The 104,773-nt window shown below is 73.5% G+C and carries 67 protein-coding genes and 3 pseudogenes (1 of these 70 cut by a window edge); 37 read left to right on the top strand and 33 right to left on the bottom strand.

Annotation, left to right across the window (positions count from 1 at the left end; all coding sequences use genetic code 11):
• Both GPA10_RS33485 and GPA10_RS33480 read left to right on the top strand, forming a co-directional pair.
• A pseudogene (locus GPA10_RS33485) lies at positions 1-107 on the top strand (IS5/IS1182 family transposase); the annotation flags it as partial.
• 16 nt (positions 108-123) lie between these two features.
• Positions 124-876: pseudogene (locus tag GPA10_RS33480) on the top strand (class I SAM-dependent methyltransferase); the annotation flags it as partial.
• A 380-nt stretch (positions 877-1,256) separates the two neighbouring features.
• Here GPA10_RS33480 and GPA10_RS33475 read toward each other — a convergent pair.
• The gene (locus GPA10_RS33475; protein ID WP_246260250.1) at positions 1,257-2,312 is read right to left on the bottom strand and encodes an EamA family transporter; all 1,056 of its coding nucleotides are present in this window, start codon (positions 2,310-2,312) and stop codon (positions 1,257-1,259) included.
• A 68-nt stretch (positions 2,313-2,380) separates the two neighbouring features.
• On the opposite strand from GPA10_RS33475, the gene GPA10_RS33470 reads away from it, so the two are divergent.
• On the top strand, positions 2,381-3,241 hold the full coding sequence (locus GPA10_RS33470; RefSeq protein WP_157168739.1) for a LysR family transcriptional regulator: 861 nt from the start codon (positions 2,381-2,383) through the stop codon (positions 3,239-3,241).
• A 261-nt stretch (positions 3,242-3,502) separates the two neighbouring features.
• Here the strand turns inward: GPA10_RS33470 and GPA10_RS41930 are convergent, their stop codons facing one another.
• Together GPA10_RS41930 and GPA10_RS33465 are read right to left on the bottom strand one after the other, a co-directional pair.
• Positions 3,503-3,643 (bottom strand): hypothetical protein, encoded by a 141-nt coding sequence (locus GPA10_RS41930; RefSeq protein ID WP_198351781.1) that lies wholly within the window; start codon positions 3,641-3,643, stop codon positions 3,503-3,505.
• Positions 3,640-4,506, bottom strand: a complete 867-nt coding sequence (locus GPA10_RS33465) for a LacI family DNA-binding transcriptional regulator (protein WP_198351780.1) — start codon at positions 4,504-4,506, stop codon at positions 3,640-3,642. The genes GPA10_RS41930 and GPA10_RS33465 overlap by 4 nt, the downstream gene beginning before the upstream one ends.
• 251 nt (positions 4,507-4,757) lie before the next feature.
• On the opposite strand from GPA10_RS33465, the gene GPA10_RS33460 reads away from it, so the two are divergent.
• Both GPA10_RS33460 and add read left to right on the top strand, forming a co-directional pair.
• The gene (locus GPA10_RS33460) at positions 4,758-5,129 is read left to right on the top strand and encodes a nucleoside hydrolase (protein WP_198351779.1); all 372 of its coding nucleotides are present in this window, start codon (positions 4,758-4,760) and stop codon (positions 5,127-5,129) included.
• Positions 5,126-6,100 (top strand): adenosine deaminase, encoded by a 975-nt coding sequence (gene add / locus GPA10_RS33455; RefSeq protein WP_157168738.1) that lies wholly within the window; start codon positions 5,126-5,128, stop codon positions 6,098-6,100. The genes GPA10_RS33460 and add overlap by 4 nt, the downstream gene beginning before the upstream one ends.
• Before the next feature lie 227 nt (positions 6,101-6,327).
• On the opposite strand, the gene GPA10_RS33445 is transcribed toward add, so the two are convergent.
• From GPA10_RS33445 to GPA10_RS33425, 5 genes are all read right to left on the bottom strand, one after another.
• A complete protein-coding gene (locus tag GPA10_RS33445; RefSeq protein ID WP_157168736.1) occupies positions 6,328-8,469 on the bottom strand; it encodes an ATP-binding protein in 2,142 nt (713 codons plus the stop codon).
• A gap of 395 nt (positions 8,470-8,864) precedes the next feature.
• A complete protein-coding gene (locus GPA10_RS33440; protein WP_157168735.1) occupies positions 8,865-10,484 on the bottom strand; it encodes a SulP family inorganic anion transporter in 1,620 nt (539 codons plus the stop codon).
• 62 nt (positions 10,485-10,546) lie between these two features.
• Positions 10,547-11,149, bottom strand: coding sequence for a carbonic anhydrase (locus tag GPA10_RS33435; protein ID WP_058847103.1), 603 nt, complete (start codon positions 11,147-11,149; stop codon positions 10,547-10,549).
• A 69-nt stretch (positions 11,150-11,218) separates the two neighbouring features.
• Entirely contained in the window at positions 11,219-11,707 is a 489-nt protein-coding gene (locus GPA10_RS33430; protein ID WP_157168734.1) for a hypothetical protein, read from the bottom strand.
• Positions 11,708-12,292: 585 nt separating this feature from the next.
• A complete protein-coding gene (locus GPA10_RS33425; RefSeq protein ID WP_157168733.1) occupies positions 12,293-13,132 on the bottom strand; it encodes an SDR family oxidoreductase in 840 nt (279 codons plus the stop codon).
• Between the two features lie 269 nt (positions 13,133-13,401).
• On the opposite strand from GPA10_RS33425, the gene GPA10_RS33420 reads away from it, so the two are divergent.
• Positions 13,402-14,112 (top strand): TetR/AcrR family transcriptional regulator, encoded by a 711-nt coding sequence (locus tag GPA10_RS33420; protein ID WP_157168732.1) that lies wholly within the window; start codon positions 13,402-13,404, stop codon positions 14,110-14,112.
• Between the two features lie 80 nt (positions 14,113-14,192).
• Here GPA10_RS33420 and GPA10_RS33415 read toward each other — a convergent pair whose 3' ends face one another.
• Complete coding sequence (locus GPA10_RS33415) at positions 14,193-14,492, bottom strand: ANTAR domain-containing protein (protein WP_157168731.1); 300 nt, start codon at positions 14,490-14,492, stop codon at positions 14,193-14,195.
• A gap of 315 nt (positions 14,493-14,807) precedes the next feature.
• On the opposite strand from GPA10_RS33415, the gene GPA10_RS33410 reads away from it, so the two are divergent.
• Positions 14,808-15,767: an AraC family transcriptional regulator gene (locus GPA10_RS33410; protein ID WP_058847108.1), complete on the top strand. Its 960-nt coding sequence runs from the start codon at positions 14,808-14,810 to the stop codon at positions 15,765-15,767.
• A gap of 25 nt (positions 15,768-15,792) precedes the next feature.
• Here the strand turns inward: GPA10_RS33410 and GPA10_RS44185 are convergent, their stop codons facing one another.
• Both GPA10_RS44185 and GPA10_RS33400 read right to left on the bottom strand, forming a co-directional pair.
• Positions 15,793-15,915: a hypothetical protein gene (locus GPA10_RS44185; RefSeq protein ID WP_425505858.1), complete on the bottom strand. Its 123-nt coding sequence runs from the start codon at positions 15,913-15,915 to the stop codon at positions 15,793-15,795.
• A gap of 290 nt (positions 15,916-16,205) precedes the next feature.
• Positions 16,206-16,952, bottom strand: a complete 747-nt coding sequence (locus tag GPA10_RS33400) for a uracil-DNA glycosylase (protein ID WP_157168730.1) — start codon at positions 16,950-16,952, stop codon at positions 16,206-16,208.
• 131 nt (positions 16,953-17,083) lie between these two features.
• Between GPA10_RS33400 and GPA10_RS43020 the strand changes: the two genes are divergently transcribed.
• From GPA10_RS43020 to GPA10_RS33335, 12 genes are all read left to right on the top strand, one after another.
• A complete protein-coding gene (locus GPA10_RS43020) occupies positions 17,084-18,508 on the top strand; it encodes a cytochrome P450 (RefSeq protein WP_246260244.1) in 1,425 nt (474 codons plus the stop codon).
• Between the two features lie 5 nt (positions 18,509-18,513).
• Complete coding sequence (locus tag GPA10_RS33385) at positions 18,514-18,786, top strand: hypothetical protein (protein WP_157168729.1); 273 nt, start codon at positions 18,514-18,516, stop codon at positions 18,784-18,786.
• 94 nt (positions 18,787-18,880) lie between these two features.
• Positions 18,881-19,555, top strand: coding sequence for an HAD family hydrolase (locus GPA10_RS33380; RefSeq protein WP_157168728.1), 675 nt, complete (start codon positions 18,881-18,883; stop codon positions 19,553-19,555).
• Positions 19,556-19,798: 243 nt separating this feature from the next.
• Positions 19,799-20,398, top strand: coding sequence for a flavodoxin family protein (locus GPA10_RS33375; protein ID WP_157168727.1), 600 nt, complete (start codon positions 19,799-19,801; stop codon positions 20,396-20,398).
• 103 nt (positions 20,399-20,501) lie between these two features.
• Entirely contained in the window at positions 20,502-21,686 is a 1,185-nt protein-coding gene (locus GPA10_RS33370) for an alcohol dehydrogenase catalytic domain-containing protein (RefSeq protein WP_157168726.1), read from the top strand.
• A gap of 36 nt (positions 21,687-21,722) precedes the next feature.
• Complete coding sequence (locus tag GPA10_RS33365; RefSeq protein ID WP_157168725.1) at positions 21,723-22,706, top strand: SDR family NAD(P)-dependent oxidoreductase; 984 nt, start codon at positions 21,723-21,725, stop codon at positions 22,704-22,706.
• Between the two features lie 119 nt (positions 22,707-22,825).
• Positions 22,826-23,032, top strand: coding sequence for a hypothetical protein (locus GPA10_RS33360; protein WP_157168724.1), 207 nt, complete (start codon positions 22,826-22,828; stop codon positions 23,030-23,032).
• 100 nt (positions 23,033-23,132) lie between these two features.
• Positions 23,133-24,227, top strand: coding sequence for a helix-turn-helix transcriptional regulator (locus tag GPA10_RS43890; RefSeq protein WP_343041608.1), 1,095 nt, complete (start codon positions 23,133-23,135; stop codon positions 24,225-24,227).
• Between the two features lie 79 nt (positions 24,228-24,306).
• On the top strand, positions 24,307-24,489 hold the full coding sequence (locus GPA10_RS33350; RefSeq protein ID WP_157168723.1) for a hypothetical protein: 183 nt from the start codon (positions 24,307-24,309) through the stop codon (positions 24,487-24,489).
• A gap of 380 nt (positions 24,490-24,869) precedes the next feature.
• Positions 24,870-25,394 carry a hypothetical protein gene (locus GPA10_RS33345; protein ID WP_157168722.1) on the top strand — a complete coding sequence of 175 codons (525 nt, stop codon included), beginning with the start codon at positions 24,870-24,872 and terminating at the stop codon, positions 25,392-25,394.
• 48 nt (positions 25,395-25,442) lie between these two features.
• Complete coding sequence (locus tag GPA10_RS33340; protein WP_058847119.1) at positions 25,443-25,856, top strand: hypothetical protein; 414 nt, start codon at positions 25,443-25,445, stop codon at positions 25,854-25,856.
• Between the two features lie 50 nt (positions 25,857-25,906).
• Positions 25,907-27,070, top strand: coding sequence for an alpha/beta hydrolase-fold protein (locus GPA10_RS33335; protein WP_157168721.1), 1,164 nt, complete (start codon positions 25,907-25,909; stop codon positions 27,068-27,070).
• 31 nt (positions 27,071-27,101) lie between these two features.
• On the opposite strand, the gene GPA10_RS33330 is transcribed toward GPA10_RS33335, so the two are convergent.
• The 7 genes from GPA10_RS33330 to GPA10_RS33300 form a co-directional block, all read right to left on the bottom strand.
• A complete protein-coding gene (locus GPA10_RS33330; RefSeq protein WP_157168720.1) occupies positions 27,102-28,805 on the bottom strand; it encodes an ABC transporter ATP-binding protein in 1,704 nt (567 codons plus the stop codon).
• Positions 28,792-39,822 carry a non-ribosomal peptide synthetase gene (locus GPA10_RS33325; RefSeq protein ID WP_157168719.1) on the bottom strand — a complete coding sequence of 3,677 codons (11,031 nt, stop codon included), beginning with the start codon at positions 39,820-39,822 and terminating at the stop codon, positions 28,792-28,794. Before GPA10_RS33325 ends, GPA10_RS33330 begins: the two co-directional genes overlap by 14 nt.
• A gap of 72 nt (positions 39,823-39,894) precedes the next feature.
• On the bottom strand, positions 39,895-41,682 hold the full coding sequence (locus GPA10_RS33320; protein ID WP_343041607.1) for an ABC transporter ATP-binding protein: 1,788 nt from the start codon (positions 41,680-41,682) through the stop codon (positions 39,895-39,897).
• A gap of 2 nt (positions 41,683-41,684) precedes the next feature.
• Positions 41,685-42,743 carry an iron-siderophore ABC transporter substrate-binding protein gene (locus GPA10_RS33315; RefSeq protein ID WP_157168718.1) on the bottom strand — a complete coding sequence of 353 codons (1,059 nt, stop codon included), beginning with the start codon at positions 42,741-42,743 and terminating at the stop codon, positions 41,685-41,687.
• Between the two features lie 112 nt (positions 42,744-42,855).
• Complete coding sequence (locus GPA10_RS33310) at positions 42,856-43,716, bottom strand: ABC transporter ATP-binding protein (protein WP_343041606.1); 861 nt, start codon at positions 43,714-43,716, stop codon at positions 42,856-42,858.
• Positions 43,717-43,759: 43 nt separating this feature from the next.
• Positions 43,760-44,839: a FecCD family ABC transporter permease gene (locus tag GPA10_RS33305; RefSeq protein ID WP_343041612.1), complete on the bottom strand. Its 1,080-nt coding sequence runs from the start codon at positions 44,837-44,839 to the stop codon at positions 43,760-43,762.
• Between the two features lie 68 nt (positions 44,840-44,907).
• A complete protein-coding gene (locus tag GPA10_RS33300; RefSeq protein ID WP_157168717.1) occupies positions 44,908-45,963 on the bottom strand; it encodes a FecCD family ABC transporter permease in 1,056 nt (351 codons plus the stop codon).
• 211 nt (positions 45,964-46,174) lie between these two features.
• On the opposite strand from GPA10_RS33300, the gene GPA10_RS33295 reads away from it, so the two are divergent.
• Complete coding sequence (locus tag GPA10_RS33295) at positions 46,175-47,122, top strand: methionyl-tRNA formyltransferase (protein WP_157168716.1); 948 nt, start codon at positions 46,175-46,177, stop codon at positions 47,120-47,122.
• Between the two features lie 132 nt (positions 47,123-47,254).
• Here GPA10_RS33295 and GPA10_RS33290 read toward each other — a convergent pair whose 3' ends face one another.
• Complete coding sequence (locus GPA10_RS33290) at positions 47,255-47,812, bottom strand: TetR/AcrR family transcriptional regulator (protein WP_058847129.1); 558 nt, start codon at positions 47,810-47,812, stop codon at positions 47,255-47,257.
• Between the two features lie 230 nt (positions 47,813-48,042).
• Between GPA10_RS33290 and GPA10_RS33285 the strand changes: the two genes are divergently transcribed.
• Positions 48,043-48,501, top strand: a complete 459-nt coding sequence (locus tag GPA10_RS33285) for a nuclear transport factor 2 family protein (RefSeq protein WP_157168715.1) — start codon at positions 48,043-48,045, stop codon at positions 48,499-48,501.
• A gap of 25 nt (positions 48,502-48,526) precedes the next feature.
• On the opposite strand, the gene GPA10_RS33280 is transcribed toward GPA10_RS33285, so the two are convergent.
• The 6 genes from GPA10_RS33280 to GPA10_RS33260 all read right to left on the bottom strand — a co-directional run bounded on the left by GPA10_RS33280 (position 48,527) and on the right by GPA10_RS33260 (position 55,940).
• Positions 48,527-49,600, bottom strand: a complete 1,074-nt coding sequence (locus GPA10_RS33280) for a methyltransferase (protein WP_343041605.1) — start codon at positions 49,598-49,600, stop codon at positions 48,527-48,529.
• On the bottom strand, positions 49,597-50,478 hold the full coding sequence (locus GPA10_RS43010; RefSeq protein WP_246260242.1) for a helix-turn-helix domain-containing protein: 882 nt from the start codon (positions 50,476-50,478) through the stop codon (positions 49,597-49,599). The genes GPA10_RS33280 and GPA10_RS43010 overlap by 4 nt, the downstream gene beginning before the upstream one ends.
• Before the next feature lie 67 nt (positions 50,479-50,545).
• Positions 50,546-51,862: a cytochrome P450 gene (locus GPA10_RS33275; RefSeq protein WP_157168754.1), complete on the bottom strand. Its 1,317-nt coding sequence runs from the start codon at positions 51,860-51,862 to the stop codon at positions 50,546-50,548.
• A 203-nt stretch (positions 51,863-52,065) separates the two neighbouring features.
• Positions 52,066-52,416, bottom strand: coding sequence for a hypothetical protein (locus GPA10_RS33270; protein ID WP_157168714.1), 351 nt, complete (start codon positions 52,414-52,416; stop codon positions 52,066-52,068).
• A gap of 696 nt (positions 52,417-53,112) precedes the next feature.
• Complete coding sequence (locus GPA10_RS33265; RefSeq protein ID WP_157168713.1) at positions 53,113-54,708, bottom strand: FAD-dependent oxidoreductase; 1,596 nt, start codon at positions 54,706-54,708, stop codon at positions 53,113-53,115.
• On the bottom strand, positions 54,708-55,940 hold the full coding sequence (locus GPA10_RS33260) for a lycopene cyclase family protein (RefSeq protein ID WP_343041604.1): 1,233 nt from the start codon (positions 55,938-55,940) through the stop codon (positions 54,708-54,710). The genes GPA10_RS33265 and GPA10_RS33260 overlap by 1 nt, the downstream gene beginning before the upstream one ends.
• Positions 55,941-56,171: 231 nt before the next feature.
• Here GPA10_RS33260 and GPA10_RS33255 point away from each other — a divergent pair, with 231 nt between their 5' ends.
• From GPA10_RS33255 to GPA10_RS33235, 5 genes are all read left to right on the top strand, one after another.
• Complete coding sequence (locus tag GPA10_RS33255) at positions 56,172-57,542, top strand: polyprenyl synthetase family protein (protein ID WP_157168712.1); 1,371 nt, start codon at positions 56,172-56,174, stop codon at positions 57,540-57,542.
• The gene (gene crtI, locus GPA10_RS33250) at positions 57,539-59,095 is read left to right on the top strand and encodes a phytoene desaturase family protein (RefSeq protein WP_343041603.1); all 1,557 of its coding nucleotides are present in this window, start codon (positions 57,539-57,541) and stop codon (positions 59,093-59,095) included. The genes GPA10_RS33255 and crtI overlap by 4 nt, the downstream gene beginning before the upstream one ends.
• Positions 59,092-60,234, top strand: coding sequence for a phytoene/squalene synthase family protein (locus tag GPA10_RS33245; RefSeq protein ID WP_343041602.1), 1,143 nt, complete (start codon positions 59,092-59,094; stop codon positions 60,232-60,234). The genes crtI and GPA10_RS33245 overlap by 4 nt, the downstream gene beginning before the upstream one ends.
• A gap of 97 nt (positions 60,235-60,331) precedes the next feature.
• Positions 60,332-61,381: a Rieske (2Fe-2S) protein gene (locus GPA10_RS33240; protein ID WP_157168711.1), complete on the top strand. Its 1,050-nt coding sequence runs from the start codon at positions 60,332-60,334 to the stop codon at positions 61,379-61,381.
• A 153-nt stretch (positions 61,382-61,534) separates the two neighbouring features.
• A complete protein-coding gene (locus GPA10_RS33235) occupies positions 61,535-62,908 on the top strand; it encodes a cryptochrome/photolyase family protein (RefSeq protein WP_157168710.1) in 1,374 nt (457 codons plus the stop codon).
• 26 nt (positions 62,909-62,934) lie between these two features.
• Here the strand turns inward: GPA10_RS33235 and GPA10_RS33230 are convergent, their stop codons facing one another.
• A complete protein-coding gene (locus GPA10_RS33230; protein WP_157168750.1) occupies positions 62,935-63,948 on the bottom strand; it encodes a MerR family transcriptional regulator in 1,014 nt (337 codons plus the stop codon).
• Positions 63,949-64,354: 406 nt separating this feature from the next.
• On the opposite strand from GPA10_RS33230, the gene GPA10_RS43005 reads away from it, so the two are divergent.
• On the top strand, positions 64,355-65,008 hold the full coding sequence (locus GPA10_RS43005) for a sigma-70 family RNA polymerase sigma factor (RefSeq protein ID WP_246260269.1): 654 nt from the start codon (positions 64,355-64,357) through the stop codon (positions 65,006-65,008).
• On the opposite strand, the gene GPA10_RS33220 is transcribed toward GPA10_RS43005, so the two are convergent.
• Positions 64,993-65,229, bottom strand: coding sequence for a hypothetical protein (locus GPA10_RS33220; protein ID WP_425505857.1), 237 nt, complete (start codon positions 65,227-65,229; stop codon positions 64,993-64,995). The two genes, GPA10_RS43005 and GPA10_RS33220, sit on opposite strands and share 16 nt — an antisense overlap.
• A gap of 214 nt (positions 65,230-65,443) precedes the next feature.
• Here GPA10_RS33220 and GPA10_RS33215 point away from each other — a divergent pair, with 214 nt between their 5' ends.
• The gene (locus GPA10_RS33215) at positions 65,444-66,691 is read left to right on the top strand and encodes an SLC13 family permease (RefSeq protein ID WP_157168708.1); all 1,248 of its coding nucleotides are present in this window, start codon (positions 65,444-65,446) and stop codon (positions 66,689-66,691) included.
• An 83-nt stretch (positions 66,692-66,774) separates the two neighbouring features.
• Here GPA10_RS33215 and GPA10_RS43885 read toward each other — a convergent pair.
• Both GPA10_RS43885 and GPA10_RS33205 read right to left on the bottom strand, forming a co-directional pair.
• Positions 66,775-68,985 (bottom strand): annotated as a pseudogene (locus tag GPA10_RS43885) (MGH1-like glycoside hydrolase domain-containing protein); the annotation flags it as partial.
• A 57-nt stretch (positions 68,986-69,042) separates the two neighbouring features.
• On the bottom strand, positions 69,043-69,780 hold the full coding sequence (locus GPA10_RS33205) for a S1 family peptidase (RefSeq protein ID WP_058847239.1): 738 nt from the start codon (positions 69,778-69,780) through the stop codon (positions 69,043-69,045).
• Between the two features lie 597 nt (positions 69,781-70,377).
• On the opposite strand from GPA10_RS33205, the gene GPA10_RS33200 reads away from it, so the two are divergent.
• Entirely contained in the window at positions 70,378-70,548 is a 171-nt protein-coding gene (locus GPA10_RS33200) for a hypothetical protein (RefSeq protein ID WP_058847143.1), read from the top strand.
• A gap of 5 nt (positions 70,549-70,553) precedes the next feature.
• Positions 70,554-70,820, top strand: a complete 267-nt coding sequence (locus tag GPA10_RS33195; protein ID WP_058847240.1) for a DUF4235 domain-containing protein — start codon at positions 70,554-70,556, stop codon at positions 70,818-70,820.
• Between the two features lie 121 nt (positions 70,821-70,941).
• On the opposite strand, the gene GPA10_RS33190 is transcribed toward GPA10_RS33195, so the two are convergent.
• On the bottom strand, positions 70,942-71,718 hold the full coding sequence (locus GPA10_RS33190) for an alpha/beta fold hydrolase (RefSeq protein WP_157168706.1): 777 nt from the start codon (positions 71,716-71,718) through the stop codon (positions 70,942-70,944).
• Positions 71,719-71,853: 135 nt separating this feature from the next.
• Between GPA10_RS33190 and GPA10_RS33185 the strand changes: the two genes are divergently transcribed.
• Together GPA10_RS33185 and GPA10_RS33180 are read left to right on the top strand one after the other, a co-directional pair.
• On the top strand, positions 71,854-72,825 hold the full coding sequence (locus GPA10_RS33185; RefSeq protein ID WP_157168705.1) for an LLM class F420-dependent oxidoreductase: 972 nt from the start codon (positions 71,854-71,856) through the stop codon (positions 72,823-72,825).
• Positions 72,826-73,010: 185 nt separating this feature from the next.
• A complete protein-coding gene (locus tag GPA10_RS33180; RefSeq protein ID WP_058847145.1) occupies positions 73,011-73,475 on the top strand; it encodes an SRPBCC family protein in 465 nt (154 codons plus the stop codon).
• 150 nt (positions 73,476-73,625) lie between these two features.
• On the opposite strand, the gene GPA10_RS33175 is transcribed toward GPA10_RS33180, so the two are convergent.
• Both GPA10_RS33175 and GPA10_RS33170 read right to left on the bottom strand, forming a co-directional pair.
• Positions 73,626-73,988 carry a hypothetical protein gene (locus GPA10_RS33175; RefSeq protein ID WP_157168704.1) on the bottom strand — a complete coding sequence of 121 codons (363 nt, stop codon included), beginning with the start codon at positions 73,986-73,988 and terminating at the stop codon, positions 73,626-73,628.
• Positions 73,989-74,005: 17 nt separating this feature from the next.
• The gene (locus GPA10_RS33170; RefSeq protein ID WP_343041611.1) at positions 74,006-75,217 is read right to left on the bottom strand and encodes an FAD-dependent monooxygenase; all 1,212 of its coding nucleotides are present in this window, start codon (positions 75,215-75,217) and stop codon (positions 74,006-74,008) included.
• 435 nt (positions 75,218-75,652) lie between these two features.
• On the opposite strand from GPA10_RS33170, the gene GPA10_RS33165 reads away from it, so the two are divergent.
• Together GPA10_RS33165 and GPA10_RS33160 are read left to right on the top strand one after the other, a co-directional pair.
• On the top strand, positions 75,653-85,237 hold the full coding sequence (locus GPA10_RS33165) for an amino acid adenylation domain-containing protein (RefSeq protein WP_343041610.1): 9,585 nt from the start codon (positions 75,653-75,655) through the stop codon (positions 85,235-85,237).
• A gap of 185 nt (positions 85,238-85,422) precedes the next feature.
• Positions 85,423-86,673 carry a serine hydrolase domain-containing protein gene (locus GPA10_RS33160; RefSeq protein ID WP_157168701.1) on the top strand — a complete coding sequence of 417 codons (1,251 nt, stop codon included), beginning with the start codon at positions 85,423-85,425 and terminating at the stop codon, positions 86,671-86,673.
• 22 nt (positions 86,674-86,695) lie between these two features.
• Here GPA10_RS33160 and GPA10_RS33155 read toward each other — a convergent pair whose 3' ends face one another.
• Complete coding sequence (locus tag GPA10_RS33155) at positions 86,696-101,452, bottom strand: non-ribosomal peptide synthetase (protein WP_157168700.1); 14,757 nt, start codon at positions 101,450-101,452, stop codon at positions 86,696-86,698.
• A 342-nt stretch (positions 101,453-101,794) separates the two neighbouring features.
• Here GPA10_RS33155 and GPA10_RS33150 point away from each other — a divergent pair, with 342 nt between their 5' ends.
• The 3 genes from GPA10_RS33150 to GPA10_RS33140 form a co-directional block, all read left to right on the top strand.
• Complete coding sequence (locus tag GPA10_RS33150) at positions 101,795-103,252, top strand: MFS transporter (protein WP_157168699.1); 1,458 nt, start codon at positions 101,795-101,797, stop codon at positions 103,250-103,252.
• Between the two features lie 458 nt (positions 103,253-103,710).
• Positions 103,711-104,025, top strand: coding sequence for a MarR family winged helix-turn-helix transcriptional regulator (locus tag GPA10_RS33145; RefSeq protein WP_241844910.1), 315 nt, complete (start codon positions 103,711-103,713; stop codon positions 104,023-104,025).
• 157 nt (positions 104,026-104,182) lie between these two features.
• On the top strand, positions 104,183-104,773 hold the 5' portion of the coding sequence (locus GPA10_RS33140; RefSeq protein WP_246260260.1) for an ArsR/SmtB family transcription factor. Its footprint extends 411 nt past the window's final position; the window shows 591 of its 1,002 coding nt (coding positions 1-591); it begins with the start codon at positions 104,183-104,185; its stop codon lies beyond the right edge, outside the window.

The raw sequence follows: 104,773 nt of genomic DNA, 5'->3' as shown, positions 1-104,773 counted from the left end.
GTTTCAACCGCCTCAAGCAGTGGCGCGGCATCGCGACCCGCTACGACAAGACCGCCGAGTCCTACCAGGCAGCCGTCACTCTCGCCTCGCTCCTGATGTGGGCGTGACATTTGAAGACAACTCCTAGGTGGGGCTCTGGGGCTCGACGGGTGTGGGCGTCTCGTCGATGTGGGGTGCGGGCCGGGGACGCTCGCGCTGCTGCTCGTGGAGTCGTTCGGGGAGGTCGTCGGTGTCGATCCCGACGACGGGATGATCGCCGAGGCGGAGCGGGCGGCGGCCGCGCGGGGCGTGTCCGGGAAGGCGCGCTGGGTGCGGGCGCGGGCCGAGGAACTGCCCGCAGGGCTGGGGACGTTCACGGTCGCCGCGTTCGCCCAGTCCTTCCACTGGATGGACCGTGACCTGGTGGCGAGGATCGTGCGGGGCATGTTGCGGCCGGGTGGGGCGCTGGTGCACGTCTCGGACCTGAAGACGCAGCCGCCCGCCGTCGGGGGGCTTCCGCATCCCGTCGTTCCCGACGCGGCGGTCGGGGACCTCGTCCGGCGGTATCTGGGGCCGGTGCGGCGGGCGGGCGCCGGGACGCTGCGGCACGGCACCCCCGGCGACGAGGCCGCGGTGCTGCTGCGCGCGGGGTTCTCCGGGCCCGAGCGCCACGTCGTGCCCGGCGGGCGGATCCTCGACCGGTCGGAGGACGACGTCGTCGCGGGGGTGTACTCGATGTCGTTCTCCGCGCCGCATCTGTTCGGCGCCCGGCGCGGGGCATTCGAGGCGGAGCTGCGGCTGCTGCTGCTGCGGGCGGCGTCCCCGTCCGGGCTCTTCTCCGCACGGCAGCCGAGTACGGAGGTGTTCGTGTGGCGGGTGGGGGGCCGGACGGGCTGACCCCCCACCACGCCCGCCACTGCCGCCCTGGCCCGGCACGGTCCGCCACTTCACCGCCCCGGCCCGACCCGGCGCCCATCCGCCGCCCCGGCCCGACCCGGCGCTCATTCGCCGCCCCGGCCCGGTCCGGTCTGCCACTTCACCGCCCCGGCACTTGTCCGCCGGTCCGCCACGCCTCCGTCTCCGCCCGACCCGGCGCTCATCCGCCCCGCCCCGCCCCGTCACGGCCCGACCCGTCACGGCCCGACCCGTCACGGCCCGGTCCGTCCCGCCGCCATCCCGGCCCGGTCCGCCACGCCGCCGTCCCGACTCGGCGCTCCTCCGCTTCGGTCCGACCAGGCGCGGCCCCGTCCCGGCCCGGCCAGGGCGCTCCCCGCTCGTCAGTCCCGGTCCGCCCCGCCGGTCCGTATCGCGCCCGCGCTGGCGCCGACCACCAGCGCGATCGCCACGCACTGCACGGCCGACAGCGTCTGGCCGAGTACCAGGAAGCCGGCCAGGGCCGCGATCGCCGGGGCCAGGCTCATCAGCACCGCGAAGGTGCCCGCGGGCAGGCGGCGCAGGGCGAGGAGTTCCAGCGTGTACGGGACCCCGGACGACAGCAGCGCCACGCCGAGGCCCAGCGCGAGCACCTCCGGTTCGAGGAGCGTGGCGCCCGCCGAGGCGATGCCCAGGGGCAGGCTCACCAACGCGGCCACGGCCATCGCCACGGCAAGTCCGTCGACGCGCGGGAAGCGGGCCCCGGCCCGGGAGCCGCAGACGATGTACGCGGCCCACATGGCACCCGCGCCCACCGCGAACCCCGCCCCCGCCCAGTTGAGCGCCCCGAGGCTGCCCTGGCCCAGCAGGAACACCCCGGCGAAGGCCAGCCCGGCCCACATCAGGCTCGCCGCACGGCGCGCGACGGCCACGGACAGGAGCAGCGGTCCGAGGACTTCGAGCGTCACCGCAGGGCCCAGCGGGATACGGTCGATCGCCTGGTAGAAGAGGATGTTCATGCCGCCGAGCGCGAGCCCGTAGCAACCGGCCACGGCCCAGTCCCCACGGCTGTGGCCGCGCAGCCGCGGGCGGCAGACGACGAGCAGCAGCACCGCCGCGATCGTCACGCGCAGCGCCACCACACCCAGGGCACCGGCACGCGGAAAGAGCAGCGCCGCGACGGCGGAGCCGAACTGCACCGACAGGGCGCCGGCCAGCACCAGGCCGATGCCGCCGAGGCTGCCGATCCCGGCGGACCTCCGGGGCCGCCCCACGCCCGGCAACCCCGCTCCGCCCGGAACGCCCGGCAACCCCGCTCCGTCCGGCCCGCCCGGCAACCCCGCTCCGTCCGGCCCGCCCGGAACGCCCGGCGCCCCCGCCGCATCCAGCACCCCCAGTGCGTCCGCCGCCGACCCCGACCCCGCGGGAGCCGCTCCCGCCTCGTACCCGCTGTGTGTCATGCCCCCACGCTAGAAAGCGGCCCGCTCCGCGTGAAATGCCTTTCGGACGGTGGTTATGCTTGCTGGGCATGACCATGGAACTGCGCCATCTGCGGGCCTTCCTCGCCATCACCGAGGAGGGCACGATCACGCGTGCCGCGGCCCGGCTGCACACGGGTCAGCCCGCGCTCTCCCGTACGCTGCGCCAACTGGAGACCCATCTCGGGGTCCGCCTGGTCGACCGCTCGACGCACCACCTCGAACTCACGGCGGCGGGCCGTACGTTCCGCGAGCGGGCCGCCGCGGCGCTCGCGGCCGTGGACAGGGCCCTCGATCCGCGCTCCCTCGCCTCGCTGCCGCTGCGCCTCGGGCATCCGTGGGCCGCGCTCGGCGACCTGACCGTGCCGCTGCTGCGCCGCTGGGACGAGGAACATCCCGACGTGCCGCTGGAGCTGCGCCGGGTGGACGACCGTACGGCCGGGCTCACCCAGGGCACGGTCGATGTCGCGCTGCTGCGGGGCGAGGTGACGGCGCCGGGCCTGGTCACGGAGCTGCTCATGGAGGAGGACCGGGTGGCGGTGGTACCCGCGGGCAGCGCTCTCGCCGCTCGTGACACCCTGACCCTCGCGGACCTGGCGTCGTCGCCGATCGCCCTCAACACGGTCGCGGGCACGACCACGTTGGCTCTCTGGCCTGCCTCCGGCCGCCCCACCGAGACGATCAAGGTCACCAACACGGACGAGTGGCTGACGGCGATCGCGGTGGGCCGCGCGGTGGGCATCTCGACGTCGGCGACGCCCCGTCTGCACACGCATCCTTCGATCGTCTACCGCCCGCTGACGGACGCCCCGCCGGTGCCCCTGGTCCTGGCCTGGCGCTCCGGCACCCCCACCCATCCGGCGATCGAGACCCTGGTCCGGCTGGCCCGGGAGCTGGTCGCCGGTCTCTGATCCGGAAGTCCGCACCCGGGCGGGCCGACATGGCCACCGGCACGCGCAACGACGAAGCCCCGCGCACCTGTTCGGTGTGCGGGGCTTCGCTCCTGGAGCGCCCGGCAGGCCTTGCACCTGCATTTCCCATCGGATGATGGACGTCTTTCCTTGGACCACAGACGCGTGACTCCCGTGTCCTGCACCGGAGTTGCACTCTGAGCCTACACCAGCTCCGGACCCGCGCCGACCACTCCGGGCTCCCCGGGCGTCATCACCCGTTCACCGGGCGGCCGTCCCGCCCCCGCACCCGCAGCTCCGCCGCAGGATCAGCGCGGCCTCGGGCAGGGGCCGGGGGGCGCCGCCGTCGAGCAGCAGGTCGACGGCCTGCCGGGCCATGGCGCGCAGGGGTTGCTCGGTCACCGTGAGAGCGGGGGCGGTGTGGGCGCTGTCGGGGTGCCGTCGAGGCTGATGACGGCGAGCCGGCCCGGTACGGGGTGGCCGGTGGCGCAGGCGCCCGCGAGCACGCCGACCGCCTGTTCGTCGGTGGCGGTGACGAGGGCGGGCGGCATGGCGTCACGGGCGACGAGGTCCCTGGTCAGCTCGTCCGCGGCGGCCTGGGAGTAGGCACAGCGCAGCAGCGGCCCCGCCGCTGCGCCCGCGGTGGCCTGCCAGGCCGCGTGGCGGCGCCCGACGGGACCCGCGTCGTCGGGGCCCGTGAGGAAGGCGACGTGGCGGTGGCCGTGGGTGCGCAGATGGGCGACGGCGGCCCGGACGGCCGCGTCGTCGTCGGCGCCGACGAGGGGGGCGCGGCCGGGCTCGGGCCGGTGGTGCACGTAGACGGCGGGCACCCCGGCCGTCTCGGCCTCGGCGGCCACGTCGGCGCCGCCGTCCGCGGAGACGATCACGAGGCCGTCGACCTGGGCGGCGAGGAAGCGCTCGACGAGATGGCGCTGACGGTCCGCCGAGTAGCCGGCGTTCCCGGTCAGGGTGAGTTTGTCGCGCTCCTCCAGGGCCTGCTCGACGTGCCGGGCCAGAGCGCCGAAGTAGGGGTTGGCGGCGTCGGCGAGAACGAGGCCGACCACGCCGGTGGTACGGGAGCGCAGGGCGCGCGCGACCCGGTTGGGCCGGTAGTTCAGCTCGGCAGCCGCGGCGAGCACGCGTTCGCGGGTGGCGGCGGCGACCGGGCGGGGGCCGTTGTTGATCACATAGCTCACCACCGCCGTGGAGGCCCCGGCCCGGCGGGCCACATCGGTCAGCGTCACCGCTCTGGTCGTTCGCTTCACCGTCACCGCTCCGGCCGTCCGCTTCGCCTTGTCGTCACCACCCCGGGGGACTCCCCCGTACGGAAGGAGCACGGTCCGTGCCCGCGCCCCGTCCAGTCCGCAGCACGTGCACGGCGCCGACGACATGGGGGACATCGGTCTGCCGGATCCGGTACGGGGTCCCGCGCCGGGGCACGCGGTCGACGTGCTGCTCTCCCTGCCCCGGGACCACCCCGGCGATCGGCTGGGACGTGTCCCGCAAGGACGCGGTCATGACCCCGGACGACCAGCGCGCACTGGAGCGGATCGGCACGCCCATGGCCGTCTTCGCCCATCGCGTCAACCGCACCGTGGCGGACTGGGCCCGCGACGTCACCGGGCTCGCCGGATACGACCTGCCCGACCCCGTCGCGATGGCCGTCGCCCCCCGGCCCGACCTGGTCATGGAGCAGGAGCAGGCGTACGTGGACACAGCCGTCGGCGACGAGGCCCGGGGCCAGATGATCGTCGACCGCCGGGTGTCGGCGCCCGCCCCGAACCTGACGCTGGTGCGCCGCGTCGACGAGGCAGGGTTCAAGCGGCTCCTGTTCGACACCGTGACCCGCCGGGTCCCGGCCCCCGCCACCATGGAAGGCAGCCGATGACCTCGCCCGCCCCCGCTCCCCCGCCGCGCCACGAACTCCACTGCCACCTGGACGGATCCGTGCGTCCCGACACGATCGCCGACCTCGCTCGCGAGCAGGGCGTCGCGCTGGCCGGACCCGTCGGGGAACTGGTGGTCGCTCCGCAGGACTGCGGCAGCCTCACCCGCTTCCTCACCTACATCGACGTCCCGCTACGGGTCCTCCAGACGCCCGCGGCACTGACCCGCGCCGCGCGGGAACTCGTCGAGGACTGGAGCGCAGACGGCGTCGTCCACGGCGAGGTCCGCTTCGCCCCGCAGCTCCACGGGCGGCACGGCATGTCGCTCGACGACGCCGTGCGCGCCGTCGCCGAGGGTCTGGCGGCCGGTCGCCGCGCCACCGGGGTCCGTACCGCGCTGCTGTTGTGCTGCCTGCGCCACCAGTCGCCCGACGAGAGCCTCGCCGTCGCCGAGGCCGCCGTACGGAACCGGGACGCCGTCGCCGGACTCGACCTGGCCGGGGACGAGCGGCTCCACGGTGCCGGGCCGCACCGTGCGGCGTTCGAGGTGGCGCACACGGCCGGGCTGCCCTGCACGGTCCACGCGGGCGAGGCCGCCGGGCCCGCGAGCATGTGGGAGGCGCTCGACGTCCTGGGGGCCCGCCGTATCGGCCACGGTGTCCGGTGCACCGGGGACGACGCGCTCCTCGGCCGGCTGCGGGCCGACCGCGTCGCCCTGGAGATGTGCCCCACGAGCAACGTGCAGACCGGCGCCGTGTCCGGCCTCGCCGCGCACCCCGCCACCCGGCTCCTGGCCGCCGGCCTCGCGGTCACCATCAGCACCGACACCCGCACCACTTCGGCGACCTCGCTCGGCCGCGAGTTCGACGCGCTGCGGCGAGCTGCCGGGTGGACCGCCGACGACGAGGCCCTCGCGCAGGAGCACGCGGCCCGCGCGGTGTTCGCCCCGCCTTCCGACGCGGGCCGTGGCTGACGCGGCCGACGCGGGACCCACAGGTCCGACGGGACCCGCAGACTCCACAGGCCTTACAGACCCCACAGGCCCCACAGGCCCCACAGGCCCCACAGGCCTTACAGGCCTTACAGGCCTTACAGGGCCTTCAGGCCTTCAGACCGACATAGGCCTTACAGGCTCTACGGGGTCCAGCACGCCCAGCAGGTGATCAGAGCCTCAGCACCGGCCCGGACACCCCGTCCGTCTCACGCCCGCCCCAGCGCGTACGCCACTCCCTCGTCCAACGCCTGTGCCCGCCCCGCCTCGTACGCCGTCCGGAAGCCCCGGTCACCAAGGACGTCCCGTGCCCGGCGCTCGCACTCCTGGCAGGCGGTGATCAGTTCCGTCACGCCTGCCTGTGGTTCGCCGACGGTGTCCCAGACCTGGTCGGCGAGGCCGAGGAGGCGGGCCACCCGCTCCGCCTGGCCCTCGGCCGACGCCACCCGGGCGAGGACGGCCACCGTGAGGCCGATACCGAGGGAGTCGTGCATGCGGTGCTTCACCTCCAGGGCGTCGCGGGCGTGGCGGCGGGCGGCGGCGGGGCGGTGACGCTTCAGCTCCGCCTGCGCGAGGAAGAAGTCGCCGTAGGCGCGCATCCAGCGCTCCCCCCTGCGGTCGCAGGCGGCGCGCATCCGGCCCACCACGTCGACGGCCCGGTCGAGTTCGCCGCGGACGAGATACACATGGCCCAGGGAGCACCAGGCCAGGAGTGTGGCCAGGGGCAGCTCACCGGGGCACAGGACCGCCGCCCCGGGGTGCGACGACAGCACCTCCCCGGCCGCGGCCTCCGCCGCCTCCAGATCGCCCGCGCTGCTCTTGGCGGCCGCGTAGGCGCTGAGGGCAACGCGGGCCTCGTACGCGTCGCCGTCCCGCTCCGCGGCGGTGAGGGACTCGACGGCGCGGGCCGCACCGCCCTCCCTGTCCCCCAGGCACACGAGCACGACGGCGAGCGCCCACAAGGCCCTGCTCCGCGCCCGGCCGGGCCGTGCGTCGGCGGCCAGGGCCCGCTCCAGGAACTCCTGTCCCTCACGGGCGAGGCCGCACGCGCACCAGAAGAACCACAGGGAGCCCGCGAGGTCGAGGGCCGCCGTCCCCTCCTTGTCGGTGAGGCTGAACTCCAGGGCCGCGCGCAGGTTGTCGTGCTCGGCGTGCGTCCGGTCGTACCAGTGGTACTGGTCGGGGCCGAGCCAGTCGGCGCCGCCCTGCCGGGCCAGGTCCAGGCAGCCGTCCCGGTGGCGGCGCCGCAGCTCGGGCTCCTCGCCGAGGTGGTGCAGCCAGTGGACGCCGTACTCGCGGATGGTGTCCAGCATCCGGTACCGCTCGCCGCCGCCCGTGGGCAGCCACGTCAGGATCGACTTGTCGACGAGTGCGGCCAGGAGTGCCGGTACGTCCTCGCGCGGGAGCCGTTCGTCGGCGCAGACCCGCCGCACCGCCGCGGCGTCGAAGGAGCCCGCGAAGACGGAGAGGCGGGCCCACAGGAGGCGCTCGGGAGGGGTGCACAGTTCGTGGCTCCAGCCGACCGCGGTGCGCAGCGCGCGGTGCCAGGGCGGCTCGGTCGGCTCGGTCGGCTCGGTCCGGCCGGCCGGTGCGGTCCCGTGCCGCGCGCCGTCGGGGTCGCCGAGGACGGCGAAGCGGTCGTCCATCCGTTCCGTCAGTTCGGCGAGCGGCAGTTCGCGCAGCCGGGCCGCGGCCAGTTCGATGGCGAGGGGCAGGCCCTCCAGCCTGGCACAGAGCCGCATGAGGTCGCCGCGGTTGGTGTCGGTGACGGCGAACCCGGGGACCGCTTCGGCGGCCCGGACGGTCAGCAGGGTCAGCGCGTCGGACTCCGGGGCGGCACGGGCCGTACGGACCGGCAGCGGCAGGGGTTCGACGGTGACGACCTGTTCGATGTGCAGGTCGAGCGGGCGCCTGCTGGTCGCGAGGACCTTCAGGCCCGGGGAGAGCGCGAGCAGGGCCTCGGTGACGGTGCGGCAGTCATCGATGAGGTGCTCGCAGGTGTCGAGGACGAGGAGCAGTTCACGTCCCGACAGATATTCGGCCACCGACTCGATCACCGGCCGCGTCGGGTGTCCCGGGACGCGGAACGACTCGGCGATGGCGTGGGCGAGGAGCCCGCCCTCGTGCAGCGGCGAGAGCTCCACCAGCCAGACACCGTGCCGGAAGCGCGACGTGAGCAGCCGGGCGGCCTTCAGGGCCAGCCGGGTCTTGCCCACTCCCCCTGCGCCGGTGAGCGTCACCAGTTGCGACCGGGCGCACATCCGCCGCACCCGTTCGACCTCGCTGTGCCGGCCGACCCAGCTCGACGTCTCCGCGGGCAGATTGCCCGGCTGCGCGTCCTTCACCACCATGGCGGCCCCCTCTCCCCCCGGTGCCGCGTCCCCTGACCGCGCGGCGACCGGTGCACGTCCGCGACGCTGCACATTGCCCGATGTCACCGTGCCGCGTCTCGGGAAGGACGCAAGTGACTCCGCGCGAGGAGGGGGAATCCGGTCGTCCGCAGGCGGGAACGGCTCAGACCCGGTCGGCGACGGTCGTCGGCCTGCGCCTGTTCGAGGCGGTACAGCCCGGCGGTGGCGCGTGCCCGCAGCTCCGCGTCGGGCGGGGACCGTTGGGCCGTGGACTCGGCGTCGGTTCGCGCCCGCTGTGTCCCGCCATGCGCAACGGGCGGCACGCTCGTGCAGAGCGTGCCGCCCGTGCGGCGACGTGCCGGGGAGTCAGGTGCGGCCCCGGCGGTTCCGCGCCGTCAGGTGCGCGATCCCGCGGTCTCCTTGCGCTCGGACCGCTCGGACCGCTCGGACCGCTCGGCCTGCTCGGCATGTGCGGCCTGCTCGGCCCCCGCCGGCTTCTGCGTACGGTCCGACGCGTCGTCGGCCGTGCAGCCCGAGGCGTCGTCGGGGACCGTGGGGCCGACCGCCGCGTCGTGCCGCTCGGCCCAGCCCGTGAGTTCCATGGCACAGGCGTGGTCCATGTGGCGCAGCCCCGACAGGTCCAGTTCCGTCCTGCGGTCGCGGGGCAGGGCCTCCAACTGGTCGAGGATCTTGGGCAGTCGCAGGAACGTGGCGTTGCCGACCACGCGGACCCGTATCGTGCCGGTGCCCTCGATGCCGTCGACCTCCAGGTGGACGTGCGACGTCTCCCAGGCGGTCTTGGCTATGGCGAGCCCCATGCCGATGAGGACGCCTTCGAACATGTTGGTCACGACGATCGCCAGGGCCGTCACGGCGAGGACGACCGCCTCGCCGCGGTGCGTCCGCCACAGCGGCGCGAAGTCCTTGACGGGCATCAGCTTCCAGCCCGCGTGCACGAGGACACCGGCCAGCGCTGCCACCGGGATGATGCCGAGCGCCGCGGGGAACGCGGCGGCGAACGCGAGCAGCCACACGCCGTGCAGCACGCGGGACGCCTTGGTCTTCGCGCCCGCCGACACGTTGGCGGAGCTGCGGACGATCACCGCGGTCATCGGGAGCGCGCCGAGCACACCGCACACGGCGTTGCCCGCGCCCTGGGCCATCAGCTCCTTGTCGTAGTCGGTGCGGGGGCCGTCGTGCATGCGGTCCACCGCGGCCGCGCTGAACAGCGACTCCGCGGACGCGATCAGGGTGAAGGCGATGACAGTGCCGATGGCGCCCACGAGGGCGCCGCCCTCCACCAGGGCGGAGAACGTGTCGCCGCCGGGCAGGTTCACGGCGTCGACGAGGCCGTGCACCTCGACCTTCGCCACCGGCAGGTCCAGGAGGAACACGGCGAGGGTCGCCAGGGCGACCGCGGCGAGGGGCGCGGGCAGCACCCGGGCGGCCCGTCGCCACCGCGGCCACAGCACCAGGACGGCGATGGTGCAGGCACCGAGGGCGAACGCGCTCAGGGCGTCGCCCGAACCGGCCGTGTCGGCGGCGAGGCGCGGGAGTTCGCCGATCTTGTCAAGGCCGGAGGCGGGGGCCTTGGCGTCGACGAGGGTGTAGAGCTGCCCGGCTATGAGGACCAGGCCGATGCCGGCGAGCATGCCCTGGACCACGGCCACCGAGATCGCCCGGAACCAGCGGCCGAGGCGGAGGGCGCCCATGGTGAGCTGGAGAAGTCCGGCGATCAGGACGAGGCCGCCGAGGCCGGCCAGGCCGTACTCCTGCACGGCTTCGTAGACCAGCACGGTCAGACCGGCGGCGGGGCCGCTGACCTGGAGGCTGCTGCCGGGCAGCAGTCCGGTCAGGAGGCCGCCGACGATGCCGGTGACCAGGCCGAGTTCGGCGGGCACGCCGGAGGCGACGGCCACGCCGACGCACAGGGGGACGGCCACGAGGAAGACCACGATCGACGCGGTGAAGTCCGCTCGCAGTGTGGAGAAATCACGCACTGGGGGCCTTTTCATAGGGGTTTCGTCTGCCTTCGCAGGGGTCGTGGGGCTCACGGAATTCGTGCGGCTCACGGGATTCACAGGGGCAGGAAGAGGTCGGTCCCGGCGTCGTGCGCCGCGACCAGGCCGGTGTGGACCTCGTAGTACCAGCCGTGCAGGCGGACGTCGCCGCTGTCGACGCGCTCGCGGACGCACGGGTGGCCGCGCAGCCGGTCCAGTTGTTCGCGTACGTGGCGCTGGACGGCACCGGCGACCGCGGGGCCGTCGTCGCAGGGCAGCCCGCCGGAGACCTGCCGGTCCAGCCAGTCCCGTACGACGGGAAGACCGGTGAGGTCGTCGCCGCGGGCCCGCGCGCCGACGGCACCGCAGTGCGAGTGGCCGCAGACCACGATGTCGGCGACGCCGAGGACGCGCATCGCGTACTCGATGGTGGCCGCCTCGGCGCAGGCGGGGCGGTCCGGCTCGTAGGCCGGGACCGCGTTGCCCGCGGTGCGCAGCTCGAAGAGTTCGCCGGGGCGGGCTCCGGTGATCAGCGACGGGACGACCCGGGAGTCGGAGCACGTGATGAAGAGGGCGAGCGGGGACTGCCCGGCGGCGAGCCGCCCGAACATCTCCTGCTCCTCGCGCTGTTCGGCGATGCGGGCGGTGAACCCTCGGGCATGGGCGATGAAGGTCTCCATGGCGGAGACACCTCCTGGGGGTGTCGGTGTGGGGTGGGGGTGCGCAGGCGGGGGGCCTGGGGGCACCCCTCAGGAACGCGACACGCAGAGGAGGATCAGCAGACAGGCGCCCGCTCTGCGGGGATCGGCGGTGCCGGGGCGCAGACAGCCGGGTTCCGGGTCGATGCGCGGGTCGGGGCGGCAGAGCGTCAGGGACAGCGCCCAGACGGGGGCGGTGCCGCCGCGCGCGGCGGGTACGCGGGGGCGGTTGCGCGTGAAGTGGCGCGGCGCGTGGAGGACTTCGCCGTCCCTGAGGGCGCGTTCCTTCGTCTCCTCGGCGGCCGGGGTGGTGTCCGGCGCGACGAGCGGCAGGGCGGTCGCGGGGGCGGGGGTCGTGGCGGCGGCAGGGGTCGCGCCGACGAGGAGGAGCGTGAGGAGGGCGATCAGCGCTGCGGTCGCCCACTGGCGCACCCGTGCCGCCCGTACCACCCGTGCCGACTGTGTCGGCGCGGTGGTCGGGTACGCGTGCGCGTGGGGGTCCGGGTGTCCGTCCGGGCGGCCGGTGGCGAGGTGCGTCATCGGTTCAAGGGGTTCGGTGTACTGGGGCGGTGTCAGTGCCGGTGGCGTGCGCGGGTCCGGTCGGCCGCGGCCGGCTCCGTTGCCGGTGCGGGACCCGCGCCCTCGTCGAACTTCGTCACGTCGTACCTCCTGGGAAGGGGGCTGCGCGGCGGGCTCGATGTGCATTCACCGCTGCAATTCAAGGTAAAAGCGATGCCAAGTCAAAGTCAAAGGTGAGCAATCTCGCACTGGCTCAAAAACCCTCTGTCGGCGCCACTTTGGCCTGATCCTTTTTGAATCAACGCGCACCGTTCACTACTTCTTCACCTACCTGGCATCGAGGTGTCCCGCGTGCGGGTCACCGCGGGGCGCCCCGCACACAACTCCGTGACCAGCCAATACCGGACAGGGGTGGCGCGTTCCCGCCGGTAGGGAACTTACCCGCCCGTCGCCGCGAATGGCGGAAACACGGCCGACGGATCCACCGAAGGCAAAAGCCCCCTCGGCCGACTGGATGAGAGGGCTTTCATGATTCGTGGCGCTCGCCCTTCAACTCGAACACAGAGCGGGCATGTCGTAGGAATTTGCTACAGGCAGACGCGACGGTCAGGAAGGGGTGAAGTCGGCCGCGTGGTCGGCGGCCCAGACCGAGAAGGGCCGGGCCGGGCCGCCGGTGAGGGATTCGACGGTACGGGTGGTGGTGACGGGCTTGCCGTCGTGCGACTCCCACCAGTCGAGCAGCGCGTCGGCGTAGGCGCCGGGGATGTAGTCGGCCATCTCCCGCTTCCACTCGGCACGGGTGACGTGCTTGACCGTGATCGCCGTGGCGACGACCTCGGCGAGCTGGTCGATCTGCTCGGTGAAGGTCAGGGACTCCGGTCCGGTGAGGGTGAAGCAGCCGCCGCGGTGGCGCGGATCGGTGAGCACCGCGAAGGCCGCTTCGGCGATGTCCCGTTCATGGACGGGGTCGCTGTGCGCCCCGGGGAACGGCAGGCTCACGGGGCGTCCGGCCTTGACGGGCCAGGCCCAGGCCGCGGCGTTGGAGGCGAAGGACCCCGGCCGCAGGATCGTGGTGGCGAGCGGCGAGGCCAGCAGGGCGCTCTCCACGTCGAGATGGGACTTGGCCAGCGGATCGGCCGCCGCGCCCGCGCCGAGGACGGCGGAGGACGAGAGCAGCACGACGTGGGTGACGCCCGCCTTGTGGGCCTGCTCGACGAAGTCGCCGATGCGGTCGGGGGTGGCGTAGAGGAACACGGAGGTGACGCCGTCGAGGGCGGCGGGGAACGTCGCCGGATCACCGAGGTCGAGGGCGACGGCGGGCACGTCCGCGGGCAGGTTCAGGTCGGCGGGGGCGCGGGAGCCGACGCGGACGGGCAGCCCGGCCTCGTGCAGCAGGCCGAGCAACTGGGTGGCGACCGCGCCGCGGCCGCCGGTGAGCAGGATCATGACAGGTTCTCTTTCCGGTGGGGACCACCGCTCGACTGGGGACGCGACTCGTGACGCAACCGGGGACTCGGCTGGGGGGCGCCGTTGGTTGACGCATCCGGCAATCCGATCATTCGGCCATTCGGCCATCTGGTCACGCATCCGGTCGCGCTGCCGGCGAACGACGTTCAAGACGAACGACGTTCGAGACGAACGCCGTTCGTCAACCACGCTAGGAAACGAACAGCGTTCGTGTCAAACGGCGTTCGTCAGCCAGCTAGGCTCTCCCTATGAGTACGCCACCGATCAGCCGCCGCGCGCGGCCCTCCAAGGCCCCGCTCAGCCGCGACGTGATCGTGCGGGCGGGCCTCGACATCCTCGACCGCGACGGCCTGGAGGCGCTGACCATGCGGAGCGTGGCCAAGGCCCTCGACACGGGTCCGGCCTCGCTCTACGTCTATGTCGCCAACCGCGACGACCTGCTCGCCGCCATGCTCGACGAGTCCCTCGCCCGGGTCCCCCTCAGCTCGGAGGGCACCTGGCGGGAGCGGCTGCACGCCCTGGCCGCGGCCACCGTCGACGCGATGGGCCGACACGAGGGGCTCGCCGTGGTGGCGCTCGGCGCCATCCCCACGGGCACCAACGCGCTGCTCGTCGTCGACCGCATGCTCGCCCTGCTCAAGGAGGGCGGCCTCGACGACATCACCGCCGCCTGGGCCGTGGATCTGCTCTATCTCCACATCGCCGCCGCGGGTGTCGAACAGAGCACGTACAACACACAGGACGCCACCGAGGGATCGACCGTCGCCATGGCCGAGGCCCGCTACGCGAACCTGCCCGAGGACCGCTACCCGATGGTCACGTCGATGCGCCGGGCGCTGTTCGCCCCCGGCGACCGTGACACCTGGGGCCTGCGCGTCCTGATCAACGGCATCCTCGGCACGCCCGCCGAGGGGGCACCGGACCCTTCCGCCGGGGACGGCCCGGGGGCCTCCGCGTAGGACGCGCTACCGAGCGCCCGGCTGCCGCGTGCTCGGCCCAGGCATCTGCCGCCCGCTCACTACGCCCGGCTGCCGCCCGCTCACTCCGTCCCCGTCCGGGCGGCGAGCGCCGTCTCCAGGGACCGGCGGATGTCGTCGGGCAGCCGACCGCGCTGCGGCCATTCCACCAGGTGCCGCGCCACCTCGCGCAGCTTCGTGTTGGTGTGCTGGGACACGCTCTTCAGCACTTGCCAGCCCTCATCGGGCCGCATGCCGCCGAGGGCGACGACCATGCCGATCGCCTGGTCGACGACAGCGTGCGAGGCGACGGCCTCCCGCAGCTGGTGGACCTCCTGCCGGAGCACAGTGACCCGGTCGGTGAAGTCGTCCTGTTCAACCATGGGGCACCGCGCCTCCGTTCCCAACGCCCATAAGGCCAGGTGCACCGATGAACCGGCGCGCCTGGCCTTTTCCACCCACTATGGCCAGCGGCGGACCACCCCCACGACACAGCAAGCGAACAGACACCACGGATCCGGTACAAAAAACGAACCTGCCCGGCTCGACGAGGTGCGCGGAAGGTGAAACCGGGTGTTCCGCAGTAGCGTTTCGGCACCCGCCCCGACTGCTATCGTCCAAACGAGGCATACCGGCCGAGCAGCCCCGAGGCCTACAGTGATTCCCCAGAGCGCTGCTACGCACCGGCGAGGGCAGTCATGGACACGTTGCGCTTCGACAGCGACGATCTGGGACTCACGGAGCAGTTCCTCAGCCAGGCCTACGCCAAGATGCACATCGGCAGCAACACCCCCGAGTCCAGCAGGGCACAGATCGTGCGTACGAGCCTGCCCTCGGTCAGCATCGACGAGCTGGACCTGGACTTCGCCATGAGCTACTCCGTCACGCCGCTGGGCAGGATCTGCCTGTGCGTCGTGTACGAGGGGACGATTCGGGACCACACCTTCCGCGGGGTGGAGGACGCCTTCGGGCCCGGTGACGTGGTGTCCTTCGCGCCGCCCGAGCTGCCCTACTCGGGGCGGATCTGCGAAGCCCGCTACAACATCACCATGCTGGACCCGGGCCTGCTCACGCAGGTCGCCGCGACCGCCCCGGAACGCCGACCCGGGCCGGTCCGCCTGACCGGCCACCGCCCCCGCTCGGCAGCAGCGGCCCAGCAGCTCCGGCAGGCGATCATCTATGTACGGGACCACGTCCTCGCGGACGCCTCCGTCGCGGACGAGCCCCTCATCGCGTCCACCGCGACCCAGCACCTGGCGGCGAGCGTCCTCGCGGCCTTCCCGAACACCGCGCTCACCAGCCCTACCTCGGCCGACCGCAACGACGCCCACCCGGTCACGCTGCGCCGGGCGCTCGCGTACATCGACGACCACGCGGACCAGCCGATCACGGTCGCCGACATCGCCGCGGCGGCCCACGTCACCATCCGCGGACTGCAGTACGCGTTCCGCCGCCACCTGGACACCACCCCGCTCGCCCATCTGCGCCGGGTGCGCCTCGACCACGCGCATCACGATCTGGTGGCGGGCGTTCCCACGGACGGGGTGACGGTCACGCAGATCGCCGCCCGCTGGGGCTTCTTCCACGTCGGCCGCTTCGCCGCCCTCTACCGCGAGGCCTACGGGCGGGCGCCCCAGCAGACCCTGCTCGGCCCCTGAGGCGGGCGGGAGGACTCTCGCGCCGTCAGGCCAGGAACGCCGCGGTGGTCGCCACGAACCGCCCGGCGTCGTCGATCCACGGGTAGTGGCCCGCGCCGGCCTGCACTACGAGTTCCGCCCGCGGGAACAGCGCCGCGAACCTCGCCACCGCACGGGTCGGGCTAAGGCGCCCTCGGCGCCGAAGCGGGCGACGGCTGCCTGGTTGTCGGGCCGCCCCGCCGCGTGGTGCCGCCGCGCCTCGGCGTCCCAGCGGCCCCAGAGGAATCGGCGTCCCAGCGGACCTGCCGGGCACCTACCAAGCCGCGTACGACGAGATCGGCCGCGGCCTCGACGTCCCGCCGAAGGCCGCGCCCGGCACGGTCGGCGGCGACTCGCCGACCGTGGTCGTCACCGCTTTCATGCGGCGGGACCGTCGCGTGAGGGCGTACGGCGGGACCGTCACGCGCGGGCGTACGGCGGGATGTCGGCCTCGCCCGCCGCGCGCCGCAGGACGTCCTTGAGCATGCCCGGGGTCAGGCGGCCGGTGAAGGTGTTGCGCTGGCTCACGTGGAAGCAGCCGTACAGGGTGACCGGTCCCGGGGCGTCCGGACCGGAGCCCGCTTCCGGGGGCGCCGCGCGCTCCAGCGTCACCCGCGCGCCGTGCGCGAACTTCGGCAGCGGCCTCGGCAGCCGCCAGCCCGCCGCTGCGAACGCCGGCAGCGCCGCCTGCCAGCCGAACGCCCCCAGGAGAACCACCGAACGCAGCCGGGGCGTGAGCACCTCCAGCTCCCGTACGAGCCACGGCCTGCACGTGTCCCGCTCGCCCGGCGTCGGCTTGTTCTCCGGCGGGGCGCAGTGCACCGGTGACGTCACCCGGACCCCGCGCAGCGTCAGGCCGTCGTCCAAGGACTCCGCCACCGGCCGGGAGGCGAGCCCCACCTCGTACAACGCCCCGTACAGCACGTCGCCCGACCGGTCGCCCGTGAACATCCGGCCCGTCCGGTTGCCGCCGTGCGCCGCGGGGGCGAGGCCGACGATCAGCAGCGAGGCGTCCGGCTGGCCGAATCCGGGCACGGGCCGCGCCCAGTACGTCCAGTCGGCGAAGGCGGCCCGCTTGACCCGCCCCACCTCCTCGCGCCACGCGACCAGGCGCGGACAGGCGGCACACTCCGTGACGCGTGCGTCCAACTCGGCGAGCGGGTCCATTCCCCCACGCTAGATCGTGCGGCAGGCAGCCACGCCCCCGGACCCGGACCCGGCCCGCGATTGATCACCCCGGGCCTGGGCACCCGTGTCGGCATTGCTTCTGTTGCCCATGTTTGTGGAGGGACCACCGGATGGTGGACAGCACCTTGGCCCTGCTCACCCAGGGGTACGCCTGGCTTCCCGACCTGAGCCGCCGCAAGGGCCCGGGGCCCGTGCGCACCAGGCTGCTCGGCAAACCGGCCGTGGCGCTGCGAGGTCCCGCCGCCGTCAAGTTCTTCTACGACGAGCAGCACGTACGCCGCCGGACGGCGCTGCCGGAGCCGATCCTGAGCACGCTCTTCGGCCACGGCGCCGTGCACACCCTGGACGGGCGGGAGCACCGGGCCCGCAAGGCGCTGTTCGTGTCGCTCCTCCAGGACGCGGCGGGCGTCGCGGCGCTCGCCGAGCGGGTGGGCGAGGAGTGGGACCGGGCGGCCGAGGAGTGGTCGGACCGTTCCGAGGTGACGCTGTTCGACGAGGTCGGCGTCCTGATCACCCGGGCCGTGTGCGCGTGGGCGGGGGTGCCGCTCGGTGCGGGGCCCGAGGGGGCCAGCAGGTTCCGGGGGCCCGAGGGCGCCGAGAGGTCCGATGCCGAGGTGCGCCGGACCGCCCGCGACCTGGTGGCGATGGTCGACGGTTTCGCGACCGCGGGGCCCCGGCACTGGCGGGCCCGGCGCTCCCGGCGGCGGCAGGAGAAGCGGCTCGCCCGGCTCGTGGAGGAGATCCGCCGGGAGGGCCGCTCGGCCGACGGTGCGCGCTCCGGGACCGGCCATCCCTTCACGGACTCCGGGACCGGCCATCCCCTCACGGACTCCGGAACCGGCCGCCCCGCCACGGACTCCGGAACCGGCCGCCCCCTCACCGACTCCGGGGCCGGTGGTCCCGTCACCGCGGTCGAGGCCGTCGCGGCGCACCGCGAGGCGGACGGCGAGCTGCTCGACCCGCACACGGCCGCCGTGGAGATTCTCAACATCATCCGTCCGACCGTCGCCGTCACCTGGTACACCGTGTTCGGCGCCCACGCGCTGCACCGGCACCCCGCGCTCAGGGAGCCACTGGCCCTGGACCGGCCGGGCTACGCCCGCGCGTTCGCGCACGAGCTGCGGCGCTTCTACCCGTTCGCGCCGTTCGTCGCCGGTCATGCCCCCGCGGACGTGGAGTGGCACGGCGAACCCATCGAAGCGGGCACCCTCGTACTGCTCGACCTCTACGGGCAGAACCACGACCCGGGCCTGTGGCACGAGCCGTACCGATTCGACCCGGAGCGGTTCACCGGCCGCGAACCCGGCCGCGACGAACTCGTCCCGCAGGGCGGCGGGGAGGCGGCGGAAGGCCACCGCTGCCCGGGGGAGGACATCACGCTGGCCGTTCTGAGCACCCTGCTCCCCCGGCTCGCGCGGCTCGGCCACCGCGTACCCGAGCAGGATCTGCGCATCCCGCTGGACCGGATGCCGACCGGGCCGCGCAGCGGCTTCCGGATCACCGACGTCTCGACACCCCGACGAAGTGAGGACTGACCGACATGCACCACGAGCGCGACCACGAGAACCACGAGAACGCCGCGAACGCCGAAACCCACGAGACGAACGAGTACGACGCGAGCAAGGCCGGGCGCACGTCGCCGGAGCACTCCGAGACGGCGGCCGAGGAGGTCTTCGACGAGATAGAGGACGCCGAGACGCGGCTGCCCGGCACCGAGCGGGACGAGAAGAAGCGCGAGAAGAAGGACGGCGAGGCGGGCGACACCCTCACGCCGAGCCCCAGCGCGCAGGAGGACGCCCGGCACGACCACTGAGAACACGGCGCACCACCACGGAAAGTACGGCGCGACCGCCGAAGGTGCGGTGCCTGCCGGGGCGCGGGACGATCGAAGGGAAAGGTGTGAGGCCATGGCGCGCGCGGCGCTGTTCGACGTCGACGGGACACTCGCCGACACGAACCATCTGCACGTCATCACCTGGTGGGAGGCGTTCCGCCAAGCGGGACACCACGTGGCGACGCACGACATCCACCACGCCATCGGGCTCGGCTCGACCGACCTCGTCGCCCGTCTCCTGGGCGACGACCGCGACACGGCCGAAGACGAGGACATCAGCACGGCGCACAAGGTCCTTTACGCCACCTACTTCGATCGCCTGCCCGCCCTCGACGGTGCCAGGGAACTGCTGTACGCGTGCGACGCCCGTGGCTGGCGAGTCGTCCTCGCGACCTCCGCGGGCGGCGCCGAGCTCAGCGCCCTGCGCCGCGCCATCGACGCGGACGACGTCATCGCGGGTGTCGCCAGCGCCGACGACGTCTCCGCGGGCAAACCGGCCCCCGACCCCGTCCACCAGGCCCTGGACATCGCCGGATGCGAACCGCACGAGGCGCTGTTCGTCGGCGACACCGTGTGGGACATGCGGGCGGCACGCCGCGCGGGCGTCCGCGGTGTCGCCGTACTCTCGGGCGGCATCCCGCGCCGTGACCTGGAGGCGGAGGGCGCCGCGGCCGTCTACGCCACTCCCGCGGACCTCCTCGCCGACCTGGACGATCTGGAAGCGGCACTCGCGGCCGACGCCAGGTGAGACACCCGGATCCGTTCCTGGATCCGTTCCTGGATCCGACCTCAGATCCGATGCCGCATCCCGAGCCCGCATTTCGAGCCCCAATCCGCATCCCTTGCCCCGGCTCCCGTGCCCCGCGTCTCCCTCACCCCGCACCCGGCTCACCCCGTACCCAGCTCACCCCGTACCCGGCTCACCCCGTACCCAGCTCACCCCGTACCCGGCTCACCCCGTATCCGGAAAACAGGAAGGACCCTCCCTGTCATGCGTGTCTTGTCCCTGGTCTGCACCCTCAACGCGTCACCCGCCCGCTCCAGCAGCCATCTGCTCTCGGACCAGGTCATGCGGGAGTTCGAGAAGCTGGGCGCCACGGGCGAGACGGTCCGTGTCGCCGACCACCACGTGCCACCGGGCGTCGGCATCGACATGGGCGGGGGCGACGAGTGGCCCGCGCTGCGCGAGAAGGTGATGGCGGCCGACGTCCTGCTGCTCGCCACGCCGATCTGGCTCGGCCACGCCTCCAGCATCTGTCAGCGCGTCCTCGAACGTCTCGACGCCGAACTGTCCGAGACGGACGACGAGGGACGCCTGCTCACGTACGGCAAGGTCGCCGCCCTCGCCGTCGTCGGGAACGAGGACGGCGCCCACAAGGTCAGCGCCGACGTGTTCCAGGGGCTCAACGACCTCGGCTTCTCGCTCGCCCCCGGCGCGGTCACGTACTGGGTGGGCGAGGCGAAGCACGGCACCGACTACCAGGACCTCGACGCCACCCCCGACGAGGTGGCGTCCACCACCCGCACCCTGGCCGTCAACACCCACCATCTGGCGGTGCTGCTGTCCGAGCGGCCCTACCCGCCCTCGTGAGCCGTCCGCCCCTCACGGCGTTCCCGGCCGCCGGAGCACGCATGATGTCGGCCCGGTGGGAGAACCGGGGCCGTGAAAGCTCCCCGTACCGCTGGAGGAAACCATGCGAGCACTGACGTGGCACGGACGGCGAGACGTTCGCGTCGACACTGTGCCCGACCCCGTCATCAAAGAGCCGACGGACATCATCGTCAGGACGACGTCCAGCGGAATCTGTGGTTCCGACCTACATCTGTACGAGGTGCTGGGGCCCTATCTGGACGCCGGCGACATCCTCGGACACGAGCCGATGGGCATCGTGGAGGAGGTCGGTGCCGACGTCACGGAGGTCTCGGTGGGCGACCGGGTCGTGGTGCCCTTCAACGTCTCCTGCGGGCACTGCTACATGTGCGACCTCGGTCTGCACTCGCAGTGCGAGACCACCCAGGTCAAGGAGCGCGGCACGGGCGCCGCCCTGTTCGGATTCTCCAAGCTGTACGGTCAGGTCCCCGGTGGCCAGGCCGAGTTCCTGCGGGTGCCGTTCGGCAACGACCTGCCGATCAAGGTGCCGCACGGCCCGCCGGACGACCGCTACGTCTTCCTCTCCGACGTCCTGCCGACGGCCTGGCAGGGGGTGGAGTACGCGAACATCCCGCCCGGCGGCACCCTGACCGTCCTCGGCCTCGGCCCGATCGGGGCCATGGCCGCCCGGATCGCCCTGCACCGCGGGGCGAGCCTCGTCATCGGCGTCGACCTGGTGCCCGCCCGGCTCAGCCGCGCGCACGAGGACGGCGTCAAGGCCCTCGACCTGCGCCGTTACGGCAAGGACATCGGTGATGCCATCCGCGACCTCACCCAGGGACGCGGCACCGACGCGGTCATCGACGCCGTCGGCATGGAGGCGCACGGCGCGCCGCTGGCAAAAGCCGCGCAGCGAGGTGTGGGGCTGCTGCCCGACGCCGTGGCGGAGAAGGTCATGGGCCGCCTCGGCGTCGACCCGCTGAACGCGCTCTACGCGGCCATCGACATCGTGCGCCGCGGCGGCACCGTCTCGCTCTCCGGCGTGTACGGCGGGGCGGCCGATCCGCTGCCGCTCCTCACCATGTTCGACAAGCAGATCCAGTTGCGCATGGGCCAGGCCAACGTCAAGCACTGGGTGGACGACATCCTGCCCCTCCTGACGGACGACGACCCCCTCGGCGTCGACGGCTTCGCCACGCACCATGTACCGCTGGAGGAGGGCCCCGCCGCCTACCGGACCTTCCAGGCCAAGGAAGACGGAATGATCAAGACGCTCCTGCGGCCGTAGCGCCCCCGGACGACCCTCCTGAGGAGACTCCCAGACATGCGTACGACTCGTTCCCCGCAGGCCCTGGCGGAGCACTCCGCTCTCGTCACGGGCGGATCGCGCGGCCTCGGCCTGCTGATCGCCGACCGCCTGGCAGCGCGGGGCTGCGCCGTCACCCTGGCCGCCCGCGACACCTCCGAACTGGAGGACGCGCGGGACAAGTTGCGGCGGCGGCACCCCGGGGCCTCCCTGCACACGGCGACGTGCGACGTCCGCGACCAGGAGCAGGTCCGGGCCGTGCTGCGCACCGCCCACGAGAGAAGCGGCGGCCCGGACATCGTCGTCGCCAACGCCGGGATCATCCAGGTCGCGCCGCTCGACTCGATCGGCGCGGACGAGTTCCGTTCAGCCATGGACACGATGTTCCTGGGCGCCCTGCACACCGCCCTGGAATCCCTGCCGTACCTCCGGGAGAGCACGCACGGCGGACGTCTCGCGCTCATCTCGTCCGTGGGCGGCCTCATGGGAGTGCCGCATCTGCTGCCGTACGCGTGCGCCAAGGCGGCGACGGGCGTGCTCGCGGAGGGGCTGCACGCCGAGACGGCCGCCGACGGCGTCACCGTCACAGCTGTCTATCCGGGCCTTATGCGCACCGGCTCGCATCTGCACGCGCAGTTCGGCGGCGACCGCGGCAAGGAGTACGGCTGGTTCTCCGCGCTCGCCGGGGCACCACTGGTGTCCATGAACGCCCAGCGCGCGGCCGAGCGCATCGCGGACGCCGTGGTCCGGCGTCGCACCCGGCTCGTCCTGACACCCGCGGCGCGCGCCGCCGACCTCGCGCACGGCGTGGCGCCCGCCCTGACTACGCGCCTCAACGGCCTCATGGCCCGGCTGCTCCCCGAGGGGACCGGCACCCGGGAGTCCCTGCGCGAGGGTAAGGACATCGCGCCGCCGCAGGGCGCCGTCACCGGCAGGGCGCAGGTGCTGGGCAGCGCCATGAACGAGAGGGCGGCGGACGCCTACAACCAGCGCTCCACCTGAACAGAAACCAGAACGCGCACCCGAACAGACCCCGAGCAGACCCCGAGCAGACCCCGAACAGACCCCTGACAGACCCCTGGCAGACACCTAACAGGCCCGAACAGACAAGGAGATGACCAATGGGTTGGCTGAAGTCCGCGCTCAAAGAGGTGCGGGGCCGCAAGAAGGAAACAGACGGCATAGCCATACACGACGAAAGGCTGCGTACGGAAGGACAGCGGGAGAAGCAGCTCGGCCGCGAGGAGCGGGAGGCGCGGCGCCGTCAGCGGCACGAGCGGCACCAGCACCAGCACCAGCACCAGCACCGACACGAGGAAGGGCCGTAGTCGGCAGGAACACCCAAATACCCGGACTTGGTGGGGCGTTGTGTGCCAGCATCGTTCCATGACCACCGGGGCGTGTTCCTTGGACTCAGTGTGTCGGGCCGTGCCGGACGTGGCGGCTCGGGCGGGCGGCGTCGCCGAACTCGGCGACGAGCTGTCGCTCCAGGTGGGCCGTGTCGTACCGCACGACGGATATCTGCTCACCGGGTTCGATCCCGTCACGGGCGCCCGCTGCTTCCTCGCCTGCCGCAACAGCTACGACGCCGCGGCCCGGCGCCGCATGGACAGCGAGGACGCGCTCGGCCGCAGCCGCAGCCCCGTCGCCGACCTCGTCCGCGGCGCCTTTCCCGCCGTGGTGCTCGGCGCCGGAGCGTGGGACGAACGGCCCGGAACGCGCAGGCTGCACCGCATCATGGCGGCCGACAGCTACGGCAGCGAGTTGTGCGTCGCCCTCGTGCACCGGGGTGTCCCCCGGGGCGCCCTCGTCCTGCTGCGCGAGCGCGGCTCCCGGCCCTTCTCACCGGCCGAGGCCACGCGCGCCGCCGACCTGGCGGAGCCGCTCGCCCTGGCGGTGCGGGCGTTCGTGACGGCGAGGCCACTGCGTCCCCGGCACTTCCGGTTCCCACCCATGGTCGTCGTCATCGGCGCGGACGACCGGATCATCGGCACGACGTCGACGGGAGCCGATCCGCTGCACCGGCTCCTGCCCGGCGTCTACCCCACCCGGCGGGGCCGCACCGCCGACCCCGCGGAACGGTTCGGCTTTCTCTGGCACATCGTCTACACCGCACGCCGCACCGCCGCCCCCGCCCTGACCCGGGCCCCCACGTCCCACGGCTGGTTCTCCCTCCAGGCCCAGCCGCTGCTCGGCGGGACGGCGGGCGGCGCCGGTGATGCCGGTGATGCCGGTGATGCCGGTGATGCCAATGACATCGGTGGCGGTGGTGTCGGTGGCGGTGTCGTCGTGACCCTGCAACCTGCCCCCGCCGCCGACCTGTTGCCCGCCCTCGCGTCCTGGTACGGGATCTCCGCGCGGGAACGGACGGTCGTCGAGCAGGCCCTGCGGGGCGAAGCCGTCAAGCAGATCGCCCGCCGCCTGCATCTGTCGCCGCACACCGTGAACGACCACCTCAAGGCGATCTACCGCAAAACGGGCGTGTCCAGCCGGGAGGAGCTCATCGCCTGCCTGTCGTGCTGAGCCGGGCCTGACGGTGCGGTGCTCGCACCGGTGGCCGGACCCGCCGAAGAACAGGAGCACGCCGGACCCCTGCTTCGTCATGTGCGCCCTCGGCCAGGCCGAAGGCCGCCCGCAGGGCCGCGGCCCCCGGGGCGGGCAGCGCGTCGAGGCGGTCCAGGTGCGGGAACAGGAGCTGGTGCAGCGCGCCGAAGGCGAGTTCCGCCTCGGATTCGACACCGACACCGCGCAGCAACGGCCTCCCGCTCCGCTTCCCACCCCATGAACATGCACCGGCCTTCGACGAAGCCCCCGAACCGCCACCGCTGCCACGTAGCTGCCGTCGTGCTGCCGGTGCCGCCCTCGCAGGCGCCCCGTACAGATGTGTCCCCGCGTCCCGGGACGTCCGCGTCCCAGCAGGTCGCAGGCCTGGGAATCCCGACTTCGGTGAAGCAGCCGGGTTGTCGTTGTGGGAGGTCCGAAGCCACCACAGACTCGGAACACACCCCGCCGGCCGCACTGCCCGCGGGGTGACCAGGAGGGGAGGTGAGGGCCCCTTCGCCGGCACGGGGGGCCGGCGAAGGGCCGTTCGCGGGGCACCGCGGGCGCCCCTCCCCGCTCCCTCCCCCCGGATCGTCCCCTCCCCGTCAGGAAGGCATGACGCCCATGCATCGACACCCCGCGGCCCTGATCGCACTGGCCGCGTTGGCGGCAGGCCCAGCCGCACCGGCAACGGCGGCCCCCGCGCCCGCCGCACCGGCAACGGCGGCCTCCGCGCCCGCCGCACCGGCAACGGCGGCTTCCACACCCGCAGCTCCGCCCGCTCCCGGCTCCGCACCCGCCGCCCCGCCGACAGCGGGCGCCGCACCCGCGGGCCCGGACCGGGTATCCCACGCGCACACCAAGAGCGTCCTCTTCGACACATGGTTCAACGGTCAGGGCTACTCCCCGACCCTGAGCATCCAGTTCGGAGCGCACCGCTACACGCTCAAGGCGGACTGCGACAGCGACGCCCTGGTGGGGCAGCTCTACCACTCGGCGACGGGCGTCGACCCCCGGGTCGGCAGCGCGTTCAAGGTGTCCTGCAACAGGGCTCCGAAGACCCTGAACTACCAGCTGCGCGGCGGCTTCTACTACTTCCACTTCATCTCCGGCGTCGACAACACCAACGTCGTCGCCGACGGCGCCTGATCGCTCCGTCCACCGCCCCGCACCGCCGCACAGAACGGAAGTCTCCCCATGCGCATCCCGCGTATCTGCTTCGCCACCGCGACGGCACTGCTCACCCTCGGCCTGACAGCGGCTCCGGCCCATGCGGCCGAGGCCCGGCAGCAGCCCGCCGCGCCGCCGCAGCGAGCCGCCGTCGCCGCTCCCCCTCCCTTCAACGTCTGGTTCAACGGGTACGGGTCCTCACCGAAGGCGGACCTCGTACAGGGCGGCCACCAGGTGGCCCTGCACGCCAACTGCGACAGTGACATCGTGGCCGCGCAGCTCTACCACGTGACGTGGGGACGCGACCGGCCCGTGGGCAACGTCGTCAGGATCCCCTGCAACGGCGGGACATCGGCCTACTACAACCTGAGCGGCGGGGAGTACTACTTCTACTTCCTGTCCGGGGTCGACAACACGCAGGTCGTCGGCACCTGGGCCTGAGCCCCGCGACGCCTGGAGCGGTCCGTGCAGGTGAGGTTAGGCTCACCTGCATGAACCATCTCCCCGACTCCCCCGACGTCTTCGCCCGGTTCGGGCTCTCCGCGGCTCCCGGCACCGAGGAGTTCTGGGCCGAGGCGGGCGCGCCCGCCTCCGTGCCCACCGCCGACGGCGGGTGGTCGACCCTGTTCCTGTGGCGTGGCTCCGCCGCCCGCGTCGGCTTCGATAGCTGGTCGGAACCGGTGCTCCTGACGCGCTTCGGCGACACGGACTGCTGGTTCGCGCAGGTGCCGATGCCCGCCCGGCTGCGCGTGACGTACCAGTTCCTCGTGCACGACGCGGACGACGCGGGCGACGCGGGCGACAGCACGAGCGGCACCGACGGTACGGGCGGCAGGCACTTCACCGCGTACGCCGACCCGTTGAACCCCCACGGCGCGGGCGGCGACCGGTCCATCGCCGCTACCCCGGACGCCCCGGCCCAGCCGTACTGGCCCGTTGTCGGCGCCGACGACGTACTGCCCCTGCCGGGCACCAGGCTGCGCTGGGCGAGCGAGCGCCTGGGCGGGCGGCGGACGGTGCGGGTCCACCCGGCGGGTGGCGGCGGGCCCGTGGTCCTGCTGCTCGACGGGGACGACTGGCTGCATCTGCACCCGGCGATGGCGGCCTTCGACGCGGCGGTCGCCGACGGCGCGATGCCTCCGGTGACGCTGGTCTTCCTCCCCGCCAAGGACCGGGAGGCCGAGTTCACCTGCCGCCCCGAGCTGTGGGAGGCGGTCCGCGACGAACTCCTTCCGCTGGTGGCGGAGTCCGGGGTGGTCGCCGACGTGGACCGGCTCGTCGTCGCCGGGCAGAGCCTCGGCGGGCTCAGCGCCCTGTACGCCGCCATGGAGTTCCCCGGCCTGGTGTCGCGCGTCGCCTGTCAGTCACCGTCGTTCTGGTGGGCGCCGGGCGCCATGGACCTGGCGGACCCGCTGGGCGGGCCCGCCGGCGGTGTCGTCGCCGAGCGGCTGCGCGCGGGCGCCGGTCTCTCCGGCCTCAAGGTCGCGTTCGACGTCGGGGAGCACGAGACGCGGATGCTGCCCCACTGCGAGCTGGTCGAGGGCCTCGCGGAACGCGCCGGTGCCACCGTGCGGGTGTCCCGCTCGGCGTCGGGGCACGACCGTGCGGGCTGGCGGCACGCCCTGCTCAGGGATGTCGCCTGGGCGCTCGCCTGACCGGCCCGCCACCGGGCGGGGCCGGTCGGCGTCAGCGCGCGACCGCCCGGCAGTAACCCTCGTCGGTGGCGAGCAGGTGGCGGTGGGTGTCCTCGGCCGTGATGGCGCCCTCGTCCAGGATCAGGACCCGGTCGGCGACGTCCAGGAGGGCCGGGCTGCTGGTGAGGACGATGGTGGTGCGGCCGCGGCGCAGGTGCGCGATTTTGCGGGCGATGAGCTGTTCGGTGACGGCGTCGACGGCGGTCGTCGGGTCGTGCAGGACCAGGACCTCGGTGTCGGCGGCGAGGGCGCGGGCCAGCGAGAGGCGTTGGCGCTGCCCTCCGGAGAGGTTGGCGCCGCGGTCGCGCACGGCGTAGTCGAGTCCTTCCCGGTGCAGGGCCACGACGTCGGTCAGCATGGACGCCTCGACGGCCTCGGCGACCGAGCCGCTGGTGCCCGAGGGGTCGATGTTCGTGCGGAGCGTGCCCGCGAAGATCTCCCCGTCGTAGGGGTTCACCAGCATGTGCTCGCGGACCGCCGCAACCGAGAGGTCCGCGAGTTCCTGTCCGCTGACCCGCACGGTCCCGTCGTACGCGTCCGGAGGCACCTTCGCGGCGAGGATCGCGGCGAGGTCGGCGGCGGCGTGCGGCTGGTAGGCGGCGATCGCCACGAACTCACCGGCGGGCACCTTGAACTTCAGCTTGCGCAGGGATCCGTGGCGGACGCAGTCGACCTCCAGGTCGCCGCCCGCCGCCGGGCGCTCGGGGCCGGGCGTCGTCACCGGCGGGGCGTTCAGGACCAGGGCCATCCGCGCGGCGGACGCCCGCGCGATCATCACGTACTTGGGCATCTCCGAGAACATCTTGAGCGGTTCCATGATGAACTGCGCGAGTCCCACGGCCATGACGAGGTCGCCGATGCCGATCCCGCCGGTGAACGCGAGCCAGCCCGCCGTGAGGGTCACGGCGGCGGCGAGGACCGCGTTGAGGGCGAGGGCGGTGCCCGCGTACGCCCCGTTCACCTTGGCCACGGTGATCGCCTGCTGCTTCGCCTCGGTGCTGACCTCGCGGTAGGACCGGAACGCGGCGTGGTTGCCGCCGAAGCCGTGCAGCGGGCGCAGGCCGGTGATGAGGTCGGCGACCTTCGCGCCCGCCCGCGCCACGCGTGCCTGCTGTTCCTGGGTGCTCGCCCCGATCCGCTTCGACATGACACTCAGGATCGACAGGATCGCGACGGTCCCCACGATGACGAGGAGGCCGAGGCGGAGGTCGGCGAGGCCGAGGGCGACCGCCGCGACGAGGACCGCGACCAGCGAGCTGATCAGCATCGGCACGACTTCGACGATGTCGGCGGTCTGGTCGGCGTCCTCGGTGGCGATGGTCAGGACCTCGCCGGACTTCAGGTCGACGTCCCTGGCCACGGGCTGCAGCCCGCACTCGGCGACGCGCACCCGCCAGCGGTGTGCCTCGGTCGTGTTGGCCTTCTGCAGGATGCGCATCCCGAACCGCCACGACAGCGACACCGTCGTGATGATCACGGCGAGGGCGCCGATGGACAGGGCGAGCGAACCGAGGTTCCGGTCGTCGCGCAGGGTGTGCTCGACGATCATGCCGAGCGCGATGGGGAACGCCGTCTCACCCGCCTGGTACAGGCCCATGAGGAGCGTGCCCCAGACCATGGCGCCCACGTTGCGGCGCAGTGCGGTCCGGAGGATGTCGGACCCCGGTCGGGGCCGCTGCGTGTCAGGAGTTGTCATCGAGATGGCGGGCAATCGCTTCCGGGGTTCGCAGGGTGAACAGATCTCGGATCGTGAGGACGGGACCGAACTCGCGGCGGAGCAGCCCCACGAGGCGCACCGCCAGCATGGAGTGTCCCCCGAGGGACACGAAGTCGCTCACCGCGCTCACCTCGTCATCATCCAGGTCGAGTGCCTCGGCGAAGTACTCGCACACCACTGTCTCGGTCTCGGTCTCAGGGCCGCGCTCCCCCGCGGTGGTCAGCGCGCCGAGCGGCTTGGCCTCCGGGAGCGCCTTGGTGTCAGCCTTCCCGTTGACCGTCAGCGGGATCCGCTCGACCTGTGCGTAGTGCGTCGGGCGCAGGAAGTCCGGCAGCGCCGCGCCCACCTCGGCGGCGACCACCGCCAGGTCGGCGCCGTCGAGGACGAGATAGGCGGCGAGCCGGTACGCGCCGTCGACCCCCGGGTCGGGCTGTGCGACGGCGGCGGCGAACCGCACGGCCCGGTGCGCGGCGAACGCGGCCTCGACCTCGCCCAGTTCGACCCGGTGGCCGCGGATCTTGACCTGCTGGTCGGTGCGGCCGAGGTACATCAGGTTGCCGTCGGGCCGCCGGACCACCAGGTCGCCGGTGCGGTACATGCGCTCCCCCGGCGCGCCGAACGGGCACGCCACGAACCGGTGGGCGCTCTGCGCGGACTGGCCGAGGTAGCCGCGGGCGATGCCGATGCCCGCCACGTACAGCTCCCCGGGCACGCCGTCCGGCAGGGGCCGCAGCCACGGGTCGAGCACGTACACCTCGGTGTTGTCGATGGCCACGCCCACCACCGGGTCCTGGCACTCGAAGGTGCCGACGCCGAGGGTGTTGATGGTGTACTCGGTGGGCCCGTACAAGTTGTAGCCGACGGTGCCCTCGGTGTCGGCGAGTCGCCGCCACAGCGTCGGGGTGACGGCCTCGCCGCCGAGCAGCACGAGCGCCGGGCGGCGTTCCGGGTCGTCGAGCAGGCCCTCGGCGGCGAGCTGCTGCGCGTAGGTCGGGGTGACGTTGACGACGTCGATCCCGTGCTCCAGGCAGTACGCGACGAGGCCGGGGGCGTCGCGGCGCAGTTCCTCGTCGCAGATGTGCACCTCGTGGCCGTCGGCGAGCCACAGGAGCTCCTCCCACGACATGTCGAAGGCGAACGACACGGTGTGCGCGATCCGGAAGGTGCGGTGGCCGTGGTCGGCGAGGACCGGTTCGAAGATCCGCCGCTGATGGTTGATCAGCATGTTGGTGAGTCCCGCGTACTCGGTCACCACGCCCTTGGGCTTTCCGGTCGAGCCGGAGGTGTAGATGGTGTAGGCGGGGTGTCGCAGGCGGTCCGGGTCGTCCGGTGCGAACGTGACGAAGGGGTCGGCCGCCGGCAGCGGCCGGTCCAGCTCGACCAGGTCGCCGGGGCCGACGAGGTCCCCGGTCAGCCGGGGCGAGACGGCGCTCACAGTGAGGATCGTGTCCGGGCGGGCGTCGGCGACGATCGCCGCGATCCGCTCGTCGGGGTGGTCCAGTTCCAGGGGTACGTAGGCGGCGCCGACGCGCAGCACGGCGAACAGCGCCACGATGGAGTCGAGGGACCGCGGGAGCGCGAGCCCCACGGTCGTCTCGGGGCCGAGGCCCCGCAGGGCGAGCACTCCGGCCACCGCGCGGCTGCGGTCGCGCAGTTCGGCGAAGGTCATGGTCGCGCCGTGGGCGACGAGCGCCACGCGCTGCGGATCGCGGTCCGCGGCCCGGTCGAAGCGGTCCACGACGGTGTCCGTGCCGATGTCGGTGCGCACGGCCGGAGCGGGCGGCTGCCCCAGGCCGGGCAGTGCGCCGACGGGTCCTGTCGACCGGGCGAGGTCGTCCAGGACACGGAGGTAGTCGTCGAGGAGGCCGCGGGCGTTGGCAGTGTCGCCGTCGCGGTGCTCCAGCTTGACGGTGAGCCGGTCGCCTGGGGTGACGACCCAGGTGAAGGGGTAGTGGGTGGAGTCGTCGGCCTGCACGGACGTGATGCCGTGCCGGGCGTTCATCGCGGCGAACGCGTCCATGTCCAGGAAGTTCTGGAGCACGAACAGGTTGTCGAACAGGGTGTCGTGGCCGCTGCCCCGCTGGATCTCGCCGAGCCCCAGGTGCTCGTGCTCCATCGCCTCGACCCGGGCCGCCTGCACGGCCGTCAGATACTCCTGGACGGTGTCGGCGGGCCGGGCCCGCGTCCACTGGGGCACGGTGTTGAGGAGCACGCCGACGATGCCGGCGAGGCCCTCGCCGTCGCGGCCCGAGACGGTCACGCCGAACACGGCGTCGCTGCGGCCCGTGCGGGCGCCGAGCAGCAGCCCGAAAGCGCCGGTGAGGACGGAGTTCAGGGTGACGCCGTGTGCCTTGGCGGCCTCCCGCAGCAGGTCGGACCGGGCGGCGGAGAGCGTGTGGACCAGGGTGCCCGGCAGTTCGTCCGACAGGGCGGGGGCCGGTCCCGCGAGGAGCGTCGGGCCGGGCAGGCCCTCCAGGTGCGCGGCCCAGAAGCGCTCCGCGACGGCGGGGTCCCTGTCGGCGAGCGCCCGCGCGTGGTCCTCGAAGGACGGCGTGGCCGGGGCGGTGTCGAAGGGTTCGCCCGCGACGACCGCCCGATAGGCGTCGAACAGGTCGCGGAGCACGATCTCGCGGGACCAGCCGTCCCACAGCAGCAGGTGGTAGCTGAGGAGCAGCCCGTCGCGGCCGTCGGGCAGCCGCACCACCGTGAGGCGGATCAGCGGCGGCTCCCCGGTGTCGAAGCCGGTGTCGCGGTCCCGGACGCGCAGGGCCGCCACGTCCGCCTCGCTCGCCGCCGCCACCGTACGGACGTCGACGCGCCGTCCCGCCTTGAGCACCTGGACGGGGTTGCCGTCGTCGTCGGTGCCGAAGCCCGCGCCGACGACGGGGTGCCGCGCGATGACGTACGCCATCGCCTCGGCCAGGGCGTCGGTGTCAAGCCGCCGGTCGAAGGTGAACCAGCTCTGCGCGACGTAGTGCCCGGCCGGGCCCGCGAGCTGCGCCTGGAAGTACAGGCCGCGCTGGAGGGGGGTGACCGGGGCGGTGCGCTCGGCCGTCGTGGCGGCGGCCGCGATGCGGGCGAGGGCGCCGTGCCAGTGCTCGGTGATCTCGTCGGGGACGCCGTCGGCGAGGGTGAACGCCGCGTGCAGACTGCCGGTGTCGGCGTCGGTCCACGCGTTGACCTCGACGGCGTACGGGCTGCCCTGGTCGCCGCCGGTGAGGTGGAGGGCCTGCGACTCGCTGCCCCGGCCGAGGTAGTTGAACAGGACCTGCGGGCGGGCGGAGAGCAGCGGCGCCGTCTGCGGGTTGAGGTACTTGAGCAGGCCGTAGGCGAGGTGCGCGCGCTCGTCCGGCTGGCGCTCGGCGACCTCGCGCGCCGCCTCGACGGGGTCGGTGTGCGCGCTGAGCCGCACGGGCGCGATGGCGGTGAACCAGCCGACGGTGCGCGTGTAGTCGTGGTGGGCGAGGGCGGGGACGCGGCCGTGCCGCTCCAGTTCGACCGCCAGGTCGGTGGGCGTGTCCTGGACGCGGGTCAGCGCGGTGCGCAGCGCCCCGCACAGCAGCTCCGTGAGTCCGACGCCGAGCGCGGCGGGCGCGGTGCGGGTCACGAGGTCGCTGATGTCGGGCGGCAGGACGACCGCGGTCTCGCGCAGGCCCCTCCCGGTCACGTCGGCGGCGGGCAGCAGCGCGGGGGCGTCGAGCGTGGCCACCCAGTGCCCGAGGTCGTCGGTGGTCCGGGCCGCCTGGAGCGTCAAGGCTTCGGCGTACTCGGCGTACGAGGTGGTGGGCGGGGGCAGGGCCGTGCCGCGCAGGGCGGCGGCCAGGTCGTCGAGGAGGACGAGCCAGGACACCGCGTCGACCGCCAGGTGGTGCACGGTGACGACCAGGGTGCGGTCCGCCTGGAGCCAGGTGAACGCGGCGACGTCCCCGGCTTCGGGATCGAGGCGTCCCGCGGCCTCGTCGGCCGCCGCCGTGGCGTCGGTCGTGTCCGTGCGCGCGACGGTGATCTCGCGGGCGGGTTCGGTGCGCAGCGCCCAGACGCCGTGCTCGGCGCGCAGCCGCAGGCGCAGCGCCGGGTGGGCGGCGACGACGGCGTTCGCGGCGCGCTGGGCGTCGGCGAATCCGGTGCCCTCGGGTGCCCGGAGGACGCGTGCCTGGGCGAACCGGTCGAGGGTGCCGCCGAGTTCGCGCTGGCGCAGGATGATCGGCGTCGGCGGCAGCGGACCGTCCTCGTACCGGGTGGGCGCCGGAGCGGGCTGCGGGGCACTGGTTGCCAGATGCTCGGCGAGTCCGCGGGGGGTCCTGCACAGGAACATGTCGCGGGGCGCGATCGTCAGGCCGAGCGCGCGGGCGCGGTTGATCACGGTGATGGCGACGATGCTGTCGCCCCCGGCCTTGAAGAAGTCGGTGTCGGCGTCGACGTCGGAGCCGGTGAGCACGTCCGCGAAGATGCCGACAAGGGTGTCGAGCCCCGTCAGGGGCGCGGGGAACTGCGCGCCCGGCCCGGACACACCCGCACTCGAAAGCACACCGGCAGTGTCCTGCTCGGCCCGCTCGGCCAGAAGCGCACGATCGAGCTTGCCGTTGACGGTCAGCGGCAGGGCGCCCACCGCGAGGACACGGCCCGGCACCATGTGCACGGGCAGCTTCGCCGAGAGCAGCGCGGCGAAGTCGGCGGGCACCCGGCCCACGACGTGGGCGACGAGGTGGTCGCCGCTCCCGGCGACGGTGACGGCCACGTCGACGACGCCGTCGAGGTCCCGTACCGCGGACTCCACTTCGCCGAGTTCGATGCGGAAGCCCTTGAGCTGCACCTGGTCGTCGGCGCGACCGGTGAACCGCAGTCCGCCGTCGAGCGTACGGCGGGCGAGGTCGCCCGTGTGGTACATGCGGGAGCCGTCGGCCGCGAACGGGTCGGCGACGAACCGGCCCGCGGTGAGCGCGGCCCGGCCCAGGTAGCCCAGCGAGACCTGGTCACCGGCGACGTAGATGGCGCCGACGCGCCCCGGCGGGACCGGGCGGAGCCGGTCGTCGAGCAGATGGGTGACCAGGCCGGGAATGGGACCGCCGATGGGGCTGGCGTCGTCGCCGCCGTCGAAGTCGGCGTCCGTCAGGACCCGGTGGGTGACGTGCACGGTGGTCTCGGTGATGCCGTACATGTTCACGAGCTCGGGCGTGGCGGTGCCGTGCGCCTCCACCCAGCCGCGCAGGCGTCCGAGGTCGAGGGCCTCGCCTCCGAAGATGACGCGGCGCAGCGCCGTGGTGGGCGCGCCCGCGTGCCGGTCGGCCTCGACGAACTGGTGGAACGCCGACGGCGTCTGGTTCAGGATGGTGACCCCGCGCTCGCGGACGAGGCGGTGGAAGTCGACCGGGGACCGGGTCAGCGCGTACTCCGGGACGAGCAGTTCGGCGCCGTGCGTCAGCGCGCCCCACAGCTCCCAGACCGCGAAGTCGAAGGAGTAGGAGTGGAACTGGACCCACACGTCGTCGGGGCCGAACTCCATGGCGGGCCGGGTGTTCGCGAGCAGCGCGACCACGCTTGCGTGCGGGACGACGACGCCCTTGGGCCTGCCGGTGGAGCCGGAGGTGTAGATGACGTACGCGGGGTCGTGCCAGTCCGCCTCGGGTGCGGGTCCGGCCGGAGCCGGGGCCTGAGCAGGTCCGGCGGGGGCCTGCGCGGGTCCGCTCGTGGACTGCGGCAAGGAGTCGTCGCCCTGGACGAGTACCCGGGCCTTCACCCCGGTCCGCGCGAGGAGCCGCGTGAACCGGTCCCGGTGTGCGCCGTCCACGAGGACGACCTCGGGGGCGGCGTCGGTGAGGACGTACTCCAGGCGTTCGTCGGGATAGGCGAGGTCCAGCGGGACGTAGGCGCCGCCCGCGGAGACGACCGCGACGAGGGCGGTGACCTGCTCGACGGAGCGGGGCACGGCGACGGCGACGCGCTTGCCGGGGCCGACTCCGGCGGCGCGCAGGGCCGCGGCCAGTTCGTTCTTGGCGGCGGCCAGTTCCCCGTACGTCAGCGACCTGGTGTCGCCGTCCAGAGCGCACTGGGTGACGGCGGTGGCGGCGGGGTCGCGCAGGGCGGCGGCGTCGAAGAGGGCGCCCAGGGTCGTCGGCGTGACCGGGTCCCGGCGGCGGTCGCTCGGGGACGTCAGGTCGTCGATCCGGGCGTCGGGCCGGGTGAGCAGGCCGGTGAGGGTGTCCGCGAAGGTGCGCAGGATCGTTTTCGCGGTCGCTTCGCCGAGGAGCGCGCCGTCATGGATGAGGTTGAAGCGCGGGCGGCCGTCGAGGGTGCGCTCCACGACCAGCGTCAACGGGTAGTGCGGCGCGCCCTCGTTGACGATGTCGGCGACGACGAGCGTGTCGTCGGGCCGCCGCAGGGCCGCCACGTCGGTCGCGACGTCGAAGACGACCAGGGTGTCGAACAGCGGGCCCGCTCCCGTGTGCCGGCCGGTCCTCGCCAGCGAGACGTGCTGGTGCGGCAGGACCGCGCTCTGGTGGGCGCGTACCGAGGCGAGCAGGTCGCGGGCCGTGTCGGTGCCGGACCAGCGGGCGCGTACGGGAATGGTGTTGATGAACAGGCCCACCATGTCCTCGACGCCGGGCACGTCCGCGTCACGCCCCGACACCGTGGAGCCGAACACGACGTCCCTGCCGTGCAGGATGCCGCCGAGCGTGAGAGCCCAGGCGCTGTGCACGGCCACGCTGAGCGGCACTCCGGCGGCGCGGACGGCCGCGTCGATGTCCTCCCGCGGTTCGAGGACGGTGTCGGCGAACCGCTCGGAGGGAGTGTGGCCCTCGGCGACCAGGGAGGCGGCCGGCAGCTCGGCGAGTTCCTCGCGCCAGACCCGGTCGCTCTCTTCGTCGTCGCGTCCGGCGAGCCAGCGTACGTAGTCGGCGAAGCCGCCGAGGGGGTACACGGTGCCCGGCGCGTGGTACTCGGCGAGGAGCGCGCGCAGCATCGGCGGGACCGACCAGCCGTCGGCGATGATGTGGTGCACGGTCTGCACGAGGACGGTGCGGCCGGAGCCCGCGCGGACGAGGGTGTAGCGCATCAGCGGACCGGCGGCCAGGTCGAAGCCCGCCCTGCGGTCCTCCTCGGCGTACGCGCGGATCTCGGCGTCGGTGATGCCGGGGCGGTCGAGGGTGGTGAAGGGCGCCCGCAGGACGCCGTCGCCGCCGACGCCGCCGTCGAGGACGGAGACCACCCGGCCGTCGGCGAGGGCGACGAACCGCGCGGCGAGGTTCGGGTACAGCGTGAGCAGCCGGGTGGCCGCCGCCGCGAGCCGGTCGGCGTCCACCTCGCCGGTCAGCGTGAGGAGTTGCTGCTCGACGTAGGCGCCCGACGCCTCGTCGTCGAAGACGGAGTGGAAGTACAGGCCTTCCTGGAGCGGGGTCAGCGGCAGGATGTCCCGCAGCCGCGGGCCGTCCAGGGCGTCGACGTCGGCCTGTGTGAGGGCCACCAGGGGGAAGTCGCTCGGCGAGTGGCCGCCCTGGTCGAGCGCGGCGAGGCCCGCGAGCGCCTCCTGGAAGTAGCCGCCGAGCGTGCTGATGTCCTGGTCGGTGAAGACTCCGTCGGGCCAGGAGACGGTGGTGACCAGCTCGTACTCGCCGCTCGCCGAGGGTTCGGCGATCGCGTTGAACTCCAGGGCGCGCGGCAGCCGCATGGCGGGGTCGCGCTTCTCGCCGAGCTGCCCGGTGGTGTGCGCGAGCTGCCAGTCCCCGGCGGCGCCCGCGTCGAAGCGGCCCAGGTAGTTGAAGAGGACCTGCGGCGCGGGCGCGTCGAACGCGATGTCGGAGAGATGCCGCAGGACGCCGTAGGAGATCCCGTTGCGCGGCACGCGCGCGAGGTCTTCCTTGACGGCCTTGAGCGCGGCGGCGAGGTGGGCGGGCGCGGTCGGTGCGGTGCCTTCCGCGGGGGCGCCGGGGTCCACGGTCACCGGGAACAGGGTGGTGAACCAGCCCACGGTGCGCGACAGGTCGGGCTCGAAGCCGGCCGCGTCCGCCACGAACCGGCCCTCGCGGCCGTGGCCCTCCAGCTCGATGTGGGCGAACGTCTGGTCCTGTCCGAGGTCGCGGCGCCACCGGGCGAGGGCGACCGCGAGCGCGGTGAGGAGGACGTCGTTGACGCCCGCGTGGAACTTCGCGGGTATCTCGCCGAGGAGTGCGGTGGTGGTGTCGGCGTCGACGGAGACGGTGCGGGTCAGCTCCCGCGCGACGGTGTCCGCGTCGGTGAGCGCGCGCCTGCCGATCGGCTGGTCCGCTCCCGGCAGGGGCCGCTGGAAGTGGGCGCGGTCCGCGTCGAACCCGGCCCGGCCGAGGAGTTGCGTCCAGCGCCGGAAGGAGGTGCCCACCGGGGGCAGTTCCACGGGCTTGCCGTCGGCGTGCTGCCGCCACGCCGTGGCGAGGTCCTCCATCAGGATCCGCCAGGACACGCCGTCGACCACCACGTGGTGGGCGACGAGCACCAGTTGGCGCGCCGCGCGGCGCCAGACGGCGCGCAGCATCACGCCGTCCGCCGGGTCCAGGTGCGCGGTGGCGAGCGCCACGCACGCGTCGAGCGACCGGTCGCTCTCCTGCCATCCCACGGCAGCCCCCTCCGCTCCGGGGATGTCGAAGCTCCAGCGCGCGCCACGCACCAGCCTGGCGCGGAGCATGTCGTGCCGGGCCGCGACGGCGGCGAGGACCGTGTCGAGGGCGTCGGCGGTCAGGTCGGCCGGGGTGTTGAGGACCACGGACTGCACGAAGCCGTCGACGGCTTCGGTGGTCTCGCCGAGCCACTGCACGATGGGCGAGCCCACGACGGGGCCGGTCGCGGTGTCGTCGCGGTCGGCGGTGGCGGCGTCCTCGCGGCTCGCCACGGCGGCCAGGGCGCCGAGGACGCTGTGGGTGAAGATCTGCCGCGCGGTGACGTAGAGGCCCGCGTCGCGCAGCGCGCCGAGGAGCGAGATCGCCAGGATGCTGTCGCCGCCGATCTTGAAGAAGTCCTGGTCGGCGCCGACCCCGTCGAGTTGGAGGAGGGCGGCGACCGTCGCGCACACCACGCGTTCGTTCTCGGTGGCGGGCGCGCGGGACCCGCCGGTGCCGACGGCGGGCTCCGGCAGGGCTTTGCGGTCGAGCTTGCCGTTCGCGGTGAGCGGGAACTCCGTCATCACGACGACGTGGGCGGGCACCATGTACTCGACCATGTGCCCGGCGGCCCACGCCTTGACGTCGTCCGCGGTGAGGCCCTCGTGTCCGGAGGCCGGGATCACGTACCCCACGAGGTAGGTGCCGCCCGCCGTGTTCTTCTTGGCGACGACGCAGGTGTGGCGGACGGCGGGGTGCTCGGCGAGGCCCGCCTCGACGTCCTCGATCTCCAGGCGCATGCCGCGGATCTTGATCTGGTTGTCGGCGCGGCCGAGGAAGTCCAGGGACCCGTCGGGGGCGAACCGGGCGAGGTCACCGGTCCGGTAGAGCCGCGACCCGTCGGTGGCGAAGGGGTTCGCCACGAACCGGGACGCCGTCAGGCCGGGGGCGTTGACGTAGCCGCGGCCCAGCAGGAAACCGCCGACGTACAGCTCGCCGCCGACGCCGACGGGCACCGGACGCAGTTCCTCGTCGAGGACGTAGAGCTGGGTGTTCGGGTTGGCCTTGCCGATCGAGGTCGACAGGCGTTCGGCGGCGCCGCGGTAGATGACGTGGGAGACACCGATGGTCGTCTCGGCCGGGCCGTAGCCGTGGTACATGGGGATGTCGAGGCGGGTGCGGAACCTCTCGTACAGCTCCGGGGTGAGCACCTCGCCGCCGCACCACACGTGCCGCAGGCTGTCGAGGCGGCCGGAGTCGCCCGCGATGTCCAGGAGGACGTCCAGCATGGACGACACCAGATAGGTGAAGGTGACGCGCTGCTCGGCGATCACGCCGAGGAGGTGGTGCGGGTCGCGTTCGCCGCCGGGCCGCAGGACCACGAGCCGGCCGCCGCACACCAGCGGCAGGAAGATCTCGTTGAGGGAGATGTCGAAGGACAGCGGCGCCTTGAAGAGGGACGCGTCGTCGTGGCCGAAGCCGAGGATCTCGTGCACCTGCCACAGCAGGCGTTCGCTGATCGCCTCGTGGCGGATCATGGCGCCCTTGGGCCGCCCGGTCGATCCTGAGGTGAAGATGACGTAGGCCAGGGAGCCGCCGGGGGTGGTGACGCCGGTGCCGTCGGTGGGGTGGGAGGCGAACCGCCAGGCGTCCAGGTCGACGGCGACGGCTTCCGGTTCGCCCGGTTCGTGGGCGCCGTTGTCGTTGAGCTGCACCACGATCCGGGCGTCGTCGACGACGACGGCGCGGCGGGCGGCGGGCCACTGGGGGTCGAGCGGCACGAAGGCGCAGCCCGCGCGGAGCACACCGAGCAGGCCGATCACCATCTCGGCGGAGCGGGCGAGGGATATGCCGACCACCTCCTCCGCGGCGAGGCCGCGTTCGCGCAGGTGGTGCGCCAACTGACCGGAGAGGTGAGCTGCCTGACGGTAGGTCAGCGAGCGGCGCTCGTCGACGATCGCCACGGCGTCCGGCCGGGTCCTCGCCTGTTCGAGGAACATCTCCACGACGCTGGGGCGGACGCGGTCGGCCGCGGTGTCGTTCCACCGCGCCAGGGCTTCGAGGCGCGCGACCGCGTCGGACGGGCCGACGGTGCCGAGCGGCCGGTCCGGGAAGTCGGCGAGGTCGTCCAGGGCGCGCTGCGCCTCGGCGGGCGCGACGCCCTCGGGGACGGTGATGCTCAGGCCGTCCGCGCCGGGTCGCCACCCGCCGGGCGCGCGCCCGCCGTTGTCGACCCAGCCGAGGACGTCGGCGAACAGCGTGCCCGCGGTGAGGCCGATGCCGTTCGGGCTCTCGCCCGTCGCCCAGTGGGCGAGGGCGACGGCGCAGGCTTCGACGATGGTCCTGTCGGAGTAGTCGCCCGCCTGGCGGCGTACGTCGGCCAGGCGTGCGGGGGTGAGCAGTACGAGACCAGCGCGCGATTCCGTCATCGGGGACTCAGCTTTTCCTTCCACAGGCCGCACTCGGCCAACCGAGTGCGACCACACCTGACTGAGGGTTGCCTAACTACCTTCTCGCCACGCCTGCCACAGTCGCGCGTACCTGCCGCCCAGGGCAACCAGCTCGTCGTGCGTACCCTGTTCCACGACGCGGCCCGCGTCGAGGACGGCGATGCGGTCGGCTGCCATCGCCTGCGTCAGCCGGTGCGCCACGAACAGCGTGGTCCGGCCCGCGCACGCGGCGAGCACGGCCCGCTCCAGCTCGGCGGCGCCCTCGCTGCCCGCCTCCGCGGTCGACTCGTCGAGCACCACCACCGGGGCCCGCGCGAGGACGAGCCGGGCCAGGGCGACATGGGCCACCTTGGTCACGTCGAGGCGCTCCCCGCCCTCGCCGACCTTGGTGTCGAGCCCCTCGGGCAGCGCGTCGACCCAGGTGTCGGCGCCGACCGTGCGCAGCGCCTGCCGCAGCTCCGCGTCGCTCGCCCGCGGCGCCGCGAGGCGCAGGTCCTCGGCGAGCGAACCGGAGTACACATGGGTCTCCTGCGTCAGGATGCTCACCAGGGCCCGCGCGCCCGCCTCGTCGAGGGCTGCGAGGTCGGTGTCACCGATGCGCACGGACCCGGCCTCGGGCGTCCCGATCCCGGCGATCAGCGCGGCCAGGGTCGTCTTGCCCGCACCCGTCGCCCCCACCAGGGCGAGCGAACCGCCCGCAGGGATCGTCAGGTCGACGTCCCTGAGGACGGGGTGCTCGGTGTCGGGGTAGCGGTACGTCAGGCCCTCCACCGTCACCGCGTACGGCACGGCGTCGGCGGGCGCCACCGTCGCGTCGCCGACGAGCCGGTCCTCGGAGTCCTCGCCGAGGACCCCGACGAGGCGGGTCAGGCTCGCGCCCGACTTCTGTGCCTCGTCGAAGGTGAACATGATGGCGCCGAGGGGGGTGAAGAGGCGGTGGAACATCAGGGGGGCCGCCGAGACCTCGCCGAGGCTCGCGGCGTCCGCCTCCAGGAGCGCGTACCCCACCACGAGGATGAGGACGAGGCCGATGAACTCGGCGCGGTTCTCCCTGCCGACGAACCGGCCGAAGAAGCGGAACACCTCGATCCCGTACTCCCGCACCCGCCACGACTCGCTGGTGACCTTCTCGCGGAAGGAGTCCTCCAGGCGGTACGCGCGCACGGTATCGATCCCGTTCAGGCCGCTGATCAGCGCCTGGGCGCGGTCGGCCTGGGCGACACGCTGCTTGCGGTAGAGCGGGGCGGAGCGCGGCAGGTACCAGCGCAGCGCGAGGGCGTAGGCGGGCAGCGCGCCGGCGCCCGCGAGTCCGAGCCGCCAGTCGAGGCCGAACATGCCGACCGTGGCGATGAGGACGAGGACGCCCGCCGAGAAGACGGTGGGGATGGCCATGCGGATGCCCTTGGAGAGGACCGCCACGTCGTCGCCGACCCGGGAGAGCACGTCCCCGCGGCCGACCTGCTCGACGCGGGAGCTGGGCATGCCGAGGACCGAACGGACGGCGCCTTCCCGCAGTTGGGCGAGCAGGTCCGCGCCGAGGCGTCCGATGAGATACGTCGACACGCCGGTGGCCACCGCGCCGAGCAGCGCGGCGGCGGCCATCAGCGCGCCGACCGTGATCAGGACCGAGCGGGACTCGCCGTCGACCACCGCGTCGACCACGCGGCCGAGCAGGAGCACCGGAAGGACCTGGAGGGCGGCGCCCGCCACCGTGCTGAGCACGGTGGCGGCCGTCAGCCAGGGCACTTGCCGGCAGTGCGCGGCGACCCATCGGGTGGCCTCACGCCCGGACGCCGTGCGCAGGGCCGCCGGGACGGCCCGGGTTTCGGTGGTGCTCACACCTAGTCGACCGACTTGACGAGTTCGTCGATCGCGTACGGCAGGGAGAGCAGCGTGCCCTGCGACATGGCCGCGCCGACCGCCGGACCCTCGCTGTCGAGCAGGTACGACACGTTGCCCTTCTTGACCGCGTCCAGGTTGGTGAACAGCTTGAACTTCTTCAGGGCCTTCTGGTCGGCCGTGTCATTGATGACGAAGAGGTGGTCGACGTCGACGAGGTCGATGCGCTCGGGGGACAGGACGGTGAAGAACTTGCCGTCCGCGACCTCGTCGATCTTCTTCTGGCCCTTGAAGCCGATGCCCGTGACCAGGCGTCCGCGCACGTCGGTCGTGGTGAACGGCGCGACCGAGTCCTTGTACCAGGACAGCGGCACAGCCGTCTGCTTGGCGAACTCGGGGTGGTCCTTCTTCGCCGTGTCGAGCTTGGTCTGGATGCCGGCCACCAGCTTCTCGGCCTTGTCCTCCTGGCCGAGCGCCTTGCCGATGTGCACCGCGTTGTCCTGCCACGGAGCGCTGAACGGCTCCTTCTCGGCCTTGGTGCGGCCCACCGTGGGGGCGATCTTGGAGAGCTTGTCGTACGCGGCCTTGTCGATCTCGGAGTAGACCGCGATGATCAGGTCCGGGCGCAGCGAGGCGATCTTCTCGTAGTTCGGGCCCGAGTCGCCGTTCTTCATGACGACCTCGGGCTTGGTGTCGCCCCACTTGTCCTTCACCCAGGGCCACTGGGTGTTGATGTCGGGGGACTTGCCCTCCGGGTTCGGATACTGGTCGACCATGCCGACCGGCTTGACGCCGAACGCGAGGATCGCCTGGTCGTCGGTGTAGCCGACGGAGACGACCCGCTGGGGGGCCTTGGCTATCTTCGTGGATCCGAAGGCATGCTCCACCGAGACGGGGAACGTGCCGGCCGCGGCCTTGCCGCCGTCCTTGCCGGTGTCGGCGTCGTCGTTCGAGTCGTCCGAGCCGCATCCCGCGAGGAGGCCGACACCGAGGGCCGCGGCGGAGACCACTGCCGCGAGGCGGCGCCACGGCGTCGTACGCGTCGTTCGTTGGAGGTGCATTCGAGATCCCTTGCTCTCACGCCGTCCGGAACGCCCCTTCGAGGGCCCGGTGCGCCCCTGTCAGGGCAGGCAAACTTTACCGTGCAAAAGTGAGGTTAGCCTAGCCTTACTCTCACTTCGCGTTTGGCTCAATCCAGTCGAGCTGTACGTGAGTTCGACCGATCGGAACGATCAGCGGTCGGTCGCCCACCGGATCGTCGATCACCTTGGCTCGCAGGCCGAAGGCCTCGTACAGCAGTTCGGCGGTGATCACGTCGCGCGGATGCCCCTGCGCCAGGACCGAACCGTCCGTCATCACGACGAGGTTGTCGCTGTAGCGCGTGGCCAGATTGAGGTCGTGCAGGACCATCACCACCGTGCACCCGGACTCGTGCAGATCGTCCACCAGGTCGAGTACGTCGACCGCGTGCGCCAGGTCCAGATACGTGGTCGGCTCGTCCAGGAGCAGCAGGTCGGTACCCTGAGCCAGGGTCATGGAGATCCAGACGCGCTGGCGCTGGCCGCCGGAGAGGGAGTCGACGGGGCGGTCGGCCAGGTCGGCGACCCCGGTCATGGCGAGGGCCCGCTCCACCACGTCGGCGTCGTCGGAGGACCACTGCCGCAGCCAGCTCTGGTGCGGGTGGCGGCCCCTGGCGACCAGGTCGGACACCGTGAGCCCCTCCGGCGCGACCGGTGCCTGCGGCAGCAGGCCGAGCTTCTTCGCCACGTCCTTGGTCTTCAGCTTGACGATGTCCTCGCCGTCCAGGACTACTTGGCCCTTGGTGGGCCTGAGCAGCCGCGTCAGGGTCCGCAACAGGGTCGACTTGCCACAGCCGTTGGGGCCGATGATGGTGGTGATCACCCCGGGCGGTATCGCCACGTCGAGGTCGTCGATGACGGTCCGGCTGCCGTACCCGACGGTGACGCCGTTGGCTGCGAGACGTGAGTCGACGACGACGCCGGACCCGCTCTCGGTGATGTACTGCGCGGCCACAAGCCCCCCTCGCTTGTTAAGGTTTGCCTCACCTTTGTACCAGTTATCTGAGGTTCGCCCGCACCAGCAGATAGACGAGGAAGGGACCGCCGATCGCGGCGGTGACCACACCGACCGGAAGGCCGTCCGGCAGCACCGTGCGCGCGACGAGGTCCGCTCCGATCAGGAGCAGCGCCCCCGCCATGCCCGAGGCGACGAGGGGCGGCGTGGGGCAGCGCGCGAGGCGCATCGCCACCTGCGGAGCCACCAGCGCCACGAACGGCACGGGACCCGCCGCGCTCACCGCCGTTCCGGCGAGCAGCACCGCGCACAGCAGCAGGACCGCCCGCACCAGCTGGTAGCGGACACCGAGGCCCGCGGCGACCTCGTCGCCGAAGTGCATCGGCTTGAACTGGAAGGCGACGCACGACACGACGACCAGCAGGACGAGGGTGCCCCAGAGCGCGATCTCGACGTCGTCCCACGCCCGGTTGTCCAGCGATCCCACCAGCCAGGCCTGGGCCCGCGCCACGTCCCTGATGTCGGCCGAGACCAGCAGCCAGGTCGTGATGGCCTCCATGACGGCGCTCACCGAGATGCCGATGAGGATGAGCCGGAAGCCGTCGACACCGCGCCGCCACGCGAGGAAGTACACGAGCAGACCGGTGCAGAGGCCGCCGGCGAGCGCCGCGGCGGACAGGCCCACGGAGTCGACGACCGCCGTCGCGGCGCCGCCCGACGCGCTCACCAGGAACACCGCTACCGCGCTCGCGCCGGCCGTGATGCCGAGGACGTCCGGGCTGGCCAGCGGATTGCGCGCGATGGACTGGGTGAGGGCCCCGGAGACGCCGAGGGCGACGCCCACGACCAGCCCGGCGAGTGCGCGCGGCAGCCGCAGGTCCATGATGATGAACTCGTCGACCGGCTCGCCCCGGCCGAAGATCGTGGCGATCACCCGGGACAGGCCGATCTGGAAGTCGCCCACGCTGATGGACAGGCAGAACACCAGGAAGGTCGCGCCCGTCAGGAGCAGCGTGACGGCGAGGACGTAGGGCCGCCACACGAAGGAGAGGCCGCCGAGGCGCACACCGGGCGCCACCGCGGCCTTCCCTGCGGAGCCGAGCTCTCCCGGCTCTCCCGGCACCGCGGACCCGCCGGACCTGCCCGGCCCTCCGGGCTCCCCCGCCTGCGCGGACTTCACATCTGTCACGTTCACGCCTTCTTGAACTTGCCGCGCCACACCAGGGCCGCGAAGAACGGTGCGCCGAGGAGAGCGACGACGACCCCCGCGTCCAACTCGCCGGGGCGGACCACGAGTCGGCCCACGATGTCGCAGACCAGCAGGACGACGGCGCCGAGCAGGCCCGCGTACGGCACCAGCCAGCGGTAGTCCGGGCCGGTCAGATAGCGGGCGACGTGGGCCACCATGAGCCCGAGGAACGCGATGGGCCCGCAGGCCGCCGTGGCCGCACCCGCGAGCAGGGTGATAGCGACGATGCCGACGGTCCGGCTCCACGCGATGTTCACGCCGAGCCCGCGGGCCACGTCGTCACCGAGGTTGAGCAGGTTGAGGGCGGGCAGCGCGACGGCCACGAGGACCAGGCCGACCGCGACGAACCCCGTCACCGGCCAGATGACGTCGAAGCCGACACCGGCCACCGAGCCCGAGTTCCAGAACCGCAGCGCGTTCAGCGACTCCTTGTCCGAAAGCGCGATCGCCGTGGTCATCGCCGCGAGGAACACCGTGATGCCCTGCCCGGCCAGGGCGAGCGTCAGCGGATTGCCGGTCCCCCGGCCGATGCTCGCGACGCCGAACACGACGACTCCGGCGACGGCCGCCCCCAGGAAGGCGAACCACACGTACTGGAACGGATCGCCGAGGCCGAACACGGAGATCGCCGTCACGACGGCGAACGAGGCGCCGGCGTTCACCCCCAACAGGCCCGTGTCCGCGATCGGGTTGCGCGTGTACCCCTGGATCAGCGCGCCGCCGACGCCCAGCGCGATCCCCGCCACGATCGCGAGCACCGTCCGGGGCACGCGCACGGTCTCCACGATGAGCCGGATCTCCGTGAGCCGCTGGTCGGACTCGGGCTCCGCGAACAGCCCGTGCCACACCTCGGCGGGGCTCAACGCCCGCGCGCCGACGGCCAGGGACACGGCCGCCGCGATCACGAGGATCGCTGCAAGCGCGCTCAAGCCCGCCATCCGGCGCCGACGGGCCCCCATGACACTGGGTGCGGGGCGCTCAACTGCAGTCGTGCTCATGTCGAAGTACGTTATCCCTCTGATCCACCGGGGACGTATTAGTCCTGAGCGTCATGGAGTTTAGGTGAGCCTAAGCTAAAACTATGACAGTGTCGACAGGGCAAAACGGATGACCACCCCCATCAACTGGGGCATCGTACGCGCACGTTGAAAACTAAGGTAAGCCTTGCTTTACTGGCGCCGGTCAATCCCTGCTCCGAGGAGGAACCCCATGCGGGTCGTCATGTTCGGTTATCAGACCTGGGGGCACCGCACCCTTCAGGCCCTCATCGATTCCGAGCACGACGTGGTGCTGGTGGTGACACACCCCAAGAGCGAGCACGCCTACGAGAAGATCTGGAGCGACTCGGTCGCCGATCTCGCCGAGGCGAACGGCATCCCCGTCCTCATTCGCAATCGACCCGACGACGAGGAACTCTTCCAGCGGCTCGAAGACGCCGCCCCCGACATCATCGTCGCCAACAACTGGCGTACGTGGATTCCGCCGCGCCTCTTCGACCTCCCCCGCCACGGCACACTGAACGTCCACGACTCACTGCTGCCGAAATACGCGGGTTTCTCCCCCCTGATCTGGGCCCTGATCAACGGCGAGTCCGAAGTGGGCGTCACGGCGCACATGATGAACGACGAACTCGACGCCGGTGACATCGTCCGCCAGGAATCCGTGCCGGTCGGTCCGAAGGACACCGCCACCGACCTCTTCCACAAGACCGTCGACCTCATCGCCCCGGTCACCATCGGCGCCCTCGACCTCATCGCGTCCGGCAAGAAGGACTTCACCCCGCAGGACCGGACACAGGCGAGCTTCTTCCACAAGCGCTCCCTGGAGGACAGCCGCATCGACTGGACCTGGCCCGCCGCGGACCTGGAGCGCCTGGTCCGCGCCCAGTCCGAGCCGTACCCCAGTGCCTACGCCTTCCACAAGGGCAAGCGCCTCGAGGTCCTGGCCGCGGTCGTGTCCGAGGGGAAGTACGGCGGCACCCCCGGCCGCATCTTCTACCGCGAGGGCGAAGGCGTGGTCATAGTCGCCGGCGCCGACGCCCGCACGGGCCGCAACCACGGCCTGGCCCTGACGCGCGTCCGCACGGAGGACGGCCGCGAGCTGGCCGCGAGCGAGTACTTCACCGCCATGGGCGGCTATCTCACCAGCCGCCCCTGACCCGACGGCGGTCCGCCGCCCCGCGCACGGTCGCGCGGGGCGGCGCGCTGCGTCACGCGTTCGTGGGCGGCGGTCCGGCGTTCGTGGGCGGTGGTCAGCGTCGGTGTGCGGCGATCAGCGTCTGCGGGGCGATCAGCGACGGTGCGCGGCGATCAGGAGGCGGGTGGCGTTGGCCGCGTGGGTCGCCGGGGCGGTGCTGCGGGTGATCGCGGCGCTCACCATCGCGCCCTCGGCCAGCAGGAAGACCTGCTCCCCGAGCTGGACGGGCAGACCCGCCCGCGCCACCAGCTTCGCCACGTAGTCCTTGAACGCCGCTTTGTGCGACCTGACTTGGCGCGCGACCGGTTCCGACGCGGCGCCGAGCTCGCCGTACGAGTTGATCCAGGCGCAGCCGTTGAAGCCGGGCTCCGCGAACCACTCGCCCAGCCGGTCGAAGACGGCCACCACGCGCCGCTCGGGGTCCCGGTGCCGTTCGACGTGCTCGGCGAGGCGCTCCCGCCAGTGCGCGTCACGCCGCTCCAAGTAGGCCTCGACGAGCCGTTCCTTCGCGGGGAAGAGCTGATAGAGGCGCTTCAGGGAGACGCCCGACACCGCCCGTATGTCGTCCATGCCGACGGCCTGGATGCCGTTGCGGTAGAACAGCTCCTCGGCCGCGTCCAACGCCCGCTCGGTGGCGACTGTGCTGTCCATCGGCCGAACTCCTCCCCACTGCCCCCGCGGAACAACCGTACCCCTGCCGCCACGGGCGGACCGCAAGGGTGCCTCCCCGGGGCTGGATTTGCCGCACGGGCAAACGCGCTACCCCGGAGGACGGTCGTTCCCTAGGGTGGGGACGGCGAGGAGGAGAACGCTCGTTCTCCCCCTCGCTCCACCGGAGTTCGCGTTCGTCCAGTTCCCTGGAAGGCCAGGAAGGAACCACCATGGCAGCACGCCCCCCGCTTCCGCCGTTCGACGAGGAGAGCGCCCTGCGCAAGGTGCAGGCCGCCGAGGACGCCTGGAACACCCGCGACCCCGAGCGCGTGGCGAGCGCGTACACCGTCGACTCGGTCTGGCGGAACCGGGACCGGTTCGTCACGGGCCGCGCCGAGATCGTTCGGTTCCTGCGCGAGAAGTGGTCGCGGGAGCAGGACTACGCGCTGCGCAAGGAGCTGTGGGACTTCCACGGCTCCCGGATCGCGGTGCGGTTCCAGTACGAGTGCAGGGCCGCGGACGGCCGGTGGTGGCGCAGTTACGGCAACGAGCTGTGGGAGTTCACCGAGGAGGGCCTGATGGCGCGGCGCGAGGCCAGCATCAACGACGTGCCGATCACGGCGGCGGAGCGGCGCATTTTCGGCCCGCGTCCTGACGGCGAGCGTCGGCAGCCGCTCGCCGTCCGCTAGCGGCCGACGGGCCGGTGGCGGGCCGCTACTCGTCCACGGCGGCCTCGACGGCGTGGAAGGGGCGGGCCCCGGCCAGCGGAGTCACCGAGGTGACCGTCAGGCCCGCCCGGTGGCACAGGTCCTCGAACTCCGCCCGGGTGCGTTCCCTGCCGCCCACGTTCACGAGCATGTTGAGGTCGCTCAGGTAGGTGAGGCCTGCGGTCTCGGGGTCGACGACCTCGGGCAGCACGGGTTCGACGATCAGGACCCGGCCGCCGGACGGCAGCGCGGCCCGGCAGTTGCGCAGGATCGTGACGACGCGTTCGTCCGGCCAGTCGTGCACGATGCTCTTCATGAGGTGCAGGTCGGCGCCCTCGGGCACGGAGCGGAAGAAGTCCCCCGCAACCAGGGAGCAGCGGTCAGCGACGCCGTTGCGGCGCAGGGTGCCGGGGGCCTGGGCCAGGCCCTCCTCGGTGTCGTAGACGACCCCGGTGAGGGCGGGGTGCGCGCCGAGGACGCCGCTGAGCAGGGTTCCGTCGCCGCCGCCGATGTCCATGACGGTGCTGAAGCGGCTGAAGTCGACCGCGTGCGGCAGTACCGAGGCCGTCTGCCGGACGGCCTCGCCCATCGCGCCGTTGAACGCGGCGGACAGTTCGGGGTTGTCCTTCAGATGGCCGAAGAAGTCCGTGCCGTGGATCTTGTCGAAGGCGATGTCGCCGGTGCGGACGCTGTCGTCGAGCTGCTCCCAGGACCGCAGCATCATGGGCTCGGTGAACATCCGCACGAAGGACGTGAGCGCGCCCGGCCGGCCGGGGTCCAGGAGGGCGCCCGTGGACGTGACGGCGAAGGTGCCAGGCGCGCGTTCCTCCAGCAGGCCGAGAGCGGTCATCGCGCGCAGCAGCCTGGTCATGGGCTGCGGCTGCGCGGAGGCGAGGGCGGCGACGTCCGCGGCGTCCTTCTCCTTGTCGCCGATGAGTTCGACCACGCGCAGCCGCAGGGCCGCGCGCAGCGTCTGCGCCGCCATGCCACCGAAGGCGATCTGGACGATCCGGCCGATGTCGGCCGCTGGCGCCGGTGCGGCCGCGGCGGCGCCCGCGGCCTGATCCTCGTTGTGCGTCACGGTGCTGTTCCCTTCACTTGCTGTCGGTTTCGTTCGGTGGTGGCGTCGTCCGGGTCGATGGAACTCACCGTCCGTGCCAGGTCCCCCGGCGTGCCGCCGGTGAAGGCACGCACGTCCCGGTGCAGATGGGACTGGTCGACGTAGCCGCAGGCCAGCGCGGTCTGCGCGGCGTCGGCACCCGCGGTCAGACGGCGGGCCGCACAGTGGAAACGGACCAGCATGGCCGCGCGCTTGGGGGTGAGGCCGAGTTGCGCGGTGAACCGGGACCACAGCCGTGTGCGGCTCCACCCGGTCGCCGCGGCCAGATCGGCGACCCGTACCCGGCCCCGCCGCGCCACGATGTGCGACCAGCACGCCACCACCTCCGCGTCCGCCGTCGGGCCGCGTCCGCTCCAGCCCGCGAGGAACCCCTCGACCAGGGCGAACCGCTCCGGCCACGTCCCCGCCCCGGCGAGCCGCTCGCTCAGCCGGCGCCCGTGCCCGCCCCACAGGTCCTCGAGACCGGCCACCGCGGTGTGCAGGTCCACCGGCGCGGCGTCGAGGAGCGAGTAGGCGGCCACGGGTGACAGGCGCAGCTCGACGCAGGCGAACGACGCCCCCTGTATCCGCGTCGGGCCGGGGGCGGGACCGGCCACCAGGCTGCCCACGGCACGCCGGTCCACCCTCTCTGCGCTTCCGTGCTCCCTCTCCACGCTCAACGGCGGTCCCCCGAAGCCGAGTACGACCGTCAGGAACGGCTGGGGGAACACGCGCATGTCCAGGCCCCCGGACTCCGGGCAGCGGTACCCGGCCATGCGGACGCCGTCCACCGCCGGTGTGCCCGCGCCCCGCACGGGCCGCACGATGTCCCAGCCTTCTCCCGCTCCGTCGCTGTGCATGCCCCCACGGTGCCCGACCCGGCCGCGCCCGTCTTGGAAGAATGTTCTCCGCGGGGCCGGGGTGCCGTCACGCCCGCGGCGTGACGATCATGTGGATGTCGTCGGCGGCCCAGAGCACGAACCGTTCGATCGGCGTCACCTCGTGTCCCGGTGCGGGCCGGAACCGGAAGCGTTTGAGGAGCACGGCGAGGACCAGTTCGGCCTCGACCATCGCCAGGCCCGCGCCCTCGCAGCTGCGCGGCCCGAGGCCGAAGGGGATGTAGGCGAGGCGGGGCCGCTTGGCGACCTCGTCCGGGGTGAACCTGCCGGGGTCGAACCGCTCCGGGTCCGGCCAGTGGTCGGGGTTCATGTGGACGGCCCAGAACGGATAGAAGACGGTGGCGCCCGCCGGGATCTCGTAGTCGCCGACGGTGAGCGCTTCGGTCGTCTCGCGGGCGCCGTAGGGGCCCGGCGGGTACAGCCGCATCGACTCCTTGAGGGCCATCTCCAGCCGCGTGAGCCGCTTGAGGTCGGCGTGGTCGGGCGTCGCGCGGTCGCCGAGCACCTCGTCCAGCTCCTCGACGACGCGTGCCGCCGCGTCGGGATGGGACGCCAGCAGGTGCAGGGTCCAGGAGACGGCCACGCCGGTGGTGTGGTGGGCGGCGAGGAGCGTCACCATGACGGTGTCGCGGATGCGCTCGGGCCGCTCACCGGCCTCGACGAGGGCGCCGATCAGGTCGCTGCGGTCCGTGCGGCCGCCCTCGCGGTGCGCCTCGACGACCCGGTCGACTGTTTCCCGCAGATAGTCGAGGGCGTTCTCCGCGCGCCGGGCACGCTCTTCCTGCGTGCCGGGGACCGGCACCTGGTACAGCCGCCCCAGGTACTCGGTGAGGACCTCCTCGAACGCCTCCGTCACGCGGTCCGGGTCCGCTGCCTCGCCGCCCAGGGCGTACTCGCAGATCATCCGCAGCGTCAGCGCGGTGAGGTCCTTCTGCACGGCCAGGGGGCCGTCCGCCGCCCGCGCGGCCCAGCGGTCCGCGAGGGCGGTGGTGAGAGCGGAGAAACGCGCGAAGTGCCGTTCGTGCGAGGGGCGTCCCGCGAAGACCGAGAGGAGCACCCGGCGCCACGGCGTGTGCTCCTCGGCGTTGAGCACCTGGAGGTTCTCCGACTCGCACAGCGGGGCCAGGAACTCGAAGAGCCGCTCCGGCCGTTTGTCGATGTGCGCGGTGGCTTCGAGGAGGACGGGGTCGGCGATCGACACGGCCGTCTCCGCGCCCGGGAGCTGGAAGCGTACGACCGGTCCGTACGCGGCGTGCAGCCGCAGCTGGTAGGTGTGCAGCCCGCCCGCCTCCGCGACGGCGCCCACCCCGCCGTCCGCCCGCGGCTCGGGTCCGGGGATCCGCATGACCACACCTCCGATGACGACGATCTCGACAACGATGACGAGCGCGGCGAGGTCGGCGGTAGGGGGAATTCCGGCCACGTGTCGGTGGTACGGGGCTGCGGCGCGGGGCGGTGGCGCCGTGCGGGGCGGTGGCGCCGCTGTCGCTGTCGCTGTCGCTGTCGCTGTCGCTGTCGCTGTCGCTGTCGCTGTCGCCCGGAGTGTGCTCAGCCCGTGGCGCGCGCTTTCCGGTAGCCGAGGATGAGCGCCGTGAGCTGCGGGTTGAAGCCCTCGGCGGCTTCGAGGGCGGCGTCCGGCAGCGGGTCATCGGCGTCGTACCCGAGGGCCGGGCGTCCGGCGAGGTGCCCGCACAGGGCGTCCAGATGGTCCAGGAGGGCCGCGTCGCGGGCCTGCTCCGGGGTGAGGGAGCACAGCCACGCGTGGCGCGCAGCCGGGGCATCGGGGCGGGGCGGCAGCGCCCGGCGCAGGCCTTCGGCGCGGGCGGACAGGGTGTTCCACACCGGCAGGCGCAAGGCTGCGACCAGGTCGCCGGGTGCGGTGTGCGAGGCGGTGGTCATGTCCCCACCGTCGCAGGGGGCACTGACATCGGCCCGGTGACGGAGCGGAGATTCGCCGGGGTCAGCCGTCCGGGCCCGCTCGTTGCGGCAGGTGGGCCACGCCGAGGGACCCGACGGCGGCCCTGGCGCGGCACCGCTCCGGCGGCGACGGGATAGCGAGCGCGAAAGCCCCGCCGGGCGGCAGGACGTGACAGAGCGGGCCCGGCACGCACCGGCACGGCAGGGCAGGGCCCGGCAGGGCAGGGCCCGGCACGACAGGGCCCGACACGACAGGGCCCGACACGACAGGGCCCGACACGACAGGGCCCGACACGAACCAGTCCGGCACGAACCAGCACGAACCAGCACGAACCGGCACGGCCCGGCCCGGCACGACAGGCACGACAGAGCCCGACCGGCACGAACAGGCCCGGCAGCGCACAGCAGCGCCCGGCAGGACATGGCAGAGCCCGACCGGCACCAACCGACCCGGCAGCACACGGCGGAACACAACAAAGCCCGACCGCCACCAACCGACCCCACAGCACACGGCAGAACACAACAAAGCCCGACCGCCACCACCCAGCCCGACAGCACACGGCAGGACTGGCACAGCCGGACACAGGCACGGTCGGGCCCGGCGGCCCGGCAGCCCGGCGGCCCGGCAGCCCGGCGGCCCGGCAGCCCGGCAGCCCGGCGGCCCGGCAGGGGGGCGCCCTACGCGCCGCCGCGCGAGGCCAGCGCCCGCAGGACGGCGGAGCGGCCCCGGGCGGGCACGGTCCACAGGGTCTGGCCGCGCACCCCCCACCGTTCCAGGAGCGCGTTCGCCGCCAGGAACCCGCTGGTCGCCGCGCGCTCCATCAGGGCCACCGGCAGGTCCGTGCGCACCAGGTCCCCGGCCACCATCACGTCCTGGTGCGGGGTGCGGACCGTGGGGCGGTCCCGGTACGAGCCGACGGTGAACAGCGGGCAGTCCGCGCGCCACTCGTGCCGCTCGTCGACGATCCGGGCCGCGCCCGTCTCCGGGTAGACGCGGTGCAGCTGCGCCAGCAGGTCCTTCTGCTCCCGGATGCGGTCGGCGCCGGGGTCGACCGCGTAGGCGTGCAGTTCGACCACCGATCCCTCGGTGCGCCGGGCCCAGCGGGCTGCCTCGCCCTCCCAGCGGTCGAGGACGCTGACGTTGTCGAGGCCGCCGTAGCCGCTGGTCCCGAGGAAGCCGGGGCGGTCCGCGGCGACGGGCCGGTCGAGCCACAGCCGGGAGACGAGGAACGGCGGGGCGCCGCGCAGCCGGGCCACGCGGCGGCGCCACGGCGCGTCGCCGAGACCGGCGGACGCGTCGACGAGCCGCCGCAGACCGACCGCGTCGAGGGCGAGGACCACGGCGTCGTAGCGACGCGCGGGCCGGCCCTCGCAGGCCAGGTCGGCGCCGCCGGCCGCGTGCGGGGTCACGGTGCCGACGGTGTGGCCGGTGCGCAGGTCGACGCCGAGCCCGGTGAGGTAGCGGGCCAGGGGGTCCCAGAGAGCCGTGGGGAACGGTTCGGCGGGCACGTCGAAGAGCAGGCCCTCGCTGGACCCGAGGAAGTAGATGTGGAACATCAGCGCGAGTTCCGCCGCGGAGAGCTCGCGAGGGTCGGCGAAGAAGCTGCGGGAGAACACCTCGAAGGCCAGATGGCGGGCCGACGCGGGGAAGCCGATGCCCTCCAGGAAGTCCCAGGCGCTGACGTCGTCCAGGGCGTGGTGGACGTCGGGCACCCGCACGTCGAGCAGGGGCAGCGCCGCTCGCGGATTCATCCCGACCGCGTCGCGCAGGCCGAAGGAGGGGCTCAGCGCGGCGAAGCCGAGGGCGCTCCAGGGCGGGGTGCGCGGCACCTTGGCGAAGCTGTCGTACAGGCCGTCGCTGTGCCGCAGCGGATAGTCCGGCAGCGCCCGCAGCATCGAGAGGCCGGGGTCGGCGCGGCGGAGCAGGCCCCGCAGGTTGTAGTACTGCCGGAAGAAGGCGTGGAAGCCCCGGCTCATGGTGGCGTCGCTGCCGTCGGCGAGCCGTACGGGCCAGCCCGCGAGCCGTCCGCCGAGCTGGTCGTCCCGCTCGTACACGGTCACCCGCACCCCGCGCTCGGCGAGCCCCGTGGCGGCCGCGAGTCCCGCGATCCCGCCGCCCACGACGGCGACCCGGGGGGCGTCGGAGCCGATCAGGCCGATCCGACGGCTGCCCGGCGCGGGCAGGAGGATCTCGGCCCTGCGGTCGCGGCCCCGCCGGGGCACGCCCGTACCCCGACGCCGTGGCGGTCGCGCCCCCGGCCACCCGGCGGGCATCACCTGCCCACCCGCTGTCCGCGAGCCGCGGCCGGTGTCGCGCGCCGGGAGGTGAGCGGCAGTTCGGCGAGGGTGCGCAGCATCGGTCCCACGGGGGTGCGCAGGCCGATGGCGATGTCCTCCCACATCCGGGTGTCCGCGTCCAGGAAGCGCAGCAGACGCTCGGCGGGGACGTGCCGGAACAGGTCCGTGAAGAAGTCGGCGCCGCGCACCCGGCCGGTGTCGAGGGCCCGCAGCAGGACCGCGTCCATCAGCAGGGCGCGCGGCGGGTACGCGGCCGGGGGCACCGGTGTCGTGCCCGCGCCCAGGGCTGCGGCGACGGCGCGGGTCTGGCGCTGGATGCCCGCGAAGGTGTAGCCGGTCGAGGGGCGGGTGGCGCCCGCGGCGGTGCCGATGCGGAACACGGAGGCGCCGTCGCGGCGCGGGAAGCGGCCGTCCGTCATGGGGATGGCGCCCTGCTCGGTCCGTGTCACCTCGTAGGACCGCAGCCCGAGGACCTCCTCCGTGTACTGGCGCAGGGCCCTGTCGTACTCCTCGTCGGACAGCACGTCCCCGGAGAACTCCGTGTACTCCACCAGGGCCGTGTGCGGGCTGAGCGGCAGCACGTACCCGAACGACAGGCCCGTGGGCGGCTGCGGGGTGCGGAAGTCCATGAGGTCGGCCACCGACGTGTCGAAGCTCGGCCGTTCCGTGCGCACGAACCAGCCGCGGAAGTGCTGGAGCAGCGCGGTCCGCGCGGACTCGGGTCGGCGCGGCCGCGAGTCGAACGCCCAGCGGGCGTGCACCCGCATGGGGGCGCCCCCCGAGGTGACCGCCCGTACCTCGGCGCCGTCCCCGCTGTCCCGCACCTGGGTGACCCGTGCCTCGATGCGGCGCACGTACGGCGTCGCGTCGATGAAGCTCTCGACGTACGACGTGAACGTGGCGGAGCTGAGCATCTTGTACCGGAAGGGCTCGGGGCGCCCGACGAGGGGGGCGCCCGCGCGCCCGCGGACCCTGAGCCGCTGCCACGAAGAGGTAAGCAAGGCGTCGAAGGGGCCGCCGGGGTGTTCCCAGAAGCACCAGGTGCGCTCGGCGGGGCGCAGCGGCCCCACAGGCGCGTCGATCAGGGTGACCGTCAGGGACGCGGCGCGGCCGGTGGGCGAACCGGAACGCAGCCAGTGGGCCAGGGAGAGCCCAGCCGCGCCCGCGCCCACGATCGCCACGTCCGTGTCGTGCCCGCAAGTGCGCACATCAGCTCCCGGCTCCCGGCTGTCGCGGTGGCGACAGAGATCAGTGTGGGTTTCCGTGCGGGTTTCCGTGGAACCCCGGAGTTATTCCTCGCCATCGCCCCGATCGGATGCAGCGACCTGATCGGGTGCGTCCTTCTGCTTCCTTTCGCCGCTTGCTGCATCCGTGACGGGCCCTCAACCGGAACTACCAGCGCACGACCGAACAGCACGAACGTCTTGGGAGGACGCGCGATGCGCCGCACCGAACTCAAGGAGCACCCCTCTCCCGGTGCGTCCACGCACGGCCGGCACGGCGGTGACGGCCGCGTCGGCGACGGGCCCCGTTCGGCGGAAGCCGTCGACGCGGATGTCGTGGGCGCCGTCGAGGACACGCTGAGGGCCGTGCTGCGCGGGCGCGCCGCCGAGGCCGCCGCCGTCGACCCGCTGTTCGCCGAGGACGTCGCCCGGCGTGTGGTGGACTTCACCCTGGACGGCGGCAAGCGCATCCGCCCCCGGTTCCTGTGGTGGGGGATGCGCGCGGCGGGCGGGCACACGCGCACCACCACCAGGGCCGCGCTGCGCGTCGCCGCCGCGGTGGAGCTGATCCAGACGTGCGCGCTGATCCACGACGACGTGATGGACGCCTCGCCGCTGCGCCGGGGCGCGCCCTCCGTGCACGCCGACCTCCAGGACCAGTACCCGGACCCGGACCCGACCGCGGGACGGGTCGGCCCCTCCTTCGGCACGTCCGCCGCCGTGCTCGCCGGTGATCTGGCGCTCGCCTGGGCCGACGACGTCCTGGCGGAGACCGTCCAGGCCGAGCCGCACCGGCACCGCGTCCTGGAGATCTGGCGGTCGATGCGCACCGAGATGGTGGCGGGCCAGTATCTGGACCTGCACGGCCAGGCGAACGGCAGCCGCTCCGTCGCGCGGGCGATCCGCATCGCCTGTCTGAAGAGCGCGCTGTACACCGTGGAGCGCCCGCTCGCCCTGGGCGCGGCGCTCGCGGGCGCCGACGCCCGCACCACGGAGGCCCTCTGCTCGGCGGGCCGGTGCGCGGGCATCGCCTTCCAGCTGCGGGACGACCTCGTGGGGGTCTTCGGGGATCCGCGGGCCAGCGGCAAGCCCTGCGGCGAGGACATCAGGGACGGCAAACTCACGTATCTGGTCGCCGTGGCGACGGCCCGCGCCGAGGCGCGGGGGGACAGCGGCACGCTCGCGCTCCTGCGCGGCGCCCTCGGCGATCCCGAGCTGACGCCGGAACGGTTCGAGCGGGTGCGCGCCGCGCTCGTCGACACGGGGGCCCGCGCGACGGTGGAGACCAGGATCGAGCGGCTCGTGGCCCAGGGCACCCGCCATCTGGCCCGGGTGCCCGCGCCCCCGCACGTGACGGACCGACTGATCCGGCTCTTCGGCGCAGCCGCGGGAACGGGCTCGACGACCCCCACGACCGCACCGCCGCCACACGCGATCTCGTCACCACTTGCGCCACCGCCACACGCGATCTCGTCATCACCCGCGCCGCCGCCACATGCGACCTCGTCACCGCCCGCACCGCCGCCCGCACCGCCGCCCGCGCACGACCGGGCCACGACGGACTTCGGCCCTGGGGACGCCCGGTGACGCGGCGACCGCGCACCCTGAGCGGCCCGACCGACCACGTGGTGGTGGTCGGAGCCGGTCTCGCCGGTCTCTCCGCGACGCTGCACCTCCTCGGCGCGGGCCGCAGGGTGACCGTCGTCGAACGGCACGGGCAGCCGGGCGGCCGGGCGGGACTGCGGGAGCTCGGCGGCTACCGCGTCGACACCGGGCCGACCGTCCTGACCATGCCCGACCTGGTGGAGGAGGCGTTCGCGGCCGTCGGCGAGCGGCTCACCGACCGGCTCGAACTCCTCGCCCTGCACCCGGCCTACCGGGCGCGCTTCGCCGACGGCACCGCCCTGGACGTGCACACCGACGCCGCCGCGATGGAGACCGAGGTGGAACGCTTCGCGGGCGCCCGCGAGGCGGTCGGGTACCGGCATCTGCGGGCCTGGCTGACGAAGCTGTACGCCGTGCAGATGCGGCGCTTCATCGACACGAACTTCGACTCGCCGTTCGCCCTGTTCTCCACCGACCTGGCGCGTCTCGCGGCGCTCGGCGGCTTCGGCCGCCTCGATCACCGGATCGGCCGCTTCCTGTCCGACGAACGGCTGCGGCGGGTCTTCTCCTTCCAGTCGCTGTACGCGGGCGTCGCACCGGAGCGCGCGCTCGCCGCGTACGCCGTGATCGCCTACATGGACACCGTCGCCGGGGTGTACTTCCCGCGCGGCGGCATGCACGCCCTCCCCCGCGCACTGGCCGACGCGGCGGCCGACGCGGGCGCCACGTTCCACTACGACAGCCCCGTCACCCGTCTGGAACGCACCGGCGAACGCGTCACCGCGGTGATCACCGACCACGGCCGCATCCCGTGCGACGCCGTCGTCCTCACCCCCGACCTGCCCGTCGCCCACCGTCTGCTCGGCCGGGAGCCGCGCCGCCCGCTGCGCCTTCGGCACTCCCCGTCGGCCGTCGTCCTGCACGCCGGAACCGACCGCTCCTGGCCCGGACTCGCCCACCACAACCTGTCCTTCGGCGCCGCGTGGAAGCAGACGTTCCGCGAACTCACCCGTTCCGGCACCCTGATGAGCGACCCCTCGCTGCTCATCACCCACCCCACCGTGACGGACCCCTCGCTCGCGCCACCGGGCCACCACCTCCTGTACGTCCTCGCGCCCTGCCCCAACACCGACATCGGCCCCGGGACCCAGGAGTGGCGGGCGCTCGCGCCCCGCTACCGTGACGAGCTGCTCGGCGAGCTCGACCGCCGCGGGCTGCCCGGAGTGGCCGCGGCGGTCGAGGAGGAGTGCCTGGTCACACCCGTGGACTGGGCGGCGGAGGGCCATGCGGCGGGCACGCCCTTCGCCGTCGCCCACACCTTCTCGCAGACCGGTCCCTTCCGGCCCCGCAACCTCGTGCGCGGCACCGTGAACGCCGTGCTGGCTGGCTGCGGCACCACGCCGGGCGTCGGCGTGCCGACCGTGCTGATCTCGGGAAAGCTGGCGGCGGCGCGGGTCACGGGACCACGGTCCGGCGGCACGGGCGGCGGCCCGCGGACGGCCGCGGCCCCGTACGAGAAAGGCGGCACCCTGTGACGGACCGTGAGCTGACCGCCGCGGGCATCGCGGATGCCCGTCTGCGCGCCGACTACACCCGCTGCCGGCGCCTCAACGCGCAGCACGGCAAGACGTACTTCCTGGCCACGCGGCTGCTGCCGGTCGAGAGGCGGCCCGCCGTGCACGCCCTGTACGGCTTCGCCCGGTGGGCCGACGAGATCGTGGACGACCTCGGGACCGAGGCGCCGGCCGCGGAGCGCGCCACCGCGCTCGCGGCCCTGCACGCGGACCTGTCGGCGGGCCTCCGGCACGGGCACAGCGACCACGCGGTGGTCCGCGCCGTCGCCGACACCGCGCGCCGGTACGCCATCGCGCCCGCGCTCTTCGACGAGTTCATGGCGTCGATGCGCAGCGACCTCGTCGTCACGGACTATCCGACGTACGACGACCTGTACGCGTACATGCGGGGCTCGGCCGCCGCGATCGGGCTCCAGATGCTGCCGGTCCTCGGCACGGTGGTGCCCCGCGAGGAGGCGGCGCCCCGCGCCGCCTCGCTCGGCGTCGCCTTCCAGCTCACCAACTTCCTGCGGGACGTGGGCGAGGACCTCGACCGCGGCCGGGTCTACCTGCCCGCGGACCTGCTCGCCGCGCACGGCGCCGACCGCGCGCTCCTCGAGTGGTGCCGGGCCACCGGGCGCACGGACCGGCGGGTCACGGCGGCACTGCGGGAGACGGAGCGGCTCACCCGCCGGGTCTACGCGCGCGCCGCCCCCGGCATCGCCCTGCTCGACCCGGTGTCACGGCCGTGCGTGCGGACCGCCTTCGTGCTGTACGGGGGCATCCTGGACGCCGTCGCCGCCGACGGCTACGCGGTGCTGCACCGCAGGGCGGTCGTGCCGCGCCGGCGCCGGGCCGGTGTCGCGCTGCGCGGTCTCACGGCGGCACTCGCGGCGCGCGCCGCGGCCGGGCTGCCGGTACGGGCGAGGGCCCTGCGGGGCGTACGGAGTGTGCGTGCGCGGGGCGAACGTGGCGTACGGGGTGCCGCCGGGCGTGCCACGGACCCCGAACCGGACGTCACCACGCACGCGGCGGACACCCCGGCGGGCGAGACACCGGGAGTCCCGGCAGGCGGGGCCCCGGGCACCCCGGCGGGCGAGTCGACGCGGAGGGTCGGATGAGGCACGTACGACGGGCCTCGCGGAGCGCGAACGGAGGGGCCCATGAAGCACGACCGACGAGCCCCGCAAAGCGCGAACGAGCGCGAACGGAGGGGCCATGAAGCGTGAACGGCCCGCGCGGCGCGGGCTCTCGCCGCTGCGGCTGCGTCGCCGCCCCGTCGCCTGGGAGCAGCAGCGTCCCACCTGGCGCGAGGCACGCCCCGCCCTCATCGAGGGCGCACTCGAACGCGCGCGGAGCAGGCCTTCGGGCAATTGGTACGTCGTCGGCGCCTCCAGGGAGCTGGGGACCGACCGGCCACTGGGGCGTACGGTCTCGGGGGTCGAGGTCGTGCTGTGGCGCGGGCCCGACGGGCGGCTCCGGGCGGGTTCGGGCGCCTGCCCGCACCTCGGCGCGCCCCTCAAGGACAGTCCGGTGCGGTGCGGCACGCTCGTCTGCCACTGGCACGGACTGGCCCTGGACGGCGGGGAGTTCCCCGGTTGGGACGGATATCCCTGCCACGACGACGGCGTCCTGCTCTGGGTCCGCCTCGACCGCGTCGGCGGCGAACCGCCGACGGAACGCCCCGTCGTCCCGGTCCGGCCGCTGCCCGCCTCAGCGGTGCACGCCGTCTACACCGGGTTCGGCCGGTGCGCTCCGGACGATGTGATCGCCAATCGGCTCGACCCGTGGCACGGCGCCTGGTTCCACCCGTACTCCTTCGTCGACCTGACGGTGGCCCGCGCCCCGCGTCCGGACGCCGCCGTGGACCGTGACGGTGACGAGGGCGAGGGCGAGGGCGACGAGGACGCGTTCGTCGTGGACGTCTCGTTCAAGCTCGCGAGCCGCATGGTGGTACCGGTGCGCGCGGTCTTCACGGCGCCCGAACCCCGCACGGTGGTCATGCACATCACAGAGGGCGAGGGAGCGGGTTCCGTGGTCGAGTCCCATGCGACGCCGGTCACCCCGGACCGTGCGGGACGCCCGCGAACCGCCGTGGTCGAGGCGGTCATAGCCACCTCCGACCGCCCCGGTTTCGCGGCGGCGCGCGCCGCCGCGCCCCTGCTCCGCCCGCTGATGCGGGCCGCGGCGGGCCGCTTGTGGCGCGACGACCTCGCGTACGCCGAGCGCCGCTGGGCGTTGCGCAGCAGCGGCCGCCTCCCGGACTGACCGACAGGCCGACAGGCCGACAGGCCGACACACCCGGTCACCCCCCGGACCGCCCCCGACCGCCCCGGACCGACCAACCCTGACCAGCCCGGATCAACCTCCCTCTCCCCCTCCCCCATGTGCCCCGCACATGTCCGTCCCAGGAGTAGCGCCATGAACGTCTCGGTCGTGCTGTTCACCTCTGACCTGCGGGTGCACGACCATCCGCCGCTGCGCGCGGCACTCGACGAGGCGGCGGAGACCGTCCCGCTGTTCGTCCGGGACGACCGCATCGACGCGGCGGGGTTCGCCACGCCCAACCGGTCGGCCTTCCTTGCCGACTGTCTGACGGCCCTCGACGAGGCGCTGCGCGACCGCGGCGGGCGCCTCGTCGTCCGGTCCGGGGACGTCGTCGACGAGGTCTGCGCGGTGGTCGACGCCACGGGCGCGGGCTCGGTGCACGTGGCGGGCGGGGTCAGCGGCTACGCACAGGGCCGGGAGGAGCGGCTGCGGTCCGCCCTCACGGAGCGGGACTGCGCCCTGCACGTCCACGACGCCGTGGTCACCGCCGTCGCGCCGGGTGCCGTGACACCGACGGGCAACGACCACTTCGCCGTCTTCACGCCGTACTTCAGGCGCTGGGCGCAGCAGGGGAAGCGGAAGCCGCTCGCCGCGCCGCGCGTCGTCCGCGTCCCGGACGGCGTCGGCTCCGAAGCCGTGCCGTCCCGCGCCGACGTGCCGGACGTGTCGCCGGGCGTGCCCGCGGGCGGCGAGGCCGAGGCCAGGTCCCGGCTCACGGCGTGGCTGCGGTCGGGCGTCGCCGGGTACGCCGACGGCCACGACGACCTGCCCGGCGACCGCACCTCGCGGCTCTCGCCGCATCTGCACTTCGGTGCCCTCTCGCCCGTCGAGGCCGTGCACCGGGCGAGCAAGAAGGACAACGCGGGCGCGGAGGCGTTCGTACGGCAGTTGTGCTGGCGGGACTTCCACCACCAGGTACTCGCGGCCCGCCCCGCGGCGGCCCGTGCCGACTACCGCGACCGGCGCGACCACTGGCGCGGCGAGGACGAGGCCGCCGACGACATCGCCGCCTGGAAGGAGGGACGCACCGGCTTCCCCGTGATCGACGCCGCGATGCGGCAGCTCGCCCACGAGGGCTGGATGCACAACCGGGGCCGCCTCCTCGTCGCCAGCTTCCTCACCAAGACCCTGTACGTGGACTGGCGCGTCGGCGCCCGGCACTTCCTGCGCCACCTGGTGGACGGCGACATCGCCAACAACCAGCTCAACTGGCAGTGGGTGGCGGGCACGGGCAACGACACCCGGCCCAACCGCGTGCTCAACCCGGTCCTCCAGGCCAGGCGCCACGACCCGGACGGCGCGTACGTACGCCACTGGGTGCCCGAACTGAAGGGCCTCGAAGGCGCCGCGGCGCACGAGCCGTGGAAACTCCCCGCCGATGAGCGCGCCGGGTACGACTACCCCGAGCCGCTCCTGGAGCTGTCCGCGGGCCTCGCCCGTTTCCAGCGGGCCAGGGACCGGTCCTGACTCCGGACGCCGGTGCGGCCCCGCCGTCAGCCGCTCGCCTGCGCGCAGAACTCGCGCACCCGGGCCAGCGCCTCGGCCAGGCTCTGCGGGTACGCGACGCCGTCGGGCAGCCGTGCCCCCGCCCAGCCAGGACCGGCGACCGTCACCAGGGCGCTCTTCCGGGCCCCCGGCACCCCCCAGTCGATCGCGTCCAGGTGCCGGACCAGGGGGACGCTCGCCGTCGTACGCGACTGGGACCACAGGACCACCACGGCGGGCCCGGCCCGCCGCACCGCGTCCTGGAGGGCCTCCACCGGCACGGCGCCACCGAACATGCGCACCGGCACACCGTCCTCGGTGAGGCCCGCGGTGAGTGCCTCCATGGGCAGGGTGTGCATCTCGCCGGGGACGCCCGCGACGAGGACGGGCGGACCGCTCGCGGACGGGCGGCGCGCGGCCGGGATGCGGCGCAGGGCGGAGGAGATGTGCCAGGACAGCAGGTGCTCGACCTCCACGTAGCGCTCGCCCGAGGTCTCCCACTTGCGTCCGACGGCTCTGAGGGCGGGCATCATCACCTCGTCCCAGGCCGTCACCAGGCCGTGCGCGGCGAGCACGGAGTCCAGCAGGGCGTCCACGGTGGGCGCGTCGAGCCGTACGGCGGCCCGTGCCAGGCCCCGGCACTCCTGCCGGACCCGCCCGAGGGGCAGCGGGCCCCAGCCGCCGCCGGACGTTCCCCGCGGCGGCACGCCGTCCCCCGGGGGTCCGTCCCCGGCGGTGATGTCCGGTGCTGCCCGGGAGGCGGCGCGGGCGGCCTCCGCGGGCGGCACCCCGGACGACGTGAGCCGGCACATCTCCTTCAGCACGGCGATGTCCTGGGGGCCCCAGCGCCGGTGCTTGGTGCCCGCGCGCCGGTCGGGCCCGATGCCGTAGCGCCGGTCCCAGGAGCGCAGCGTGGTGGGAGCCACGCCCAGCATCCGCGCGACGGCGCCGGTGGCGAGCCCCGCCGGGGCCGCGCCTGCCACCGGCCGCTCCCCCGTTCCCACGCCTTCGTCCCCTTCCATGCTCCCGATCGCTTCCACGCCATCGATCTCTTCCACGCCCTCGACCGCTTCCATGCTCCCGACAATACGACGCAAGAACGATGCGTGTTGCCGTGTCGTGTCGGCTCGTAGGAACGTCGCCGACAGCGGAACAGCGGGAGGCAGGCGCCCCCGCCCGGGACCGACGGGCCGTCGTACCCGCCGGGCCCTCCGTCTTCGCCGAGGTGAAGGAGTGCTCGTGGGGGCGACGGCAGCAGCGCGCAGGGCGCGTGGAGCGGGTGCGGTCAGCGGTGAGGTGCGTGTGGTGCCCGCGGTACGTGGATACGCGGCGGCACGCGCGTCCGGCGCGGCACGCTCACCGATACCTCCGTCGGCGTCCACGTCCGCGGGCACCGCGACGTCCGGAGAGGCGGTGCCCGGAAACGCGTTGCCCGGGGACGCGGCCGCCGGTGCGGCGACGGCGCGGCACGCGCGGGCCGAGGCGGATCTCTCCGCGGCGCTCGTGGCGGGCGACCCGGACGCGCTCGCCGAGACCTACCGGCGCTGGGGCGACCCGGTGCACGCGGCGGCGGCCCGCTCCCTCGGTGACGCGCGCGAGGCCGAGGACGTGGCGCAGCAGGTCTTCCTCGCGGTGTGGCGGGGGCGGCACGGCTACCGTCCCGACCGGGGTGCGCTCGGCGCGTGGATCGTGGGCATCACGCGCAGGAAGGTCGCCGACGCCCTGTCGGCCCGCAGCCGCCGCCGGGATCTGCTCGTCGCCGTGGCGGAGCGGGCGAACACGGCGCCGCCGCCCGTCGGCGACCCGGAGACCGTCGTCGACCGGGTCCTGGTCCGGGACGCGCTGGCTCGTCTGCCCCTGCCCCAGCGGCAGGTCCTGGCGCTCGCCTTCCTCCAGGACCTCACGCAGACGCAGGTCGCGGAGCGCACGGGCATGCCGCTCGGCACCGTCAAGAGCCATACGCGCAGGGGGCTGCTGCGGCTGCGGCAGGCACTGGAGAACGCTGTGAAAGACGAGAACAACGAGAACGACCAGAACGACCAGAACAACGCGAACAACGCGAAGGTTCACGCCGCCTCGTAGTGGTGGGCGTGACCGCCCCGCCACTTCACCCACGCGGGGTCGTCGAGCAGCCCCGCGGCCTCCGGCAGACCGGCGCGCCGCAGGAACTCGATCACGTCCTCGTCGCTGTGGGCGAGCCCGAGGATCTCTCCGCGCACGGTCACCCGACGGCCTCCCGTGCCGGACGGTGGATGCACGACTATCGGCGCTGTGCCGGCCATGCCTCCAGGGTGCGCGGTCATCGGCGCTTTCGCGATTGCAGGTACCAGGCCGCGGCCAGGCCGATGATCACGAGGACGACGAGTATCTTCATGAGGCACTGGTGCCCGCGATACCGAAGGTGAAGCACGTTTCTCGACCCAGCAGGTACCTCGTACGAGGCAGGTACCTCGTACGAGCACCCCGCTCGCGGGGGCGGTCGCCGCGGCGCGGCGTGCGGCGTGAATGATCGACGCCATGCTCCTTGAGTCGCTGTCCGTCGCCGCGCTGATCGTGGTGCTCGTGTGTGCCGTCGTGCGCCCCTTCGGGCGGCCGGAGGCGGTGTTCGCCGTGCCCGCCGCCGCCCTGGTGATCGTCGGTGGTGCGATCCCGCTCGACGACGTGCGCGCGGAGGCCGGGCGGCTCGGGCCGGTGATCGGGTTCCTGGCTGCCGTGCTCGTGCTCGCCAAGCTCTGCGCCGACGAGGGCCTGTTCCGGGCCTGCGGCACCTGGATGGCCCGGTGGGCGCGGCACCGGCCGCAGCGGCTCCTCGGGGCGGTGTTCGCCCTCGCGTCGGTGATCACGGCGGCGCTCAGCCTGGACGCCACGGTGGTCCTGCTGACGCCGGTGGTGTTCGCGACCGCCACCCGCATGGGGACCCGGGCGAAGCCCCACGCCTATGCGTGCGCCCATCTGTCGAACACGGCGTCGCTGCTGCTCCCGGTGTCGAACCTGACGAATCTGCTGGCGTTCACGGCCACGGGTCTGTCCTTCACGCGTTTCGCGCTCCTGATGCTGCTGCCGTGGCTGGTCGCGATCGCCGTCGAGTACGCCGTGTTCCGCCGCTTCTTCGCGGCCGAGCTGGCCGCTCCCGTGGAGGACGAGGGGGAGCGGGAGGCCGTGCGGCTCCCGCTGTTCGCGATGGGGACGGTGGCGGCGACGCTCGTCGGGTTCGCCCTCGCCTCCGCGGCCGGGATCGACCCGGCGTGGGCCGCCGCGGCCGGTGCGCTCGTCATGGCGGTCCGCGCGCTGGCCCTGCGCCGCACCACGCCGGTGGCCGTGGTGCGGTCCGCAGCGCTGCCGTTCCTCGCGTTCGTCCTCGCGCTCGGCATCGTCGTACGCGCCGTGCTCGACAACGGCCTCGGCGACGCGCTCGGCCACGTCCTGCCCGACGGTACGGCGCTGCCCGCGCTGCTCGGCACCGCCGCGCTCGCCGCCGTCCTCGCCAACCTCATCAACAACCTGCCCGCGGTGCTCGCCCTCGCACCGCTGGCGGCCCCTTCCGGCCCCGGAGCGGTCCTCGCCGTCCTCATCGGGGTGAACCTCGGCCCGAACCTCACCTACGCGGGTTCGCTGGCCACGCTCCTGTGGCGGCGCATCATCCACCACCACGACCACGAGGTCCGGCTCAAGGAGTTCACCGTCCTCGGCCTGCTCACCGTGCCCCTGACACTGCTCGCGGCGACGTCGGCCCTGTGGGGTTCCCTGCGGATCATCGGCACATGACCGCTCGGCGCCGGCCCGGTCCGGGGCGGGCGCCCCCGGTCACCCCCCAGCATCGGCAACAGCACCGCCGCCGACCAGCTGAAGTTCGGAGAGTTGAGGCGGGCTCCGGTCAGAGGGTCGTAGTTCTCCATCACGGGGTCGTCGGCCTTGAGGCCCTGGGCGGTGGTCACGAGGCGGTCGGTCAACGTGCGGGCCTCGGTGGTGTGGCCGTAGCGCCGGAGGCCCGCCTCGGCGAAGTAGGCCTGGTCGAGCCAGACGGGGCCACGCCAGTAGCGCCGCGGGGCGAAGTAGGGGGAGCTGCGTGCGACGGTCGGGAAGGGGACGGGGGTGGCGAACTCCGCGGGGTCCGTGAGTCTGTCGCGGACGGCTGCGGCCTGCGCGGGCGACGCGGTGCCGGTCCACAGGGGGATGGCGCCCTCGATGCCGCGACCGCGCGCGGTGAGGCGCTCGCCGTCGAGGGCCGTGTCGTGGAACCAGCCGTCCCGCGCGTCGTACATCCGCTCGCGGACGGCGCGGTGCGTGGCCGCGGCCCGGCCCCGCCAGCGCCGCTCCCCCGCGCCGTCCCCCGACGCCCGCGCGATGTCGGCGATGTGGTCCTGGTCGGCGGCCAGGTAGGCGTTGAGGTCGACGGACTCCTGAGTGAGGGAGTAGCCGGTCACCGTGCCGGACGCGTCGCGGTTGGCGACCACGGCGGTGCCGAGGGCCGCGTCGAAGCGCGGCGCGTTGTCCATGCCGCTCTCCCAGGCGGCGGCGAGCCTGCGCTGCTCGGCGCTGTCGTTGGCGGGGTCGACCGTGGCGCCGTACTCGGCGAGCCCGTCGCGGTCGTGGTCGCGGTTGCGGTACCACCACGCCTGGTACGCGACGAGCTTCGGGTACATCTCGCGCAGGAACGCCCGGTCGCCGCTCCTGCGGTAGACCTCCCACACGGCCCAGGCGGCGAGCGGCGGTTTGCTGTTGCGCTCGTTCCAGTTGCCGCCGCCGTCGGAGGTGTCGTTGAAGAAGACGGCGTCCGGGACCATCCCGGCGTCCTGCGGCCGGGTCGCCGACGTCCGGCGGACCTGGTGGTCGAACATGGCGCGGATCTGGGACTTCGCGAGTCCGGGGGCGAACCGGGCGGTGCCGACGGCCTGTTTCCAGGTGTCCCAGGCCCAGACGCCGCCGGTGAACCACTTGTACGAGATCGAGGGGCTGATGGCGTCGTGCCGGATGCGTCCGGCGGCGGACCGCCAGTTGGTGACCAGGGTCTCCAGGGACTTGACGGCCAGTCGGCGCCGGGCGGGCGGCACGGAGGCGGTGACCCCGGCGACGTACCGGCGCCAACGGGCGTCGCCGGCCAGCGCGGTGGCGGTGGGGCGGGCGAGCACGCCACGCACCGCGGCGTTCTCGCGGGACCGTTCGGCCGCGGTGAAGGTGTAGCTCTCGGCCCAGTCCAGGGTGCGCGACGCACCGGGGGCCAGGACGAGGGGCGCGGCGAGTTCGGTGCGGTAGGAGTCGCCCGCGAGCGTCGTGCGGACGGCCTCACGGTGGGTGACCTCGAAGCGTTCGGTGCCGTCGGTGAGGTAGTCCCACTTCTCGCGGACGCGGGCGAAGTCCACCGCGACCCCGCGCGCGGTGGCGATCGGCGCGGGCGCGTCCCGCTGGGGTGCCGCGTCGGGGCGCAGCAGGGTGCCGGTCCACCCGGCGCCGAGGGTGCGCGGCTGGTGGCCGGTGTTGCTGACGCGGGCCCGGACGAGCGCGGTCCTGTTGGTGGCGAAGCGCAGCTCCAGAGTGAGCCGCAGGCCGTGCAGGCGGTAGGTCTGGCGCAGCACCCCGGGCAGCGAGGTGAATTCGGGGGTGCCTCCCGCCGCCAGGTCGAGGGCCGCGCCCGCTTCGGTGAGCCGGACCCGGCTGAAGGACCTGCTCAGCCACCACGGGTACTCCTGAGCGATGTACAGCGGGCCGGAGAAGCCGCCGTACGAGGAGGGGTCCTTCGCCGAGGGCAGCGCGTAGGCGTGCCAGGCGCCGCGGTCGGCGAAGACGGTGACCGGGTTGAACTCGCCGGGCTGCGCGGCCTCGGGGACGCCCTTGAGGTCGAGGACGTTCGCGTACGCGGCCGCCGGGAGCGCGGAGGGCCCGGCCGGGGCCGCCGTCCCGTGCCGCGCGGGGCCCGCTCGCCCGGGTGCCGGCTGCGCCGCGTCGGCGGTGGGGGCGGCGAGGCCGGCGACCAGGGTGAGGGCGAGGGCGGTCAGGACACGCGGGGAGCGAGGGCGCAAGGAGGTCTCCGGCCGGGTCGGGTGCGCGGGGCGGACAAACACGCGTCGCCTCCGCGCGACGGATCCGCGCGGAGGCGACACAGAGTGCGGGTTTCTGGATCAGACGCCGGCGATGCTCTGGATCCAGGACCGGTACGCGGTCACGTTGGTGTACGCGGTCGTGGTCTGGCGGTCACTGGTGGAGGCGACACCGACCTGGACGCCGCCCGCCATCATCGGGCCGCCGGAGTCACCGCCCGCGGTGATGCCGTTGCCGCGGCGGGCGCAGATGGCCTGGCCCTGGTAGGCGTCGGTGCAGCCGCCGGTCACCGTGACGTTGGCGACCTTCAGGAGGCGGGACTGGCAGTTGATCTCCGAGCCGCACTGGGAGGTCGCGCCCCAGCCGTACACCTGGACGGACTGGCCCACCTGGACCGAGCCGGGCCGGCCGAGGGTCGCGTAGGTGGCGGAGACGGAGCGGTCGAGCTTGACCAGGGACAGGTCGGAGGAGTGGTTGTGCACGCTGACGCCGTTGGCGGTGGTGCCGCCGGTGGTCTGGTCGAGGCTGCCGATGCGGAACGACAGGCCGCCGCCGCTGACGCAGTGCTTGGCGGTGAGGATCCACGTCGGGGCGATGATCGTGGCCGTACAGGTCTGCCGGCCGTTGGAGAACAGGCGGGCGGCCCAGGGGGCGTTGCTGGCGTAGCCGCCGCCGATGATCGGCTGTGCGGAGGTGCCCTGCGCCACGGCGGGGGCGGGGGCGGGCTGCGCCGCCGTCTGTGCCATCGCGGTGGGGGCGAGCCCGAGGACGGCGAGAGCGGTGGCCGCGAGCGCGGGGACGAGTCTGGATATTCGCACGTTCGTCTCCATTGTGTGGGGGATGAAAGGTCCTTGATGAGGACCTCGACCGCATAGGTATGCAGCCGTGATGCACGCGCGGCAGACGGATGACCTGGCGCGTGCATGCCAGTTTGGCTGGGGCGAATGTGGCAGACGAGCCGTGATCGACGCAAGAGGTTGAGCGTCGAAACTCCATAATCCCTGCACCGGAAAGGGGAGTTGGGCCCACACCTATCCGCGTAGAGTTGCAGTTGCAGTCATACCCAAGCGAATTCTTTTCGCCTGGACGGCCGTACGAAGAGAAGATGTCCGGCAGCAAGGGGTGGCGCACGCACGGCCCTGCATCGGGAAAGTCGAGAGGCCCATGGATTAGCGCGTGCGGCGACGGGTACACGGGAGTAAGTCCCCGCCGCGCTCCCCCGTCGCGGCGGGGACCTTTGTGTACGCGGACCTGTCGCATTCCTCGCGAGCCGCGTCCGGAGCCTGGTCGGCCCCCGCGAGGTGTCCTACGTCGAGGTCAGGGGCGCGGCCGGCGCCTGGCACCCGGGCTACTTCACGGTGACCGGTGTGTGAGGCCGCCGACCTGGGGCACACGGGTGGCGGAGGTTGATAGACATGGTTCCTTTGCTACTGGTTCTGCTGCTCGCGCTCGTCCTTTTCGGGGCGGGCTTCGCCCTCAAGTTCCTGTGGCTCGTGGCTGCCGTCGTCATCGTGGCGTGGCTGGTCGGCTTCTTCGTGCGCCCCGCCGGAGTCGGTGGGCGCAGGGGCCGTTGGTACCGCTGGTGACGCCCGTGCGAGCCGCGAAGATCGCATACAAGCCGGTCGGTCTCGCCCTGGGTGCCGTGAGCGGCATGGTGGCCGGGGCGCTGTTCAAACAAGCATGGAAGAAGCTCGGGCACGACGACGACGCGCCCGACGCCACGGACGAGGACCGGGCCTGGGGCGAGGTGCTCCTTGCCGCCACCCTCCAGGGGGCGATCTTCTCCGTGGTCAAGGCCGCCGTCGACCGCGGTGGAGCGGTCGCGACGCGCCGGGCGACCGGCGTCTGGCCAGGATGACGGTTCGGCCGACCGGATGCTCCGGTCGGCCGAGTCGTCGTTTCCGCGTGCCGTGTGTGCCGCGTGCGCCGCGCGTGTGCCGGGCGTCGTCCGTTTTCTGCTCCGCGCGCCGGACCGTCCCTTACTCCGCTCGCCGGATGGGCGCGATGGTCCGCAGCGGCTTGTCGGCGCTGAGGAAGTCCAGGACGAGGGCGTTGACCAGCGCGGGCTTCTCCTGGGTGAGGAAGTGCGAGGTGCCGGGCACGACGGCCAGTTCGGCGTGCGGCATGGCCTCGTACATCTCGACGGCGTGCCGCATCGTCACCAGGTCGTCGTCGGCGAACATCACGAGGGTCCGGCAGGTCACGGCGGCGAGGTCCCCGGCCCGGAGGTCCGGCTCCCGCGCGGCCATCTCACCGATCTTCGTGGCCACCACCCTGAAGTGCTCGGGGTCGTCCGGCGACACCTCCGCGTACGCGGGGCCGAGGAACTCGAAGATCGCGTCGACGTCCCACCCGGCGTCCGGCGCGGCCTCGCCCGCCTTGTTGAAGCCGCCGCTGATCAGCACAAGGCGCTTCACCAGTTCCGGCCGCCGCATGGCCACCAGCATCGCCACCAGCGCCCCGTCGCTGTGCCCGACCAGGTCGGCGGGCTCGCCCACGACCCCCTCGAGGAACGCGACGGTGTCGTCGGCCATGAGCCCGTAGGTGATCGGGCCCTCGACGTCCGGGGTGTGCCCGTGCCCGCGGCGCTCGGGCGTGTAGACGTGGAAGCGCTCGGCCAGCGGCCCGAGGTTCGGCTCGAAGAACCGGGCGTCCACGAGCCCGCCGTGCATCAGCACGAGCGGCCCTCCCCCGCCGTGCTCGCCATGTTCGTCGTACCAGGTGTTCACGTCACCGAGCTGCACGTATGTGCCCATGGGTCCCCTCCGTCGTCGCGGTCGGCAGCATCATGCCGTACGCGGCCCCGGGCTCCCCGTCCGTTCGCTCCTGCTGATTACTGCGAACGGCGGACGCGGCTGTTTCATCCGATGATGCGAGGGGACGCGGTCATCATGGTGCAAATCGGATACACGATGATGACTGAGCAGGCCGGGCCGCGTGAGCTCGTCCAGCACGTGGTCGGTGCCGAGGAGGCCGGGTTCGACTTCTCGGTCACCAGCGACCACTACTTCCCCTGGCTGCGTTCGCAGGGGCACTCGCCGTACGCGTGGACGGTGCTCGGCGCGGCGGCGCAGGCCACCTCGCGCATCCCGCTGATGACGTACGTGACGTGCCCGACGTTCCGGTACCACCCCGCGGTGGTGGCGCAGAAGGCGGCGACGCTCCAACTGCTCTCGGAGGGCAGGTTCCGGCTCGGTCTCGGCTCCGGCGAGAACCTCAACGAACATGTGGTGGGTCGCGGCTGGCCGGCCGTGGACGTGCGCCACGAGATGTTCGAGGAGGCCGTCGGCATCATCCGCGCGCTGTTCGACGGCGGCCACGTCACCCACCACGGCAAGCACTACGACGTGGATTCGGCGCGCCTGTGGGACCTGCCGGAGGCGCCGCCGCCCATCGGGATCGCGGTGTCCGGTGAGCAGTCCTGCAAGCTGGCAGGGCAGCTCGCCGACCTGGTGATCGCCACGGAGCCCAAGCCGGAGCTGATCAGCTCGTTCGACCGGCACGGCGGCGCCGGGAAGCCGCGGGTGGGGCAGCTGCCCGTCTGCTTCGACACCGACCGGGACGCGGCGATCGCGCGGGCGCACGACCAGTTCCGCTGGTTCAGCGGCGGCTGGAAGGTGAACTCGGAGCTGCCGCACCCGGACTCCTTCGCCGGTGCCACGCAGTTCGTGACGCGCGACGACGTCGCCGACGCCATTCCCTGCGGGGACGCCCCGGAGGACTTCGTCGACGCCGTACGGCCCTATGTCGAGGCCGGTTTCACGGAGGTGGCGCTGGTGCAGATCGGCGGCGACTCCCAGGAGCCGTATCTGAAGTGGTCGGAGCAGACGCTGCTCCCGGCGCTCAGGGACGCCTTCGGCTGACCCCGGGCGCCGGAAACACAAAGTCGGGGCGGTTGTCCGGCGCACACGGGGTACCCGGGCCCCAGCACGACGTAAGCAAGCAAGCATCTCGTACACGAAGTACACGAAGTACACGAAGTACACGAAGCACGAAGCACGAAGCACATGAAGTGCACGAGGTGCACTAGACAATTGGAGGCACGCTGATGAGCACGGTCACGGAATCTGTGGACGTCGAGGTTCCCGCTCGCACTGCCTACAACCAGTGGACGCAGTTCGAGGAGTTCCCGCAGTTCATGGAAGGCGTCGAGGAAGTCGTCCAGCTGGACGAGCGACGCAACCACTGGACGACGAAGATCGGCGGGGTCCGGCGCGAGTTCGACACCGAGATCGTCGACCAGCTCCCGGACGAGCGCATCGCCTGGCGCACGATCAGTGGGGACATCAAGCAGATGGGCATGGTCCGCTTCCAGGCCCTGGACGCGGCGCACACCCGCGTGGAGATCGTGATGGACGTCGAGCCCGGCGGCATGACGGAGAAGGCCGCCGACACGATGGGCATCATCGACCGCCGGGTGAAGGGCGACATGCAGCGTTTCAAGGAGTTCATCGAGAACCGGTCCCTGGAGACGGGCAGCTGGCGCGGCCGGATCCGGCCCGAGGACGTGTGACACCACCGCGTGTGTCACCACCACATGTGACAGCACCGCATGTGTCACCACCCTGTGTGACACGTCGCCGAGGGCGTCGGGCCGTGGAGTGACGGCCACGCCGGCGCATCCGGCCCGGGGCCGCGCGGCACACGACCGCGCGGCCCCGCGTCATGCGCAGTCGCTCCCCACCGCGGTCAGGGCGGCGGGGAGCGACTTGCGCCACTGCCTTCGCATGAACACCACTTGCAGGCGCAGGGTCACCAGCCACACCCGCACGAGCAGGTGCCTGCCGGGCCGTCGCGCCCCTTCCCGGCCCTCGGCCTCGTAGTCCTCGGCGGCGACGGCGTGCCGTTCGACAGCGTCCTGGTAGTCGTAGTACTCGCCGAATCCGGCGGTGAGGACGCGTCCCACGAAGTCGCGTGCGTGGCACCGCGCACCGTCCCCGCCAGGCGCCTCGCGGACGGCTTCCCGGTAGATCGCCCCGTCCTCGGGGCGGTCCCACACCCATGGTGGAGCCGCTGCCGCGGACATCGACCCCGACTCCGGCGTCACGACATGGCGGCGCGTGCCACCTTCGGTCCCAGCCAGCGTTTGAGCCGCCGCAGGGCGTCGAGGCGGCCGACGGCCTTGTCGATGCCGTAGTACAGCCGGGGCGGCACATGTGGCAGCAGGGGCGAGTGGCGCTGGCCGAGGAGGGCGAACATGCGGTGCGGCGGGAGGCCGATGTAGCGCGGCAGGTGCTCGTACCACTGGGCGCTGAAGCGGGCGGCGCTCTGGATCGGGAGGAGTTCTGACTTGCGGCGCCGCTCGTACGCGGCGAGCGCAGCGGGCAGGTCCGGGTGCTCGCGCAGGGCGCCGGCGAGGGCCATGGCGTCCTCCAGGGCGAGGGTCGTACCGGCGCCGATGGAGTAGTGCGTGGTGTGGGCGGCGTCGCCGAGCAGGACCACGTTGTCGCGGTACCAGCGCTGGTTGGTGAGGGTGCGGAAGGTCAGCCACTGGGGCCGGGCGTCGGCGTCGGCGCGGCCGATGAGGGGGTGCCCGTCGAGCAGGTCGGCGAAGAGCTTCTCCAGGAGGGCGAGCCCGTCCGCCTCGTCGGCGCGGTCGAGTCCGAGGCCCGCCCAGGTCTCGGGGGCGCACTCGACGACGCAGGTGCTGCCCTCCGGGCCGTAGCCGTACGCGTAGCACCAGACCCAGCCGTGCCCGGTCTGCACGAAGGAGAAGGTGAAGGCGTCGAAGACCTTGGTGGTGCCGAGCCAGGTGTAGTGGTTGCGCCCCGCCCTGACCTCGGTGCCGAAGTGGTCGGCGTCGCGGGTGCGCAGGGAGCTGTGCAGGCCGTCGCCCGCGACGATCAGGTCGGCGTCGGCGGGCAGTTCACCGGGGGCGGCCTCCTGCGCGAACTCCAGGCGCACGCCGAGTTCCCTGGCCCGCGCGGCGAGGATCGCCAGGAGCCGGTGGCGGCCGATGCCGAAGCCCTCGTCGCCCCGGTGACGTGTCATCAGGTCCCGGGCGCCGTCCCGTACGTGTGCGACGCCGTCGCTCCAGCGCACCGAGTGCTCGGCGACGGCCCGCGCGGACTCGGGATCGTGCTCCCCGAGCTTGTCGAGCAACCCCCTCCAGTAGGTCACGCCCCACCCGTAGGTCGACCCTTCCGGGTTGCGTTCATACACGGTGACCTCGGTGGACGGGTCCTGACGCTTCAGCAGGATCGAGAGATACAGGCCCGCGGGCCCGCCTCCGACGCAGACGACCTTCACGCACACCTCTACACGTCGCACACGTTGCTCGGGATTGGTGACCGCAACGGAGCGTAGCATCACAAAAGGGGAATTTTACTAAATGACTGATTTAGGTATGCCAGGCTCGTCCCGCCCGGGTCCATTGACAGACGCATACGGCCTGATCAATGATCGCCAAGGGCGGTCGCATAGGCCGTTGATGTGACCGGCGCTCCGCGTCAGCGACTCGCTTCTCGCCCGTGCAGAGTGCATGGATGCGAATCCTCCAGAACTCGACCGCTCTGCTGAGGGAAATCCCGCACGCATTCTCCGTTACCTCTGCGAATGAGCCCGCGAGTGGAAGAGTCAGCTTTGTCCGCGAATGTGTCCGCGAACCAGGAACCCGGCAGCGAGGACCGGCAGGCAGAGCAGCACTCGGCGGCGGAGCGGTACGCACCGCGGGGCGGGCTCGCCGCGGCCGTGCTCGCGCGGGCCCGCCGCCACCCCGGGGCCGTCGCGCTCGTCGACGGCCCGCGGACCCTCACGTACGCCGAACTCGACGCGGCGAGCGCGGCGGTCGCCGACAATTTGCGCCGTCACGGGCTGCGTCCGGGGCAGGCCGTGGCCGTCTGTCTGCCCCGCTCGTGGCAGCTCGTCTGCGCCATGCTCGGCGTCCTGCGTCTGGGTGCGACCGTCGTTCCGCTCGACGCCCAGAGCCCGCCCCGGCGGCAGCACCACATCCTGACCGACGCCGCCTGCACGGCGGTGGTGCGGGGCGACGACGCGCTCGGCCCGCTCGCCGCGGACGACGCCCTCGGCGCGCTGCCCGCGGGGGTGCGTCCGCTCGCCGTGGACACGCTGCTCCGGGACAGCCTCGGCGACAACGATGCCATGGCCGCGCGCCCCGGCCCCGACCCCGACGTCTCCTTCATCTTCTACACCTCCGGCAGCACCGGTCGCCCCAAGGGCGTCGAGGTGCGCGACGCCGGGATCCTGCGCCTCGCACGCCCCGGGTATCTCCGGCTGAGCGAGGGCGCGCGCTTCGCCTGTCTGTCCAACCCCGCTTTCGACGCCCTCAGCTTCGAGGTGTGGGTGCCGCTCCTCACGGGCGGCCGCTGTGTGATCCTGCGCGACGAGACCGTGCAGACCCCCGACGTCCTCGCGGCCGAACTCGTACGGCAGCGGATAGATGTCCTGTTCATCACCGTGGCGCTGTTCAACGCGATCGTCGACAAGGTCCCGCACTGCTTCTCCGGGATCGGCCAGGTCCTGGTGGGCGGCGAGCAGCTCAACGCCCGCCTGATCCGCCGCTGGTTCCGCGACAACCCCGAGAGCCCCACCCGTCTCCACAATGTCTACGGCCCCACCGAAGCCACCACTTTCGCCCTGTGCCACCCCATCCCCCGCGACCTGGACGGCGACGTGATCCCGATCGGGCGCGCGCTGCCGGGCACCGGGGCGCTCGTGGTCGTCGACGGCTCCCGTACCGCCGCTCCCGGCGAGGTGGGCGAGCTGTATCTGTCCGGCGAGGCGCTCGCGGCCGGGTACCGCAATCTGCCCGAGGAGACCGCTCGGCGCTTCGTCACGCTCCCCTGGCACGACGAACTTCCCTGGCACGACGAGGGCGATGGCCGGGACGACGACGGGCACACGCGCCACTACCGCACCGGCGACCTCGTCCGCGTCGACACCGAAGGCCGCGTGGAGTACGTCGAGCGCGCCGACCGCCAGGTCAAGGTGCGCGGCTTCCGCATCGAACCGGGTGAGCTGGAACGCCGGATCGTGGCCCACCCGGCAGTGCGCCAGGCCTACGTCTGCACCCGGCACGACCCGGACGGCGTCCATGAGCTCCTGGCCTATCTGGTCCTCGGAGCGGAGCTGTCGTACGACGACTTCGACCGGCACCTGACCGCGACCCTGCCCGCGTACATGCGCCCCCACCGCGCGTATCTGGTGGCCGAGTTACCTCTCAACGCCAACGGCAAGGTCGACAAGCCGGCCCTCCTGAGCCGGACCGGCACACCGTGGACCGCCGCCTCCGGTTCCGCGCGGCACGAGGACGCGGCGCCCGTCACCGACCGGCAGCGTGAGGTGCTCGCCCTGGCGGGCCGGATCCTGGACGCCGCCGACCTGCGCCTCGGCGACCGGTGGGTCGCCAGGGGCGGCGACTCCCTGAAGGCACTGCGTCTGTGCTTCGAGATCCGGCGGCGCTGGGGCCCCGACGTGCCCCAGGCGCTGATCCTGCGCGGGGACCTCGCCTCGCTCGCCGCCGCGACCGAAGCGGGCCGTGCGGGCGACGGGCCGCCCTACCCGCCGGTGGCCGCCTCCGCCGGGGCCTCCTCCGCCCCGGCCACCTCCGAGCAGCAGCGGCTGTGGCTGTTCCAGCAGCGGCGGCCCGACTCCCGCGCCTACCACGTGCCGATGTCCTTCCACCTGGACGGCACCGTGGACACCGACGCGCTCCGGTACGCCCTGCGCACCCTCGTGGCGCGGCATCCGGCGCTGCGCACCGCCTTCGTGTCCACGCCCGCGGGGCTGCGGCAGCTCGTGGGCGAGGCCTACGACCCGTGGACCGCTCCCCCGGCACCCGGCACCGACCCCCGCGTCTTCGTCGACGACTTCTTCGCCGCCCCCTTCGACCTGGCCGATCCCCGGCTCCTGCGCGCGTGCTGGCTACCGCGCCCCGGCGGCGGCGAACTCCTGCTGCTCCTGCATCACATAGCTGTCGACGGCTGGTCGCTGAACGTCCTGTTCGGTGACCTGTCGGCGGCGTACGCCGCGTACACGCGGGTGCCTGAGCCCCCGGACCCGGCCGCGCTCACGGACGCACCGCAGGCCCCCACCCCCCTCGACCACGCGGCCTGGCAGGCCGAGTGGTTCACGTACGACGCCTACCAGGTCCAGCGGGCCGGACTGCGCGAGCACTACGCCGCGTCGGCGCGGGAGCCGCTTCCTTTGGAACCGACCCGTACGACCGGGCACGCGTCCGCCGGCCGGCTGCTGCGCACCACGCTCGACGCGGACCGCCGGGCCGTCCTCGACCGGCTCTGCGCCGACCTCGGCCTCACCCGCTTCCAGCTGCTGCTCGGCGTCTACGCCTGGAGCCTGTACGGGGTGACCGGGAGCACCGCGCCCCGGATCGCGGGGCCTGTCGCGGGGCGGCCGGTGCAGGAGTTCGAAGCGAGCGTCGGCATGTTCGCGAACACGCTGCTGCTGCCGCTCGGCCTGACGCCGCACGAACGGCTGCGGACCCAGGTGCGGCGGCACGCCGACGCCGCGCAGGCGGTCCTCGACCGGCAGGACGTCGCCCTCGCCCACGTCCTCACCGACGTCCACGCCGACCGGGGCACGGGCGTCGGGCAGTCGCCGTTCGACTTCCTCTTCGTCCTGGAGAACACCGACTTCGGCGCTCTCGCCCTGCCCGGCTGCACGGCACGGCCCGCGTGGCCGACACCGAGCGAGGCGAAGTGCCCGCTGACCCTGTCGGTGGTGGAGCACGGCACGGACGTCGACTGCCTGTGGGAGTACGACGCCCGGTACTTCGACGCCGCCGACGTGACCGCGCTGGACGGGCTTCTCCGCCGCGCACTCGACCTGCTGGCCGCCGGAGGGGACGCCACCCTCGCCGACCTGGTGGCGCCCCACCGCCGTGCCCTGCCCGAACCCGGCCGCGCCCCCGCCGTCCCCCCGGCGTTCACCACCGTCGCCGAAGGCTTCGCCCTCCAGGTCCGCCGCACCCCCGACGCCCCGGCGCTCGCCTCGGCGGACCGCACGTACTCCTACGCCGAACTCGACGCGTACGCCGCCGCCCTCGCCGCCGCGCTGCGGCACGAGCACCCGGTGCCCGCGGACGACGACGGCCCCCGGCACGTGGCCCTGTACCTCCAGGCCTCGCCCGAGCACGTCGTGGCGCTCCTCGCGCTGGCCCGCCTCCATCTGACCGCCGTGCCCCTCGACCCGTCCTATCCGCCCGCGCTGCTGCGGCAGATCGTGGAGCAGGTGCGGCCGCTGTGCGTCCTGGTGCCGCCGGACGACACCATCGGCACGGACGGGAACGGCGGGGCGAAGGGCACGGACGGGAACGGCGGGAACGGCGGGACCGGCGCGGATGGGCTCGACGCCTTCGCCCCTGCCGGGCTGCCGCGCCGTCCCGTCGTGCTCCCGGACACCGCGCCGGCCACGGGTGCGGCGGCCGGGGCGCTGCCTCCGCTCAGCGGGTCGCACGCCGGGCCGCACAGCGGGCCGCACAGCGGGTCGCACGCCGGGCCGCACAGCGGGCCGCACGCCGGGCCGCACGACGGACTGCGGCCGCTGTACACCCTGTTCACCTCCGGCTCCACCGGCGTGCCCAAGGGCGTGCGGGTGCCCGACCGCACCCTGTGCAATCTGCTCCAGTGGCAGCGCGAGTCCGGCGGGCTCGCGGCGCCCGCCGTCACCCAGCAGTTCGCCATGCTGTCCTTCGACGTCTCCTTCCAGGAGGTCTTCGGCACGCTGTGCGGCGGCGGTCTGCTCCATCTCGTGCGTCCCGGTCTGCGCCAGGACGCGCCCGCGCTCCTCGACCGGCTCGAAGCCGACGGGATCGAGCGCCTCCATCTGCCGTACGTGGCGCTCCAGGTCCTCGCCGAACACGGCGTCCGCCTCGGCCGCCACCCCTCGCGGCTGCGCGAGGTCGTCACCGCGGGCGAGCAGCTGCTGTGCACGGACGCCATCCGCCGCTGGTTCGCCGGGCTGCCCGGCGCACGCCTGTTCAACCACTACGGGCCGACCGAGACACACGTGGTCAGCGCCCTGTGCCTGGAGGGGGACCCGGCGGACTGGCCGGAGCGGCCCGCCATCGGGCGCCCGGTCGCGGGCGCCTGGCTGCGGGTCGTCGACGACGCCGACGAAGCCGTACCGCCGGGGCGTCCCGGCCGGCTCCTCATCGGCGGTCCCATGGCCGCCCCCTGCTACCTCGGCGACCCCGCCCTCGACGCGGAGCGCTTCGTCGACCTGCCCGGCCTCGGCACCTTCTACCGCAGCGGCGACGTGGCCCGCTTCGACGCGGACGGCCTGCTGCACTACCTGGGCCGCGACGACCAGCAGATCAAGGTGAGCGGCCACCGCCTCGAACTGGGGCAGGTCGAGGCCGCGCTCCTCCGGCACCCGGACATCGCCAACGCCGTGGTCGTACGGGACGACACCGACCGGCTCGTCGCCTGCGTGCAGCTGCGTGACGGCGCCGCCCCGCACGCCGTCACCCCGGCCGTCCTCTCCCGCCATCTGGCGCCCCTGCTGCCCCCGTACATCCGCATCGACCGCTTCCGGAGGCTGCGCGCGCTGCCCCTCGCCCCCAGCGGCAAGCTGGACCGGCGGGCGGCGCTCACCGTTCCCGGCGAAGAACTGCGGGACCCCGAAGCGGTCACGGGGCCGGATGCCGACGCGGGCCTCTCCTCGTCCGAGGTCCGGCTCAGCGCCCTGTTCGAAGAGGTCGTCGGACTTCCCGTCGGGCCCGACGAGCGCTTCTTCGACGCCGGGGCGTCCAGCCTCGACCTGATGCGCTTCCACCTGCGGTGCACCGCCGAGCCCGGCCTGCGCTTCACCGTCCCCGACCTGTTCGAGCACGTGACGGTGCGGCGGCTCGCGGCGTTCCTCGAAAGAACGACGGTGCCCGGCCCGGTCACCCGGGGCGCGCCTGAGCCCGTGCCCGCCGCCGACGAACCCGTCGCCGTCGTCGGCATGGCGGTCCGGCTGCCCGGCGCCGACGACCTCGCCGCCTTCTGGGACCTGGTGTGCACGGGCGCCCGCGGCATCGAGCACTTCGACGCCGCCGACGGCCTGGTCGGCGCGCGCAGCCAGATGTCCGGCCTGCTCTCCTTCGACCCCGAGCACTTCGGCATCAGCCGCCAGGAGGCCCGGCTGATGGACCCGCAGCAGCGGCACCTGCTGATGAGTTCCGTCCAGGCCCTCGCGCACGCCGGTGTCACCGACCCGGCCGCCCGGCGCGTCGGGCTCGTCGCCGGGTGCGGCGAGAACACCTACTTCCAGTCGCTGCTCCGCGACGGCGACCCGGAGCAGGTGCCCGACAGCTTCCACATGGCCCTGCACCACGACAAGGACTTCCTCACCACCAAGGTGGCCTACCACCTCGATCTGTCGGGCCCCGCCTTCACCGTGCAGGCGGCGTGCGCCAGTTCGCTGGTGGCGGTGCACGTCGCGGCGGGGCTGCTGCGCCAGGGCGACGCCGACGTGATGCTCGCGGGCGGCGTGCTCGTCGACACCCTCCTGACCGACGGCTACGCCTACCGGCCGCAGCACATCTTCTCCAAGGACGGACACTGCCGCCCGTTCAGCGACGACGCGGACGGGACCGTCGGGGCGAGCGGTGTCGGCGTGGTGGTCCTGAAGCCGCTGCGGAGCGCGCGCAGGGACGGCGACACCGTGTACGCGGTGATCACCGGCTCGGCCCTGAACAACGACGGCGCGGGGAAGATCGGTTACAGCGCGCCGTCGCTCGCCGGGCAGCGCGAGGTGATCCGTACCGCGCTGCGCCGCAGCGGCCGTACCGGCGCCGACATCGGCTATGTCGAGGCACACGGCACCGGTACGCGGCTCGGCGACCCCGTCGAGGTCGGTGCCCTGCGGCAGGCCTTCGGGCTCCCGGACGCGCCGGGTGCGGACGGCGCGGACCGCGCGGGCGACGGGAGCGCGGACGACGCGGGCGGCGCGGGCCGCTGTGCGCTGACGTCGGTGAAGAGCCAGATCGGTCATCTCGGTGCCGCGGCGGGCGTCGTCGGACTCGTACGGGCCGCGCTCGCCGTGCACCACGGGGTGATCCCGCCCACCGCGGACTTCCACCGGCTGAACCCCCACCTCGCCCTCGACGCGGCCCCTTTCCACATCCCGACCGAGGCGAGTCCCTGGCCCGCGGGGCGGCCCCGCGTCGCGGCCGTGAGCAGCTTCGGCATCGGCGGCACCAACGCCCATCTCGTACTCGAAGCAGCCCGCGCCCCTGACGAGGCCGTCCCGGCGGCGCAGCCGGATCCGACGTACTGCCTGGTGCTGTCCAGCAGCAGTTCCGCGGGGCTGCGCGCCGACGCCGCCCGCGTCGCCGACTACCTGGCGGCGCGCCCGGAGGCGTACGGCCGCGTCCTGCGCCATCTCCAGGCCGGACGGCCCGCGCGGCGCCGGCGGGCCGCGGCGGTCTGCCCCGACGCCGGGGCCGCCGTGGCCTGGCTGCGTACGCTGGCCGCCGCCGAAGCGCCCGGCGTGGACACGGCAGCCCCAGCGGATCCGACTCCCTGCACCGCCACGCACCGCACGGCGGCCCCGGAGCTCGCCGACGCCTGGCTCGCGGGCCGGACCGTCGTCTGGCCCCCGGGTCCTGCCCAGGCACCCTGGGACTTCCCCCCACCGGCCTTCCACCTCACCGAGTACGACTTCCGGCGCGCCGCCCCCGCGGCCGCGGGGGCGGCCACCGAAGGCGGCACCGGCCGGCCGCAGCGGCTGCCCGAGGCCGACTGGCTGCACCAGCCGCACTGGGTGCGCCTCGGCCGCGCCCGCACCCCGGCGGGTCCGCGCACACCCGCGCTCCTGGTGGCGATGGCCGCCGCGCCGCTGCCCCCGGAGGCGCTGCGCCCCTTCGCCGCGGTGTACGAGCGGGTGGTACGGGTCGGCGCAGGTCCCGCTTTCGCCCGCGTCGCGGAGGACGTCTACGAGGTGGATCCCGCCGAGCCCGCCTCACTGCGGCAGTTGCTCCACGCGCTGGCCGCCGCGGGCTCCTCGGGTCCGTCGGGGCCGACGGACGTCGACTGGCTGCACGCGCTGCCGCTCGCGGTGGCCGGCCCCGTGGGCGAGGACAGCGTCGACCGCGCCCGGTGGGCCTGCCTGGACACCCCAGCGGCCCTCACGCAGGCGGCGGCCGACGTCCGGGACGTGCTGCGCGTGCGGCCCTGGTGGCTCTCGTACCGCGCCCAGCCGGTCGAAGGCGACGTGCTGCGACCGGAGTCGGGGCTCCTCGCGGGCGCCGCGGAGGTGCTGCCGCAGGAGTGCGCCGTCGACGGCCGCTGGCTCGACCTGCCCTCCGCTGACCCCGGCGAATGGGCCGCCGCCCTGGCCGCGCTGACCGCCGGGGCCGACGCCTCGAAGGCCCTGCCACGGCGGCTGGCGCTGCGGAAGGGCTACTGGTGGCGGCAGGCACTGCTCCCCGTCCCCACCGCCGACGTACTCGACGTACCCGATGTGCTCGGCGTACCCGGCGTACCCGGTCCGTCCGAGGGGACGGGACCGGGTACGCCCGACGCGGGGACCGGCACTTATGTGGTGCTCGGCGGCACCGGCGGGATCGGCGGCGCACTCGCGGCCTGGCTGCTCGCGCGGTCGGACTGCCGGGTCGTCCTCACCTCACGGCGCCCTCGGCTCCCCGACGGCCTGGCGCCGTGGGCCGACCGCGTCGAGCTGGTCGAGGCCGATCTGGCGACGGAGCCGCTCGACGTGATCCTGAAGCGGATCGAGGGTTGCGCTCCCCGCGTCGACGGTGTGGTGCACGCCGCGGGTGAAGCGGGCGGCGGCCTCGTCGCGCGCCGCGACCGTGCCGCCGTACGGCGGGTCACGGAGGCCAAGCTGCGGGGCGCTCTCCTGGTGGAGCGGCTCGTGGAGCGGCACCGCCCGGACTTCGCCGTGTACTGCTCGTCGATGGCGGCGCAGTTCGGGGGCGTCGGACAGTTCGACTACGCCGCCGCGGGCGGCCTCCTCGACGGCTTCGCCCGCCACTCGTCGGGCGACACCGGAACCACGGTGCGGCTCGGCATCGGCTGGGACATCTGGAGCGAGGCGGGCATGGCCCGCGACGCCCTCCCGACCGACGCCCGGCACCAGGCGCACCTCGCGGTCGGCCTCGCGGTGGCGGAGGGGCAGCGGCTGTTCGCCAGGGCGCTGCACCTCGGCCTGCCGCACCTCCTGGTATCCACCACCGGCATCGAGCGTGCACGCGAGTTCTACGCGGCGCCCGCGGACACCCGGCCGCCGCCGGCCCCGCACGAGGCCCCCGGCCGCAGCACCGATGAGGTCGCCGAGCGGCTCGACGGCTGGGTGCGCTCCCTCCTCGGCGTCGACGGCCTCGACCCGGACGCCTCGCTGTACGACCACGGCGCCGACTCGCTGACGCTGCTCGACCTGATCGCCAAGGTGGAGCAGCACTACGGCGTCGACGTGGAACTCTCCGAACTGAGCCACCGGGTCAGCCTCAACGAGGTGCGCTCCCGCCTCAGCGCCGCCGTGCCGGAGCACCTCGTGTCCGTGGAGGTGTGGCAGGAGGGGACGAGCCGGGACCTGATCTGCCTGGTGCATCCGGTCGGCGGTGACATCCAGGCGTACCGGGCCCTGGTCTCCGAGCTGGACCCCCGCCTCACGGTCTGCCTGATCGCCGACCCGGCGCTGCGCCGCGCGGACCTGCCCGGCTGGTCGATCGCCGAACGGGCCCGCCACTACCACGCGGCGCTCCAGGCCCGCTTCCCGCACGGCACGTGGCGCTGGCGCCTGGCGGGCTGGTCGTTCGGCGCCTGGGTGGCGCACGCCATGGCCGCCGAGGCGGAGGCGTCGGGGCGCCCGGCCACCCGGCTGTATCTGCTCGACCCGCCGCCCCCGGACGCCGCGCGGCTGTTCCGGGCGTACGACGAGACGCAGTTCGAGGCGGTCTTCGCGCACGAGCTGGGGCAGGGCTCCGGTGCGGCCACGGGTCCGTCGGCCGGGGCGGCCACGGGTCCGTCGGCCGAGGCGGCCACGGCGTACGCGCGGCGCCTCGCCCGCTGCTGCCGAGCCAACGTGGCAGGCATGGCGCGGCACGAGCTGCCCCGGCTGACCGGCACCCCCGCGCGGGTGTGGCTGGCGGGCCGTCCCGTGGCGGACCTGCCGCCGCCGGGGCCGGTGGGCGACCAGCAGCGAGCCTGGCGGGCGGAGTTGCCGCGGCTGAGGTCCTGCGACGTCCTCGACGCCACGCACTACGGCGTCGTCAGCGCCCCGCAGGTGCGGGCGGTGGCCGCCGCCGTCAACGCCGAGTCCCTGCCGGACGCGCCGCACGAGGCCGGGTAGGCAGCGCCCCGGCCCGCGCGAGGGCAGACGCCGTCGACCGTACGGGCACACCGTCCTGCCCGTACGCCCGCCCCGCACGCGCCGGAAGCCAACCCTCCGTCACCTGCCTATACGATCACGCCAGGCGGGCACCGACCGATGCCCGCCCTCATGCAGCGCACAACAATAGGTGGGGGCAACACCTGATGGCAGGAACCAAGTTCACCCGTACCGCGACGGTGACCGTGACCGGCGTCGTGTTCGCGGCACTGGGAGCGACGACGGCCGTGGCCGGGCCCGCGAGCGGTCCGAAGGCCGATCCGGCGCCGGTGCGCGCCGCCCTGGACCGCACCGTCGCCGCGGGCGCGCCCGGCGCCTTCGCCGTCGTGCACGACCGCGACGACGCGAGCCGCGACCTGCGCGTCGCCGTCGGCAAGTCGAACCTCGGCGGCACGCCGATGAAGACCGACCGGCGGTTCCGGGTGGGCAGCAACTCCAAGATGTTCACGTCCGTCCTCGTGCTGCGCCTCGCCGAGCAGGGCCGCATCGACCTCGACGAGCCGCTGCGCGACTACCTCCCGGCGGGCACCCTGCCCGCGGACTGGGAGATGACCGGCCGCCAGGTGCTCCAGCACCGCTCGGGGGTCTTCGACCACACCAACGACCTCCTGGAGCAGCCCGGCGAGGAGACCACCAGCGCGTTCGAGAAGCGCATCCGCAACACCGTCTACCAGCCCGCCGACCTGGTGGCGCTGTCGGTGAAGCACGGCAAGCAGTTCACGCCGGGGGAACGCTACTCGTACTCGAACACCAACTTCGTCCTCCTCGGCATGGCCGTGGAGCACATCACCGGCACGTCCTACGCCGAGAACCTGCGCACGCAGATCATCAAGCCGCTCAAGCTGCGCAAGACGTCGTACGTGGTCCCGTCCAAGAAGATCGCCGGGGCGCACGTCACCGGCTATCTGACGAACGACGACCGCACCAAGCCGCTCCTGGACTCCACCGAGCAGAACGGCTCGTGGGTGGGCAGCGCGGGCGCTGTCATCTCCTCCGCCGCCGACCTCGACACCTTCCTCTCGGCGCTGCTCGCGGGCGACTCCGGCGGGCTGCTCTCCGACGAGTCGGTGGGGCAGATGACGACCGTGCTGCCCACCCCGACGGCGAAGGTCTCCTACGGCCTCGGGCTGCGCGAGATCACCCTGTCCTGCGCCAAGGTGTACGGCCACGGCGGCATCGTCCAGGGCTACCAGACCCAGTCCTTCGCCACCCGCGACGGCCGCCGCACGGTCGTGGCCGTCGCCAACGCCTCCAACAACAGCGGCGTGACGCAGGCCCTGACCAACACCCTCGAACCGGCCTTCTGCGGCACCAAGCCCCCGGCGGCCGCCAAGTTCGAGCGCTCGCCCGCCCCGGCCCCCGCCTCCGTCCCGGTGGCCGACGACACCCGGTTCTGACCCCGGCCGGGCCCCGTCCACCTCACTGAGGACCGAGGCCGGGGCCCAGTTCGGAGCGTACGAGGGCGGCCACCTGGCGCACCTCGTCGCTCTCCAGCATCTCCCAGTGGTCGCAGGCGAGCGGCTCCACGTGGTAGCCGCCGCCCGCGCGCCGCTCCCAGAACTCCCGCATCCGCCTGCGCAGGTCCTCGGGCATCGCCTCCTCTACGGCCTGCACGAAGACGGTCCTGGCCGCGGTCGGCGGCGGGGCGTAGGCGGCGATGGCGCTCCGGTTGTTGTTGTAGACCTGGAAATAACGTTCTATTTGCTGGTCCTCGATGCCGGGGTACATGCCGTTGAACTTGACGAGCTTGTCGCGGAACTCGTCCATGCCGACGGGTCCGACGGCGGCGCGCGCGGCGGCGTCCTCCGTTCCCGGCGCGTCGAGGAGCACGACGCTCAGCCGGGTGTGTCCCGCGGCGGCGAGGCGGCGGCCCAGTTCGTGAGCGACAAGACCGCCGAAGGAGAGCCCGACGACGACCAGCGGGGCGCCGTCCAGGAGCGGGGCCACCAGTTCCTCGTACGCCTCGGCCATGGCCTCGACCGTCGTCAGGAACGCCCCGCCCTGGTGCAGCCCCGGCGCCTGGATGCCGTACACACCGACGGTGTCGGGGAGTTCCTTGGCCAGGGAGAGGTAGCAGAACGCGGTGCCGCCCGCCGGGTGGACGCAGAGCACGCGCGCGTGGCCGTCGCCCTCGCGGAAGGCGATGAGGTCGCTGGGCGGCGTGTCGGAGGCGCCGTGGCGCAGCCGTTCGGCGAGTTCCTCGATGGTGGGGTGGAGCAGCAGGTCGCGGACCGAGATGTCCTCGCCGAGCTCCTCGCGGATGGCGTGGGCGAGTTTGATGGCCGAGATGGAGGTGCCGCCGACGTCGAAGAAGCTGTCGCGGATACCGATGTCGGCGGTGAGCAGGACGCGCCGCCACAGTTGGTAGAGGGTCCATTCGGCGTGGTCGCGCGGGTTGGCCCGGTTGACCTGGTCGGGGCGTTCCACGCTCGCCCGCTCGATCAGGGCGGCCCGGTCGAGCTTGCCGTTCGGGGTGAGCGGCAGCCGGTCAAGGGTCAGGAAGTGCGAGGGCACCAGATAGGTGGGCAGGCGTTCGCCGAGGAAGGCGCGCAGCTGCCCGTCGGAGGGGCCGCCGACGGCCGGGTCGCCGGGGACGAGACAGGCGAGCAGGTGCGGGGCGCCGTGCTCCGCGGCGACCACTACGGCGGCCCGGTCGATGTTCGGGTGCCTGACGAGGGCTGCCTCGATCTCGGCGGGCTCGACGCGGATGCCGCGGATCTTGGTCTGGTCGTCGGCGCGGCCCGCGTACACGAGCTGGCCCTCGGGGGTCCGGCGGGCGAGGTCCCCGGTGCGGTACATGCGGGCGCCGGGCGGCCCGTAGGGGTCGGCGACGAAGCGTTCGGCGGTCAGGGCCCGGCGGCCGTGGTAGCCGCGGGCGAGGTGTCCCGCGACGTACACCTCGCCGACGGCCCCGGGCGGCAGCGGGGTGAGGGCGGGGCCGAGGACGTGGGCACGCATGTTGCCGAGGGGTGCGCCGATCGGCACGGCACCGGTGTCCGGGAGGTCCTCGTCGGCGGTGAACGCGGTGGCGTAGAACGCCTCGGTCTGGCCGTAGGCGTTGACGATCCGGGCGCCGGGGACGGCCCGGCGCAGCCGCTGGACGAGCGGCGCGGGCAGGGCCTCGCCCGCGAGGACGACGGAGTCGGCGCGCAGCGCGTCGTCGCCGAGCTGGTCGAGGAGTTCGGCGAGGACGGACGGCACGGCGCTGATGAGGCCGCCGCTCCAGCCGCCGCGCTCGCCGACCGCGAGGAGGTCGCGGACGACCTCGACGGTGCCGCCCGCGGCGAGGGTGGTGAGGATCTCGAAGACGGACACGTCGAAGTTGACGGAGGTCGCCGTCAGGGTGCGGGTCCGCGCGGTGATCCCGGTGCTGTCGGCGAGCAGCAACGCGCCGTTGACCAGGGTGCGGTGGGTGAGGGTGACGCCCTTGGGGGTGCCGGTGGAGCCGGAGGTGTACATCACGTACGCGGCGTTGTCGGGCCGCACCCGCGGCGGCTCCCCGGCGGAGCCGGCGGAGGGCGCGGGGGACCCGAGATCGACGTCCTCCACGCACAGCCGGGGCACGTCGTGGGTGGTGGGCAGGGCGTGGGCGGTGGTGGTGGAGGTCAGGACGAGGGCGGGGCGGGCGTCGGCCAGGATCTGGTCGAGGCGTGCGCTGGGGTAGGCGGGGTCGATCGGGAGGTAGGCCGCACCCGCCTCCAGGACGGCGAGCATGCCCACGACGAGGTCGGCGGTGCGGGGCAGTGCCAGGCCCACCACGGTCTCGGGTCCCGCGCCCCGGGCGCGCAGTTCGCGGGCGAGGCGGCCGGTCCGCGCGCGCAGTTCCGCGTAGCTGAGGCGGATGCTGCCGTCCGTCACGGCGGTGGCGTCCGGGCACTGGGCGGCGCGTTCGGCGATGAGGCGGTCGACCGTCCACGGCGGCACGTCGACGGCGGTGTCGTTGACCCGGCCGAGCAGGTCGCGTTCGGCGTCCGAGAGCAGGTCGAGGCGGGCGAGCGGGGTGTCCGGGTCCGCGGCCACCTGGTCCAGGATCCGGGCGAGGCGGGCGACGATCGCCTCGACGGCGGCCCGGTCGAAGGCGCCGTCGCGGTACTGGAAGTCCATCCGCAGGTCCGGCTCCGCGATCACGGTCAGCGGGTAGTGGGTGCCGGAGATCGCCCGTGTGCCCGTGACGGTGAGCCCGGACGCCGCGGCGGCGGCGCCGAGCCGGGGCCGGTCGACGGGTATGGACTCGAAGACGAGCATCGTGTCGAAGAGGGTGCGCAGCCCGGTCGCCTTCTGGATCTCGCTGAGGCCGTGGTGATGGTGGTCCAGGAGGACGGCCTGCCGTTCCTGGAGGCTGGTGAGGACCTGGGCGAGGGTGTCGCCGGGCGCGTACCGCACCCGTACGGGCAGGCCGTTGACGAACAGGCCGACCATCTCGTCGACGTGCGCCACCTGCGGCGGCCGCCCGGAGACGGTGGTGCCGAACACCACGTCCTGCCGCCCGGTCAGATGGCCGACGAGCAGGCCCCAGGCGCCCTGGAGGACGGTGTTGAGGGTGATGCCGAGGTCGGCCGCCCGGTCCTGGAGCGCGCGGACCGTGCGGGGCGGCACGCGCAGCTCCACGTGGCCTGCGTCGCTCCGCTCGACGGGGCCCGCGGGGGGCGGCCCGGCCAGGAGTGTGGGCTCGGTGACGCCGTCGAGCTCGGCCGCCCAGGCAGCCGCGGCGGCCTCCTGGTCCTGCTCCGCGAGCCAGCCGAGGAACGCCCGGTAGGGGCGCGCGGGCGGCAGTTGGGCCGCCGCGTCCCCCGCGTTCCCGCCGTGCGCGTACAGGTGGAGGAGGTCCGCCACCATCAGCGGCATGGACCAGCCGTCGAAGAGGACGTGGTGGACGGACAGCAGCAGTTCGGCGCGGTCGGCGCCGGTGTGGGCGAGGGTCATCCGCAGGAGCGGCGGGACCGCCGGGTCGAAGGGGACGGCGCGGTCCTCGGCGATGAGCCGGTCGAGGGCCGCGTCCCGGCAGGCGGCGTCGAGGTTTTGCAGGTCCACGACCTGCCAGGGCAGTCGGACGCCGTCGACGACGAGCTGGACCTGGTCGCCGGTGGCGCCGGTGGTGAAGGCGGTGCGCAGGGCGGCGTGCCGGTCGAGCAGCGCCTGGGCTGCCGTCCGCATCCGCTCGGGCTCGACGGTGCCGCCGAGGCGCAGCACGAAGTGCACGTGGTAGGCGTCGTACGAGACGTCGGCGAGGCTGCTCTCGAAGAGCAGCCCGGACTGCGCCGCCGTCACCGGCCACACCTCGGCGAGGCCGGGGTAGGTCCGCTGCCACGCCTCGCGGTCCTCCGGCGCCACGGCGACCAGCGGCTTGTCGGCGCTCCCCGGGCGGGAGCCGGGGAGCGCGGCCCCGGCCGGTCCGGCGGCGAGGGCGGCGAGGTGGGCGACGGTGCGGTGTTCGAAGATCTGCCGGGGGGTGAGGGCGATGCCGTGGGCGCGGGCGCGCGAGACGACCTGGACGGAGCGGATGCTGTCGCCGCCGACGGCGAAGAAGTCGTCGTCCACGCCGACGCGTTCGAGGCCGAGCACCTCCGCGACGACGGTGGCGAGGAGGCGCTCGGTGGCGGTGCCCGGCTCGCGGTGGGTGGTGCCCGCGGAGCTGTCGGGGCGGGGCAGGGCGGCCTTGTCGAGCTTGCCGTTGGGGGTCAGGGGCAGCGCGTCGAGGACGACGAACGCGGCGGGGACCATGAAGTCGGGCAGGCGCGCGGCGGCGAACCGGCGCAGCTCCTTGACCCGGACCCCGGCTCCGCCGGCCACCACGTAGCCGACGAGTTGCGCGCTCCCCCGGTTCTCGCGCACCACGACGACGGCGCGGGCGACGCCGGGGTGGCGGGTGAGGACGGCTTCGATCTCGGCGGGCTCGATGCGCAGACCGCGGACCTTGACCTGGTCGTCACCGCGGCCGAGGTACTCCAACTGGCCGTCGGGCAGGCGGCGTACGACGTCGCCGGTGCGGTACATGCGGGCACCCGCGAGGCCGTAGGGGTCGGCGACGAAGCGTTCGGCGGTCAGCGCGGGGCGGTTGCGGTAGCCGCGGGCCAGGCTGGGGCCCGCCAGGTACAGCTCGCCCGGGGTGCCCGCGGGGACGGGGGCGAGGCGCTCGTCGAGGACGCGGGTGCGGACGTCGGCGGACGCCGTGCCGATGGGAGCGGGGCCGGTCGTCAGGGGCGCGCTGAGGGTGGCGCAGACGGTGGCCTCGGTCGGGCCGTAGGCGTTGACGACGCAGCGCCCCCGCGCCCAGGCGTCGACGAGTCCCGGCGGGCAGGTCTCGCCCGCCATGGTCAGCGCCGTCAGCGAGGGCAGGGTCCCCGGAGCCGTCTCCGGCAGGGTGGCCACGACGCTCGGCGGCAGCGTGACGTGGGTGACCTTGCGCTCGGCGAGGGTCTGGTAGAGGTCGTCCCCCACCAGGCGCCGCTGCCGCGGCACGACCAGGGCGGCCCCGCTGGTGAGGGCCTGCACCAGCTCTCCGAACGCCGCGTCGAAGCTCGGCGACGCCACCTGGAGCACGCGCGATGCGGGTCCGATGGCCAGGCGCTCGCGCTTCGTGGTGCCGAGGGCGGCGAGACCGGCGTGGGTGACGGTCACACCCTTGGGGCGGCCCGTCGAGCCGGACGTGTAGATCACATACGCGGGATGGGCCGGCGCCACGGAGGTCCTCGGCGCGGTGTCGGGGGCCTGGTGCCAGGCGGCCCGGGTGGCTTCGGTGTCGACGGCGACGACGTCCACGGGCAGGCCTAGGGGCAGTTCCGCGAGGCAGTCCGCCGTGGTCAGGATCGCCGCCGGGGCGGCGTCGGCGACCATGTACGCGATCCGGTCCGCCGGATACTCCAGGTCGACGGGAAGGTAGGCGGCCCCTGCCTTCAGGACGCCGAGGGCCACGGCGACCTGGTCGGCGCAGCGCGGCATCGCCACGCCCACCAGGCTCTCGGGCCCGGCGCCGCGGCCGATCAGCCAGTGCGCGATCCGGTTGGCGCGCGCGTCGAGGTCCGCGTACGACCACACGGTGTCGTCGGCCTCCACCGCGAGGGCGTCCGGGTCCTGCCCGACCCGGGCCGCGAACAGCTCGGGGAACGTGCTCTGGGCGATGTGGTGGGGGGCCTCGGCCCGCTCGGCGGCGAGGAGTTCGGCGCGCTCCGCGTCGGTGAGGAGCGCGGCGTAGCTGATGCGGTGCGTGGGGTGGGTGACGGCGGTGGTGAGGAGGCGCTCCCAGCGGGTGATCAGGGTCTCGACGGTGGCGGCGTCGTACAGCTCGGTGGAGTACTCCACCGCGACCTGGATGCCGGCGGGCTCCGTGCGGTCCTCGAAGGTCTCGCTGAGGCTGAGGAGCATGTCGTAGCGGGACGTGCCGGTGCCCGCGAACCCGACGCCCACGCGCACACCGGGCAGGTCGAACCGGCCCTCCTCGTTGTTCTGGAGGACGAGGGCGATCTGGAACAGCGGGTGGTAGGAGGTGGACCGCTGCGGGTTGAGCCGCTCCACCAGGGCCTCGAAGGGGACGTCCTGGTGGGTGTAGGCGGCCAGGCTCGACTTGCGGACCCGGTTCAGGAGTTCGGCGAAGGTGGGGTCGCCGGAGGTGTCGGTGCGCAGCACGAGGGTGTTCACGAACAGGCCGACGAGGTCCGTGAGGCCCTCGTCGGTGCGGCCCGCGATGCCGCTGCCGATCGCGATGTCCTCGCCCACGCCGAGGCGGGTCAGGAGGGCGGCCATGGTGGCCTGGAGCACCATGAACGGCGTGGCGTCCGAGGACCGCGCCAACTCGACGACGGCCCGGTGGAGTTCGGGTCCGAAGGAGGCGGTGAGGACGTCGCCGCTGTAGTCCAGGGCTGCCGGGCGCGGCCGGTCGCCGGGCAGGGTCGTGGTCTCCGGCAGGCCTGCGAGCTGCTCGGCCCAGTAGGCGTACTGCTCGCCGAACAGGCTGTCGGGGTCGCCGGGCTCGCCGAGCAGGTCGCGCTGCCACAGCGTGTAGTCCGCGTAGCTCACCGGCAGCGGCTCCCACGCGGGCGAGGCGCCCCCGGTGCGGGCCGTGTAGGCCGTGGCCAGGTCGCGGGCGAGCGGCGCCACGGACCAGCCGTCGCCCGCTATGTGGTGGATCACCAGGGCGAGGACGTGCGCGTCGGTGCCGGTGCGGAGCAGGGTCGGGCGTACGGGGACGTCTGCGGCCAGGTCGAAGGTGTGCCGGGCGCCCTCGGCGACGGCGCGGGCGGCCTCGTCCGCGCCGGGCACCGCGCGCACGGTGAGCGGCGGCCGGGCCCGCTCCGGCGGCAGGACGTGCTGGTGGGGCCTGCCGTCGGCGTCCTCGGGGAACACGGTGCGCAGGGTCTCGTGGCGGGCGATGACGTCGTGGAGGGCCGACTCCAGGGCGGCGACGTCCAGTTGGCCGTCCATGCGCAGGACGAACGCCATGTTGTACGTGGGTGAGGGGCCCTCGTACTGGTGGAGGAACCACAGGCGCTGCTGGGCGAAGGAGAGCGGCAGGTGGTCGGGGCGCTCCTCGCGGCGGGTCAGCGGGGTACGGATGCGGCCGCCGGTGTCCAGGTGCGGGGCGAGGGCGGCCACGCTCGGGTGCGCGAAGAAGATCCGCAGCTCCACCTCGGCGCCGAGCGCGGTCCGGATGCGGCTGATCAGCTTCGTCGCGAGCAGCGAGTGGCCGCCCAGGTCGAAGAAGTCGTCGTCGATCCCCACCCGCTCGACGTCGAGGACCTCGGCGAACAGGTCGCACAGCAGCTCCTCGCGCAGCGTGCGCGGGCCCCGGCCGCCCGGCTGCGGGCCGAGGTCGGGCGCGGGCAGCGCCTGCCGGTCCAGCTTGCCGTTGGCGGTGAGCGGCACCGAGGCGATCGCGACCACGGACGCGGGCACCAGATGCGCCGGGAGGCGTTCCTGGAGGTAGCCGCGCAGCGAGCCGACGAGGGCTCCGATGCCGCCGGCGGCGGCCGGGTCACTGGCCAGCTTCTTGTCGCCGCGCCCCGAGGGCACATACACCCCCGTCAGGGCGCGGGCGGTCGTACCGGGATCGGCGGAGAGCAGCGCGTCGAAGCAGTCGCCCGCGTCCGCCCAGGTCAGCACGGAGCCGAAGCCGCGCGTCGCGGCCCAGTCGCCGAGCTGCTGCGGATCGAGCGCCGGATGCCCGGCCCGCGGAGGCATCAGGCGGGCGTCGACGGCCAGAGCGACCTCGCCGTCGACGCGGGCGTTGGGGATCCCGGTCACGCGCAGCACCTGGCCCTGCCGTGCGCGCACGAGGTCCGCGAGGCCGGGCAGGTCGGTGACCTGATGTCCCCAGGCGACGCTCGGGGCGCCGCTGACGTCCTCGACGGGGGTGCCGGGCTTGTGCAGGACGACTTCATAGCGGTGGCGGGTGAGTTCGTTGTGCGCCGCCCCGGACTTCAGGCGGATGTCGACGCCGGCCGCGCCGTGGCGCGTGCCCCAGCGTGCGAACCACTCCGGGTCGAGGACCAGCTCGGGCTCGGTGAGCATGGCCCGCTCCACGGCGGCGCGCGCCGCCGACGGGGCGGCGGCCGCGTCCCGGCCGCTCCGGGCGTGGTGCACCCCGGCGGCGAACAGGTGCAGGGACCCGGCGTTGCGCACGTCGCCCACCAGGATCCGGCCGCCCGTCCTGAGCAGCGTGAAGGCCTGGGCGAGTACCTGGTCCAGATAGGCGGCGTGCGGGAAGTACTGGATCACCGAGTTCAGGACCACCGTGTCGAAGTGGCCGACGGGCAGCCCGCTGACGTCGTCGGCGTGCCGGTGGAGCAGCGTGACCTTGTCCGCGTACCCGGCCTCGGCCACCTCCCTCGTCAGGCGCCCGATCACCTGCGAGGACAGGTCGGTCGCCCAGTACTCCTCGACGTGCGGCAGGACGTGCGCCATCAACAGGCCGGAGCCCACACCGAGTTCGAGTACCCGGCGCGGCTCCCGGCAGGTGATCCGCCGTACGGCCGCGTCCCGCCAGTCGCGCATCGCGTCCAGGTCGATGGGCGCACCGGTGTAGCTGGAGTTCCAGCCGTTGAAGTCCTCGCCCCACTGCGTCCCGGCCGTGGAGTAGACGTCGTCGTAGATCTGCTCCCACTCGTCGACCTGCTGCTGGGACTCCGTGACCTGCTGTGTGCCGTCCAGGTCCGGCACGACGTACGCCACCAGGCGCTTGGTGCCGTTCGCCGCGTGCACGGTGACGACGGAACGGGCCACGGACGGGTGGTCGGCGAGCACCGTCTCGATCTCGCCGGGTTCGATGCGCAGACCGTTGATCTTGACTTGGTCGTCGGCGCGGCCCAGGTACTCCAACTGGCCGTCCGCGCGCAGGCGTACGAGGTCCCCGGTGCGGTACATGCGGGTGCCGGGCGGGCCGTAGGGGTTGGCGACGAAGCGTTCGGCGGTCAGGGCCTTCCGGCCGTGGTAGCCGCGGGCCAGGGAGGGGCCGCAGACGTAGGCCTCGCCCGCGGCGCCCGGCGGCACCGGGGTGAGCCGGTCGTCGAGCACGCGGACCCGGCCGTCGGCGACGGCGGTGCCGATGGGTGCCGCGCCGTCCGTCAGGGGCGCGCTGACCGTGGCGCAGACGGTGGTCTCGGTCGGGCCGTAGGCGTTGACGACGCGCCGCCCCGCGCCCCACTTCGCGGCGAGCGCCCGCGGGCAGGCCTCACCGCCGACGGTCAGGACGCGCAGCGCGTCCAGGGTCCGCGGCGCCTCGTCGGGGAGGGTCGCGACGACGCTCGGCGGCAGCATCACATGCGTGATCCGCCGCTCCGCGAGGACCTGGTGGAGGTCGTCTCCGACTACGCGCCGCCACGGCGGCACCACCAGGGCCGCTCCGCAGGCCAGGCTCTGCACCAGCTCCCAGAACGCGGCATCGAAGCTCGGAGACGCCACTTGCAGGATCCGGGAGGTGGGCTCGACGGCGAGGCGTTCACGGGTGGTGGCGGCGAGCGCGGCGAGTCCGGCGTGGGTGACGGTCACGCCCTTGGGGCGGCCCGTGGAGCCGGACGTGTAGATCACGTACGCCGCGTGTGCGGGGGCGAGGGCGACGTCGGGGTCGGTGTCCGGGGCCTGCCGCCAGGCCTCCTGGACGTCGTCGGTGTCGACGGCGACCGTGTCGACGGCGAGTCCGCGCGGAAGCCCGGCGAGGGCGTCCGCCGTCGTCAGGACCATGGCCGGGGCCGCGTCCTCGACCATGTACGCGATCCGCTCCGCGGGGTACTCCAGGTCGAGGGGCAGATGCGCGGCGCCCGCCTTCAGGACGCCCAGGGACAGGGCCACCTGCTCGGCGCAGCGCGGCATCGCCACGGCCACCAGGCTCTCGGGGCCGATGCCGCGGCCGGTGAGCCAGTGCGCGACGCGGTTGGCCCGCGCGTCGAGGTCCGCGTACGACCACACCGTGTCGCCGGCCTCCACCGCGAGCGCCCCCGGGTCCCGGCGCACCTGTGCCGCGAACAGCTCGGGGAAGGTGGCTTCCGCGACGGTGCGCTCGTCCGGGCCGGTGGGCGCGGTCAGTTCGCGGCGCTCCTCGGCGGAGAGGAGGTCGATGTGACCGATGCGCTGGGCGGGGTCGGCGACGGCGGCGGTGAGGAGGCGCTGCCAGCGGGTGATCAGGGTGTCGATGGTGGCGGCGTCGAACAGCTCGGTGGAGTACTCGGCGGTGAGCGTGATGCCCGCGGGTGCGCCGCGCTCCCCGAAGGTCTCGGTGAGGCTCAGCATCAGGTCGTAGCGGGCCGTCCCCGTGCCCCGGTCGTCGACGCGGGCGCGCAGGCCGGGCAGTTCGTAGCCGGCCTCCTCGTTGTTCTGGAGGACGAGGGCGATCTGGAACAGCGGGTGGTGGGAGGTGGAGCGCTGCGGGTTGAGCTTCTCCACCAGGGCGTCGAAGGGCACGTCCTGGTGGGTGTAGGCGGCGAGGCTGGTCTCCCGCACCTGGGCGAGGAGGTCGGCGACGGTGGGGTCGCCGGAGGTGTCCGTGCGCAGCACGAGCATGTTGACGAACAGGCCGACGAGGTCCTTCAGGCCCTCGTCGGTGCGGCCCGCGATGCCGCTGCCGATCGCGATGTCGTCGCCCGCGCCGAGGCGGGACAGCAGGGCGGCCATGGTGGCCTGGAGCACCATGAAGGGTGTCGCGCCGCTGGTGTGCGCCAACTCCGTGACACCGCGGTGCAGTGCGGGCGGGAAGGCGCGGCGGAGCCGGTCGCCGCTGTAGTCGAGGTCGGCCGGGCGCGGCCGGTCGCCGGGGAGCGTCGTCGTCTCCGGCAGCCCGGCGAGCTGCTCGGCCCAGTAGGCGTACTGCTCACCGAACAGGCTCCGCGGGTCCGTCTCGTCGCCGAGCAGGTCGCGCTGCCACAGCGTGTAGTCCGCGTAGCTCACCGGCAGCGGCTCCCAGTCCGGTGCCGTCCCTGCCGTGCGGGCGCGGTAGGCGGCGGTCAGGTCGCGGGCCAGCGGGGCCAGGGACCAGCCGTCGCCGGCTATGTGGTGGATGACCAGGGCGAGGACGTGGGTGCCGGCGCCGGTGCGCCGGCCGTCGGCCTCGTGCCGCTCGGTACCGGTCTCGGCACCGGTCTCTGCACCGGTCTCTGCACCGGTCTCCGCACCGGTCTCTGCACCGGTCTCCGCACCGGTCTCTGCACCGGTCTCCCCACCGGTACGGAACAGGCTCGCGCGCACCGGGAGTGCCGCCGCAAGGTCGAACGGGCGGCGGGCGGCCTCGGTGAGGCACTCGGACAGTTCGTCCTCGCCGTGCACCTGCCGTGCCGAAAGCGCGATCCGGTGGTGCCGGTGGACTTCGTCGACGTCCAGGACGCGCTGGTGGGGTCCGCCGTCGGCCTGCGGGAACACGGTGCGCAGGGTCTCGTGCCGGGCGATCACGTCGTGGAGCGCCGACTCCAGTGCCTCGACGTCGAGTTCCCCGGTCAGGTGGAGGGTGAACGGCATGTTGTACGTGGGCGACGCCTGGTACTGGTGGAGGAACCACAGGCGTCGCTGGGCGGCGGAGAGCGGGAGCCGTCCGGGGCGCTCGGAGCGGCGGGTGAGCGGCGTCCGGGCGCGGGCGGAGCCGTCCAGACGGAGGGCGAGTCCGGCCGCGGTGGGGTGGGCGAAGACGGTGCGCAGGCCGACCTCGGCACCGAGGGCCGCACGCAGCCGGCTGATCAGCTTCGTCGCGAGCAGCGAGTGGCCGCCCAGGGCGAAGAAGTCGTCGTCGACTCCGACCCGGTCCAGGCCGAGCACCTCGGCGAACAGGCCGCACAGCAGCGCCTCCCTGGGGGTGCGCGGGGCGCGTCCCGTGGTCCGCGCGGCGAAGTCGGGGGCGGGCAGGGCCCGGCGGTCCAGCTTGCCGTTGGCGTTCAGGGGCAGCTCGGCGACGGCGAGGACGGCGGCGGGGACGAGGTGGGCGGGCAGCAGCTCCTTGAGGCGGTCGCGGAGCGCGCCGACCAGCGCGCCGATCCGCACGGCGGCAGCCGGGTCGTTGGCGAGCGGGGCGTCCGCGTGGTCCGGCGGGAGGCAGGTGCCGGTGAGGGCGCGGCCCGTGCCGGGGCCTTCGGTGAAGACCAGCGCGTCGAAGCACTGCGCGGCCCGCGACCAGGTCGGCACGGCGCTCCAGCCCCGCGCCCCGGCCCACTCGGCGACCTGCGGCGGATCGAGCGCCGCCGCGCCGGTCGCGGACCCCTCGACCCCGTCGACCCCGTCGAGCCCCTCGTCCCCGTCGAGGAGGCAGGCGCCCACGGCCAGGGCGGCCTCGTCGCGCAGCCGGGCGTTGGGCACGCCGGTCACGCGCAGGACGTGTCCGGCACTCCCCCGCACCCGCTCCTCCAATTCGTGCAGGTCGGTGACGTCGCGGCCCCACGCCACCGCGGCGACACCGCTGACGTCCTCAACAGGGGCACTGGGGGCGCCGGGGGCGCCGGGCTTGTGCAGGACGACTTCGTAGCGGTGGCGGGTCAGTTCGTTGTGGGCGGCGCCGTCCTTGAGGCGGACGTCGACGCCCGCGGCTCCGTGGCGCTCGGCCCACTGCGCGAACCAGGCCGGGTGCAGGGCGAGTTCGGTGTCCGTCAGGAGCGCGCGTGCCACCGCCACCCGTACCGCGGCCGGATCGGCGCCCGGCCCGTCCGGTTCCTGGGCGTGCCGGGCCCCGGTGTGGAACAGCGGCAGCGTGGCCGCGTTGCGCACGTCCCCGACCACGATCCGACCGCCCGGCGCGAGCAGGGTGAAGGCCCCGGCGAGCACCCGGTCCAGATGGGCGGCGCCCGGGAAGTACTGGACGACGGAGTTGAGGACCACCGTGTCGAAGTGGCCGTCCGGGAGGCCGCGCACGTCGTCGGCGCTCCGGTGGAGCGGCGTGAACCGGTCCCCGAACCCGGCACGCCCGGCCTCACGGGCGAGGCGGGCGACGGCCCGCGCGGAGAGGTCCGTGGCCCAGTACTCCTCGACGTGGGGCAGCAGGCGGGCGGCCAACAGGCCCGATCCGGCGCCGATCTCGAGGATGCGGCGCGGGTGCGGCTGCGCGGACAGGATGTGCCGCACGGCCGCGTCGCGCCACTCCCGCATCTCGTCGCGGTCGATGGGCTCGCCGGTGGCGCGGGAGTTCCAGCCGGTGAAGTCCTCGCCCCAGACCGCGTCGGCGGTGGCGTACACCTCGTCGTAGACCTGCGCCCACTCCTCGACGACGCGCCGCTCGGCGCTCACGGCGGACCCCGCCCCGCCGTCGCCGCCGTTCCCGTCGCTCCCGTCGCTTCCGCCGCTTCCGCCGTTCATGGCTTCACCGGCGGATTCCGGCTCCGGCACCACGTACGCCACCACATGCCGTTCACCCACCCGGTCCTGCCGTACGACGACAGCGGCGCGCGCCACGCCCGGCTGTGCGGCGAGGACGGCCTCGACCTCGCCGGGCTCGATCCGGAAGCCGCGGACCTTGACCTGGTCGTCGGTGCGGCCGTGGAAGGTGAGGCAGCCGTCCGGCGCGCGCGAGACCAGGTCGCCGGTGCGGTACATGCGGGCGCCGGGGCGGTCGCCGAAGGGGCAGGCGAGGAAGCGTTCGGCGGTCAGGGCGTGGCGGCCGGTGTAGCCGCGGGCCAGCCCCTCGCCCTCCAGGTACAGCTCACCGGGGTCGCCGTCCGGCACCGGGGCGAGCGCCGCGTCCAGGACGTGGACGCGCAGGGCGGCCAGCGGCTCGCCGATCGGCACCACGTCGCCGACGCGGTCCGCGTCGGTGACCGGGTGCAGGGTGGCGGCCACGGTCGCCTCGGTGGGTCCGTATCCGTTCACCACGGTCAGGCCGGGGCAGGCGCGCAGGACCCGGGTGACCGCGGCCGGGGACAGCGCCTCCCCGGCGGCGCACACCTCGCGAAGCCCGGCGAAGGCCGTCGGATCGTCGTCGGCGATCAGGGCGAAAAGAGCCGCGGTCAGTGTCACGGCGGTCACGCCGTGGTCGGCGACGGCCGCCGCGAGCACGGTGGCGTCGAGGCGCCCCGGCGGGGCGAGCACGACCGTGCCGCCGCCGAGGAGCGGCAGCCACAGGTCGTAGGTGGAGGCGTCGAAGGCGAGGGTGTTGTGCAGCAGGAGCCGCTCGTGGCGCCCGGTCGCGAAGGCGGGATCGGCGGCGAGGCCCACCACGCCCCGGTGGGTGATGGCGACGCCCTTGGGGCGGCCCGTTGACCCGGAGGTGTACATCACGTACGCGAGTTGGCCCGGCTGCGTGCGGCGCCCCGCCCGCAGGCGTTCCGTAGACGCCGCGGCGAGGTCCGCAGCCGTGCAGGGCTCGTCGAGGACGAGGCGGGGAGTGGTGTGTCCGGGCAGGGCGGAGGCGGTGCGGGTGTCGGTGACGAGCAGGGCGGGGGCGGCGTCGTCGAGGAGGAACCGGAGCCGGTCGCCGGGGTGTTCGGGGTCCAGGGGCAGATAGAGGCCGCCGGCCTTGAGGACGGCGAGGACGGTGACCACGTATGCGGCGGAGCGCGGGAGCGCGACGGCGACGACGGACTCCTGGCCGATCCCGTGCGCGTGCAGGACGTGCGCGAGGCGGTTGGCCGCGGCGTCCAACTCCCCATAGGTCAGGGGTGCGTCGGCCCCGCCGACCACGGCTGCCGCGTCCGGGGCGGCGTCCGCCCACTGCTCGAACCGGGCCGCGACAGTCGTGTCCGGTGTGACCAGTGAGGTGGACGAAGTCCTCGGGACAGCCATGTTGGGCACGCTCCTTCTGTGGCCACTGTGGTAGTTGGCAACAGCAGGGACCCTAACGTTCGGTCCTGTCCGGGCGGAAGGTTCGACTGCCGGATCCGGGGTGCTTTGTTCCACTTCGCCGACTCGCCCCGGCACCGGTCCAGTTGCGTCGCAACCGCCCGTGCTCCAAGGGGAGAGATGCAGGCCGGAGAGGCGAGGGTACAGCTTGAATCAGCCATCCTCGATCACCCGTTCCCGGCCATGACGCCATCACCGTCACACGGACGGCCCATTTAGTTGTAGTCTTACAATGATTTCACTAACACAACTAAAATCCGCACCCTGAGACCGTGGAGTCCTCTCATGCCGGTCACGCCGGAAGCCGCCCCTCGAAGGCCCTGGCTCGTGCTCGCTGTCTGCTGCATGAGCCTGCTGATCGTCAGCCTCGACAACACCATCCTGAACGTCGCCCTGCCCTCCATCCAGCGTGATCTCGACACCTCGATGAGCGGACTGCAGTGGACGGTCGACGCCTACACCCTGGTCCTCGCCAGTCTCCTGATGCTGTCCGGCTCGACCGGCGACCGCGTCGGCCGCCGCCGCGTCTTCCAGGCCGGGCTCGTGATCTTCACTGTGGCTTCGCTGCTGTGCAGCCTGGCTCCGGGGCTCGGCTGGCTGATAGCCGCGCGGATGCTGCAGGCGGTCGGCGGGTCGATGCTCAACCCCGTCGCGATGTCGATCATCAGCAACACCTTCACCGACCCGCGCGAGCGCGCCCGCGCCATCGGCGTGTGGAGCGCCGTCGTGGGGCTCAGCATGGCCGCGGGGCCGATCGTCGGCGGGGCGCTCGTGGAGTCCGCCGGCTGGCGGGCCGTCTTCTGGATCAACGTGCCCATCGGTCTGGCCGCGCTGTTCCTGACCCGCAGGTACGTGCCGGAGTCACGGGCGCCGCGGGCGCGCCGCGTCGACCCGGTCGGCCAGGTCCTGATCGTCGTGCTGCTCGCCGCGCTCACGTACGCGATCATCGAGTCGCCGAACCTCGGCTGGACCTCGCCCCTCGTCGCCGGTTGCGCTGCCGCGTCCCTGTGCGCGCTCCTCGGTCTCCTCTGGTACGAGCCGAGGCGCACCGACCCGCTCATCGACCTGCGGTTCTTCCGGTCCGTCCCGTTCTCGGGTGCCGTCGTGGTCGCGGTGGCCGTCTTCGCCGGTCTGGGCGGCTTCCTGTTCGTCAGCTCCCTGTACCTGCAGAACGTACGCGGACTCGACCCCTTGCACGCCGGTCTCCACCTGCTTCCCATGGCCGTCATGGCGCTGGTCGCGGCGCCCCTGTCCGGCCGCATGGTGGCCTCGCGCGGACCGCGCGCTCCCCTGCTGCTCGCCGGGGCCGCGATGTGCGCGAGTGCCGTGCTTCAGGCCCTCACCTACTCCGACCATCTCCCCACGACGCTCCTGTTCGTCGCCTACCTCCTCTACGGCACCGGCTTCGGCCTGGTCAACGCGCCCATCACCAACACCGCCGTCTCCGGTATGCCCTCCTCGCAGGCGGGCGTCGCGGCGGCGGTGGCCTCCACCAGCCGGCAGATGGGCCAGTGCCTGGGTGTGGCGGTGATCGGTGCCCTCATGGCCGGTGGCGTGCACGCGGACCCCGACGCGTTCACCGGGACCGCCCGCCAGGCGTGGTGGATCATCGCCGGCTGCGGCGCCGCGGTGCTGGTCGTGGGTACGCTCACTTCCGGCCGCTGGGCGCGCGCGACGGCCCGGAACACCGCGAAGCGGCTCGCCGCCGAGGAGACCAGGGAGACGGAGACAGTGAACGCCTGATGGAGCGCCATCATGTCGACGGACCGCACGAGGCCGAGGGGCCGCAGGACGGGGACGTGCCTCGGACGGCCGGGGCCCGTGCGGGGGGTGGGCCCCGCGCGGGGGACGGACCTCACGCGGGGGACGTGCCGCACGCGGGGGACACGCCTCACGCGGGGGGCGTGCCTCTCGGGGAGGGCGAGCCGCTCCTGGAGGACGGGTCCCACACGGGAGATGGATCCCACACGGGGGACGGACCCCACGCGGGAGACGGACCCCACGCAGGGGACGGACCCCACGCAGGGGACGGACCCCACGCAGGGGACGGACCCCACGCAGGGGACGGACCCCACGCAGGGGACGGACCCCAAGCGGGAGACGAGGCCACCGCCAGGGCGGCGGCCCGGGTCTGGCAGGGGCTCAACACCCTCCTGCTGGAGCGTTACAACCGCCGCAAGACCGTCGCCGAAGCGCTGGGCATGAGCTTCAGCCGCGTCCGGGCGCTGCGGCGCCTGGCCGCCGACCCGATCCCGCTGCGGGAACTGGCCGAGCGGATGGGCGCAGACCCGCCCTACACCAGCGTCATCGTCGACGACCTGGTGCGGCGCGGCCTCGCCGAACGCGTCACCAACCCCGCCGACCGGCGGTCCAAGCTGGTCCACCTCACCGAGGCGGGCCGAGCGGCGGCCGCCCGCGCCTCCGCGATCCTCACCACTCCCCCGGACGCCCTGCTCGACCTGCCCGCGGAGGACATCGAGGCACTCGACCGCGTGGTGACGAAGCTCCTGAGCTGATCCGGCGCCGATCCGGCGCCGATCCGGCGCGGCCGCGGGACGCGGTCGGTCGGCGCGGCCCCGATGCGGCGGTCGCCGCGGCCCAGGGCCAGTGGGACTCGACTCGATTCCCACTGGCCAGAACGCGCCGCACGGAGCGACACTCGCGCGGGTGACCATGAGGATCCATTTCACGGCCCAGGACCTGGCCCGTACCCGGATGGCGTCGGGCGTCCGACCGCTCCTCGAGCTGGAGATCGGCATCCGGCTGCTCCAGGAGCGCACGCACCCCGCACGCTTCGACGCCTGGCGGCAGCGGGCCGCCGAGCACATGAACCCGCGCATGAGCCCGCTGTTCTCCTTCATCCCCTCCCTGGGCGCGACACCGCAATTCCTCGGCCTCAACGGGCCGGACGTCGCCGAGGACCTGGAGAAGCTGCGCTCGACCCCCGCCCGGCAGGTGTCGGCGGACCTCGCAGCATGGCTCTCCGAGCAGGAGCAGGTCCCGAAGGCAGCGCGGCGACTCCTCGACACGCCACGGCTCGTCGCTCACCTGGCCGACGCCGTGGAGTACGCGCACGAGCAGATCATCGCCCCCTACTGGCCCCGCATCACCCAACTCCACGCCGCCGACCGGGCCCTGCGCCTGAAGCAGATGGCCGACCACGGCATCGACCGCCTCCTGCGCGAACTCAACCCGCGCTACCTGAAGTGGGCTCCGCCGGTCCTGCACATGACCACGGCCTCGGGGTACGACGGCGACCTGTTC

It is taken from the genome of Streptomyces typhae (assembly GCF_009755605.1).
Lineage (GTDB): Bacteria > Actinomycetota > Actinomycetes > Streptomycetales > Streptomycetaceae > Streptomyces > Streptomyces typhae.
Note: the sequence above shows the minus strand (reverse complement) of the source record. Positions and strands in the feature narration are given on the sequence as shown.

What these genes read in the sequence shown, in the direction of transcription:
- GPA10_RS33185 (WP_157168705.1), top strand. Translation starts at nt 71,854, where the DNA reads ATGGTGCAAATCGGATACACGATGATGACTGAGCAGGCCGGGCCGCGT.
- GPA10_RS33420 (WP_157168732.1), top strand. Translation starts at nt 13,402, where the DNA reads ATGAGTACGCCACCGATCAGCCGCCGCGCGCGGCCCTCCAAGGCCCCG.
- GPA10_RS33370 (WP_157168726.1), top strand. Translation starts at nt 20,502, where the DNA reads ATGCGAGCACTGACGTGGCACGGACGGCGAGACGTTCGCGTCGACACT.
- add (WP_157168738.1), top strand. Translation starts at nt 5,126, where the DNA reads ATGACCTCGCCCGCCCCCGCTCCCCCGCCGCGCCACGAACTCCACTGC.
- GPA10_RS33435 (WP_058847103.1), bottom strand. Translation starts at nt 11,149, where the DNA reads ATGGAGACCTTCATCGCCCATGCCCGAGGGTTCACCGCCCGCATCGCC.
- GPA10_RS33410 (WP_058847108.1), top strand. Translation starts at nt 14,808, where the DNA reads ATGGACACGTTGCGCTTCGACAGCGACGATCTGGGACTCACGGAGCAG.
- GPA10_RS33230 (WP_157168750.1), bottom strand. Translation starts at nt 63,948, where the DNA reads ATGGAAGGGGACGAAGGCGTGGGAACGGGGGAGCGGCCGGTGGCAGGC.
- GPA10_RS33385 (WP_157168729.1), top strand. Translation starts at nt 18,514, where the DNA reads ATGCACCACGAGCGCGACCACGAGAACCACGAGAACGCCGCGAACGCC.
- GPA10_RS33160 (WP_157168701.1), top strand. Translation starts at nt 85,423, where the DNA reads ATGGCAGGAACCAAGTTCACCCGTACCGCGACGGTGACCGTGACCGGC.
- GPA10_RS33460 (WP_198351779.1), top strand. Translation starts at nt 4,758, where the DNA reads ATGACCCCGGACGACCAGCGCGCACTGGAGCGGATCGGCACGCCCATG.
- GPA10_RS33350 (WP_157168723.1), top strand. Translation starts at nt 24,307, where the DNA reads ATGTGCGCCCTCGGCCAGGCCGAAGGCCGCCCGCAGGGCCGCGGCCCC.
- GPA10_RS33365 (WP_157168725.1), top strand. Translation starts at nt 21,723, where the DNA reads ATGCGTACGACTCGTTCCCCGCAGGCCCTGGCGGAGCACTCCGCTCTC.
- GPA10_RS33220 (WP_425505857.1), bottom strand. Translation starts at nt 65,229, where the DNA reads ATGACCGCGCACCCTGGAGGCATGGCCGGCACAGCGCCGATAGTCGTG.
- GPA10_RS33155 (WP_157168700.1), bottom strand. Translation starts at nt 101,452, where the DNA reads ATGGCTGTCCCGAGGACTTCGTCCACCTCACTGGTCACACCGGACACG.
- GPA10_RS33300 (WP_157168717.1), bottom strand. Translation starts at nt 45,963, where the DNA reads ATGAGCACGACTGCAGTTGAGCGCCCCGCACCCAGTGTCATGGGGGCC.
- GPA10_RS43020 (WP_246260244.1), top strand. Translation starts at nt 17,084, where the DNA reads ATGGTGGACAGCACCTTGGCCCTGCTCACCCAGGGGTACGCCTGGCTT.
- GPA10_RS33400 (WP_157168730.1), bottom strand. Translation starts at nt 16,952, where the DNA reads ATGGACCCGCTCGCCGAGTTGGACGCACGCGTCACGGAGTGTGCCGCC.
- GPA10_RS33345 (WP_157168722.1), top strand. Translation starts at nt 24,870, where the DNA reads ATGCATCGACACCCCGCGGCCCTGATCGCACTGGCCGCGTTGGCGGCA.
- GPA10_RS33340 (WP_058847119.1), top strand. Translation starts at nt 25,443, where the DNA reads ATGCGCATCCCGCGTATCTGCTTCGCCACCGCGACGGCACTGCTCACC.
- GPA10_RS33325 (WP_157168719.1), bottom strand. Translation starts at nt 39,822, where the DNA reads ATGACGGAATCGCGCGCTGGTCTCGTACTGCTCACCCCCGCACGCCTG.
- GPA10_RS43010 (WP_246260242.1), bottom strand. Translation starts at nt 50,478, where the DNA reads ATGCACAGCGACGGAGCGGGAGAAGGCTGGGACATCGTGCGGCCCGTG.
- GPA10_RS33335 (WP_157168721.1), top strand. Translation starts at nt 25,907, where the DNA reads ATGAACCATCTCCCCGACTCCCCCGACGTCTTCGCCCGGTTCGGGCTC.
- GPA10_RS33285 (WP_157168715.1), top strand. Translation starts at nt 48,043, where the DNA reads ATGGCAGCACGCCCCCCGCTTCCGCCGTTCGACGAGGAGAGCGCCCTG.
- GPA10_RS33430 (WP_157168734.1), bottom strand. Translation starts at nt 11,707, where the DNA reads ATGACGCACCTCGCCACCGGCCGCCCGGACGGACACCCGGACCCCCAC.
- GPA10_RS33270 (WP_157168714.1), bottom strand. Translation starts at nt 52,416, where the DNA reads ATGACCACCGCCTCGCACACCGCACCCGGCGACCTGGTCGCAGCCTTG.
- GPA10_RS33200 (WP_058847143.1), top strand. Translation starts at nt 70,378, where the DNA reads ATGGTTCCTTTGCTACTGGTTCTGCTGCTCGCGCTCGTCCTTTTCGGG.
- GPA10_RS33380 (WP_157168728.1), top strand. Translation starts at nt 18,881, where the DNA reads ATGGCGCGCGCGGCGCTGTTCGACGTCGACGGGACACTCGCCGACACG.
- GPA10_RS33425 (WP_157168733.1), bottom strand. Translation starts at nt 13,132, where the DNA reads ATGATCCTGCTCACCGGCGGCCGCGGCGCGGTCGCCACCCAGTTGCTC.
- GPA10_RS33180 (WP_058847145.1), top strand. Translation starts at nt 73,011, where the DNA reads ATGAGCACGGTCACGGAATCTGTGGACGTCGAGGTTCCCGCTCGCACT.
- GPA10_RS33255 (WP_157168712.1), top strand. Translation starts at nt 56,172, where the DNA reads ATGCGCCGCACCGAACTCAAGGAGCACCCCTCTCCCGGTGCGTCCACG.
- GPA10_RS33190 (WP_157168706.1), bottom strand. Translation starts at nt 71,718, where the DNA reads ATGGGCACATACGTGCAGCTCGGTGACGTGAACACCTGGTACGACGAA.
- GPA10_RS33440 (WP_157168735.1), bottom strand. Translation starts at nt 10,484, where the DNA reads ATGAAAAGGCCCCCAGTGCGTGATTTCTCCACACTGCGAGCGGACTTC.
- GPA10_RS33295 (WP_157168716.1), top strand. Translation starts at nt 46,175, where the DNA reads ATGCGGGTCGTCATGTTCGGTTATCAGACCTGGGGGCACCGCACCCTT.
- GPA10_RS33360 (WP_157168724.1), top strand. Translation starts at nt 22,826, where the DNA reads ATGGGTTGGCTGAAGTCCGCGCTCAAAGAGGTGCGGGGCCGCAAGAAG.
- GPA10_RS33150 (WP_157168699.1), top strand. Translation starts at nt 101,795, where the DNA reads ATGCCGGTCACGCCGGAAGCCGCCCCTCGAAGGCCCTGGCTCGTGCTC.
- GPA10_RS33275 (WP_157168754.1), bottom strand. Translation starts at nt 51,862, where the DNA reads ATGCGGATCCCCGGACCCGAGCCGCGGGCGGACGGCGGGGTGGGCGCC.
- GPA10_RS33330 (WP_157168720.1), bottom strand. Translation starts at nt 28,805, where the DNA reads ATGACAACTCCTGACACGCAGCGGCCCCGACCGGGGTCCGACATCCTC.
- GPA10_RS33240 (WP_157168711.1), top strand. Translation starts at nt 60,332, where the DNA reads ATGAAGCGTGAACGGCCCGCGCGGCGCGGGCTCTCGCCGCTGCGGCTG.
- GPA10_RS33375 (WP_157168727.1), top strand. Translation starts at nt 19,799, where the DNA reads ATGCGTGTCTTGTCCCTGGTCTGCACCCTCAACGCGTCACCCGCCCGC.
- GPA10_RS33445 (WP_157168736.1), bottom strand. Translation starts at nt 8,469, where the DNA reads ATGGTGGTGAAGGACGCGCAGCCGGGCAATCTGCCCGCGGAGACGTCG.
- GPA10_RS33470 (WP_157168739.1), top strand. Translation starts at nt 2,381, where the DNA reads ATGACCATGGAACTGCGCCATCTGCGGGCCTTCCTCGCCATCACCGAG.
- GPA10_RS33415 (WP_157168731.1), bottom strand. Translation starts at nt 14,492, where the DNA reads ATGGTTGAACAGGACGACTTCACCGACCGGGTCACTGTGCTCCGGCAG.
- GPA10_RS33315 (WP_157168718.1), bottom strand. Translation starts at nt 42,743, where the DNA reads ATGCACCTCCAACGAACGACGCGTACGACGCCGTGGCGCCGCCTCGCG.
- GPA10_RS33290 (WP_058847129.1), bottom strand. Translation starts at nt 47,812, where the DNA reads ATGGACAGCACAGTCGCCACCGAGCGGGCGTTGGACGCGGCCGAGGAG.
- GPA10_RS33265 (WP_157168713.1), bottom strand. Translation starts at nt 54,708, where the DNA reads ATGCCCGCCGGGTGGCCGGGGGCGCGACCGCCACGGCGTCGGGGTACG.
- GPA10_RS33475 (WP_246260250.1), bottom strand. Translation starts at nt 2,312, where the DNA reads ATGACACACAGCGGGTACGAGGCGGGAGCGGCTCCCGCGGGGTCGGGG.
- GPA10_RS33215 (WP_157168708.1), top strand. Translation starts at nt 65,444, where the DNA reads ATGCTCCTTGAGTCGCTGTCCGTCGCCGCGCTGATCGTGGTGCTCGTG.
- GPA10_RS33145 (WP_241844910.1), top strand. Translation starts at nt 103,711, where the DNA reads ATGAGCTTCAGCCGCGTCCGGGCGCTGCGGCGCCTGGCCGCCGACCCG.
- GPA10_RS33175 (WP_157168704.1), bottom strand. Translation starts at nt 73,988, where the DNA reads ATGTCCGCGGCAGCGGCTCCACCATGGGTGTGGGACCGCCCCGAGGAC.
- GPA10_RS33235 (WP_157168710.1), top strand. Translation starts at nt 61,535, where the DNA reads ATGAACGTCTCGGTCGTGCTGTTCACCTCTGACCTGCGGGTGCACGAC.